The organism is Nocardioides sp., from assembly GCF_014360585.1.
Classification (GTDB): Bacteria; Actinomycetota; Actinomycetes; order Propionibacteriales; family Nocardioidaceae; genus Nocardioides.
On sequence record NZ_JACIXG010000009.1, the window covers coordinates 1 to 84,647 of the forward strand.

Here is an 84,647-nt window from a genome sequence, read left to right on the forward strand (position 1 = left end):
AAACAGGTAGCGGCATGGTGCTCATTCACATATAATGAGGCGTGAACGAGACCGTCGACCAGCCCACTATGGTCGAGGGCTACGGGCCGGCCCCGGCTGCCTGGGCCCGCGAGGCGCTAAGCGACGCTGAGGTCTTCATTCGGCGGCTCTTCACCGACCCCGCCGGGCAGCTGGTCGCGATGGAGTCCCGCTCCCGCAAAGCCCCAGATGGCTTGGCCGAGTTCATCGTCACCCGCGACGGCGGCATTTGCCGCACCAACGGCTGCGACGCCCCGATCCGCAACGTCGACCACGCCGAACGCCACGCAGACGGCGGCAAGACCAGCGCCGCGAACCTTCAAGGGTTGTGTGAAAGATGCAACCAGGCGAAAGAAGCTCTCGGCTGGCAGGCCAGACCAGGACCCGACGGCAGCATCATCACCATCACGCCGACAGGCCATGTCTACACCAGCCCGCCGCCCGACACGTGGCGACCAGACCCACCACCCCTCTCACGGGCCGAGCTCGTGCTGCGCGACATGGTCGTCGACCATGCGCTCGCAGCCTGACTCATGTCGGCGTGAGTGGAGAAGAGAGCGCTCCGAGGTCAGCTGAGGGGGAGGAGGCCGCGTTCGGCGAAGACCTTCTTGGCGACGAAGGTGGCGTTCAGGGCTCGCGGGAAGCCGCAGTAGACCGCGGCGTGGAGGAAGGCCTCGATGATCTGCTCCGGGGTCAGGCCGACGTTGAGGGCGGCATTGATGTGTACGTCGAGCTGGGGCTCGCAGCCACCCAAGGCGGTGAGCATGCCGAGAGTGACCAGCTGACGGTCCCGCGGCTCGAGACCGGGGCGTGCGTAGATCTCACCGAACCCCCAGGCGACGATCTGGTGCCCCAGCTCCGGGGCGATGTCGGCGAGGGCGTCGATCACTCGGGCACCGGCCTCGCCGTCGATCTTGTCGAGGATCTCGCGACCGTGATCGTGGCGAGCTGCGCGGGAGGTGGGGTCCTCGGAAGGATTCTCGAAGGTCATGCTGCGCACGCTAGGAGTTGGAGCGCACTCGAAGTCAACGGATCGGAGCGGCTGCTAGGAGGCGTACGCGATCTGCTCCTGGATCTCGAAGCGCAGGCCGTCGGCGGCCGCGATGTAGACGTCCTGGTCCACGAGGTTGCCGTGCATGCGCATCAGGCCGCGGGGGCTGGAGTAGCTGTGGTGGTCGGTGAGGCGCAGTGCGGGCTCGACGGCGAGCCCGCCGCAGGCCTCGCCGATCTGACGCAGGAACATCAGCGACTCGTAGCAGGACTCGCCCACGGCATTGAGCGAGGGCGCGTACTCGCCGAAGCGGAGGTGGTAGCGCTCGGCCAGGCCAGCCGACTCGGGCGTGGCGAGGCCGTCGAAGTAGGCGGCGGCAGCGAAGACGTTGGCGTTGGCGCCGGCACCGCCGGCGAGCAGGGTGTTCTCCTCGACGGCGGGGCTGAGCCGGGTCAGCGACGTGCTCAGCCCGGCGGCCGCGAACTGACGGTTGAAGTGCACCGCGTCCTGCCCCATCAGCAGCATGATCACCCCGTCCTGGTCGCCGGCCTCCAGACCACGCAGCACGCCGGCGAAGTCATGGGTCCCGAGCGGGACGTACGTCTCGCTCACGACCTCCGAGGACGACCCGCGCAGCGCCGCCCGGGCCGTCGACCCGGTGACGCGCGGGAAGACGTAGTCGTTGCCGACCACCGCCCAGCGGGAGACGCCGTGGTTGGCCCGCATCCAGGCGGTCGCGGGGAGCAGCTGGTTGACCGGGCGCTCGCCGATCATGAAGACCCCAGGGGTGTCGTCGCCGCCCTCGTGCATGGCGGCGAAGGCGTACAGCGCCCGGCCGCCGACGCGGGCGGTGATCGCCTGGCGGACGGCGGAGATGTGCCAGCCGGCGATCGCGTCGACCCGGCCGAGCTCGACGAGCCGAGCGACCTCGGCGGCGACCTCGTGGGCAGCGCGCCCGGCATCGATCGCGACCAGCTCGACCGGCCTCCCGGCGATCCCACCACCGGCGTTGAGCTCCTCGGCGGCCAGCTCGCCGCAGGCCAGGCAGCCGGGACCGTAGATTCCGGTCGGGCCCTGCATCGGGACGACGAACGCGATCGAGACGGCGCCTGGTGGACGGGGCGCGAGGCCCAGCAGGGCATGGGACGCCGGGGTGAACGACGGCGGAGACATCGGCACCTGCTCCCAGACGAACCAGACGAGCCAGCTGAACGGACGGATGACTCACCATTGAGCCGATGGGTGGTTAGGGTACGGGAGTCGGGCCCTCGGCGCAGCGGGCATCCAACAGACATTCGTGGGAGGACGCCATGGAGGTTGCCGAGACGGCAGTCGCGGATCTGCGTTGCTCGGATCTGGCCGTGCTGCTCGCGCGGGCGCAGCGCCGGGTCGAGCGTGCGCTCGCCGAGGCGTACGCCGACTTCGACCTCACCGCCGAGCAGTGGCGCGTCCTCAGTGTCCTGCTCGACGAGCCGGGACAGACGATGACGCGTCTCGCCGACGGTGCCGCGATCCCCGCCGCCACGTTGACCAGACACGTCGACCGGCTCGCCGAGCGCGGCCTGGTGCTGCGCAAGGTCCACGCCGAGGACAAGCGTCGAGCCGTGGTCGCGCTCTCGCCGGTCGGCGCCTCGGCAGCCCGGGAGATCCGCGCCCGCCAGCAGACCGAGGCCGTCGCCAGGGTCACCCGCGACCTGCGGACGGTCCTCGAGACCCTCCCGTGAGCTCTGCCGACTGAGCGTTTCCGTCTGGAAACAAATCCTCACAGGGTCCGATACATCGGCGAAACAACCCGTCCCTAGATTCCTTCCATTCGAGAGCAATTGTCCGATGGAAGGACCTCCCCCGTGCGTACGAAATTCTCGAGCCGCCTTCTTGCGGCCAGCTCGGTGCTCGCCCTGGGCATGACCGCGACCGCCTGCGGCGGCGCCAAGACCGGTGCCGCCGCGACCAGCGAGAGCTGCGTCGACACCAGCGGCGACACCATCAAGATCGGCTTCCTCAACTCCCTGTCGGGGACGATGGCGATCAGCGAGACGACCGTCTTCAAGTCCCTGTCCATGGCGGCCGAGGAGATCAATGCCGACGGCGGCGTGCTCGGCAAGAAGCTCGAGATCGTCAGCGAGGACGGCCAGTCCGAGCCGACCGTCTTCGCCGAGAAGGCGACCAAGCTGATCCAGGACGACTGCGTCGCGGCCGTCTTCGGCGGCTGGACCTCCAGCTCGCGCAAGGCGATGCTGCCGGTCTTCGAGGGCAACGACGCGCTGCTCTTCTACCCCGTGCAGTACGAGGGCCTGGAGTCCTCGCACAACATCTTCTACACCGGCGCGACCACGAACCAGCAGATCATCCCCGCCCTCGACTTCCTCAAGCAGGAGAAGAAGATCGAGTCGATCTTCCTGGTCGGCTCCGACTACGTCTTCCCGCGCACGGCGAACAAGATCATCAAGCAGTACGCGGCCGCCAAGGGCATCGAGGTCCTCGGTGAGGAGTACCAGCCCCTGGGCTCGACCGACTTCGGCACGGTTGTCGACAAGGTCAAGGCGGCCGGCGCGGACGCGGTCTTCAACACCCTCAACGGGGACTCCAACGTGGCCTTCTTCAAGGAGTACAAGGGCAAGGGCCTGACCGCCTCGGCGATGCCGGTGCTCTCGGTCTCGATCGCCGAGGAGGAGGTCCCGGGCGTCGGCGTGGGCAACCTCGAGGGCCAGTACACCGCCTGGAACTACTACCAGACCATCGACAGCCCGGCGAACCAGAAGTTCGTGACCGACTTCAAGGCAGCGAACGGCGCCAAGGCGGTCACCTCCGACCCGATGGAGGCCGCCTACACCTCGCTGCACCTGTGGAAGGGCATGGTCGAGAAGGCGGACTCGTTCGCGGTCGAGGACGTCATCGACGCCGCAGACGGCGTCACCTACGACGCGCCCGAGGGCACCGTCGAGGTCGACGGCGAGAACCACCACATCGCCAAGACCGCGCTCGTCGGCCAGGTGAACGCCGAGGGCCTGATCGACACGGTCTGGTCGAGCGACGAGCCGATCGAGCCGGACCCCTACCTGAAGTCCTACGACTGGTGGAAGAACTAGTCCGTTGGACACACTCCTCGCCCAGGTCTTCACCGGCATCTCAGCTGGTGCGGTCCTGCTCCTCATCGCCCTCGGGCTCACCCTGACCTTCGGTCAGATGGGCGTGATCAACATGGCCCACGGCGAGTTCATCATGGCGGGCGCCTACACCGCGTACGTCGTCTCGACCATCGTCGCCAGCACCGAGCTGAGTCTGCTGATCGCGCTCCCCGCGGGGTTCGTGGTCGGCGGGCTGCTCGGGGTGGCGCTCGAGGCGAGCGTGCTGCGGTGGATGTACGCCCGTCCCCTCGACACCCTGTTGGTCACCTACGGTGTCGGCCTCGTCCTGCAGCAGTTGGCGCGTGACATCTTCGGGGCTCCGGCGAAGGAGGTGCCGGCGCCGGGCTGGCTCGACGGGTCGATCCCGATCCTGGGCTACGACTTCCCGCTGACCAGGCTCTTCATCCTCGTCCTGGCCGCGTCGTGCGTGGCCGCGCTGCTGGCGGTGCTCCGGTTCACCGCCCTCGGGCGACAGATCCGGGCGACCGTCGGCAACCGCGACCTCGCCGAGACCATCGGCATCTCGACCCGACGTACCGACCGGGCCACCTTCTTCATCGGATCCGGTCTGGCTGGTGTCGCCGGGGTGGCGCTCACGCTGCTCGGGTCGACCGGTCCCAACCTCGGCACGTCCTACATCGTGCAGGCGTTTCTGGTGGTCGTGGTCGGCGGCATCGGACACCTCAAGGGCACGATCGTGGCGGCTCTCGGGATCGGTCTGCTGCAGGCGTTCCTCGCCCACGCCCTGACCGGCTCGGTCGCCCAGGTGCTCGTCCTGCTCGCGATCGTCGCGTTCCTGCAGCTGCGCCCGCAGGGCATCCTCTCGGTCCGGACCAGGAGCCTGGCATGAAGAAGGTCTACCCGTACGCCGGTTGGCTGCTGCTCGCGGTCGCCCTGCTGGTCCTCGCCCCGGCGGTCCTGTCCGACTTCCGCCTCGGCCTGCTCGCGAAATACTGCTGCTACGCCATCGCCGCCGTCGGCATCGGCCTGGCCTGGGGCCGCGGCGGGATGCTGGTGCTCGGCCAGGGGCTCTACTTCGGCATCGGCGCCTACGCGATGGCGATGCACCTCAAGCTCGCCGACGCCGGCCCCGGCGGGGTGCCGGACTTCATGGCGCTCTACGGCGACGCCACGGTGCCGGGATGGTGGGAACCGCTGCGCAATGGCGGGCTCGCGATCGTCGTCATCCTCGTCCTGCCGGCACTCGTGGCGGGTCTGCTGGGGCTCGCGGTGTTCAAGCGGCGGATCAAGGGGGCGTACTTCGCCATCCTGAGTCAAGCGCTTGCCGCTGCCTTCGCGATCCTGCTCGTCGGCCAGGTGAAGACCACCGGCGGTGCGAATGGGCTGAACAACTTCCAGGGCTTCTTCGGGTACGCCCTGTTCGACCCGGCCAACAAGAGGATGCTCTACTTCATCGCCGCCGGGATCCTGCTGGTCTCTATCCTGGCGATGGCGTGGCTCTACAACACCCGCTTCGGCGAGCTGCTGGTCGCCGTCCGCGACGGCGAGGAGCGGGTCCGCTTCCTCGGGACCGACCCGGCCAACGTCAAGCTGGCGGCGTACGTCATCGCCGCCGTCCTGGCCTCGATCGGCGGTGCGCTCTTCGTGCCGATCGCCGGGATCGTCTCGCCCGACGACGTCGGCGTGGTCGCCTCCATCGGGCTGCTCGCCGGGGTCGCGCTGGGCGGGCGTGCCTCGCTGCTCGGTCCGGCCGTCGGCGCCCTGCTGGTCGGTTATGCCGAGACCTCGCTCTCCGAGGCCTTTCCGGGGTCGTGGTCCTACTTCCAGGGTGCGCTGTTCGTGCTGGTCATCCTGTTGCTGCCCGGCGGGCTGGCTCAGCTGCTGGGGCTGCTCGGCCGGCTGAATGCTCGCCGAGGTAACTCGGTGAGCGACCACTTCCTTCGTGGAGTTCCACGAGGAAAGCAACGCGAGACCGAGGTACCTCGGTCAGCATCCGAGGAGGCGGCAGCGCGATGACCCTGATGGTGAGCGACCTGCGGGTCGAGTTCGACGGCTTCGTGGCCATCGACGGCGTCAACCTGACCCTGGAGCCGGGCCGACTGCACTTCCTGATCGGCCCCAACGGTGCCGGGAAGACGACGCTCGTGGACGCGTTGACCGGGTTGGCGAGCGGGAGCGGTGAGGCGCGCTATCGCACACGCGACCTGCTCGCGCTCGCATCGCACCGCATCATCCGCCTCGGGGTGGGGCGTACGTTCCAGACCGCGACGGTCTTCGAGGAGCTGAGCGTGCTGCAGAACCTCGACATCGCCGCCGGGGTGCACCGGGCGCGGTGGCGGCTGATGCTGCCGCGGCGGCAGATGCCCCAGCAGGTTGCCGAGGTGCTCGAGACCGTGGGGCTCACGGAGCTGGCGGAGCGGCCTGCGGGCGTGCTCTCGCACGGGCAGAAGCAGTGGCTGGAGATCGGCATGCTGCTGGTGCAGGACTCCTCGGTGATGCTGCTCGACGAGCCCGTCGCGGGGATGTCGGCCGAGGAGCGCGAGGCGACGGGGGAGCTGCTGCGCCGGATCAGCCCGGAGCGGACCGTCGTGGTCATCGAGCACGACATGGACTTCGTCCGCAGATTCGCCGACATCGTCACCGTCCTGCACGCCGGGAAGGTGATCGCAGAAGGCACGGCCGCCGAGATCAGGGAGGACGCCGAGGTGCAGCGGGTCTATCTGGGAGACACAGTCGCCGCGGTCACCGAGACGAGCACGGAAACAGGAGAGGAAGCCTGATGCTGAGGATCGAGTCGGTCACCGGCGGCTACGGCCGCACCACGGTGCTCCACGAGGTCAGCCTCGAGGTCCCGACCGGCGCCGCGGTTGCGCTGATGGGACACAACGGCGCCGGCAAGACGACCCTGCTCAAGGCGGCGGTCGGGCTGGTCCGGGCCAAGAGCGGCCGGGTGCTGCTCGACGGCGAGGACGTCACCGCGCTGAGGCCGAGCGCCCGCGTCAACCGCGGCCTGGGCTACGTCCCGCAGGGTCAGCAGAGCTTCGGTGAGATGACCGCGCTGGAGAACCTCCAGCTGGTCGGCGACCGGGCGGGGATCAGCGAGATGCTCGACCTCTTTCCCGCGTTGAAGGACCTGCTCGGGAGACGGGCCGGGCTGCTCTCCGGTGGCCAGCGCCAGCAGCTCTCGATCGCGCGCACCCTGCTGACCAGACCGCGTCTGCTCATCCTCGACGAGCCGACCGAGGGCATTCAGCCCAACGTGGTCGCCGAGATCGAGCGGGTGATCTCGGAGCTGACCGGACGCGGTGATCTCACCGTCCTGCTGGTCGAGCAGCACGTCGGGTTCGCGCTGCGTACTGCCTCTGCCTACTACATCCTCGAGTCCGGCCGGATCACCGCGCGCGGTGACGGCGGCTCCGGGGCCCACGACCACGTCCGATCCCAGCTGGCCGTCTAGGCCGGACCGTCCAGAGAGTTGGCGAGATGCATCTGACCCCGTCCGACACCGAGAAGCTGCTGCTGTCCGTGGCCGGGATGGTCGCTCGCGACCGGCTGGCCCGTGGGGTGCTCCTCAACTACCCCGAGTCGGTGGCGCTGCTGTCCACCTGGGTGATCGAGCGTGCACGGGAGGGGGCCCTGGTCTCCGACCTGATGACGCAGGGCCGCACCGTGCTGACCCGTGAGCAGGTCATGCCCGATGTGGTCGACATGCTCGTCGAGGTGCAGGTCGAGGCCACGTTCCCCGACGGCCGCAAGCTCGTCACCATCCACCAGCCCATCGCCTGAAGCGGAGATCTCCATGCAGTCCAGCGGTCCCGGAGCCGTACGCGTCACCGACGGCACCATCCGGCTCAACGCCGACCGGAGCGAGTCGGAGCGGCGTACGTTGGTGGTCCTCAACACCGGCGACCGGCCGGTCCAGATCGGCTCCCACATCCACCTCGCCGAGGTGAACTCCGCTCTCGACTTCGACCGCGATGCGGCCGAGGGGTTCCGGCTCGACATCCCCGCCGGCACCTCCCGCCGGTTCGAGCCGGGCGCGTCGCGGGAGGTCGCGATCGTCGCGCTCAAGGGTGCTCGTCTCGTGCCCGGAATCTCCGTGGTCTCGACAAGCTCGACCACCGGGGAGGCGTGATGGTGGAGATCAGCAGGAGCGAGTACGCCGCGCTCTACGGCCCCACGACCGGCGACCAGGTGCGCCTCGGTGACACCGACCTGTGGATCGAGATCGAGGACGACCTGACCGCCGGCGGCGAGGAGTCGGTCTTCGGCGGTGGCAAGTCGATCCGCGAGTCGATGAACCAGTCGACGGTGCCGCGGTCCGAGGGTGCGCTCGACACGGTCATCACCAACGCCCTCGTGCTCGACCACTGGGGCATCGTCCGAGCCGACGTGGGGATCCGCGGCGGAAGGATCGTCGCCCTGGGGCGCTCCGGCAACCCCGACATCGCCGACGGTGTCCACCCCGCCATGGTCATCGGACCTGGCACCGACGTGGTCAGCGGCGAGGGGAGGATCCTCACCGCCGGGGCGATCGACATCCACGTACACCTCCTCTCCCGGTCCCAGATCGTCGAGGCGATCTCGACCGGGATCACCACCGTCGGCGGGGGAGGCACCGGGCCCTCGGAGGGCTCCAAGGCCACCACGGTCACCCCCGGCCCATGGCACCTGGAGACCATCCACCGCGCGCTCGACGACATGCCGGTCAACCTGCTGCTGATGGGCAAGGGCAACACCGTCTCCGCGGCCGGGCTGGCCGAGCAGGCGCTGGCCGGCGCGGCGGCGTACAAGGTCCACGAGGACTGGGGCGCCACGCCCGCCGCCATCGACGCCGCACTCCGGGCCGCCGACGAGCACGGCCTGCAGGTCACGCTGCACTCGGACTCGCTCAACGAGGCGGGCTACCTGGAGTCGACGGTCTCCGCGATCGCCGGCCGCTCCATCCATGCCTTCCACGCGGAGGGCGCCGGGGGAGGGCATGCGCCCGACATCCTCTCGGTCGCCTCGCTGCCACACGTCATCCCCGGCTCCACCAACCCGACCCTGCCGCACACGGTCAACACCGTCGCCGAGCACCTCGACATGCTGATGGTCTGCCACCACCTCAACCCGCGGGTGCCCGAGGATCTGGCCTTCGCCGAGTCCCGGATCCGGGCGACCACGATCGCCGCCGAGGACGTCCTGCACGACCTCGGCGCCCTGTCGATCACCTCCTCCGACGCCCAGGCGATGGGCCGCATCGGCGAGGTCGTCTGCCGCACCTGGCAGGTCGCCCACGTGATGAAAGCGCGGCTCGGCCCCCTGGGCGGAAAGGCGGACAACGTCAGAGCCAAGAGGTACGTCGCGAAGTACACGATCAACCCCGCCATCGCCCACGGGATCGCCGCCGAGGTCGGCTCCGTGGAGCCTGGCAAGATGGCGGACCTGGTCCTGTGGGACCCGCGGTTCTTCGGCATCCGGCCGGAGGTGGTCATGAAGGCCGGAGCGCTGGTCTGGGGTGCCCTCGGCGACCCGAACGCCTCCATCCCGACCCCGCAGCCGGTGCTCATGCGACCGACGCTGGTGGGCCCGGGGGCGGACCATGCGGTCTCGTTCGTCGCCCCGGCCGCGTTGGACGCCGGCCTGGCCGATCGCCTCGGCCTGCGCCGCCGCCTCGTCGGGATCTCACCCACCCGCGAGGTCGGCAAGGCCGACATGGTCAACAACTCCGCGACTCCCGAGATCCGGGTCGAGCCCGAGACGTTCCGCATCCACGTCGACGGCGAGCTGATCGAGCCCGCCCCTGCGACCGAGCTGCCGCTGACGCAGCTCTACTCGATGTTCTGAGCGCGATGTCCGAGAACCTGCTCCTGATGCTGCTCGCCGACGCCCGCCTCCCGGTCGCCGGTCACACCCAGTCCGGCCAGCTGGAGGCAGCCGTACGCTCCGGTCTCACCGCCGAGCAGGTGCCGGTCTTCATGCGCTCACGACTGGCCGGCGTCGTGAGGGTCGAGGCGGGCACGGCGGTCGTGGCGCTGCACCGGCTGCGCGCCGGTCTGCCGTTGGAGCCGGTCCTGGACGACTGGGCCGCCCGGACGCCCGCCGCCCCGATGCGGGACACCTCGCGCACGCTCGGCCGCGCGATGCTGCGGCTGGTCAGACGCCTGTTCCCGGACTCGCCACACGTCGCGGAGGTGGCCGCCCTCGAGCGGCCCTGCCGCCCGCTCGTCCTGGCTGCGGCGGCCGCCAGCGGTGGCATCGCGCCGGTCTCGCTGGGTCGGCTGGTGGCGTACGACGACCTGCAGACGGTCGCGTCCGCAGCCCTCAAGCTGCTGCCCCTCGACCCGCTCGACGCCACCTCGTGGGTGCACGACCTGCTCCCGGAGGCCGAGCTGCTCGCCACCGAGGTCGCCCCGCTCACCGAGCCCCACCAGATCCCGGCGCCCAGTGCGCCCCAGCTAGACCTGTGGGCCCAGACCCACGCCCACACGACCAGGAGGTTGTTCAGTGCCTGAGAACACGACGAAAAGCACGCCGAGTCGGCTCATCCTGACCGAATCGGAGCGCGAGTCGGCTCGTTATAACGAGCCGGCTCGGCATGGATTGACGTCAGAACGAGCCGACTCGATCCCGACTGAGGCGGCCAGAGGTCTACGGATCGGGGTCTGTGGTCCGGTCGGAACTGGCAAGAGCTCGCTCATCGCGCTGCTGTGCCGTGAGCTGGCCGCCGATCTGGAGATCGGCGTGGTCACCAATGACATTTACACCGACGAGGACGCCCGCTTCCTCCGCTCCGCGGGCGTCCTCGACCCGGCCCGCATCCGCGCGGTCGAGACCGGCGCCTGCCCCCACACCGCCATCCGCGACGACGTCACCGCCAACCTGATCGCCGTCGAGGAGCTCGAGGAGGAGTTCGCCCCGCTGGACGTGGTCCTGGTCGAGTCCGGCGGCGACAACCTCACCGCGACGTTCTCACCGGCGCTGGTCGACACCCAGATCTTCCTGATCGACGTCGCCGGCGGCGGCGACGTCGCCCGCAAGGGAGGCCCCGGCATCGAGCGCGCCGACCTGCTCGTGGTCAACAAGACCGACCTGGCCCCGTACGTCGGTGTCGACCCGTCCGCGATGGTCTCGGACGCGGGGTCGGTCCGCGAGGGCCGCCCGGTCATCGCGCTCTCCCGCACCGATCCGGCCTCGGTCGAGGCGCTGGTGGAGTGGGTGAGCTCAGAGCTGGCCCGGCACCGCGGCGGTGGCCTGGTTCCGGCCGACCCGGGTCCGATGGCGCCGCACTTCCACGTGGACGAGACCAGCCATGTCCACGACCACCAGCACGCCTGAGCTGGCCACCGGCTCCCTGACCCGGGTGCGGGTCGGGACGGTCGAAGGCGGCGGCCGGGTGCGCGTGGAGTCCGACGTCACCGGATCATCGACGGCCCCGGCGCTGCGGCCGATGCTGCTCTCCAGCGACACTCGCGCGGCGCGGATCTCGCTGGTCCCCGACGGCGCGATGCTCCTGGCCGGCGACCAGGTCGCCGTCGAGGTCGAGGTGGGGGAGGGCGCGAGCCTGACCCTGGTCGAGCCGGCCGGGACGGTCGCCTACGACATGGACGGCGGCCACGCGGACTGGACGGTCACGATCACCCTCGCCGAGGGTGCCACCTTGGTCTGGGCCGGTGAGCCCTTCGTGGTCTCCGCTGGCGCCGACGTCACTCGTGACACCCAGGTCACGCTCGGCCCCGGCGCCAGGCTCGCCGTTCGCGAGACCCTTGTCCTCGGTCGCCACGGCGAGCGCCCCGGCCGGGTGAGCACCACGTGGTCGGCTCATCAGCACGACGGGCGCCCCGTACTGGTCGAGTCCCTCGACCTGGACGCGAGCTCGCTGGTGCCGGGCCTCCTCGGCCGGCACCGAGTGCTCGCATCGGTGACCACGTTCGGCCTCGACCTCCCGACCGACGTCTGCCCGGAGGGCCGGCTCGACCTGGAGCGCGGCGGCACGCTGTGGCGCCACCTGGCCGGCGAGGCCCACGAGATCCCGACACAACCCTGGGAATGCGTCAAGACTGGTTGAGGGTTCCACCGATATGACTGAGATCGAGATCGAGGGCGGGTCCCTCTACGTCGGCTCCCCCGAGACGGTCGCCCGGAGGCTGGCCGGCACGATCAAGGTGCTCGGCGTCGACCGGTTCGACCTGAAGTACGACCAGGGCCGTGTGCGCCACGAGGACCTGATGGGCTCGATCGAGCTCTACGGCACCCGGGTCGTACCGCTCGTCAAGGACATGCTGGGCTGATCGGCTCAGCGTCAGCCCAGCCAGCTCGAGATCGGGTTGATCGCGAAGTAGACGGCGAACAGCGCCGCCACCAGCCACATCAGCGGGTGCAGCTTCCTCGCCTCGCCGCGGACGATCTTGATGAGCACGTAGGCGAGGAAGCCGGCGCCGATGCCGACCGAGATCGAGTAGGTGAACGGCATCAGCACGATCGTCAGGAACGCGGGGATCGCGATGCCCGGATCGATCCAGTTGATGTCCATGACCTGCTGCATCATCAAGAAGCCGACGAGCACCAGGGCAGGCACCGCCGCCTCCGACGGGATGACGGTGACAAGGGGAGCCAGGAACGTGGTGAGCAGGAAGAGCACACCGGTGACGACCGCCGCCAGGCCGGTGCGGGCGCCCTCGCCGACGCCGGAGGCGGACTCGACGTAGGAGGTGTTGGACGAGACACCGCCGGCACCACCGGCCGCGGCGGCCAGCGAGTCGACGACGAGGATCGAGCGCGTACGCGGTGGGGTGCCGTCCTTCTGCAGCAGCCCGGCCTCGGAGCCGATCGCGGTCATCGTGCCCATGGTGTCGAAGAAGTCGGCGAGCATGAGCGTGAAGATCAGCAGCACCGCGGTCACGATGCCGACGCTCTCGAAGGAGCCGAGCAGGTTGAACTCGCCCAGCGTCGCGAACGATGGCCAGTCGACGATCTTGTCCGGCATGGCCGGGACGTTGAGAGACCAGCCAGTCGGGTTCTCGGGGCTGCTGGCGCCGAGCTTGACGATCGCCTCGACGATGATGGCAAGGACCGTGGTCACGGCGATCGAGATCAGGATCGCGCCGCGCACCCTGCGCACCCACAGGGTGATGACGAGGGCGAGACCGATGACGAAGACCAGGACCGGCCAGCCCGCGAGCTGCCCGGCCGGGCCCAGCTGCACCGGGACAGTGGTGTTCGCGGCGTCGGGGATGCGGCGTACGAATCCGGCGTCGACGAAGCCGATCACCGCGATGAACAGACCGATACCGACCGAGATCGCGGTCTTGAGCTCTCGCGGCACGGCGTGGAAGACGGCCTCCCGGAATCCGGTCAGGACCAGCACGAGGATCACCAGACCCTCGATCACCACCAGACCCATGGCATCGGCCCAGGTCATCTGCCCCGCGATCGAGAACGCGACGAACGCGTTGAGCCCGAGCCCGGTGGCCAACGCCATCGGGTAATTGGCGACAAGACCCATCAAGATGGTCATCACGCCCGCCACCAGCGCCGTCCCGGCCGCGATCGCGGCGATGTTGTCGCCGCTGCTGCCACCGAGGAGGTCACCGTTGACGTCTTCCGCGAAGCCCAGGATCAGCGGGTTCAGCGCGACGATGTAGGCCATCGTGACGAACGTGACGACGCCACCGCGGACCTCGCGTGCGACCGTGGAGCCGCGGGCACTGATCTGGAAGAACCGATCAACGGCGTTGGTACGTGACGGGGTCGAGATGCTCACGGCCGAATCATCGCAGATGTGGGCCGCTGGGCCTTGACCTCCCTGCGACGGACAGCTCCGCAAGCGGCCGGTTGCTACCTTCGACCGAGACGGAAGGGGCTCGACGATGAAGACCGGCCAGAACATGACCGCTGAGGAGATCGACTCCACGGAGCCTGACTCCTTCGGCAACGGTGTGTTGACCCGACGTCACCCCGAGCTGATCGCGAAGGTGCGATTGAGCGTCCCGTACCCGCCGGCGGTCCAGCGCAGTCTCGACCAGCTTGCTGAGACGATCCGGGACGTCGTGCCGCCCTTCACCGAGCCTTCCGCGGACCGGACCGCATGGGAGGCCTGGGTGGCCCCGTACGTCGGTCGCCCTTGGCTCGAGGTTCCGTTCCTGTGGGCGGAGTCGTACTTCTACCGGCTTCTGTTGCAGGCCACCGGCTACTTCGGCGACGGTCCGTGGGCTGGTGTCGACCCGTTCAAGTCGCAGAAGGACGCTGAGCTCGTCTCGGGCGAGCTGGATCGGGACCTGGACCAGATCGCGGGCATCGTCACGGCCCCCGAAGAGGAGGGGCTGCACAGTGCTCTGCTCGCGTCGTTGTGGGGCAATCGATCCGACCTCGGGTTCCGGCTCTCCAAGCCGCAGTCGGCCGACGCCGCGCAGGTCGACGATCTCATCGTCGACGACGCCAACCAGGTCTGGTCCCATCTGAGCGAGCACGACGCCGGCAGGGTGGACCTGATCGCAGACAACGCCGGCCGTGAGCTCGTCTCCGACCTGGTGCTCATCGACCGGCTCTTGAGCACACGTCGCGCGGCGCGGGTGGTCCTGCACCTGAAACCGCAGCCCTACTTCGTCTCCGACGCCACCGTCCATGATCTGCTCACGATCCTCGGCCACCTCAGCAGCCACACCGGCGCGGTGGCCGCCATGACAGCACGACTTGCGGCCGCGATCGCCGACGGGCGGATCGCGATCCAAGCCCACGCGTTCTGGTGCAGCCCGCTGACCTTCCACGACATCCCCGACGACCTCGCTGGTGGATTCAAGGAATCCGGCCTCGTGATCGTCAAGGGCGACCTCAACTATCGTCGCCTTGTCGGCGACCGATGCTGGCCGCCCGCCTCGAGCTTTTCCGACCTCGTCGAGCACTTCCCGGCACCGCTGGTGGCGCTACGGACACTGAAGTCCGACCTGGCTGTCGGTATCCCGGACGATCGCCTCGCGCTCCTGGAAGCGCACGAACCTGGCTGGCGCACCGACGGGACTCACGCTGTGCTCCAGGCACGTCTCTCGTAAGTCTCCGGCTGCCGGTTCCCAGAAGCTGGGCGAGCCGGCGACCGCACCAGCGACCTTTCAGTTGATCGTTCTCACCGGGCAGCGCGCGACGCCCGCCTTTGCGATGCGTACGTCGGCGGTGACGAGGGTGAGGTCGTGCGACTCGGCGACGGCGACGTAGCCGGCGTCGTAGGCCGACAGGTTGCTGCGCAGCTCCCACATCCGGGGCAGGCATGGGCCGGTGGGAGCGGTGATCACCGTGATCGCCTGAAGCCAGTGCAGCGCCCGTTCCGCATCCCGGTCGGTGAGCTTGCCTCCGAGGAGGAGTCCCCGGAAGACACTGAGCACCTCGGTGCGCCAGATCTCTGGGACAACCCATTCGGGGTCGTCGGCGAGGATCCTGGTCGCCGCGTTCACCCGAGGGTCGGCGTCCGGATCTGCGAAGAGAAGTGTGACTGCGGAAGCGTCGGGGACGATCACGCAGCGCCCTCGGTGCGATCACCGCGGGCGGTGTCGCGTGCGGCGAGCACGTCCTCGGCGGTGAACTTCGAATCGCCTCGGGCGGCGACCACGCGCTCGATCAGGGCCTGGTTGTTGGCGAAGGACGCCTCCCGGAGGACGACGTCACGCAGGTAGGAGTTCAGCGACTGCCCGCGGTCCTTCGCGCGCTGGGCCAGGACGTCGCGTACGTCATCGGGGATGTCGCGGATCTGCAGGTAGGCCATGCATTCATTATGCGTGCATTATGAATGCATATCAACGCATATGTGGTCCGTCGGTGCAGTAGACCGGCGCGAGCGACAGGGCAGACGTCGCGAGATCCCGCATGGCGGAGGACCGTTCCTGAGGAAGGGCCTCCGCCGTGCGCGTCCAGGTGAGCCGCGAATCAGGGCTCAGGCGGTCCACTCCGGGTAGTCGGTGTAGCCGGCCTCGCCGCCGCCGTAGAAGGTCGCCGGGTTCTGCTCGTTGAGCGGCAGCTGCTCCTGCAGGCGACGGGGAAGGTCCGGGTTGGCGATGAAGGTGCGCCCGAAGGCGGCCGCGTCGATCAGGTCGGCCCCGAGAAGCCTTTCGGCCTTCTCCGAGGTGTAGGCGCCCGCGGCCACGATCGGGCCGGGGTGTGCGGTGCGCAGCTGCTTGCGGTAGTCGTCGCTCAGCTCCGGGCCGCCGGCCCAGTCGGGCTCGGAGAGGTGCAAGAACGCGATGCCGCGCTTGCCGATCTCGGTGGCGAGGTAGAGGCCCATCTCGGCGCCTTCGGGGTCCTCGACACCGTTGAACGAGCCGATCGGGGAGATCCGGATGGCGACGTGCTCGGCGTCCCACTCCGCGATGACCGCGTCCAGCACCTCGAGGGTGAGGCGGGCGCGGTTCTCCAGAGAGCCGCCGTAGGAGTCGGTGCGCTCGTTGCTGCTCGCGCTGGAGAACTGGTGCAGCAGGTAGCCGTGGGCGGCGTGGACCTCGACCATGTCGAAGCCGGCCTCACGGGCGTTGCGGGTGGCGCGACGGTAGTCGTCGACCACGCCCGCGATCTCCTCGGTCTCCAGGGCGCGGGGAGTGGGGCAGCTGACCCGGGTCGGGGTGCCGTCCTCGCCGCGTACGGTGGTGCGGTTGCGATAGGGGAGCGCGGAGGCGCTCACCGGGAGGTCGCCGTCGTGGAAGGACTCGTGGGAGACCCGGCCCACGTGCCACAGCTGCGCCGCGATCCGTCCACCGGCCTCGTGCACGACGTCGGTGATCTGCCGCCACCCCTCGACCTGCTCGGCCGAGTAGATGCCTGGGGTGTCCATGTAGCCCTTGCCCTGCGGCGAGATCTGGGTGCCCTCGGAGACGATCAGTCCCGCCGAGGCGCGCTGCCGGTAGTAGTCGGCCATCAAGGCGTTGGGTACGTCACCGGGCTGACTGGCGCGCATGCGGGTCAGCGGCGCCATCAGGACCCGGTTGGGCAGGGTCGTCGAACCCAGGCTCAACGGTGAGAAGAGTGAAGTCATGTGACGCTCAACTGAGCGGTTGCTCATATTGTTCCCCGCGGAACCGGAACGGCGGAGTTCGCGATGACGAGCGCGCCCATGACGCCGGCGTTCTCGCCGAGCTCGCTCGGCACCACGTCGAGGGCCGCGGCGGTGTCGGGCTGGGTGAAACGGTCGATGGAGTCCTTGATCCCGAGGACGAAGGACTCCGAGTCGCGCATCGTGTCGCCCACGACGATCAGCGCCGGGTTGAGGTGGTTGCAGAGGTCGGCCAGTACGCGGCCGACGGCACGCCCGGCGTCGTCGAGGATCCGGTTGACCCGGATGTCGCCCTCCTGGGCGAGCTCGAGGAGCCGCTCGACGCTCAGCGTCTCGGCGTAGGCGGGCTGCAGCAGCTCGACGAGCCGGGACCCGCCGAACGCCTTCTCCAGACAGCCGCGGTTGCCGCACCGGCAGATCGGGCCGTTGTCCTCGAAACGTACGTGGCCGATCTCGCCGGCGATCCCGGTGACGCCCCGGAAGAGCTCGCCCGCCAGGATCAGCCCGGCGCCGATGCCGCTGGAGGCCTTGACGTAGATGACGTCGTCGACGTCGCGTGCCGCGCCGTGCGCGACCTCGGCGAGCGCGCCGAGGTTGGCGTCGTTCTCGACCTGCACGGGCATGCCGAGGCGGCGGGCCAGCTCCTCGCCCGGAGCCAGGTCGATCCAGTTGGCCAGGATGGGGGAGACGACGACCCCGCTGTGCGGGTCGACCGGTCCGGGGATCCCCATGCCGACTCCGAGGACCCGGTCCGTCCTGGGGTCGATGCCGGCCGCCGCCAGGCACTCGTGCACGAGCGCTGCGGCCCGGTCGATGGTCTCGATGGGGGAGTTGTCGGCGTCTAGCCGGATCTCGTGCTCGGCCAGGGGCTTCGCCGCCAGATCGGCGACGGCGACCCGGACGTGCCGGTGGCCGATGTCGACGCCGACGAGCGTGCCGGGAGCGCCGTTGACGGTGAGGAGCGACGGCGGCCGCCCGCCTCCGCGGGGCAGGGCGGCGCCGGTGGTCTCGACGATCTGCTCGGAGGCGAGCAGCTCTTGGACGATGCTCGACACCGTGCTGCGGGACAGTCCGGTGCGCTGGGCGAGCTCGGCGCGGCTGACCGGCGCCGACCGTCCCAGGAGATCCAGAATCTGGGAACGATTGGCGACGCGAGGCCGCGACTCCGGAGTGGTCATGCCGAGACTGTAGGTGATTATGTCGAATTGCGACAGATATCAGGTTGAAAACGTCTTCTGTTGTGCGTTGACTAGACAGAAAGGAGAGGCGTACGTTGTCCCGGCACGCGGCCGCGAGTAACCCAGATCACTCACCGACGTAGCGGCCGCGCAACCGGAGGATCAAAGATGAACGCAACGCGTAAGGCCCTGGCCGCCGGCCTGGCCGCCCTGAGCCTGCTGGCGGTCTCCGCCTGCGGGAGCGACAGCGAGAGCGGCAGCACCAATGAGGTGGAGGTCTTCACCTGGTGGGCCGAGGGTAGTGAGAAGGCCGGGCTCGACGCCCTGGTCAAGGTGTTCGACGACCAGAACCCCGATCTGAAGTTCGTCAACGGGGCCGTCGCCGGAGGCGCCGGCAGCGACGCGAAGAACGTGCTCCAGTCCCGCCTGCAGAACGGTGAGCCCCCGGCCACCTTCCAGGCGCACGCGGGTGCTGAGCTGACCGACTACATCAACGCCGGCCAGATCGAGGACCTCACCGACCTCTACGAGGAGAAGGGCTGGAACGAGCGCTTCCCGGAGGGCCTCCTCGAGCGACTGAAGCAGGACGGCGGCATCTACTCCGTCCCCTCGAACATCCACCGCGCCAACGTGCTCTGGGCCAACCCGGCCGTCCTGGAGAAGGCCGGCATTGATGCCAACAAGACCTACGACTCGCTCGACGCCTGGATCGCCGACCTGAAGAAGATCAAGGCCAAGGGCATCATCCCGCTCTCGATCGCGACCGACTGGACGCAGGTCCACCTGCTCGAGAGCGTGCTCCTCGCCGACCTCGGCGCCGAGGCGTACAACGGTCTCTGGGACGGCACCACCGACTGGAGCGGCAGCGAGGTCGAGGCCGCGCTGGCGAAGTACAGCACTCTCCTCTCGCTGACCAACACCGACCGTCAGGGACTCGACTGGCCGGACGCGACCCAGCTGGTCATCGACGGCCAGGCCGCGTTCAACGTCATGGGCGACTGGGCCGAGGCGGCCTTCCAGGAGCAGAAGAAGACCCTCGGCACCGACTACACCGCGACCCCGGTCCCGGGCACCGCGGGCGTCTTCGACTTCCTGGCCGACTCGTTCACCATGCCGGTGGACGGCCCCAACCCCGAGGGCACGGAGGCCTGGCTCGACACCATCGCCAGCGACGAGGGTCAGGTGGCCTTCAACAAGGCGAAGGGCTCGATCCCGGCCAGCACCACGGCCGACACCGCCGACTTCAACGAGTACCAGCAGACCGCGATCAAGTCGTGGGCCGAGGACGAGATCGTCTCCTCGCTCGCCCACGGCGCCGCGACCTCGGTCAACTGGCTGACCGACATCACCGCCGCCGTCGCGAAGTTCGGCAGCAACAACGACGTCGCCGGGCTCCAGGAGGGCCTCGTCGAGGCCGCCGAGGACAACAAGCCCGAGTGACCAGGGCTCTTCGAGCCTGTTGACCCACCCGGTCCGAGGGGCTGCGGCAGACAGCATCCGTCGCAGCTCCTCGGCCGCCCTTTGTGAAAGGACGGACACATGTCCTCCACGGTGCCCGGCGCCGTCAAGCGACCCGGACGGTCCCAGCAGCCCAGACGCCCCAGGGGCCGCCGCCCCGGCGGGCGCGGGTGGGTCGCGCCCGTACTCCTGATCCTGCCGACCGTCATCGTCATCGGCGTCTTCGTCTACGGCCTCATCGGATCCAACATCCACACCTCCCTGCAGGACCGGCACAACATCGGGCCGTCGCAGGGCTTCGCCGGGCTGGACAACTACCGCGACCTGTTCACCGACGACGACTTCATCTACTCGCTGCGCAACCTGATGCTCTACACCGCGACGTTCCTCGTCGGCACCCTGTCCCTCGGGTTCCTGTGGGCATGGCTGCTCGAGCGCAAGGCTCGCGGCGAGTCGCTCTTCCGGGCGATCTACCTGTTCCCGATGGCGGTCTCGTTCGTCGCCTCCGGTGTGGTCTGGCGCTGGCTGCTCAACAACGCCGAGGGCGACCGTGCCTCCGGGCTGAACCGGCTCTTCGAGACCCTCCACCTCGACTTCCTGCAGAACCCGTGGTGGACCAACGAGCGTTGGGGCATCCTCGCGATCGCCGTCCCCGCCATCTGGCAGCTCAGCGGCTACGTGATGGCGCTCTTCCTGGCCGGCTTCCGCGGGATCCCCGAGGAGCTGCGCGAGGCGGCCCGGATCGACGGCGCCTCGGAGTGGCAGCTCTATCGGCACGTCATCTTCCCGCAGCTGAGCCCGGTCGCCCTCTCGGCGATCATCATCATCGGGCACATGTCGTTGAAGGTCTTCGACCTGATCATGGCGATCGCCGGCCAGACCAACTACACGACCCAGGTGCCGGCCACCCAGATGTGGGTCGAGTTCACCCGCGGTGACTACGCGAAGTCGGCCGCCATCGGGACGGTCCTGCTCCTGATCGTGGCCATCCTGATCGTGCCCTACCTCGTCTCCACCTACCGTCAGGAGCGTCGCCGATGACGACCGAAGCCATCCCGGCCGCTGTCGCCTCCCGGGTCCCCGGACAGCGTTCCCGCGGGGTCGCCCGCACGATCAAGTACATCCTGCTGATCGGCTTCGCGCTGGTCGTCCTGCTCCCGGCGTACGTCCTGTTCGTCACCAGCTTCAAGGGGATCGGCGACGCCACTCCCACCAACGCCTGGAAGCTCCCCGAGTCCTGGGAGACCGCCGGCTGGGCACGTGCCTGGGAGCAGCTCGGGCCGGCGTTGGGGCGTACGTTCGCGATGGTCATCCCGGCAACGATCATCTCCTCGGTGCTCGGCTCGATGAACGGGTTCGTGCTCTCCAAGTGGCGCTTCCCAGGCGCCGACGTGGTGTTCACGCTGATCCTGTTCGGGATGTTCATCCCCTACCAGGCCGTGATGGTGCCGCTGGTTCAGCTGATGGGCAACCTCGGCGTCCCCTCGGGCGTCCCGAGCCTGATCGTGCTGCACGTCGTCTACGGTCTGCCGATCACCACGCTGATCTTCCGCAACTACTACGCCGGGGTCCCGGTCGAGCTCATCGAGGCGGCTCGGGTCGACGGCGCCGGCATGCTGCGGACGTACGCCTCGGTCATCCTGCCGATCTCGGCGCCGGCGTTCGTGGTGGCGCTGATGTGGCAGTTCACCTCGGCGTGGAACGACTACCTGTTCGCGCTCTTCTTCTCCACCTCGCAGAACGGGCCGGTCACGATCGCGCTCAACTTCCTGGCGAGCGGTCAGCTGCAGGACTACTCCGCCAGCATGGCGGGCGCGCTGATCGCGTCCGTCCCGACGCTGATCATCTACATCCTGCTCGGCCGCTACTTCGTCGGCGGGCTGATGGCGGGGTCGGTCAAGGGATGATCGACCGATGATCGACCCCGCCATCGAGTGCCGCCGGCTGGTCGGGTTCGCCCGGCCGTCGGCGGCCTCGCCCGCCGGCTTCTGGTGGCTGGACGAGTCCGGTAGCCCGGACGCGGCCGAGCCAGTGCACACCTGGATCACCGCCCGGATGACCCACGTCTTCGCGCTCGCGCACCTGCGCGGGGACCTGCCGGGCTCCGAGGCCGGCGAGCTCGCCGCCCACGGCATCCGGGCGCTGTCGGGCGCGCTGCGTGACGACGAGCTCGGCGGTTGGTACGCCTCGGTCGCGACCGACGGCGAGCCGATCGGCACCCTCAAGGAGGCTTACGCGCACGCCTTCGTGATCCTGGCGTCGAGCAGCGGGGTCGCGGCCGGTGTGCCCGGGGCGGACGCGCTGCTCGACGAGGCGCTGGGCGTGATGCAGCAGCACTTCCTCGACGACTCCGGCCGCGTGGTCGACAGTCTCGAGCGCGATCTCGGTTCGGGGGAGGCCTACCGCGGAGCCAACTCCAGCATGCACACGGTGGAGGCGTTCCTGGCCGCGGGTGACGTCACCGGCGACGGCGCCTGGCACCAGCGGGCGCTGGCCATCGCCGAGCACCTGATCCACGGGGTCGCCCGCGCGCACGGCTATGACCTGCCCGAGCACTTCGACCTCTCCTGGTCGCCGCTGCTCGACTACAACGCCGACCGGCCCGGCGATCCGTTCCGGCCCTACGGCTGCACCCCCGGGCACCTGCTGGAGTGGTCGCGGCTGCTGCTGCACCTGGACGCGACCCTGCCGGACGCTCCGTCGTGGCTGGTCGAGGACGCCCGGGCGCTGTTCGCCCGTGCCGTCGAGGTCGGCTGGTCCGCGGACGGTGAGACCGGCTTCGTCTACACGACCTCGTGGGACGGCACGCCGGTCACCCGGCTGCGGCTGCACTGGGTGGCCGCGGAGGCCCTCGCCGCCGCCGGTGCCTTGCACACCCGCACCGGCGAGACGACCTACGACGAGTGGCGACAGCGCTTCGAGGCGTACATCGAGACCCACCTCATCGACCGCGAGCACGGCAGCTGGCATCACGAGCTGGACGAGCACAACCGCCCCTCGCACGTGATCTGGCACGGCAAACCGGACGTCTACCACGCCTACCAGGCGCTGCTGCTCGCCCGGATGCCGCTGGCCCCCGTCCTCTCGGTCCAGCTGAGCCAGCCCCAGCAGCCACCGCGAGACGTCGATTCCTGACCTCCGGTGTCCCTTTTGTTGTTCGGGGCAACTTTCTGCGGCACACTCCGTGGCGTGGAGGGCAACTGGCTGTCGCCGGAGGAGCGGGCGGCGTGGCTCCGCCTGATCGGCGTCCTCGAGCTGCTCCCGGGTGCGCTCGACTCCCAGCTGCGCCGCGACGCCGGTCTGACCCACTTCGACTACGGCGTCCTGGCCATGCTCTCCGATGCGCCGGACCGGACCCTGCGGATGACGGAGCTGGCGGGCTTCACCAACGCGACGCTGCCGAGGCTCTCCAACGTGGTCAAGCGCTTGGCGGACCGTGGCCTCATCGAGCGGCTCACCTGTCCTGGTGACCGTCGGGCGACCAACGTACGTCTCACCGAGAGCGGCCACGAGAAGATGGTCGCCTCGGCGCCAGGTCACGTGGACGCCGTGCGCGAGTACGTCTTCGACTCGCTGAGCCCCGACCAGGTGAGCCAGCTGGCCGAGATCGCCGGGATCATGCTCGAGCGTCTCGACCCGACCGGCGCGAAGAGGCCGCCCATCGACCCGAAGGCGTGCTGAGGCATGCGGTTCGACGATCGGTACATCGCTCGGGTCACCCTCGACCCAAGCCATGACACCGGTCGGTACCCCTTCACCCTGCCCGCGGTCCGCGAGCTGGCCCGCGGAGAAGGGATCGACTTCGACGAACGGGTGACGTTCCTCGTCGGCGACAACGGGACCGGGAAGTCCACGATCATCGAGGCGATCGCGGTCGCGTCCGGGTTCAACGCCGAGGGCGGTTCCATCTCGTTCCGGTTCGCCACCCGTGCGACCGAGTCGTCTCTTGGGGACTACATCGTGATCCAGCGTGGACTGAAGCGGCCGCGCAACGGCTACTTCCTGCGGGCGGAGTCGTTCTACAACGTCGCCACCGAGATCGAGCGCCTCGGCTTGGCCACGGCGGATGCCTACGGCGGGGTCTCCCTGCACGAGCGCTCCCACGGGGAGTCGTTCCTCGATCTGGTGATGCACCGGTTCAAGCCCGGCGGCCTCTACATCCTCGACGAGCCCGAGGCCGCACTCTCGGTGAAGGGCTGTCTGGCTCTGGTCGCGCGCATCGTCGAGCTCGCCGACGAGCGATCCCAGTTCATCATCGCCACCCACTCTCCGGTCCTGCTCTCGGTGCCCGGCGCGAGGATTTTGCAGTTCGACGACGAGGGACGCATCGAGCAGGTCGCCTACGACGACGCCGAACCGGTCACCCTGACCCGACGGTTCCTGGCGGACCCGGCGAGATATCTGCGGTACGTCCTGGAGGACTGAGCCTCTCGCGGGCCGCGTGCTCCGCTATCCCTCGTGTCCGGTGACGGCGGCGCGGGTGTGCTCGAGGGCGTGGTCGCGCAGGGCGGTGCCGCCGCCGGTGACGATGCCGATGCTGAAGCCGTCCCACATCGCCCGCAGGCGCTCGGAGAGGGCCTCTCGGCCAGGCACCTGGGGGAGAGCTGCAGCGAAGAGCCGGACCAGGTCGGCGTGCCAATCGTCGTCCATCGCGCGCTGCGCGGCGGCGAGCTCGGCGTCGTACGGCGCGCGGGCCCACAGCTCGAGCCACAGGAGCCAGCGGGGGTCACGCTCGTCGAGGGCGAGGTAGACGTCGGTGAAGGAGAGCAGCGCGTCGACGCCTCCGGCTCCGTCCTGCTCGACCTTCTCCAGGATGGGTGCCCGCTGCGCGGCGTACTCGCTCTCGCTCCATCGCAGGGTCTCGAGGAGCAGGCCGTTGCGGGTGCCGAAGTAGTAGAGGAGGTGGCCGCCGCTGGTGCCGAGCCGAGCGGCGAGGGACGCCATCGTGACCTTGGCGAGCCCCTCCTCCGCCACCATCTCCAGGGTGGCCGCGAGCACCTGCTCCCGCGGTCGTTCCAGGCGTCGGTTGGAGCGTGTGCGTGTCACTTCACCAGTGTCCCCTCGTGCTCGCTTCGCAAGATCTTTGGTCGGCCCTCTTGACTCTAGCGGTGATCTGGGTCACTTTGAACACCGTTCAAAGTTTTGTACGGCGTTCAAAACTCGCTGTACCCTCATTCCCAAGGAGACCGCGATGATCGAATCCATGCAGGTGACGCCGGACGAGGTGACGCCGGCGCCTGATCGGCGCAAGCTCGCGCGAGTGCTCGGGCCTGGCGCGGCGATCCTGCTGGTGCTGTCGTGCATCACGCCCGCATCGAGCCTGTTCATCATCGTCCCGGAGCTGTTCGCGATGCAGGGGAGCGGTGCGGTGCTGGCGGTCGTGGCCGGCTTCGCGGTCTCGGTCGCGATCGCCGCCTGCTACGCCGAGCTGGGCACCCGCACCGCCAGCTCGGGCGGGGAGTACGCGATGGTCACCCAGACCCTCGGCAAGTCGATGGGTTGGCTGACCTTCTCCCTGGCCGGGGTGCTGCTCTGGCTCATCCCGCCGATCTTCGCCCTCGGCACCGCCGACTACCTGGCCGACCTCGTGGAGCTGCCGAGGGCCGCTACCGGAGCGATCGTGATGCTCCTCTCGACGGCCACGGCGATCCTCAACATCAAGGCCAACGCGGTCGTCACCGGCACCTTCCTCGCGCTCGAGATGATCGCCGCCGTGGTCGTCACCGTCCTCGGGCTCGGCCACATCCAGCGCGGCCCCGGCGAGCTGGTCTCCCCGCACGTCATCGGTGAGACCGGCCTGGAGCCGTTCACGCTGGCGATCCTCATCTCCGGCCTCGCCGTGAGCACCTTCCTGGTCAGCGGGTTCGGCACCACCGTCTACCTGTCCGAGGAGATCGTCGACCCGCGTCGCAACGTCGCCCGCGTGATCTTCTGGACCCTCGGCCTGGGCGGCCTCGTCATCCTCGTCCCGACCGTGACCACGGTCCTAGCGGTCGACGACCTCAGCGACCTCGCCTCCGGCAACTTCTCCCAGTGGGTGGCCGCGTGGGGTGGCGATCGAGTCGCCGTCGCCGTGAACGTCGCCATCGCCATCGCGATCCTCAACGCCGTCATCGTGATGGTGCTGCAGAACGCCCGGGTCGTCTACGCCTCCGCACGCGACCGCTCCTGGCCGACCCCGGTCAACGGCGTCCTCACCAAGCTGCACCCCCGCTACGCCACCCCGTGGCTGGCCACCCTCGTGATCGGCATCCCCGGTGCCATCCTCGCCGGCGCCGTCGAGATCGAGGCGCTGCTGGGGGTGACCTCGGTGGTCATCTCCACGATGTACGTCGTCGTCGCGATCGCCGCGCTCCGCGCCCGCCGTCAGGGGCCCGCCGCTTTGGGCTGGCGGATGCCGCTGTGGCCGCTGCCGCCGCTGATCGTCATCGGCGCGATCGGCTACGCGCTGGCCGGCTCCGCACGTCTGGACATCCTGATCACGGCCGGTGTCGTGGTCGCCGCCCTCACCTACTACCACCTCTTCCTCGCCCGCCGGGCCGGCGAGCGGTTCCTCGTCGTCGAACCGACCGAGGATTGAGCCCTGAACGGGCGCAACTGTCCACCACGAGAATCGAACAAGAGAGAAGAACGACATGGCTCGCTACGGAACCCAGTTCGGCCCCGACATCACCTTCCTGGGTGTCGACCGGTGTGACTGGGCCGACCCCGCGACGTACGAGGGTGCCGATGTGGTCATCCTCGGCGCCCCCTTCGACGGAGGTACCTCGCACCGGTCGGGCACCCGGTTCGGCCCGCAGTTCATCCGGCAGACCTGCTATCTGCCCCACGACGGGTCGCGGCCCTCGCTCGCGATGCGCGTCGACGCGCTGCGGGACCTGAAGGTGCTCGACGCGGGCGACGTCGAGATGTACTCCGGCGACGCGGAGCGCTCGGTGCGCGACCTCCAGGATGCGGTCCACGCCGTGACGAGCAACGGTGCCATCCCGCTGGTGCTGGGCGGCGATCACACGATCGCCTGGCCCGACGCCGCCGGTGTCGCCCAGCATCTCGGCCAGGGACGCGTGTCGATGATCCACTTCGACGCCCACGCCGACACCGGCGACATCGAGTTCGGCTCGCTCATCGGGCACGGCCAGCCGATGCGCCGGCTCATCGAGTCGGGTGCGCTGCGCGGCGACCGGTTCCTGCAGATGGGGCTGCGCGGCTACTGGCCCGAGCCCGAGACGCTCGACTGGATGGCCGAGCAGGGCATGCGGTCCTACGAGATGACCGAGATCGTGCACCGCGGGCTGGAGGAGTGCCTCAGCGAGGCCTTCACGATCGCGACCGACGAGTGCGACGGCGTCTTCCTCTCGGTCGACATCGACGTCTGCGACCCCGGGCACGCGCCCGGCACCGGCACTCCGGAGCCCGGCGGCCTGACCTCCCGCCAGCTGCTCGATGCGGTCCGTCGGATCGCCTACGAGCTGCCGGTGGTCGGGATCGACGTCGTCGAGGTCTCCCCGCCCTACGACCACGCCGACATCACCTCGTTCCTCGCCAACCGGGTCGTTCTCGAGGCGCTCTCGGGCATCGCCCGCCGCAGGCGCGACCAGGCCGACGGGACCCGCTGGGACCCGAGCCTTCCGCTGCTGGCCCAGCGTCCGGACCAGCGCCCCACCGACACTGACAAACAGGAGAACTGACATGACCACCCACGACGTGATCGTGGTCGGCGCCGGGGTGACCGGCCTGACTGCGGCCTGGCGACTCGCCCAGGCCGGCAAGGACGTGCTCGTCCTCGAGGCGCGCGACCGAGTCGGCGGCCGGCTGCGCACCGAGGCGCACGGCACACCCGGGGTGGAGGCCGACTTCGAGGTCGGCGGCCAGTGGGTCTCGCCGGACCAGGACGCCCTGCTCGGGATCCTCGACGAGCTCAGGCTGCCGACCTACCCGCGGTTCCGCGACGGTGAGTCGCTCTACGTCGACAAGGCGGGAGTCACGCATCGCTTCGGTGACGAGCTGCCGGTCGAGGAGTCCACCCTGGCGGCGATCGCGCAGCTGACCAAGGCGCTCGATGCGCTGGCCGCGGGCATGGACCCGGCCCGGCCGTGGGACCTCGAGGACGCCGCCCACCTCGACAGCGTCTCGTTCCGGGCCTGGCTCGAGGAGCGGTGCGAGGACCCGGTGGCCGTCGACAACGTCGCGCTCTACATCGGGCCGGCGATGCTGACCAAGCCCGCCCACTCCTTCTCCGTGCTCCAGGCCGTGCAGATGGCCGCCAGCGCGGGGTCGTTCAGCAACCTCGTCGACGCCGACGTGATCCTCGACCGCCGGGTCGTCGGCGGTCTGCAGCGGGTGCCGCTGACGCTGGCCGAACGGCTGGGGGACCGGGTCCGGCTCGGCCAGGACGTGACCCTGGTCGAGTGGGACGAGGACGGTGCCGTGGTCCACATCGGCGCCGAGATCCACGCCGCGCGCCGCCTGGTCCTCGCCGTGCCGCCGACCCTGGTCAAGCGGATCCGGTTCAGCCCCGAGCTTCCGGCCGAGCACCGGATGGCCCGCGAGCACCAGTCGTTCGGGCTGGTCATCAAGGTGCAGGCGCAGTACGAGACGCCGTTCTGGCGCGCCGACGGCCTCAGCGGCACCGGCTTCGCTCCCTGGCAGCTGGTCCACGAGGTCTACGACAACACCCCCGAGGGCGAGCAGCGCGGGACGCTGGTCGGCTTCGTCTCCGACAAGCGCGCGGACGCCGCCGGCCGGCTCCCCGACGAGGAGCGGCGCCGGCAGGTGCTCGCGTCGCTGGCGACGTACTTCGGGGACGCGGCGCTCGAGCCGCTCACCTACGTCGAGAGCGACTGGCACCACCAGGAGCTCACCGGCGGGGCGTACGGGACCAGCTTCGACCTCGGCGGGCTGACCAGGTGGGGCGCGGTGCTGCGCGAGCCGCTCGGCCCGATCGAGTTCGGCAGCAGCGACGTCGCCGGTCACGGCTTCCAGCACGTCGACGGCGCCGTCCGGGTGGGCGAGGAGATCGCCCGGACCATCCTCGACGGCGGGCTGAGGCCGCTGGGCGCCACGAGGTCAGCGGGCGGCGACCTCCGCGCCGTAGCGCTCGACACAGAACGCCGAGAGCCGGTCGGCCAGCGCTGAGAGGGCGCCGGCGGCGTGGTGGTGCGGGTCCCATGCCGCGTACAGCCTGATCCGCACCCGACCGGCCGGCGCCTCGATGTGCAGCGGCACCAGACCGAAGCGCGGGTCGTCGGAGACGATCGCGACGCCGCGGCCCGAGGCCGCGAGCGCCTGGGCGACCTGGGCGTTGGACACCTCGAGGACGTCGCCGTAGCCCACGGCGGCGTCCTCGACCGCTGCGTCCAGGAGCGGCCGGGGCCGCAGGTCCTCGGTGAGCAGGACGAGCGGCCGGGTGACCAGGTCGCGTACGTCCACGGACCCCCGCCCCGCCCACGGGTCGTCGGGGCGGACATAGGCCCACACCGGCAGCACGGCGAGGGCGCGCGAGGTCAGCGAACGGCCCGGGGGCCGGGTGACGATCGCCAGGTCGGCGCCGGCGCGGACCGCGGCGACCGCGCCGCGCGGATCGAGCTCGCGGACCATCGCGACCGGGTCGTCCGGCCCGAGCGTCGCCAGGAACGGCGCGAGCACGTCGGTGAGCGTCGTGGACGGCACGGCGAGGTGCAGCTCGTCGAGCCGGCCGGAGGCGAGCAGGCCGACGGCGCGCTCGAGGTCGTCGGCGTGCGCGAGCAGGTCGCGGGCGCGGGGGAGGAGGTCCATCGCCGTCCGGGTGAGCCGCAGGCGCCGCCCCTCCCGGGCGAACAGCGGCACGCCCAGGTTCGCCTCGAGCTGTCGCAGCTGCCGCGACAGCACCGGCTGGGTCACGTGCAGCAGCTCCGCGGCGCGGGTCGCGGAGCCCGCGTCGGCGGTGGCGACGAAGTAGCGCAGCAGCCGCAGATCCATGCTCATGAGGCATGATCTTAGTAGCCAAAAGGTCTTGGACGACATGTGTCGCCGAGGCCCATGCTGATCCCATGACCGAGCTCTCGACCCTCGAACAGTCCCGCCTCCTGCGTACGCCGCTCCCCGGCCCCCGCTCCCAGGAGCTCATCCGCCGCAAGGCCGCGGCCGTGAGCCAGGGCGTGGGCACGACGATGCCCGTCTTCGCCGCCCGCGCCGCGGGCGGGATCGTCGAGGACGTCGACGGCAACCGCTTCATCGACCTGGGCTCCGGCATCGCGGTGACCACGGTCGGCTCCAGCGCCGCCCGCGTCGTCGACGCGGTCACCGAGCAGGTGGCGGCCTTCACCCACACCTGCTTCATGGTCACGCCCTACGAGGGCTACGTGGCCGTCGCCGAGCAGCTCGCCCGGCTCACCCCCGGCGACCACGAGAAGCGCACCGCGCTGTTCAACTCCGGCTCCGAGGCCGTCGAGAACGCGGTCAAGATCGCCCGCTCGTTCACCGGCAAGGACGCGGTCGTGGTCTTCGACCACGCCTACCACGGCCGCACCAACCTCACGATGGCGATGACGGCGAAGAACATGCCCTACAAGCACGGCTTCGGACCGTTTGCCGGAGAGGTCTACCGGGCGCCGATGTCCTACCCGTTCCGGGACGCTGTCGAGATCGACGGCAAGCTGGCGGCCGCCCGGGCGACGTCGCAGATCGAGACCCAGGTCGGCGCCGAGAACCTCGCGGCCGTCGTCATCGAGCCGGTCCAGGGTGAGGGCGGCTTCATCGTCCCGGCACCCGGGTTCCTCGCCGCGCTGGCGGAGTGGTGCCGGGCCAACGACGTGCTCTTCGTGGCCGACGAGGTGCAGTCCGGCTTCGGCCGCACCGGCACCTGGTTCGCCGTGGAGCACGACGACGTCGTCCCGGACATGGTGGTCAGCGCGAAGGGCATCGCCGGTGGTCTGCCACTCTCCGCGGTGACTGGGCGCGCCGAGGTCATGGACGCCGTCCACCCCAGCGGCCTGGGCGGCACCTACGGCGGCAACCCGCTCGCCTGCGCCGCCGCGCTGGCCGTGATCGAGACCATCGAGGCCGAGGACCTGCTCAGCCGGGCCCGCCAGATCGAGGAGCGCCTGCTCGGCCGGCTCCGCGACCTGCAGGCCGGAGACCCGCGCATCGGCGACGTACGCGGCCGGGGCGCGATGATCGCCGCCGAGTTCGTCGACCCCGCCACGGGCGACCCCGACGGCGCGACCGCCAAGGCCGTCGCCGCCTACGCCCACAGCCAGGGCGTCATCGCCCTGACCTGTGGCACCTGGGGCAACGTCATCCGCTTCCTGCCGCCGCTGAGCATCTCCGACGAGCTGCTCGACGACGCCCTCGACGTACTCACGACCGCACTGGAGGAGTCCAAGTGACCACGACCGCCGGGCCCATGAACACCCAGCCCAGCTACCTCGACGCCCTCGAGCCCGGCAGCGGCGTCCTCGTCGGCGGCCAGTGGCGACCGGGAGCCGCCGGCGTCTTCACGGTGGAGAACCCCGCCACCCGCGAGCACGTCGCCGACGTCGCCGACGGCAGCACCGAGGACGCGACCGCAGCCGTCGACGCGGCCGCTGCGGCACTGCCCGCGTGGTCGGCGCTGCCGCCGCGGCCCCGCAGCGACCTGCTCGTCCGGGTGCGCGAGCTGATGCTGCGCGACGTCGACGACCTCGCCGCCCTGATCGCGCTCGAGAACGGCAAGTCCCTCACCGACGCGCGCGGCGAGGTCGCCTACGCCGCCGAGTTCTTCCGCTGGTACGCCGAGGAGGCCGTGCGCCCGCACGGCGACTTCGGTGCCTCGCCGGCCGGTGGCACCCGCACCATCGTCACCCACAAGCCCGTGGGCGTGGCCGCTCTCGTGACGCCCTGGAACTTCCCGGCCGCGATGGCCACCCGCAAGATCGCCCCGGCGCTCGCGGCGGGCTGCACGGTCGTGCTCAAGCCCGCCGCCGAGACGCCGCTGACGGCGCTCGCGGTCGCCCGGCTGATCGCCGAGGCCGGCGTTCCCGACGGCGTCGTCAACGTGGTCCCCGGTCGCGACGCTGCCGGGATCGTCAGCACCTGGCTCACCGACCAGCGGGTCCGCAAGATCTCCTTCACCGGCTCCACCGGCGTCGGCCGCATCCTGCTGCGTCAGGCCGCAGACCGGGTCGTCAACACCTCGATGGAGCTCGGCGGCAACGCGCCGTTCGTGGTGACCTCGAGCGCCGACGTGGCAGCAGCAGTCGAGGGCGCGATGGTCGCCAAGTTCCGCAACGGGGGACAGGCCTGCACCGCCGCCAACAGGTTCTACGTGCACGCCGACGTCGCCGAGGAGTTCACCGCCCGGCTCGGCGCGGCCGTCGAGAAGCTCCGGGTCGGCCCCGCCGAGCAGGGCAGCGACATCGGCCCGCTCATCTCCGAGAAGGCGTACGCCACCGTCACCGGCCTCGTCGACGACGCCGTGGCCGCGGGGGCCGTGATCGCCCACCGCGCCGAGGTCCCCGCCTCGGAGGGCTACTTCTACGCACCCACGGTCCTGACCGGCGTACCGGCGGACTCGCCGCTGCTGCACGAGGAGATCTTCGGGCCGGTGGCCCCGATCGTGGTCTGGGACGACACCGAGGAGCTGCTGGCCACGGTCAACGACACCGAGTTCGGCCTGGCGGCGTACGTCTACGGCGAGATGGGCGAGGCACTGCACGTCGCCGAGCGGATCGACGCCGGGATGGTCGGCGTCAACCGCGGCCTGGTCTCCGACCCCTCGGCGCCGTTCGGCGGGGTGAAGCAGAGCGGCATCGGGCGCGAGGGCGCGCGGGCCGGGCTGGAGGAGTACCTGGAGACGCAGTACCTCAGCGTCGCCTGGTGAGTCGGGGGAGTCGTCTCGTGATTGGCATCACGCCGACTCCATCCCCGATGATGTGACTCAGGCCACCTGCACACCATGCGGGTGGTCACTCGGGACTGCCTCACCCGGCGGTCCCGCAAACACTCCAGACGGACCACCAGTGCCGCCCGGCAGATTGAGGAGTCACCCTTATGACCGCAGTGTTCGAGCCCGGGACCTCGTTCGAGGCGTACGACCTGGCCGACCGATACCGTGTCGGAGCCGGCCCCGTGCTGCTGACCGGAATCCAGGCGATCGCGCGGATGCTCGTCGAGCAGCGCGCCCTGGACCAACGCCGCGGCATGCGGACCGGCACCTTCATCTCCGGCTATCCGGGCAGTCCGCTCGGCGGCCTCGACCAGCTTCTGCTGGGCCTGCCGAAGGAGATGGCCGACGCCGACATCACCGTCGTGCCCGGTCTCAACGAGGAACTCGCCGCCACCGCCGTGTGGGGCTCGCAGTCGGCGGTCACGCTCGACACCGAGCGCTACGACGGCGTGACCGGCGTCTGGTACGGCAAGGGTCCCGGTGTCGACCGCGCGCTGGACGCGATGCGTCACGCCAACATGTACGGCGCCCACCCCGCCGGCGGCATGCTGATGCTGGTCGGCGACGACCCGGCCGCGAAGTCCTCCACCGTGCCTGCGGTCAGCGAGCGCACCCTGGCCTCGCTCGGCATCCCGGTGCTCTTCCCGCGCAATGCCTCCGAGATCGTCGAGTACGGGATGGAGGGCATCGCCCTCTCCCGCGCCTCCGGCTGTGTGGTCGCGCTCAAGATCGTCGCCGACGTCGCCGACGGTGCCTGGGTGGTCAACCCGGAGATCGGCGTCATCGACCCGGTCATGCCGAAGACCGAGTGGCAGGGCGTCCCCTACACCTACGAGCCGACCAAGATCGAGCTCTTCCCCGACCGGATCGTCGGCGCCGAGGCGAAGCTCTACGGCCCCCGGATGAACGTCGTGAAGGCGTACGCCGCCGAGAACCGGCTCAACCGGATCGAGGTCAAGGCGCCGAACGCCAAGGTCGGCATCGTCGCCTCCGGCTCGTGCTACGACTCGATGCGACAGGGCCTGCTGGACCTCGGCCTCGACCACGACGCCCTGATGGCCGCCGGCATCCGGGTGCTGCGCCTGGGCATGATGTGGCCGGTCGAGCCGACCATCGTGTCGACGTTCGCCGACGGGCTCGAGGAGATCATCGTCGTCGAGGACAAGACCTCCTTCATCGAGCAGGGCATCCGCGAGATCCTCTACGGCGAGCCGTCCGCGCCCGTCATCGTCGGCAAGAAGGACCGCGCCGGGGTCCCGTTGGTGCCGCTGGACGGGGAGCTGACCGCCGGCCGCCTGCTCGCGCCGCTGCGTCGTGCGCTGAAGGGCCGCGCCGAGCTGAAGTCCGCCGGGCCGGCCCGGATCGACCTGCCGCTGCTCTCGACCTCGCGCACCCCGTACTTCTGCTCGGGCTGCCCGCACAACCGCTCCACCGCGCTGCCCGAGGGCTCGATCGGTGGCGGCGGCATCGGCTGCCACACCCTGGTGACCGCCTCGCAGCGTGAGGACAGTGCGGTCGTCGGCATCACCCAGATGGGCGGCGAGGGCTCGCAGTGGATCGGGCAGGCGCCCTACAGCCACGCCGGCCACACCTTCCAGAACGTCGGCGACGGCACCTTCTTCCACTCCGCGCAGCTGGCCATCCAGGCGTGCGTCGCGGCGGGCGTCAACATCACCTACAAGCTGCTCCACAACGACGTCGTCGCGATGACCGGTGCCCAGAAGCGGCAGGGTGAGGTCACGATGGCGCAGCTGACGCACAAGCTGATGAACGAGGGGGTCAAGGCGATCATCGTGGTCGCCGACGAGCCGAAGCGCTACCGCCGCAGCAGCTTCCCCGCGGGCGTACGCCTGTGGCACCGCGACCGCCTCGACGACGCCCAGCGGGAGCTGCGCGAGATCGACGGCGTGACCGTGCTGATCTACGACCAGCACTGCGCCGCCGACGCGCGCCGCCAGCGCAAGCGCGGCACCATCGAGGCCCGCAACACCAAGATCGTGATCAACGAGGCCGTATGCGAGGGCTGCGGCGACTGCGGCGTGAAGTCCAACTGCCTCTCCGTGCAGCCGGTCGAGACCGAGCTGGGCCGCAAGACCCGCATCGACCAGACCTCGTGCAACACCGACTACACCTGTGTCGAGGGGGAGTGCCCCTCGTTCATGGCGGTCGAGACCGACCCGACGGTCAAGAAGGCCAAGAAGTCGACGCCGACCCCGCCCGAGGTGGCGGACCCGGGCTACGCCGACCTGGAGCGGACCTACGGCGTCTTCATGGCCGGCATCGGCGGCACCGGCATCGTCACCGTCAACCAGGTGCTCGCCACCGCGGCGCTGCGGGCCGGCTTCGGCGTGGAGTCACTCGACCAGGTCGGGATGAGCCAGAAGGCCGGCCCGGTGACCGCTCACCTGCGGTTCGGTCCGGGCGCGATCGACCCGTCCAACCGGGTCACCCCGGGTTCGGCGGACGCGCTGCTCGGCTTCGACCTCCTCACCCTGGCCGAGGGCAAGAACCTCGCCTACGGCGACCCGGAGCGCACCCGAGCGGTCGTGTCGACCAGCAAGACGCCGACCGGGCCGATGGTCTACGACAAGGACATCGCCTACCCGGCCGACGACGAGCTGCTCACCCGCGTGAACGGCGCGACCTCCTCGCTGCGCGCCTTCGACGCGCTCACCGCCGCTGAGACGCTCTTCGGCAACACCGCCGCGGCCAACTTCCTGCTGGTCGGCGCCGCCTACCAGGCCGGTGCGCTCCCGATCCCCGCCGAGGCGATCGAGGAGGCCATCGGCATCAACGGTGTCGCGGTCAGCGCCAACGTGGCCGCCTTCCGCTGGGGCCGTGCCTCCGTGGCTGCGCCCGACGAGTTCGCCAAGGTCACCGGCACGGCCACCGCGCCGGTCGAGGAGATCGTCGTGCCGGCTCTGGACGACGCGAAGCTCGACGGCGAGGTGCGCCGGCTCGTCGAGTTCCGTGCCCCGAAGCTCGTCGCCTTCCAGAACCAGGAGACCGCTCGCCGCTACATCGAGCTCGTCGACCTGGTCTGGAACGCCGAGCGTGCGGTGTCCGCCGAGACCCGCTTCTCCGAGGCGGTCGCCCGCTACCTGTTCAAGCTCACCGCCTACAAGGACGAGTACGAGGTCGCCCGGCTGCTCACCGCGCCGGCCGCCTTGGACGGTGTCCGTGCCGAGGTCCAGGGCAAGATCAGCTTCAAGCTCTCCCCGCCGGTCTTCGGGGCGCTCCTGAAGGGCCGCAAGATGACCTTCGGTCCGCGCTCGCACTTCATGCTCCGCCTCCTGGCGACCATGAAGTTCCTCCGCGGCACGATCCTCGACCCGTTCGGTCAGGCCCACGTACGCCGCACCGAGCGCGCCCTGCTCGCGCACTACTCGGCGCTGGTCACCGACCTCGCCGCGGACCTGACCGACGAGAACTACGTCCGGGCCGTCCGCCTGGCGGAGCTCCCGGACATGGTGCGGGGCTACGAGAACGTGAAGATGCGCAACGTCGAGGCCTACCGTGAGGCGCTCGCCGCCGAGGGGATCGACCTCGCGATCTAGTTGGGACTAGAGCACGTTGTAGGTGCTCGTCGGCCCGTCACCGACGCCGAACTCCTCTGCCAGCCTCGACGGCGCACCCGCGCTGTCGAGGCTGGCCTCCACCCGGCGGATGTTGCGGGCCGAGGGGTAGGCGAAGAAGGCCATCAGCGCCAGCGAGACGACCGCGCCGATGACGTAGGTCATCAGCTGGCCATCGGTGAGGACGAAGGCCAGCGCGAGCGAGGCGATCGCGACGACCTCGCTGAGCACGAGCCGGAGGAACATCGAGGTCTGCTGCCTCTGCAGGCCCTCGCGCGTCGCCTGCTCGGGCGGCGTGCCCGGTGTGATGGGCACGACCTGGAACCCGATCGTCGAGCAGAGCACGAAGATCACGACCCCGGCCGCGACCTGCCCGCCGATGACGTACGCAGACGGCAGCGTCAGGTCGGCCTCGGGCACGCTGAGGGCGACGACGACCCCCAGAACCACCAGCATGGACATGAACGTGAGCGCCAGCATCCTGGCCGTACGCATCGGGGGTGTGGGCATCGGAGCTCCTCATCGGCCAACAGGTGAGGGAAAACCTAGCGGACTCCGGCTGCCCGTCGCCGGACGGACACCGCGGCCCGAAGGACTGTTCGCCTCTCGGGCCGCGGTGACGCGGTCAGGCGCGCCAGGTGATGAGCGCGTCCAGCGCCTCGATCCGCTCGCCGGAGACCAGCAGTGGGTTGACCTCGAGCGACTCGAGGTCGTCGCCGAGAGCGACCGCGATCGCGCCGAGCCTCGCCACCACACCGGCCAGCGCCTCCAGGTCGACCGGAGCCTGCCCGCGTGCGCCCCGGAGGACGGCGGCGCTGCGCAGCGACTCGAGCGCCTGCCGGGCGTCGGCCTCCGAGATCGGCAGCAGCCGGAGCTGGGAGTCACCGAGGATCTCGACCCAGATGCCGCCCATGGCCACCGCCAGCGTGAGGCCCCAGGACGGATCTCGGACGACGCCGACGAGCAGCTCGGTGCCACCCGAGCGCATCGGCTGGACGATCGTCGTGGTGCCGTCGTGGCCGGCCTTCGCCAGGGAGTCGGCGATCCGCTCTGCCGCGGCACGGACCGACTCCGCATCCGGCAGACCGAGCTCCACGCCGCCGAGGTCGCTCTTGTGCTCCAGGTCGTCGGCCGCCGCCTTGAGCACCACGGGGAAGCCGACCTCCTCGGCGAGACGAGCGGCCTCGTCGGGGGAGGTGGCGACCCGGGACGGCACCATCGGGATGCCGTTCGCGGCCAGGAACCCGGCGGCATGACGCTCGGTCCAGGTCCCGACCCGGGCCGGCAGCCCGTCCGGCACCTTCACCTCGACCGAGACCGGCCTGTCCGTGCCCGCCTGATGGCGGCGGTAGGTCTCCGACCAGCGCACCGCGTGGCCCAGCGCGGTCATCCCGTGCTCGATCCCGCCCGCGATCTGCGGATAGTTCGCCGCCTCCCGCAGGGCCCGCCCGGTCTCGCTCACGTCGACCAGGACGTTGCCCACGATCACCACCGGCTTCGGCGAGGAGCGGATCACCCCGCCGGTGTGGCGGTAGGTCTCCACCGCCAGGTCGAAGTCCGGTGTCGCCCGGGGCATGTCCTGAAGCAGCATGATGACGTCGACACCGGGATCGGCAGCAACCACGCCGAGCGACTTCGCCATGAGCTGGCGGTCGAGCAGCACGTAGCCGGTGACGTCGAGCGGGTTGTTCGGTGTCGCGAACGGTGGCAGTACGCCCCGCAGCGCCGTCGTGGTCGCCTCGGCGAACTCCGGCAGCTCGAGCCCCTCGTCCTCGGCACGGTCGGAGATGATCTCGGAGGCGCCGCCCGAGGGGGTGACGACGCCGATCCGGTTGCCGGGGAGAGGGCCGGTCTCGGCGAGCATGCCAGCGGTCACCATCAGGTCCTCCAACGAGCTCACGCGGATCACCCCGAGCTGGCGGAACGCGGCGTCGACGGTCTTGTCGTCACCCACCAGCGCGCCGGTGTGGGCCTGAGCGGTCCGAGACGCCTTGACGCTTCGACCGATCTTGAGAGCCACGATCGGTTTGCCCGCTGCCAGGGCCCGCCGGGCGATGTCGGCGAACTCCTCCGGGTGCCGGATGCTCTCCAGGAAGAGCGCGATCACCTTCGTCTTGGGAGAGTCGACCAGCGCGTTCATCACGTCGGTCACCGACATCACGGTCTCGTTGCCCATCGAGACCAGCAGCGAGATCCCGATGTTGCGTGCCTGGGCGAATGCCAGCACGTTGCTGGCCAGCGCACCGCTCTGCAGCACGACCCCGACCGAACCGCCCAGGAGCGGCGGCGGGATCGGCAACCCGTACGGGGTGATCGAGTCGGCCGCGTTGATGAACCCGTTCCCGTTGGGACCGAGGACGATGAGGTCGTGCCGCCGGGCGAGGTCGGCGACCTCCTGCTCGCGGACCGTGCCCTCGCCGCCGACCTCCCCGTAGCCGGCGGTGAGGATGACGTAGTTCCGGATGCCGCGGGCCGCGCCCTCTTCCAGGACGCGCGGCACGACCTCGATCGGCGTCATGACGTAGGCCAGGTCGACCGGCCCGGGGATGTCGGAGAGGCTGCGGTGGGTCTCGACGCCGTGGACCACGGGCGTCTTGGGGTTCACCAGGTGTACGTCCCCGGCGAAGCCGTGCTGGAGCAGGTTGTTGTAGGTGCTCATGGACCAGCCCGACTTGTCGGTCGCCCCGACCAGGGCGACCGACTTCGGACGGAAGAACTCCTGCAGTCGATCGGCGTCGAGCGTGCTCATGGCGCCACCTCCGTAGCGCAGGCGCCAGAATACGGACGCGGCGCCCTGAAGTATCCGATGGTCGCTCGCTTGCGCTCGCTCATGCCAACGACGCTCCCACCTTGATGTGCCCCTTGAGCAGGTTTCGGGCGATCGTACGGCGCTGGATCTCGTCGGTGCCCTCGAAGATGCGGAGCAGGCGCAGCTCCCGGTACCAGCGCTCCAGGGGAAGCTCCTTGGTGTAGCCCATGCCGCCGTGGATCTGGAGGACGCGGTCGACGACCCGGTTGGCCATGTTGGTGCCGTAGAGCTTCGCGATGGACGAGGTGTGCCGGGCGTCCATCTTGTTCTCGACCTGCCAGGCGGCGTGCAGGGTCAGCCAGCGGGCGGCCTCCAGCTCGACGGCGCTGTCGGCGATGTGACCCTGGATGAACTGGTAGTTGGCGATCGGCTGACCCATCGACTGCCGGTTGTTGGCGTGCTCGATGGCCATCTCGAGCATGCGCTCGGCGGCACCGATGGCGCCGGCGGGGATCATGAAGCGACCGTTGCCGATCCACTGCATCGCCAGCTCGAAGCCCTTGCCCTCCTCGCCGAGGATGTGGTCGTTCGGGACGCGGACGTCCTGGAAGCTCAACGCGCCCGGGCCCCACTCACCCATGGTCGGGATGGGCGTGGACTCCCAGCCCATCGCCCGGTCGACCAGGAAGCAGGTGACACCGCCGTCGGCGCCCTTCGCGGGGTCGGTGACGGCGAAGACCATGACGAAGTCGGCCTCGTTGCCGTTGGTGATGAAGGTCTTCTCGCCGTTGATCACCCAGTCGTCGCCGTCCCGGACCGCCTTGGTCCGGATGTTGCGGGCGTCGGAGCCGGCGCCCGGCTCGGTGATGGCGAAGCAGCTGCGGCGCTCACCCTCGATGGTGGGGATGAGGTACTCCTGCTTCTGCGCCTCGGTGCCGGCGTAGAGGATGTTGTCCGCGCTGCCGCCGAAGCGGAACGGCACGAAGGTGCGGCCGGCCTCGCCCGCGATGATCGCCGACATGACGGCTCCCGCGGCCATCCCGCCGTACTCCTCCGGGGTGTTGATGCCCCAGTAGCCGTACTTGCGGGCCTTTGCCTGCAGGTCCTTGAGCTGGCCCGGCTCGAGGGCCGGCCGGCCGTTCCGCTCGTTGAGGAGAACCTGGTCCTCCAGTGGCATCACCTCTTTGGTGATGAACTGGCGAACCGCCTCCTTGACCGCTCGATGCTCTTCTCCCAGCGCGAAGTCGATCATGCCCGCTCCTTCAGTTAGAGTGAGTTTCTAGAATCATTTTCTAGAATGGACTATGAGAAGCGTCACGCAGTCGCGGTTCGTCGTCAAGAGGAATTGCGCATATTCTGAGAAGATCCCGCAGGACGACGAGGAGTGAACGATGTCGCTAGAGGTCGAACAACAGAGCCCCGGAGGGCGTCGTTGGGCCAAGACCGAGGAGACGCGCCGTCAGCTCTTGGACGCTTCTCGGGAGGTCTTCGCCGAGAAGGGCTACACGGTGGCGAGCGTGTCCGACGTCGTCGCCCGCGCGGACTCCAGCGTCGGCAGCGTCTACCACCACTTCGGTGGCAAGGAGCAGCTCTACCTCGCGCTGTGGGAGGAGTACGTCGGCAGGCTCGCCGCCGCCGCGGCCGCGAGCGTGGCGAAGCTCCGCAAGAGCGGGGTGGAGGCGCCGCTGGACCAGTTCGAGGCCGGGGCACTGGCCTACCTCGATGCGGTCTGGGAGGACCGCGAGCTGCTGCCGGTCTTCTACGCCGGCGACGGCCCTCCCGGGTTCGAGGTGATGCGCCGACGCCGCAACACCGAGTGGGTCCGCCGCAACCTGCAGGTCCTCGGCCTCGGTGGCAGCGACGAGGACAAGCTGCTCGGTGCGATCCTGACCGCTCTCATCGGTGAGGCGGCCAGGATGACGGCCGGGTGCGAGACGAAGCGCCAGGCGCGGCGGGTCTCCCGGCACGCGATCGTGCTGGCACAGCGCCTCTTTGCCGGAGAGATCGCCGAGGGTGTTCCGCAGGCCTCCGAGTAGGCCTGCGGGTCTCGTCAAGCTCGACCATCGGGGCCGACGGTCAGCGCCAGGTGGCCAGGCCACGGTCGATGACCACGGTGCCGTCCTCCTTTCGGGTCTGGAAGGCGGTCGTGGTGTCGTCGACGCGCCACATCGCGACCTGAAGGGTCTCCCCGGGAAGGACCGGTGCGGAGAAGCGTCCGCTCATCGTCGCCAGCCTGTCCCCGTCGCCTTCGGCGATCGTGCGGACCAGCGCTCGGCCGGTGACCCCGTAGGTGCAGAGCCCGTGCAGGATGGGGCGTTCGAAGCCGCCTCGCGCCGAGAAGCGTGGGTCCGAGTGGAGCGGGTTGCGGTCGCCGCTGAGGCGGTAGAGCAGGGCCTGACCGGGCCAGGTCGGCATCGTCGCCAGGTCGTCGGGATCACGCTCCTGGATCGGCGACGCGACCTTCGGGCCAGGATCGCCGCCGAACCCGCCCTCACCCCGGATGAACACCGAGCTGCGGGTGGTGACGACGGGCTCGCCCGTTGCCGGGTCGACCGCCTCGGCCTGGCTCGTGACCAGGGCCCCCGACCCCTTGTCGTACATGCCGGTCACCTGGGAGGTGAGCGAGACGGTCCCCTCCGCGGTCAGGGGGCGGTGCAGGACGACCTCCTGCTCGGCGTGGACCAGCATTGCCGGGTTGAAGTCGCCCATCCTCCTCCCGCCACGTCTGGCGCCCCAGGTGACCATCACGCCGAAGGTCGGCAGCACCTTCTGCTCCGGGCACGCGTCGTCGCCGTGCTCGGTGGTGTAGGCCAGGTCGGTCAGTGGGTCGTCGTGCCCTGCGCCGACACCGAGGGCGTAGAGCAGCGTCTCGGCGCTGGTCCAGGATCGCTCCTCCGGCTCGGAGCGTACGCCGACAACGGACTGGTCGAGACTCATGCCGCCGCCTCCGTCGAGGTGAAGAAAGGATACGGAACCGGCGGCCTGAGGCCTATTGTCGCTCGCTGACGCTCGCTCATGCCTCAGGAGTCCTTCCGCTGGTGAGCGAGTTCGACCGGGCCTCCGCGATCATGCTGGGGAGCACCACGTCGAGCTCCTCGACGGTCCACGGCCCGTCCTTCTCCTCCGTCGGGCCGGCGACCCAGCCCTCGGCCACGCTCACGTGCCCACCGCGTACGTTGAAGACGCGACCGGTCACCTCGCGCGCCGACGGCGAGGCCAGCCAGGCGACGACGGGGGAGACGTTCTCGGGCGCGCCCGGGTTCCACTCGCCCTCGGCCACCTGCGGCCGGTTGGGGTTGAGGTTCTCCGTCATCCGGGTCAGCGCGGCCGGTGCGATCGCGTTGACCGTGATGCCGTAGCGGCGCAGCTCCTGGGCGGCGATCACGGTCATCGCCGCGATGCCCGCCTTGGCGGCGCCGTAGTTGATCTGCCCGGGGTTGCCGTAGATGCCCGAGGAGGACGTGGTGTTGATGATCCGGGCATCGACGTCCTCGCCCTGCTTGGAGAGCTCGCGCCAGTGCTGGGCGGCCACGCTCATCGGGGCGAAGGTGCCGCGGAGATGGACCTTGACCACGGCGTCCCACTCGTCGATGGACATGTTGACCAGCATCCGGTCGCGCAGGATGCCGGCGTTGTTGACCAGGACGTCGACCTTGCCCCACTGGTTGAGGGCGTCCTGGAACAGCTTCTGCGCGCCTTCGGGATCGCTGATGTCGCTGCCGTTGGCGATCGCCTCGCCGCCGAGTGCGCGTACCTCCTCGACCACCTGCTGGGCGGGGTCGTCGGCCTTGCCGGTGCCGTCGAGGCCGGCACCGAGGTCGTTGACCACGACTGCGGCTCCGCGCCGCGCGAACTCGAGGGCGTGGGCTCGGCCGAGTCCACGCCCGGCGCCGGTGATGATGACGACCTGTCGGTCGGTGTGTGCCATGGGTCTGCTCCTTCGGGTGGTGGGGTCAGGGCTGGTTGGCGAGGATCAGGGTCGCCGCGCTCATGAACATGCCGCCGTTGCCGAGCACCAGGCTGGTGCTGACGTCGTCGACCTGCGCGGCGGCCTCGCCGCGCAGCTGGCGTACGGACTCCTGGATCGCGAACATCCCGTACATGCCGGTGTGGGTGTAGGACATGCCGCCGCCGTTGGTGTTCATGGGCAGCCGCCCGCCGGGCGAGGTGTGGCCATCGGCGATGAACGCCCCCGACTCCCCGCGCCCGACGAAGCCCATGTCCTCGAGGCCGTAGAGGGGGACGTGCGCGAAGGCGTCGTAGATCATCAGGTGGTCGATGTCGGCCGTCGAGGTGCCCGACTCCTTGAACGCCGCCTGGCTGGACAGCGTGAACTGCTTGCAGCGGGTCATGTCCTCCATCTGCGAGATCAGCGGGGTGGTGGCCGCCTCGCCGGTGCCGAGGATGTGGACCAGCGGCTTGTCGCTGCCGTGCGCCTCGGCGAACTCGCGGGAGGCGACGACCAGCGCTCCACCGCCGTCGGTCACCAGGCAGCACATCAGCAGCGTGAACGGGTCGGCGATCATCTTGGCGCCGAGGACATCGTCGACGGTGACCTCGTCCCGGAACGTCGCCCGCGGGTTGCGGGCGGCCCAGCGCCGTTGCGCGACCGCGACCTCGGCGAGCTGCTCGAGGGTGTTGTCGGTCTCGTGCAGGAACCGGCGGGCGGGCACGGTGAAGCTGGTCGGCGGGCCGACGATCCCGTACGGCATCTCGAACTGCGCCATCACCGAGTCGTTGGCGCGCGGGTACGGCGGTGCGCCCACCCGGGACCGGCCGGACTCGCCGTGGGTGATCAGCACGACGTCGGCGTAGCCCGCCTTGATCGCCGCCGTCGCGTGACGTACGTGGAAGAGGAAGGAGGAGCCGCCGACGCCGGTGCCGTCGACGTAGGTCGGGGTGATCCCGAGGGCGTGCGAGACCTGGATCGGGCCGGGGACCGAGACCGACGCGATGCCGTCGACCTGGTCCTTGGTCAGGTTCGCGTCGGCGAGCGCCCGACGCGCGCCCTCGAGGTGCAGCTCGAGGGTCGAGGTGGTGGGCAGCTTGCCGATGTCGGTCTCGGCCGCGCCCATGATGACGACTTCGCGACCCATCAGGCGCTCTCCTTCCCGGCGTTCTCAGGCACAGGGGCGAAGACCGGCACGGCAGCGCCCGTACGCTGCTCGAAGCGGACCTCGACCGGCATGTCGAGCTCGAGCGTCTCCGGATCCGCGTCGACGAGGTTGGTCATCATCCGAGGGCCCTCCTCGAGCTCGACCACGGCGATCACGGTCGGGACCGGGAAGCCGGGGGCGGGGCGGTGGGAGACGACGTAGGTGTGCAGCAGGCCCTTGCCCGAGCAGGTGACCCACTCGAGATCGGTGGAGCCGCACTGCGGGCAGGACGAGCGCGGATAGAAGAAGACCTGGTCGCACGGTCTGCACCTCGGCAGGTCGAGCCGGCCGGCGGCGGTGGCGTCCCAGTAGGGCTGGGTCTCCGGTGTCGCCCGGGGCGCGAACCGCGCCTCCGGAGACACCTCTGGGGTCGCCGTTCTCGTTGAGTGCTGGGTCATACGGTGCTGCCTTTCTCCCGCATCCGGACGGCGCGAGTGTCGAGGAAGTGAAGGATGGCCTCGACCGAGGCCCGGGCGGCCGGACGGCGTTGGTCGTCGACCTTGGCGTAGACGTGGTCGGTGATCTGCTCGCGGGCCACGCCGTCGGCCAGCAGCCCGGCGACCTGGTCGATCCGTCGCTGCCTGTCGGCGATCCGCGCATGCAGGTAGGTGGTCGGCTCGCGCACCGCCGGCCCGTGGCCCGGCAGCAGGATCCAGTCGTCGTCGACCAGGTCGGCGATCCTGGCCATCGAGCCGAGGATGTCCGCGACGGTGCCGTCAGGATGCGAGATGTAGGGGTTGAACCGGGCCAGCACGGTGTCGCCGGTGAGCATCACGCGGCGGTCGCCGAGCGAGAAGCTCACGCCGTCGGAGGTGTGCCCCGGGGTGGAGAGGGTGCGGATCTCCGTACGTCGGCCCAGGTCCAGCCGGGTCCCGTCGGGGATGACCCCCTGCTGGACCCGTGGTCTGATCGGGGCCTGCCAGCGCTCGGCGACCGCGCTGGCGGCCTGGGAGTGGTCGCCGTGATGGTGGCTGAGGAGGATCGTCTCCACGCGGGCACCCGCATCGCGGACCACCTCGTCGATCCGGTCCAGATGGCCGGGGTCGGTCGGGCCGGGGTCGATGACCACGGCCCGCCCGTCCCCGACGACGATCCAGGTGTTGGTGCCCTCGTACGTCCAGTGGTTGGCGTTCGGCGCGAGCAGGAGGTGGACGCCGGCGGTGACCTCCACCGGCTCCCCGGGTCTCGGCGGCGCCCCGCCGACGTCCCACATCGCCTCGATGCGGCACGAGTCGTCCCGACGGTGCTCGTTCTGGACGGGAGGGCGGCTGCTCACTCCTGCTCCATCCACATGTTCTGGAGCTCGCGGGAGGAGTAGTCCGGGTGCGGGTAGTAGTTGTGGACCTTGCCCGAGTAGAGCGTCTGGGTGTCGTAGGCGTAGAGCGGCAGCGGGGTGGAGACGTTCTCCATGATGTAGCGCTCGATGTCTTGCAGCGCCTTCTCCCGCTCGGCCTCGTCGGTGATGACGCGCTGTGCGGCGACCATCTTGTCGAGCTCGGGGTCGTTGACCCGGGACCAGTTGCGGGTCCCGGTGCTGGTGTACTCCGAGGTGAGATACTCGTCGGCCGTCAGCATGGGGGTCTGCAGGCCGTACATGATGTCGTACTTCGTCTCCGGCCACGTCGAGCTGACGTAGGTGGCGTAGTCCTGCTGGTCGATGGTCAGCTTGATGCCGACCTTGCCCAGGTCCTCCTGGATCCACTGGGCCTCGCGCAGGATCGTCTCGCCGTAGCCGTCGGTGGCGACCAGCTCGGCCTCGAAGCCGTCCGGGTACCCGGCCTCGGCCAGCAGCTCCTTGGCCTTCTCGGGGTCGTACTCCAACAGCTCGTCGACCTCGTCCTGGGGCAGCGAGCCGAACAGCGTCGGGGTGATCGGACCGGTGAGGCTCCCACCGGATCGCAGAGCCTTGATCATCCCCTCCTTGTCGATGGCGTGCGCGACCGCGCGCCGGACCTCGAGCTTGCTGAAGGGCCCCTCCGCCGCGTTCATGAAGACCCGGGTCTGGGTGATGCCCTTCTCCGTACGCAGCTGGAGCCCGTCGATCTGGCTGAGGAGCTGTTCGACCTGGCGCTTCTCGGTGGAGAGCGAGGAGATCATGTCGAGCTTGCCGCTGCGCAGCGCGGCGATCTGCGCCTGGGCGTCGGGGAGCACGGTGGTCTGGATGCCGTCCAGGTGGGGGAGACCCTCGACGAAGTAGTCGGGGTTCTTCTCCATGACCCGCTCCTGGTCGCGCTTCCAGCTCTTCAGCACGAACGGCCCGGTGCCGATGGCCTCCTCGGCGAAGCTGAACTCACCCGAGGTGCCCTCGCAGGGGAGGATCGACATGAACGGGTTGGCCATCGTCTGGTCGAAGCCGGTGTTCGCCGAGGCGAGTGTGAAGACCACGGTGTACGGGTCGGGGGTCTCCAGCTTGGCCACGTTGGCGACCAGGCCGAGCTGGTGCCCGGGCAGGCTCTTGATCCGGTCCACCGTGCACTTCACGTCGGCCGAGGTGAGCTCGCGACCGTTGACCGGCGGCTTGTCATGGAACTTGACGCCCTGACGGAGGTTGAAGGTCCAGGTCTTCAGGTCGTCCGACTTCGACCACTTCTCGGCCAGGTCGCCCTCGAGCTCGCTCGAGCCGTACTCGACGTCCTTGCCGGTCTTCGGTGCGACCAGCCGGCTGTAGACCGTGCCGACCGCGACGTGAGTCATGTAGGACGCCTCCTTGTGGATGTCCAGCGAAGGCGCGTCGGTGGTTGCCGCCGTGTGCAGGATGCCGCCGTCCTGGGGCGGCCCGGCATCCTCGACGATCTCGCCTTTCCCGGAGGCGTCTGTGCCCGTGCCGCAGGCGGCGGTGAGGGCGAGGCAGGCGGCGGCCACGGCCGCGCCGGCGGTCCGAACCGGTGATCTCTGGAGGCGAAGCATGGGGTGGGACATCACGGACTCCTTGGATGGGATGGGCTATCGGCGCTGTTTGGGGTCGAGGAAGTCACGCATGGCGTCACCGAGCAGGTTGAACGCCAGGACGGACACGGAGAGGATCAGGCCGGGAACGACGGTCATCCACGGAGCGATCTCGAGCTGGCTGCGGCCTTCGCTGAGCATCCGGCCCCACGACGGTGTGGGAGGAGGGGTGCCGATGCCCAGGAAGCTGAGCGCGGACTCGGCGATGAGGATGACGGCGAAGAGCAGAGAGCCCATGACGAAGAGCGGGGCCATCAGGTTGGGGAGCCCGTACCGGAGCAGGATCCGCGGGGTGCTGCAGCCGACCGAGCGGGCGGCCTCGACGTACGGCTCCTCGCGGATGCGGAGCATCTCGCCGCGGGCGACTCGGTTGATCGAGGGGATAACGAGCAGGCTCAGGGCGATCACGGTGTTGCGTACGCTCGGCCCGAGTAGGGCGGCGACGAACAGCAGCAGCACGATCGAGGGGATCGCCATCAGCGCGTCCATGATCCGCTGCAGGACGGAGTCGATCCAGGTGCCGCCGAAGTAGCCCGAGACGACGCCGACGATCAGGCCGATCACACCGCCGAGCGCGAGCGTGGAGACCGCGATCAGCAGCGAGGTCCGGGCACCGTAGAGCGAGCGGCTCAACACGTCGCGGCCGAGCTCGTCGGTGCCGGCGGGGTGGCCGCCGACCCCAGGAGGCGTGAGCAGGTTGACCCGGTCCTGGGCGAGCGGGTCGTACGGAGCGATCCAGGGCGCCAGGACCGCGACCACCACGAAGAGCGTGATCAGGAAGAGGGCGACGGCGCCGAGGGGCTGCTCCGTGGCGAACCGGACCAGACCGCCGCGGGCCTTGGGGTGGCGGGCTGCACGCGCGGCCCCGGAGATGGCGATGCTCATGGCGCCACCCCCGTAGCGCAGGCGCCAGAATACGGACGTGGCGCCCTGAGGTGCTCGATGGTCGCTCGCTTGCGCTCGCTCATGCGGAGGCTCCTTCGTACCGGATGCGGGGGTCGATGACCGCGTAGAGCAGGTCGACCACGACGTTGACGAAGATGAAGATCGCGCCGTAGAAGATGACGCAGCCGAGGATGACCGGGTAGTCGCGCTGCCCGACCGCCTCGAAGATCAGGGATCCCATTCCCGGGATGGCGAAGATCCGCTCGAGGATGACGGTGCCGCCGAGGATGCTGCCGACCTGCAGGCCGAGCACGGTGAAGACCGGGATCATCGAGCTGCGGCCGGCGTGCTTGAGCACGACCACGCGCTCGGAGGCTCCGCGGGAGCGGATGGTTCGGATGAAGTTGGAGCCGAGCACCTCCAGCAGCGAGGACCGCAGCATCCGGGCGATGCTCGCCATCGTCGCGGCGCCCAGGGCTATCGCCGGGAGCAGCATGTGGATGAGGTTCTGGCTGAGGTTCTCGGTTGGAGAGGCGTAGACCAGAGGTGGGGACCAGCCGAACCACAGGGCCAGGAAGGTGATCAGGAGGAGCGCCAGCCAGAAGTTCGGCAGCGACATCCCGATGACCGCCAGGAAGCGCATGACGTTGTCGATGAGGCTGTGGTGGCGGATCGCCGAGATCAGGCCGAACGGCACTCCGAACAGGACGCCGAAGAGGATGGCCAGCAGGCCGAGCTCGAGGGTGGCGGGGAGGCGTTCGAGGATCTTGGTCGTGACGGGACGCCCGTCGTCGAACGAGGTGCCCAGGTCGCCTTGGACCAGCCCGCCCACGAAGTGGCCGAACTGGATCAGGACCGGCTCGTCCAGGCCGAGCTCGGTGGTCCGTTGGTCGATCTGGGCCTGGGTGACGCCGGGTGCGTCGGCCAGCTGGAGCCGGACGACGTCGCCGGGGATCAGTCGGATGATGAGGAAGACCAGGGTGGCGACCAGGGCGAGGACGAGCAGGCCGTAGGTCAGGCGTCGTCCGGCGTAGAGAAGCATGCGATCACCTCGCGGGAGCGGGGTCGAAGAGGTGGCAGGCGACGCTGCTGACCTCGCCCGGGGCGCCGATGGTCAGCAGCTCCGGCTCGTCGCGGTCACAGCCGTCGATGCTCTGGCTGCAGCGTGGGTGGAACCGGCAGCCCGAGGGCGGCCGTCGCGGGCTGGGGATCTCGCCGGCCAGCGGCGTACGCAGCTGGTGATGGGCGTCGGGGGACGGGATCGACGCCATCAGCGCCTGCGAGTAGGGATGCCTCGGTCGCGCGCTGATGTCGTCGGCGTGGGCGACCTCGGCGAGCTTGCCGAGGTACATCACACAGACACGGTCGGAGATGTAGCGCACCACGTTGAGGTCGTGGGCGATGAAGAGGTACGAGAGCCCGAGCTCGCGCTGGACCTCTTTGAGCAGGTTGAGCACCTGCGCCTGGACGGAGACGTCGAGGGCGCTGACCGCCTCGTCGCAGACGATCAGGTCCGGGTCGGTCGAGAGCGCGCGGGCGATCCCGATGCGCTGAGCCTGACCACCGGAGAACTGATGGGGGTAGCGCTCCAGGGCGTACGAGGGCAGCCCGACCAGGTCCAACAGCTCCTTCGCGCGGCGGATGCGGCTGGCCCGGTCGCCCATGCCGTGGACGACCATGGGCTCGGTCAGCACCTGCGCGATGGTCATCCGTGGGTTGAACGAGCTGACCGGGTCCTGGAAGACGAGCTGCATGCGCTTGCGAAGCTGGGTCAGCCGGCTCTTCGACAGTGCGGCGATGTCCTGGCCGTCGAAGGTGACGGAGCCGCTGGTCGGCTCGATCAGCCGAAGGATCAGGCGACCGAGGGTCGACTTGCCGGAGCCCGACTCGCCGACCAGACCGAGCGTCTCGCCGCGCTTGATGGTCAGGGAGACCCCGTCGACGGCCCGTACCGGAGGCCGCTGGGGCGTGAAGAGGCCCTTTCCGTCGCCGAAGTGCTTGACGAGTCCGTGTGCCTCGACGAGCGGAGCCGCGTCGGGAACGATCATCGGGCCACCTCCACCATCGGCTCGAGGACGCCGTGGCCCTCGTCGGGACGCCAGCAGCGGACCTGTCGCCGGTCGAGGTCGCGCAGCGGCTGGGGCTCTCCGCACTCGGGGCCGGCCTCGGAGCAGCGGGTCGCGAAGCGGCAGCCGCTGGGCATGTCGTTGAGCGCGGGGACCGCGCCCGGGATCGCGGGCATCTCCTGGTCGCGCGGGGTGTCGCGTCGCGGGATCGCATCGAGCAATGCGCGGGTGTAGGGGTGCTGGGGCCGGTCGAGGATCTCGTCGGCGGTGCCCGCCTCGACGACCTGCCCGGCGTAGAAGACGACCACCCGGTCGGCCATCTCGGCGACCACACCCATGTCGTGGGTGATGAGCATCAGCCCGACCCCGGTCCGGTCCTGGAGGTCGCGGATCAGGGCGAGCACCTGGGCCTCGACGGTCACGTCGAGAGCGGTGGTCGGCTCGTCGGCGATGAGCAGGCGCGGGTCACAGGCGAGGGCGCCGGCGATCATGACCCGCTGCCGCTGCCCGCCGGAGAGCTGGTGGGGATATGCCTTGACCTTGGCTTCGGGCTCCGGGATACCGACGAGATCGAGCAGCTCGACGGCGCGCTGGCGAGCTTGCCGCTTCGTGACGTCGTGGTGGATCCGATAGGCCTCGACGAGCTGATGCCCGATCGTGAAGAGCGGGTCGAGCGAGGTCATCGGGTCCTGGAAGATCACCGAGATCTCCTTGCCCCGGACGCTGCGCATCTCGCTGTTGGAGGCCCCGGTGATGTCCTTGCCGTTCCAGGTGATCCGGCCGCCGCTGACCCGACCGTTGCCCAGCAGCCCGAGAACGGCGAGCGCGGTGACGCTCTTTCCCGACCCGGACTCGCCGACGATGGCGACGGTCTCTCCGGCGTCGATCCAGAGGTCGACCGCGTTCAGGGCCTCGACCGTGCCACCCCCGGTCCGAAATTCCACATGGAGGTCCTCGATCCGCAGAAGCGGCTCGTTCGCGGACCCAGTCGGTGCTCTCATATCGGACCCTCCCGTTCGTTCCGCGATCGGGCGCCGGTCGCGGATGCTGGTGGCTCAATCTAGAATCACGCTCTAGGATGGGATTCATCATTGGGTCGCCGAACGGGTGTGTCAAGGGTCACAATCCGGATATCGGACTTTCTTTCCAGGACGCCCTCGTTCGGCACCGGTCGTGCCGGGGCGTACGACGCACGTGGCGCCGTGCTGCACGGCGCAGGAGGTTGCATGAGTGAGTCCGAACCCGCCGAAGTGACGGCCGCAGCGCGTTCCACCTTGATCGTGGTCTGCCTGGTCAGCGCGGTGATGGCGCTCAACGCCAGCTCGCTGAACGTCGCGCTGCCGACACTGAGCAGGGAGTTCGAGGCGAGCTCGACAGAGGGGAGCTGGCTGCTGCTCTCCTACATGGTCGCCAACACCGCCTGCCTGCTCCTCTTCGGTCGCCTCAGCGACGTCTGGGGGCAGCGGGGGCTCTATCTCGGCGGCTTGGTGATCTTCGCGCTGACCAGTCTGCTGGCCGGCTTCGCTCCGAACGTCGAGGTGCTCATCGGGCTCCGGGTTGTCTCCGCCATCGGTGGTGCGGTGCTCATCGGCAACGGCGCCACCCTCATCCATCAGGCCTTCCCGCGCGACTCCCTCGGGGGCGCCATGGGCCTCTACGCCGCCTCGTTCCCGACCGCCAACCTGATCGGGCCGACGCTCGGTGGCCTGATCGTCGACCACGTCGGGTGGCAGTGGGTGTTCTGGCTCAACGTGCCGGTCTGTCTGATCGCTCTGGCAGCGGGGCACCTGCTGCTGCCGCGGCCGGTGGTGGACAAGCGCGCCGTCGGCATCGATCTTCCCGGCAACCTGGTGATCATGATCGGGATCGTCATGCTGACGATCGGGATCACGTCGCTGACGGATCTCGGTTGGCGCCATCCGCTGGTGATCGGCGGCATCGTGGGATCGTTTCTCCTGGTCCCGGTCCTGCTGCTCATCGAACGGCGGGCTGCTGCGCCGGTGGTCGACGTGGTGGTCATCCGCCGGGTGGGGAGGCTCTTCCTAGCCGGCTTCTTCACCGGTGCCGGAAGGTTCCCGCTGATCGTGCTCGCCAGTCTCTACTTCCAGAGCGTGGTCGGTGTCTCCCCTGGAACCGCCGGGATGATGCTGCTGCCGATGCCGGTCGGGATGATCCTGGCCTCGCTGACCCTCGGTCGGCTGTCCCGCCGTTGGACGGCGCACCAGATCATGTCCGGTGGGTCGGTGGTGGGCACGTTCGGCGTCGCCCTGGTGGCGCTGGCGATCCATCTCGAGCAGACCTGGGTGGTGATGGCGACCCTCGCGATCGTCGGGCTGGCGACGGGGCTGTTCATCGGGACCAACGCGACGGTCCTGCTGGAGCGGGCGCCGGAGGACGCGCTCGGCGTCGTCAACGCCACGCGGCTGATGCTGCAGAACACCGGCAACGTGCTCAGTCTCGCCATCGCCCTCACGCTGCTCACCGCTCTGCTGCCGCCAGGGCTGGGGGAGGCGGTGCTCGCCGCGAACGTGCCGGACGGGAGTGTCGCTGTGGTCACCGCTGCCTTCACGCTGGTCTGCCTCTTCCTCCTCGCGCTCGGCGCGGTCGGAGCCTGGTACTCCTTTCCACGTCGATCGACGCCGGAGCAGGCTTCACCGGCGGGTGGTGGCGTCGTACGTCGCGGCGGGCCGCGCGATGCGGGAGCGGGTGATGAGGAAGCCGAAGGCAGTGGCGAGGACGTACATGACGATGCTGTAGACCGCGGCCGGGATGGCGACGGTCGTGTTGTCGAGGACGCTCAGGGCGATCGTGAGGGCCACGGTGGTGTTGTGGATCCCGACCTCCATCGAGGTCGCGATCGCCTGCGCCTGGCCGAGCCTGAAGATCCGAGCACCGAGGTAGCCCAGGAAGAGGCTCGCGCAGCAGAACAGCGTCACGATCACGCCCACCTCCTGGAGGTAGCCGGCGATGTTGTCCCGCTCGCCGAGGATCGCGCCGACCGAGACCATGACCAGCACGACGATCGAGAAGATCCGGACCGGCTTGTCCGCCCGGGCGGCGAACGTCTCGGACCGGCTCCGCACGAGCATCCCGATGCCGACAGGGATGAGCACGATCGCGATGACCTGGACGACCTTGCCGAACTGCAGGCCCAGGGTGTCGCCGGCATCGAAGTAGACGATCGCGGCGTTGGTGATCAGCGGGATGGAGACCGCCGCGAGCACCGAGTTCACCGCGGTCAGGGTGACGTTGAGCGCGACGTCGCCGCGGAAGAGGTGGCTGAAGAGGTTGGCCGTGGTCCCGCCCGGCGAGGCGGCCAGCAGCATGATCCCGACGGCGATCAGCGGGTCCACGTCCGCGACCAGGATCAGCCCGAACGCGATCAGCGGCAGCACCAGGATCTGGAGGGTGAGCGCCACGATGACGGCTCGCGGGGTGCGTACGACCCGGCGGAAGTCTTTCGGGGTCAGGCTCAGGCCCAGCCCGAACATGATGATCGCCAGCGCGATGGGGAGGCCGACCGAGAGAAGGGCCGAGTCGTTCACTTGTGTTCCTCCAGCATGCGGGGCCGCCGCTAGGGCGGCCAGAGACGTGCGTCACAGTGGACCACGCGGGAGCGGTGAGCGACAGACTTATCTGGACATTTCGGTCACTGACGAACGCATCCCCTGCCGCGAGCGGTCTTCTCGGCTCGGGCAGGGGACGTGGCGGTCAGCATCCCTGGCCTCAGGAGAGCTTGGCAAGGACCTTGTCGAGGGTCGCCTGCAGCTTCTTCTGATATGCGTCGTGCTGCTCCGGCAGTCGGGCGTCGCAGAAGGCGGCCAGGTCGGTCCCGGTGACCTCGATGACCTTGCGACCGGCCGCGGCCTCGGTCTCGAACAGATCGAGAACCTCGCGCAGAATGGCGACGATGTCCATTCCGTCGCTGGCGGTGAAGGGCCACATGTAGCTCTTCATCTTGCTGTAGACCGTGCGGTAGTCGGCGGGCAGTTGGGCGGCGCGGGCCTCCATGCGCTTCCATTCCTTCTTGCCGGCGGTCATGCGGGTGAGGACGTTGTTCATGTCGTGCTCCTTGGTTCGGTTTGTGTTCCAGGTCCCGTTTGGGGCCGTGAAAGAAGCGTGCAGCCCTGACGCAGGGTCAAGGTCAAGCACCGATCCAAAGAAAGTTCTGGGCGCGCGGGTGTCAGGCTGCGAGATCGTGGTCGAGGAGCAGATCGCGCAGCAAGAATTCGGCTCGTGAGAGGGGCGGTGGGTCTGGTCGCCAGGTGTCGGGTGGTGGGCTGACGTAGGTGTGGCCGGTGGGTGTGATGGTGATGATGCTGCCGTCGGGTCCTGGTCTGGCCTGCCAGCCGAGGGCTTCCTTGGCTTGGTTGCAACGCTCGCAGAGTCCTTGGAGATTCTGGGCGCTGGTGGTGCCGCCGTCTGCGTGGCGTTGGGCGTGGTCGATGTTGCGGATGGGCGCGTCGCAGCCGTTGGTGCGGCAGATCCCGCCATCGCGGGTCGTGATGAACTCGGCTAGGCCGTCGGGGGCTTTGCGGGAGCGGGATTCCATCGCGACCAGTTGCCCGGCGGGGTCGGTGAACAGGCGCCGGATGAAGACCTCGGCATCGCTCAATGCCTCACGAGCCCAGGCGGCGGGGACGGGGCCGTAGCCCTCGACCATCGCGGGCTGGTCGCTGTCGTTGGCGAGCGCGTCGGCGGTCATGACGATCTTGACCTCGATTCGAGGCTTCGCCTCGGCGTCGGTACGTCCGGTGATGCGGTCGACGAGAGTGTCGGCCATGACCTGACCGCGGGTGCGTTCATCGCCAGCCGCCTGGGCAGCTTTGGCGGCTTGGTCGAGTGCGGCGTAGACCGCGACCCCGTCTTTGACTGGCAACAGGGCACCGAGCCAGGTCATCGTGTCGGGTGCTGGCCGGATGCTGATGCGGCGGTCCTTCTCTGCGTTCGCGGCCCGGTTGATGACGGATTCTTGGTCGAGGGTGATGGCGAGCTTCTTGGCGGCGTTCTCGAGCTGCCGCAGTCCCAGCGTCACCACCGCAGGAGGTTCACCGTCCGGACCGGGCGAGCAGAGCTGGTAGTCGATGACGCGGCGGTCCTCCAGCGAGAGGCAGGCGGTTTCGCGGGCGAGGATGGTGGCCTGCCACTGCGAGAACAACCCGGCCTTCAAGGGCGAAGGTGTGTGGCATCTCGGTGACGAGGATCTTCGCCAAGCCGAGCAGTTTGGCGCCCTTGGCGGGGGAGACCCGTCGCGCCAGCGCGATCTGGGAGGCGACGCCTTCGCCGAGCTTTCGGGCAGGTAGGCCGGCCGCGGCTTGCCGTGCCCGGGTGGCCTCGTCGAGGCGTACGGCTGCTTCTGCCTGAACGGCCTCAGCCACGCATTTGATCTCTTCGAGACGACTGATCCAGTCGACCAGCTCAGCCTCGGACGCACCCAAAGGCGGCCCGGCAAGGAGATGGTCATCGGTCTCGTTCATACGCCTCATTATATGTGAAACAGCACCACGGCGCTACCTGTTTTTGCTGGTCAGACCGGATTTATGCGGTCCGTGAACAAGTAACCTGATCCCCGCGCACACCCTCGCCGCCGCCCCGATAATGGCGAAATCTTTCTCGATCAGGTGCCGAGTCAAGGACCGCGAAGCGGCCGGCGAAGCCGGCGGGCCGAAGGCCCGTCCTTGACGCGGCGGCTGATCGAGAAACACTCGTGGAAAGGGTCGGCGGCGAACCCTGAAACGAAGAAACGGTCGCCAAGCGAGGTTTCCCCGACGAACCGTGTTGGTCTCGACACGCCTTCGCCTAGCGGCTCCGGCGGCTCGACCAGCGACAGACAGGTTCTCGACAAGCTCGACCACCGGTGACTCAGGTCTCGACAGGCTCGATCCGCGAGACGACTGTGTTGGTCTCGACACGCCTCCGGCGGCTCGACCAGCGGTGGGCTCGGTCGGCGGTGGGGTTGGGCCGACCGACAAGCTCGACCCCCGGGCTACGCCCGCCCACCGAGACCACCCCATGGACCGGACCCCCAGAAGCACTAACTATAGTAATTAGAGTTACATTACTATCCCAAGAACTTCGATCCCCCAGGAGTCCCACATGGAGCGCCTAATCATCTTTGCTCTAGTCGGCCTAGCGGCCCAGGCAGTAGACGGCTCGTTGGGCATGGCCTACGGCGTCACCTCCAGCACCCTGCTGGTAGCCACCGGAGTCGCCCCAGCGGTCGCGTCGGCATCGGTCCACCTGGCCGAGGTCGGCACGACGTTCGTCTCGGGCGTCTCCCACTGGCGCCTCGGGAACGTCGACTGGAAGGTCGTGGGCAAGATCGCGATCCCCGGCGGCGTCGGGGCGTTCGCCGGCGCGACTTTCCTCTCGGGTCTCTCCACCGAGAGCGCCACGCCGTGGGTGGCCGGTCTCCTGCTCCTGCTGGGGATCTACATCGTCGCGCGCTTCGTCTTCGGGAAGCCGCCGGTCTTCATCCCGGGCCGCCGCCCTGGGCTCGGCCTGCTCGCTCCGCTGGGTCTGTTCGGCGGCTTCATCGACGCGACCGGCGGCGGTGGCTGGGGTCCGGTCACCACGCCCACGCTGATCTCCAGTGGCACCCTGCACCCGCGCAAGGTGATCGGCTCGGTCTCCACCGCCGAGTTCGTCACCACCGTCGCGGCGAGCGTCGGCTTCCTCGTCGGCCTGGCAGGGCAGGCGCTCGACTGGCGGATCATCGGCGGTCTTCTCATCGGTGGCGTGATCGCGGCCCCGTTCGCCGCCTACCTCGTCAAGCACCTCTCGCTGCCCATCCTCGGAGGCCTGGTCGGCAGCATCATCCTGGTCACCAACGGCCGCACGCTCCTGCGCAGCTTCGAGGCCGAGTCCGTGGCTGCGTACGGCCTGCTCTTCGCCGTCGCCGCAGTCATCGTCGCCGTCGCGGTGCGCAAGGTCAGCCGCGAGCCCGCCGAAGCACCGGAGCCCGAGCCCACCAGCGTCTGATGACGTGGCGGGCTCGGGTCCGTCTTATCGGCTGGTTCCGATGGCGGTTCGCGAGGCGGCCTCCTGGAGGGCCTCCTTCTCAGCCTCGGTGATCACGCCGGCCTTCAGCAGGGCAGCGGTCCGCTCCGCGACGTACGCACGGAACTGACCGGGGGAGGACCAGGTGTGCTCCTCGGCGAACTGCTCCGACAGGCACCGCTGACCGTCCACCACCCGGTCCTCGACGCCGGAGCTGATCAGCTTCTCGGGGATCCCGAGCCAGACCGTGCCCTGGCAGACGACCGCGTCGGCGGGCTGGGCGTTGATGGTCGTGTTGACCAGCCGCAGGCCTTGGACGTGCTCGGCCAGCATCGGAGTGCGGACACCGGAGAAGGAGGAGTTCAGGATGTTGATGTTGGTGATCGGCGAGCGGGCGTAGCCCCGCAGGAAGATCGCGTGGGTGCCGCCGACGCTGTGCAGGTCCTCGATGTAGACGTCCCGCACGGTCGGGGTGAAGTCGCCCGCGTCGCCCTCCTCGTAGCGGAAGTCGACCCAGACGGCCTGGCCACCCTGCTGCGGCACCGCGTTGTCACGGACGTAGATGTCCTCGACCACCCCGCCGCGTACGGAGTTGGTCTTGATCCGGACCACCCGGTCGAGGTCGGGGCTGTCCATGACGTTGTCCTGCGCGAAGACGTTGCGTACGCCGCCGGACATCTCGCTGCCGGCGACAACCGCTCCGTGGCCGGCCTGCATGTAGTTGCCCTCGATGAGGATGTTCTCGGCAGGAACGCCGATGCGGCGGCCCTCGGCGTTGCGCCCGGACTTGATCGCGATGTTGTCGTCACCGGTGTTGAAGAAGGTGTTCTTGATGACCACGTCGCGGCTGGACTCCGGGTTCACCCCGTCGTTGTTGGGGCCGAGGCTCTCCAGGTGGACGCCGTCGATCGTCACGTTCTCCGACAGCGTCGGGTGCAACAGCCACATCGGCGACCTGTTGAGCGTGACGCCCTGGACCAGGATGTTGCGGCTCTCGTAGAACTCGACGAAGCTCGGGCGGATGTAGTGGCCGGCGCCGAAGACCCGCTCCTCGACCGGCACGCCCTCCTCGCCCATCCGGAAGAGCTCGTTGCGGTCGGGCGTCTCCGGGCGGGGCCGGTCCGCCTTCCAGTCCCACCAGTTGTCGGCGTCGGCGTTGCCGTCCAGGGTCCCGTTGCCGGTCACCGCGACGTCCTCGACCTGGTAGGCGTAGATGAAGGGGGAGTAGTTGTAGAGCTCGACACCCTCGTAGCGCGTCTTCACCACCGGCAGGAAGTCTGCCTTGTCCCGGCTGAAGCGGATCGTCGCGTCGTCGGCGAGATGCAGGTTCACGTTGCTCTTCAGGTGGATCGCGCCGGTGAGGAAGACCCCGGCCGGCACCTCCACCCGGCCGCCGCCGGCCGCGTTCACCGCCTCGATCGCCTCCCGGAAGGCGTCGGTGCTCTTCGCTTCGCCCGACGGATCGGCGCCGAAGTCGACGATGCTGACCGCATGGTCGGGGAACGTCGGCGGCTGGACGCGGGCCCGGATCTCGTCGGCCTGAGCCCAGGCCGCTGAGGTGTCCGTCGGGTCGCCCATCGGCGGAGGCGCCTGCCCTGCCACCGCGGCGGGGGTGGTGAGGCTCAGGGTGCAGAGGAGGGCGACCGTCAGGCCGAGCGCGCGAGCCGGCCATCGGGCCATGAAGGAGTGAGGTGTGACGTACGTCTCGTTCCGAGTCATGAGTGAATGCTCGCGTCGGGCGTCCGAGTGCGTCCAATGCCGATCCGGTCTGGTGCCATACCCTCGCGACCCGGGAGGCTACGACGCCTGTTCGTGCGGGCGAGGTACGGCGGCGACGAGCTGCTGGGTGTAGGGATCCTGCGGTGAGCGGAAGACGGTGTCGGGGTCGCCGTGCTCGACGATCTTGCCGGACTTCATGACGTAGACGTGGTGAGCGACGAGGTGGACGACGGCGAGGTCGTGGCTGATGAAGAGGTAGGAGAGGCCCTGGTCCCGCTGGAGGTCGACCATCAGCTCCAGGATCTGCTCCTGGACGAGGACGTCGAGTGCGCTGACCGCCTCGTCCATGACGACGAGCTCGGGGTCGAGAGCCAAGGCGCGGGCGATCGCGACGCGCTGGCGTTGACCACCGGAGAGCTCGTGCGGCCGCCGCTGGGCGTACGCCGCGGGCAGGTCGACCCTGCCGAGCAAATCGGCCACGGCCTTGCGGCGAGAGGCGGCGTCGCCGATGCGGTGGACGCGCAGGGGCTCGTCGATGACCTGGCCGATCGTGTAGCGCGGGTCGAGGGTGGCGTACGGGTTCTGGAAGACCGGCTGGATGGCGCGCCGGTAGGCGAGCAGGTTCTTGCCGCGCAGGCTTGCCAGGTCGGTGCCGCGGTAGCGGATGGTGCCGGCGTCGGCCCGTTCGAGGCGAAGCGCGAGCCGCGCGGCGGTGGACTTGCCTGAGCCGGACTCGCCGACGATGGCGACCGTGCGTCCTTTGGGGATGGACAGGTCGATCCCGTCGACGGCGTGGAGGTGCTCGCGCTGCCCGCGGATCCGGTAGCGGCGTACGGCGCCGCTCACCTCGAGGAGGGTCTCGGGGCGCTCGGCGGATCCGTCGTCGACTGCCGTCGGGATGACCTTGACGTCGGACATGGCGGGTGCGGCGGCCAGCAGCCGCTGGGTGTAGTCATGCTGCGGAGACGCGATGATCGTGGCCGCGTCGCCGCTCTCGACGACCCGGCCGCGGTGCATGACGACGACCCGGTCGGCGCGTTCGGCGGCCAGGGCGAGATCGTGGGTAATCAGGAGTACGCCGGTGCCGAGCTCGGCGGTGAGCTCGGCCATCTGGTCGAGGACGAGGCGCTGCACGGTGACGTCGAGCGCGGAGGTCGGCTCGTCGGCGAGGAGCACCTCGGGGCGGCAGGCGAGCGCCATCGCGATGAGCACCCGCTGCCGCATCCCGCCCGAGAACTCGTGCGGATACTGGCGGAAGCGGGAGGCGGGCCGCTCGATGCCGGCCTGGCCGAGCAGGTCGATGGCGCGTTCGCGCGCCTTCTGCCCGGAGGCGAGTCCGTGGACCTCCAGCGCCTCGGTGATCTGCGCACCGACGGTCATCACCGGGTTGAGGTTGGTCATCGGGTCCTGCGGCACCAGGCCGATGCGGCGGCCACGGATCGCGGTCATGGCCGACTCGGGGGCGCGGGTGATGTCCTGGCCGCCGAGGGTGATCGTCCCGGCGGTGATCCGGCCGTTGTCGGCCAGGAGCCGGTTGACGCAGGAGGCGAGCGTCGACTTGCCGGAGCCGGACTGGCCGACGACTGCGACGGTCTCTCCGGCCGCGACGTCGATGGAGATGTCGTGCAGCGCCTGGACCGGGCCCTCGCCGGTGTCGAAGGTGACCGAGAGGTCGCGTACGGACAGGACGGGGGTCATCGGTCCTCCTCGAGGCCGGCCGCGTCGAGCAGCACCGAGATGATCTCGGTGCCGGGTACGACGTCTGGGAGCCGGGTGGGATTGTGGTCGATCGGGCCGAGCGGGCCGTGCAGCCGGGTCGCAGCGCCGGCGACGACGAAGCCGGTGTCGGGGGCGACTGCGAAGAAGGTGCCGGTGAAGCCGGGATGCTGCAGGAAGGTGGTCTCGCCGGCCCGGCCGAGGAAGGCGCCGAGCGCCTGCTCGGGATGCTCGGGGCGCGGTGTCGAGAAGCGGTCGACCACCTCGCGTGGCACGAAGGTGCCTTCGCAGAGCGCCGTCCCGTAGGTCAGCAGGTCCTCGACGGTCGAGAAGAGGCCGGCGTGCCCGGCGACGCCGTCGAGGGCGTGAGCGGTGTTGCCGTCGTCGACCTCTCCTTGGAGGGGATGGTCGCGCCAACGGGAGAAGCGAGCCGGCGGGATGCCGACGGGGTGCGGCTCGTCGGTGGCGAGCATCGCGCACTCATAGGCGTCGCTGTCCGCGCTCGTGGCCGCGCGGCCCGGGACGACCGGTCCGAAGCGGGCCGAGAGCCCCAGAGGTGCGGCCACGAGCTGCTCGTACGCCTCGTCCAGCCGGAGCGTGGTGACCTGCTCGATCACCGCGCCGAGCAGGATCATGCCCAGGTCGGAGTACGTCCAGCCGGTGCCGGGCGCGTACGCCAGCGGGAGCTGCTGGACGTGCTGGATCGTCTCGCTGCGCCGGCCGCTGGGCACGGCGGCGTAGAGCGGCCACCACGGACGCAGCCCGGCGGTGTGGGTCAGCAGCTGCTCGACGGTCGCCTCGTCCTTCCCATCACCTCGGAAGGCGGGCAGGTGTCGGCACACCGGGTCCTCGAGACGCAGCTCGCCGACGGCGACGAGCCGCATCGTGATCGCCGTGGTCGCGAGCAGCTTGGTGACCGAGGCGAGGTCGAGCATGTGGTCCGGCTGCATGGGCACGCCAGGACGATCGGCAGCGGGCAGACGGGCCCAGCCGGAGGCCGCCACCTCGGAGCCGTCCGGGGTGCGCAGCCCGACGATGGCACCTGCCGGGTGGGTGCCATCGCTGCCGAGGGTGAGCAGGCGGTCGGCATACGCCTGGACGGGTTGCCTGCCGCTCATCGCTCGAACACCAGGGTGCCGGGCCAGGCGTCGATCTTGGGCGGAGGCGTGCCCGCGGGGCTGATCCGGCCGAGCACGCGGGGCCCGTCGGCACCGGTGCAGCTGGGGACGTTGCCGGGGAGGCCGTGGACGCTGGCCCAGCCGATGAGGGCGAAGGCGATCGCCTCCTTGTGGTCGGACGGGACGCCGAGGGCGTCGCTGCTGGTGACGCGCACGCCGGGGAGGAGCTCGCCGAGCCGTCGCATCAGCACCGGGTTGCGTACGCCGCCGCCCGAGGCCACCAGCACCCCGACGCCCGCCTGGGAGACCGCCTGGGCGACGGTGACCGCGGAGAGCTCGGTGAGGGTCGCGACGAGGTCGGGAAGCGAGGGCGTGACGCCCGAGCGGTCGAGGGCGTCACGGACGTAGTCGAGGTTGAACAGCTCCTTGCCGGTGCTCTTCGGGGCCGGCCGCCCGAAGTAGGGAGAGTCGAGCAGCTCGGTCAGCAGCACCCGGTCCACGGCGCCGGTCGCGGCGAGCTCGCCGTCGCGGTCGAAGGTCGCCGCTCCGGGCGCGTCGGTGACCACCGCGTCGATGAGGGCGTTGGCGGGCCCGATGTCCCACGCGACCGGGTCCGTGGCGCTTCGGCACACGGTGAGGTTGGCGATGCCGCCGAGGTTGAGCGCCGCGGCGACGGCTCCGTCCTCGATAAGCGGCGCCAGCATCCGGACGTCCAGCAGCGGCACCAACGGCGCGCCGTGCCCGCCGGCGGCGACGTCGTCGGAGCGTACGTCCGAGACGACCGTCGCGCCGGTCGCCTCGGCGATCCAGGCTGGTTGCCCGATCTGAAGCGTGCCGAGCGCACGGCCGCCCTCGACCCAATGGAAGACGGTCTGGCCGTGGGTGCAGACGACGTCGACGGCGCCGGCCTCCTCGACGGCCCGGCTCGCGGCCGTGGCGAACGCCTGCCCGATCCGGGTGTCGAGCTCGCAGACGACGTCGAAGCCGACCGGCGCCGGCGGCATGGCGTCGATGAGCCGCTGTCGCAGATCAGGGGCGTAGGGCACCGAGATGTGGTGGACGATCCGGGCGCGCAGCACGTCATCCTCGACCATGAAGTCGACGGCCGCGATGTCGATCCCGTCGTGGGAGGTTCCGGAGATCATTCCGAGCACGCGCATCAGCCACGCTCCTCGATGACGGTCCGCAGCCGGCCGCCGGCCAGCTCCAGCGCCTGCGACGCCTCGGCGGGGGAGAGGCCGGTGAGGATCGCCGCGATCGCGAGCTTGGTGTGCCAGTCCGCCTCGTCGAGCGCCCGGAGCACGGTCGCATCGTCGGCTCCGGTGGCCTCGGTGACCATCCGGATCGCGCGGTGGCGAAGCTTGGCGTTGTTGGCCCGCATGTCCACCATCAGCGACCCGTAGGTCCGTCCGAGCTGCACCATCGTGGCGGTCGAGATCATGTTGAGCACCATCTTCGTCGCGGTGCCGGCGCCGAGCCGGGTCGATCCGGCGACGATCTCGGGTCCGACCGGCACCTCGATCCCGTGGTCGGCGACGCGCGCCAGGGGCGTGTCCAGGTTGCAGGCGAGGCCGACGGTGAGCGCGCCGTGCTCCGCTGCGTACGCCAGGGCGCCGAGGGCATAGGGCGTACGCCCGCTGGAGGCGATCCCCACGACGGTGTCGAGCGGCCCGACGTCGAGAGCTGCCAGGTCGGCCGCGCCCGCGCTCTCGTCGTCCTCGACCCCTTCGGCTGCGCTGAAGAGCGCCGACGGGCCGCCGGCGATGACGCCGACGACGACGCCGTCGAGGCCGAAGGTGGGCGGCACCTCGGAGGCGTCGAGCACCCCGAGCCGCCCGGACGTGCCGGCGCCCACGTAGATCAGCCGGCCGCCTTCCCGCATCCGAGCGGTCGCCGCCGTGGCGGCGGCCGCGATCGACGGCAGGGTGGAGCGTACGGACGTCGCGACCGTCGCGTCGCGCTCGTTCATCGCCGCCATCAGGTCGGCGACCGAGAGCTGGTCGATCTCCGGTCCGTCCGCGGTGCTCGACGCCTCGGTGGTGAGCGCGTCGAGCCTGGCTTCGTCCGCTGCTTTCACTGGCTCCGCTTTCACTGGCTCCGCTTTCACTGGCTCCGCCTTCTCTGGCTCTGCCTTCACTGGTTGGTTCCTCGTGGGTCGAGCGCGGCTCGGAGTCCGTCGCCGAGCAGGTTGAGCCCGACCACGGCCAGGATCAGCGCGACGCCGGGGGCGAAGAGCATCCACGGAGCGACGCTGCTGAGCGTCTGCGCCGCATAGACCATGCCGCCGAGCGACGCCGCCGGGGGCGGGGTGCCGAAACCGAGGAAGCTGAGCGCCGCCTCGGTGAGGATCGCCCAGGACAGCGACAGGGTGACCTGCACGACCAGGATCCCGAGGATGTTCGGGAGCACGTGCTCGAAGAGGGTCGAGAGCCGACTGCGGCCGACGGCGGTCGCGGCGAGCACGTACTCGGCGTGGCGCAGCGTCAGGACCGGCCCGCGGGCCACCCGCGCGAAGATCGGCAGGTAGACCACCGCTATCGCGATCGCCACCGTCAGCCAGCTGCGGTGCAGCGTGGCGGCCAGCGCGAGGGCGAGCAGCAGCGACGGGAAGGCGAACAGCACGTTGGTGATGACGCCGACCACCCGGTCGAGGACGCCTTGGTAATAGCCGGCCAGGATGCCGAGCAGCACCCCACCGATCGCCGCCACCGTCACCGAGACGAGGGCGACCCGCAGCGAGTTGGCCAGGCCGGCACAGACCCGGGCGAAGATGTCGCGACCGAACTGGTCGGTGCCGAACCAGTGGCTCCCGCTAGGCCCCTGGAGCGCAGCCTGTACGTCCTGAGCGGCCGGGTCCTGTCCCACCCCGACCGCGGCGAGGAGCGCGAGCACCGTCACCAGGGCCATCAGGACCAGGCCGACGATCCCGCTCGGCGTACGGAACGCCTTGGCCCATCGGCCGGCGGCCCTCGTCGTGGGAACCTCCGGCACCCCGTGCATGTCAGCCGCAGCACTCATTGCACACGCACCCTAGGGTCGACGAGACGGTAGAGGACGTCGGTGAGCAGGTTGACCAGGACGAACATCACCGCGATCACCAGCACGGTCGACTGCACCACGGCGTACTCCTTCTGCTCCAGCCCCAGCAGCACCTGGCGCCCGATGCCGGGGATGGCGAAGATCTGCTCGACCACCAGGGCCCCGCCGAGCAGGAAGCCGAACTGGAGGCCGCTCATCGTCACCACCGGGATCAGGGCGTTGCGGAGGATGTGCCGCACCTGCAGTCGCCGGCCGGAGACCCCCTTGGCGCGGGCGGTCCGGACGTAGTCCTCGGAACGGACGGTGAGGATCGCGGCGCGTGTGGTCTGCAGGATCGGCGGGGCGATGCTGATCCCGAGGACGAGCGCCGGCAGCAGCATCTGCTGCAGGTTGAGGCCGGGGTCCTCGCTCAGCGTGCGGTAACCCTCGCCGTTGGGATACCAGCCGACCGTGTTCACCAGCCAGCTCGACACCACGGCGGCGAGCAGGAACGAGGGCACCGACAGCGCGACCAGGCTGGTCACCTGGCTGATCTGGTCACGTGCCCGCCCGGGCCGGCTGGCCGCCAGCATCCCGCCCGGGATGCCGAGGGCGAGGCCGATCATGATCGCGAGCACAGCCAGCTCGACGGTGTTGGGCAACGACTGAGCGGTCATCGACAGCACGCTCAGGTGGGAGGTCGCCGAGACCCCGAGATTGCCGGTGAGCACGCCACCGAGCCAGCCCAGGTACTGGGACAGGAGCGGCTCGTTGACCCCGTAGTAAGCCTCCAGCGCCTGCAGCTGCTCGGGGGAGAGGTCACCGGCAGCCGTCCCGTACGCCGCGGTGATCTGGTCGCCCGGGACCACCCGCAGCAGCACGAACGTGAGGATCGAGACGCCGACCAGCGTCACCGCCGCCTCTCCGAACCGCCGTGCCACCGGGTGGCGCCCGAAGGCGCCCACCCGGTGAGCGAGGCTCGATGCGGCGCTCAGGAGACCGACGCCTTCCACAGCGTCGCGATCGAGGCGTCGGCGCGCTCCTCCAGGCCCTCGACGGACTTGTTGGCGACGACGTACATCTCCGGGGTGAACAGCCACACCCATGCCGCCTGGTCGACCAGGTGCTGGGAGATCTCCTCGTAGATCGGCTTGCGGGCGGCGGTGTCGGTGGTGGCGATGCCGTCGGCGAAGAGCTTGTCGAGCTCCGGCGAGCTGTAGCCGGCGACCTTGTTGAAGCTGCCCGCCTTGGTGAAGTAGCGGCTGTACATCGTGTTCGGGTCCGAGCTGCCGCCGTTCATCGCGATCGCCGCGTCGAAGTCGGCGGCGAGCCACCGCTCGACGTAGGCGTTGGAGTCGAGCGCCTCGACGTTGACCTTGATCCCGACCTTGCCGAGCTGCGCCTGGATGTTCTGCGCCTCGTCCACAGCGGTGGAGTAGAGACCCTGGGAGGTCATCAGGTTCAGCGTGAACCCGTCCGGCTTGCCCGCCTTGGCCAGGTAGTCCTTCGCCTTGTCCAGGTCCTGCTCGGGGCACGGCTGGGCCTCAGGGTCCGAGCGGAACTCGGGCGAGGTGATCGGCCCGCTCGGCTTCCCCGCCCCCAGGGCGGCCGAGTCGATCACGTCCTGGCGCGAGATCGCGCACTGGATCGCCAGCCGGGCGTTGGGGTCCTTCAGCGTCGGCGAGGTCGCCCGCAGCTGCAGCACGTGGTAGGACAGCGAGTCGACCGTCATGGACTCGGTCTGCCCCGAGGTCGCGGTCTTCGCCGTCACCGGGTTGTCGAAGATCGCCATGTGCACCGAGCCGGTCTTCAGCGAGGACACCATCGACTGCTCGTCGGGGATGACTCGGAACTCGACCGTCGCCGCGCCGGGCTCCCCGGCGTAGTAGTCGGCGTTGCGCGTGAGCGTGATCGACTCGTTCGGCGTGCGGCTCTTGAACTGGTACGGCCCGGAGCCCACGGGCTTGGTCTCCAGGCTCTTCGCGTCGACGTCAGAGGGCACGATCGCGGTGTTCACCCCGGTCAGCCCGGACACGAAGGAGGCGTCGGGCTGCTTCAGCGTCACCACGACCGTCCGTGGGTCGGGCGCCTCGATGCCGGCCACGTTGGCGAAGTACGACGCCGAGCTCGCGCTCGAGGCGGGGTCGATGATCTTCTCGTAGGTGTGCTTCACATCGGCGGAGTCGAGATCGGAGCCGTCCCCGAAGGTGACGCCCTCTCGCAGGGTGAAGGTGTAGGTCTTCCCGTCCTCCGAGATCTCCGGCAGCTCCGCGAGCCCTGCCTCCGGGACGCCTTCGGCGTCGGTGTTGAGGAGAGGACTGTAGATCTGAGAGAGGACCTGGATCGACTGGGTCGAGGTCGCTGTCCAGGGGACCATCTGCGCTGGATCGGCGGAGATCCCGAAGACCAGGGTGCCGTTGGCATCACCGGTCTGCTCGCCGTCGCTGCCGCAGCCGGCGAGGCCTGTTGCGAGCAGGCCGCCGGCGAGGGCGGTGGCGAGCGTTGCGCGGGTGCGATGTCCGTGTCGTCGCTGCGTACTCACGGATCCTCCTAGGGATGGGCGAGGATGTCGGGCCAAGAGGTCGGGTTCTTGCCTGCAGTGGCATCGCCCGCGGATCCCTCGACTCTATGACAAAATGTTTCCGATGTGACCCGCTGCGGGTCAATTATTAACAGCTTGTTGTGGTCGAGCCGAGCGAGGAAACGATGAGCGAAGACATCCTGGTACGCCTGCGGCAGGCCCTGCCCGGGCTCAGACCGAGCGAGCGACGGCTGGCCGAGGCCGCCCTGGCGGATCCGGCCACCGCCGCGGGACTGACCATCACCGAGCTCGCCGCCGGCCACGAGACCTCGACCGCGACTGTCACCCGGTTGTGCCGCAGCCTGGGGTTCACCGGCTACTCGGCATTCCGGCTCGCGCTGGCACGGGCCGGCGCGAACGAGACCGGCCGCCGGATCGAGTTCGGGGTCTCCGAAGGGGACATCGACCCGGCGGACACGACCCGGGAGGTCGTGCGCAAGCTCGCCTACCAGGAGGCCCGAGCCGTCGAGGAGACCGCGGAGAGGCTCGACATCGACGAGCTCGACCGGGTCGTCGCCGCGATCACGACCGCCTCGGTCGTGGACGCGTACGGTTCGGCCTCCAGCGGCCTGGCCGCGCAGGACCTCCAGCAGAAGCTGCGACGGATCGGCTACCAGGTCAACGCCTGGGCCGACGCCCACCTCGCCCTCACCAGTGCCGCCGTGCTCCCGAGCGACGCGGTCGCCATCGCGTTCTCCCACTCTGGCGAGACCGAGGAGGCGATCTCGGCGCTGCGCACCGCCGCCGGCCGGGGTGTGTTCACCGTCGCGGTCACCAACTTCCCGGACTCACCGCTTGCCGAGCTCGCCGACGCCACCCTCACCACGGTCTCCCGGGAGACCCGGTTCCGGTACGGCGCGATGTCGAGCCGGATGGCCCAGCTCGTGATCGTCGACGCGATCTTCCTCGGCGTCGCCCACGAGAACCCCGATGACGTCACCGCCGCGCTCGGGGCGACGCTGGACGCCGTCGCGACCCGGCGCGTCACCCCTCCCAGAGGCTGAGCCAAAGGACGAGGACCTCAACTTCCTCGGCTATCTCGGCTATCTCGGCCAGCGCGGCCAGCGGCTCCTCGCGGCCGCCAAGGAGCGCGCGAGTGGCGGCCTCCTTGCGGGCCACCACCGGGGAGCCGATCTTCGAGCGGGTGCGGGCATCGGTGCTGGCCTATCCGCCTCGGCTGTCGCGAGACCCTGGTCGAGATCGTCAGCACCGAGTGCGCCGCAGCCGTACGCCGGGGCGAGATCCTCGACCGCGACTGGCGCCTCGCGGCGCTCGTGCTCGTCCTCTTCACCTCTGACCCCGTGTATCTCCCCGCGTCATCTGGGTACCGGCCGGACGTACAACGATGAGGAGGAACTCAAATGTTCAAGAAACCAGCGTTGTTGACTGCATTCGGCATCGGCTACCTGCTCGGCGCCCGCGCGGGACGCGAGCGGTACGACGCCATCGTCGCCAAGGCCCAGGGTCTGTGGCAGGACCCGCGGGTCCAGGAGAAGGCACACACTGCCCGGGTCGTCGCCGAGGAGAAGGTGGAGACCGCCAAGCACGCCGCCCAGGAGAAGATGCCTGGCCACAACGGCACCTCCACGAGCTCCACTGGCTCCACGAGCTCCACGGGCTCGCCGTCGTCGCACCAGACCGCGCCGAGCGCCCCGAGCCCGGCCGCCTCCGCCGACCCGGTGACCGGCACACCGCGGGGGTGGGAGTCGTGACCACCCATCAATCCGGCCCCACCCATCAGACCGACGCATCGATGGGTGAGCTCGTCTCGCGTCTCTCGGAAGAGATGTCTCACCTCGTCCGAGGTGAGTTCGAGCTCGCCCGCCTCGAGCTGACGGAGAAGGCCAAGCACACCGGCAAGGGCGCCGGCGTCTTCGGCGCCGCCGGCCTGGTGGCGCTGTACGGAGTGGGTGTCCTGATCGCCACGGCGATCCTGGCCCTGTCTCTGGTGCTCGATGCCTGGCTCGCCGCGCTGCTGGTCGGGGTCGTACTCCTGGCCATCGCCGGCATCATGGCCCTGGTCGGGAAGAAGGAGGTCTCCGAGGGAGCTCCGATGAAGCCCGAACGCGCCACCGAGAACATCAAGCGGGACGTCGAGGCCGTCAAGCAGCACGGCCGGCCCACGGACCACACCGCGAGGAGGACGACGCCATGACGCACGACTCCACCAGGCCCGTCGACAGGCCCGTCGATAGGCCCGTCGACGCCCATGACGACACCGGCATCGCCGCTGTCGAGGCCGACCTGGACTCCACCCGGCACGAGCTCGCCGACACGCTTGACGAGCTCGCCACCCGGCTGGACGTCAAGACGCGGAGCAAGGACAAGGTTCACGAGGTGAAGCAGCAGGCGCAGGTTGCTGCTGGATCCCGAGACGTACAGATCCGGGGCGGCATCGCCGTCGCAGCCGTGATCACCGTGCTCCTGCTGCTGGCCAAGAGGAAGCGCCGGGTCAACGCCGCCTAGGCCGGGTCAACCGGTCCAGGAAGGCCACGAGAAGTGCCTCACGCATCGCAGGGGTGGCCAGGTCGAGCATCGCATTGACCTCGGCCATCCTCTGCGGTAGCGCGAGGCGGTGTCCTGAGCTTGTCGAAGGGTTGTCTGCTGCGTCGGCGCCGATCAGGCTCGCATCGACCAGCAGGCCGTCGAAGTCGTCGTCCGAGAGGGCGAGCGGATCGAGGCTCGCGATGAACTCAGCGACGCCAGGGTCGACCGCGACCGGGCCGGCGGCCACGGCGGCCGCGACCGCATCGCGCAGAGCGTCGAGGAACTCCGGTACGTGGGGCAGCGTCGCGGCGCTCACCGACAGGTGGATGGTGGCGGGTGCGCCGGCGTAGGACATCTGCGGCTGGACGTACCAGCCCCGGGTCGCCATCTCGTCGCAGACCGTGAACGGGTCACAGCTCGCGTCGGCCCTGACGGCGATCAGCGTGGAGTCCGGAACGCTGACCTCGGTCAGCTCGGGCATCTCGCCGATCCCGGCAGCTCGGCGGGCATGGCGACATCGGGCACCTGGAAGAACGCGTACGCCGTCGCGCACGCCAGGAACAGGACCAGGCGACGTCCGAGAACACCACAATTCGCTCCGCTACGGTTGGCGACATGCCGCTCGAGACCGGTGCCGTCGCGCCAGACTTCACACTCCCAGCCCAGGACGGTACGTCCGTCGTCCTCTCCGCGCTCCTCGAGAAGGGTCCGGTGGTGCTCTTCTTCTACCCGGCCGCCGAGACCGCGGTGTGCACAAAGGAGGCCTGCCACTTCCGTGACCTCGCCGGCGAGTTCGAGGTGATCGGCGCCCAGCGGCTCGGGATCAGCAAGGACAGCGTGGAGAAGCAGGCCGGCTTCGCCGCCAACCACGACCTCGACTATCCCGTCCTCTCCGATCCCTCCGGGTCGGTCGCCGGGCTCTACGGCGTGAAGCCGAGCATCTTCGGCAAGCTCGGGCCGCTGCAGCGTACGACCTTCGCGATCGGTGCCGACGGCCGGATCAAGGCTGTCGTCGAGGGGATGCTCAAGGCCGAGATCCACGCCGACGAAGCCCTGGCCGCGCTCAGGGATGACGTCCGATGACGACCCGGCCCACCATCGCCGTCACCGGCGCGACCGGTTACGTCGGCGGCCTCGTCGCTCGCGCGCTGGGAGGCTCCGACGCCGATCTCCGTCTTCTCGTGCGTGACCCCGCCAGAGCCCCCGAGGTCCCAGGAGCCGAGGTGTTCGCGGTCAGCTACGACGACGGAGAGGCCGCGCGGGCGGCTCTCGACGGCGTTCAGAACGTGCTCATGGTCTCGGCCGCCGAGTCGGCGGACCGCCTGGAGCAGCACCTCACCTTCGTCGACGCCGCCGCGGCGGCCGGGGTCGAGCACATCGTCTACACGTCCTTCTTCGGCGCCGCGCCGGATGCCGTCTTCACGCTCGCGCGCGACCACTTCGCGACCGAGGAGCGGATCAAGGCGAGCGGGATGGGCTACACCCTGCTCCGCGACAACTTCTACCTCGACTTCCTTCCCCTCCTGGTCGGTGAGGACGGTGTCATCAGAGGTCCCGCAGCCGAGGGGCGCTTCGCGGCGGTCGCGCGTGCCGACGTCGCGCGCTCTGCAGTGGTGGCCCTCTCGGCACCGCAGGATCACCGAGGGCTCACCTACGACCTCACCGGGCCCGAGTCGCTCACGATGAGCGAGGCGGCCGACATCCTCGCCGAGCATCTCGGGAGAGAGGTGCGCTATCACGACGAGACGATCGAGGAGGCCTACGCGTCGCGTCGCCGGTGGGAGGCGCCCGACTGGCGTTACGACGCCTGGGTCTCCACCTACACCGCGATCGCGGCCGGGGAGCTCGACGGAGTCAGCAGTGCCGTGGCCGCCCTCACCGGGCGGGAGCCACTGGGGCTTCGAGACCACCTCGCCTCCGGCGAGTAGCCGGGGGAGGAGGGGTCGCTCGCCGCCACGTGGGGTACCGCCTTCGGCATGGTGGGTTTCGGATACACACTGATGACAGAGCAGGCGAGCCCGAGAGACCTGGTGCGCCACGCCGTCGCTGCCGAGGAGGCAGGCTTCGACTTCCTCGTGATGAGCGACCACTACTCGCCATGGCTGGTCGAGCAGGGGCACGCGCCGTACGCATGGACCGTGCTGGGCGCAGTCGCGCAGGCCACGCAGCGGATCCCGCTGATGACGTACGTGACCTGCCCGACGATGCGCTACCACCCCGCCGTGGTCGCTCAGAAGGCTGCCACCGTCCAGGAGCTCTCCGAGGGCCGCTTCACCCTCGGTCTCGGCAGCGGAGAGAATCTCAACGAGCACGTCGTGGGCGCCGGCTGGCCGGCCGTGCACACCAGGCACGAGATGCTCGCCGAGGCGATGGAGATCATCTCCGCACTCTTCGACGGCGATCTGGTCGACTACCGGGGTGAGCACTTCCAGGTCGATTCTGCCCGGCTCTGGGACCTTCCCAGCACCCGGGTTCCTGTCGGGCTGGCGGTCGGCGGGCCCGAGGTCTCCCAGCGTTGCGCTGCCTTGGCCGACCACCTGATCGCCGTCGAGCCGGACGCGGATCTGCTGACGGGCTGGAACGACGTGGCGGAGGCGCCGAGAGTCGGAGCCGGTGGCAACCGAGCCATCGGCCAGATCCCGATCAGCTGGGACCCCGAGGACGCGGAAGCGGCGACACGACGGGCCCACGACCAGTTCCGCTGGTTCGGTGGTGGCTGGGCGGTCAACAGCGAGCTGCCGACCCCGGCGAGCTTCGCCGCGGCCACGCAGTTCGTGCGCCACGAGGACGTTGCCTCCTCGCTCCCGTGCGGTCCCGACCTCGACGCGATCACAGACGGGATCCGGCCCTTCTGGGAGGCCGGGTTCACCGACGTCGCTCTCGTCCAGATCGACGGGTCGACGAACGACCAGTTCCTGGCCGAGGCGGCCGGGCCGCTCCTCGACGCGCTGCGTTCGGCGTCGGGCTGAACGTCCGCCTCGCCCGCTCTGGGTCGACGACCTTCACCGCCAGGACAGGTCCGGTCGCCAGGAAGCTCTCGTCCATGTTGTGCTGTCCGTCACACGGGATGTCCGACTGACCCACCGAGCTTCTCGACCGTCCTCTGGAGTTTCTCCATGTGGTTGTCGCAGATCTCGCCCGGCGTGACGTTGTACTTGAGACAGAGCTTGGCCGCGGCCGCCGTGGCGATCGCGTGCTGGCCACCGTTACCCATGAACTTGGTGACCGACCCGGCGATGTGGGTCACGCTGATGTGCTTGCCGGCCATCATGAGATTGTCGAGATCGGCCGAGTAGAGGCACCGGAAAGGCACCTCGAAGGGCTTGTCGTCGCGGGTGTCCCACTTCCAGTCCCGAAGACGGAAGTCGTACTTCTCGTGCCCTGGGTGGTGCAGGCAGAAGGCACCGGAGTTCCAGGCGACCGTGTCGTCGAATCTGCGGTGCTCCCGGATGTCGCTCTCGGTCAGGACGTAGGCGCCCTGGTATCGACGGAACTCGCCTTGCCCGGGGACGAACGCGACCCAGTCGAGTGCGAGGTTCGCATGGGTCTTTGGTTCGAGGGTCTTGACGTTGGAGAACGTCCCGTAGACCGCCCGCAGCAGATGGTCACGGATGTGCTCGGCGTTGGTGTACGGGTCGAGGTCATGGCCGTACTCCCAGAAGTGGGTCAGCGGCTTGAGCATGCGGCGGCGGATGCTCGGGTCCGGGGTTCGGGCCGGCCCAGCGATCGGTCCCGCGACGTTGTCGATGCCGGGGCGTCGGAGCTGTCCGCCCAGGTCGGCGTAGTCCTTGGCCACCGCGACTGCCCACGGAACGTCAGGGAAGTCGGACGGGCGGGCCAGCTGGCGGGTCCGGAAGAACAGGGTGTTTCCGTGATGGGACGCGACACGCTCCTCTGGCGCGAGTGGCTCGTCGTACTCGGCCCGGCTCTCGTATCCGAACATGGTCCGGGCCCCGGCGAGCAGGCCGAGGATCGCCGTCCCGGTGCAGTCGATGAACATCGCGCCGCCGAATCGGGCCTCGCGTCCGGAGCGGGCGTCGCGGGCATCGAGAGCGATGATCCGGTCGCCGTCACGGGTGACGTCGAAGATCTGGTGCTCGAGGAACACCGACACGGTCGGCTCTGCATGCAGGAGCCCGAGAGCGGCGAGCTCGCCGTCCTCGGACCGCGCGGACAGTGCCTTGACGAGCGGGCCGGTCTCTCCTCGCGGGGTGAGTCCGATCTCGGTGCTTGCGTTGCCGCCCAGGACCGGGCGGTTCTGGATCAGGGCGACCCTCAGGCCGAGACGTCCGGCCGCGAGGGCGGCGGCGGCGCCGGTGACGCCACCGCCGGCGACGACCACGTCGAAGGATCCGCCGTCGAACGGATGGTCCGGCAGCCCGCGGAGCCGGCGTCTCCAGGCACGCGCGTCGGGATCGATCCCGTTGGGTGGCTCGGTGTCGCTGGTGGTCAGGTAGATGGCATCACAGCGACCATCGAACCCGGTCAGGTCGGTGAGAGTGATCGTGGCTCGGTCTCCACCCAGGTCGATCCGGCCGGCGTTCTCCCAGCTCCAGTCGCGACCGTTCGCGCCGAGCTCGATGGGCAGCCGCTCGCCGTCGATCGTGACGGCGAACCGGCCGGGATGATGGGAGGGCACCCAGTCCTTGGCACACACCCATACGCGATAGGAGCCGGCCCGCTCGACGGCGATCGTGGTGGTGGCATCGGCGACCGGGACACCCAGCCCGTGTGCGAGAAGGTAGGGCGACCCCATCTCCATCTCGAACTGGGAGTCCAGCGTCCACCCGCCGAAGTCGTCGAACTCCTCGGCCTCGACCAGGATGTGAGCGGGAGCCCGGTGGTTCAGCATGGTGACTTCCTCGGTGGTCGGTCGACGAAGATGTCGTACTCGAGGTCTCCGGTTCCGCCGTACCGGGAGAGGTCGGTGACTCCGGCGTCGCGGAGCACCTCGACGTCGAGGAACGTGTTGCCCGAGCACTCCCCGGCGGGTCGCTCGAGGATCGCCACGGCTGCGTCCGCGACGATCTGAGGCGAGCGTGACCGCTCCAGGGCCGCGTCGCCACCGAGGATGTTCTTCACCGCATCGGTGGCGATGTAGGTCTCCGGCCACAGGCAGTTGGCGGCCACGCCATCCTCCGCATACTCGGCCGCCCATCCGAGGGTCAGCAGCGTCATGCCGTACTTGGCCATCGTGTACGCCGGGTGGGCGCCGAGCCAGGCGGGGGAGAGGTTGAGCGGCGGGCTGAGCGAGAGGATGTGCGGGTTCGTCCCCTTGCGCAGGTGCGGCAGGGCCTTGCTGGTCAGCAGGTAGGTGCCGCGCAGCTGGATGCCGGACATCAGGTCGAACCGCTTCATGGGGAGCGTGTCGGTGCCGTCCACGGCCAGCGCGGAGGCGTTGTTGACCACGATGTCGATGCCGCCGAACCTCTCCACGGTCTTCTCCACGGCTCCTTCCACGGATGCCTCGTCGCGTACGTCGCCCACGACGGCGAGCGCGCCGCCGCCAGCGGCCTCGATCTCGGCAGCGGCGGTGTGGATGGTGCCCGACAAGCGAGGGTCTGGGGTGTCGGTCTTGGCCAGCAACGCCACGTTGGCACCGCGCCGTGCGGCCGCGACGGCGATCGCCAGGCCGATGCCACGGCTTCCGCCCGACATGAGCAGCGTGCGTCCGGTGAGGCTCATCCGGTGATCTCCTTGCCGAAGATGTTGCGGGCGACGACCCACTTGAGGATCTCGTTGGTGCCCTCGTAGATCTCGCCGATCTTGCTGTCGCGGTAGATCGCCTCGACCGGTCCGGGCGTGCCGTCTGCGCTGACCTCGCGGGCGAAGCCGAGGCCGCCGAAGGCCTGGATGGCGTCGCGAGCCATGTCGACCGCGAGGCGGCTGCCGTAGAACTTGGCCATCGAGGCCTCCGGCTCGGGGAAGACCTCCCCGGCGTCCCGGCGCAGCGCCGCCTTGAGGTAGAGCGTGCGCGCGTTCTCGATCTCGGTGGCCCGGTCCGCCATGAGGAACTGCCAGTGCTGGTTGGCTCCCAGCTTGCGGCCGAACGCTTCTCTGGACTTGAGGTGTCCGACGGCGTGGTCGAAGGCGGCCTGGGCCATCCCGACACCGGCCGCGGCGATGCCGATGCGACCGAGGGTGAGGGTGGCGAGCGCGTGGCGAAGGCCCTGGCCGGTCACGCCACCGAGCAGGTCGGCGTCGGTCAGCTCGACATTCTCGAACCAGACGTCGGCGGTGAGCTGGCCACGGTTGCCCATCTTCTGGTCGGGCTCGCCGACTCGTACGCCGGGCAGGGAGGTGTCGACGATGAACATCGAGAGTCGGTCCTCGGTGCGGGCGAGGGTGACGATGAACCCGGCGACCGGAGAGTTGGAGATCCAGCGCTTGCGACCGTTGAGCACCCAGGTGTCGCCGTGTCGGACCGCGGCGGTCTGCACGGCCTGTGGGCTCAGGTCGGAGGAGGCCTCGGGCTCGGTGGTCGCGAAGGCGCCGACAGTGGTGCCTTCGGCCACCGGTCGCAGCCACCGCTGCTGCTGGGCCTCGGTGCCGTGGGTCAGCACGTTGCCGGCGAGGATGCAGTGGACGTCGAAGACGGCCGCGATGCTGCTGGAGTGGTAGGCGAGCTCCTCGATCGCGGTTGCCGTGGCGGTCACCGGGTGCTCCAGCCCCTCGCCGCCGACTTCGGCGGAGAACGGCACCCGGAAGAGATCCGCGGCGGCGAGGCCGTCGAAGACCTCGCGGGGGAAGCCGTCGACGCGCTCGTCGCCGTTGGCGATCTCACGTGCGGCCGGAGCGACGACGTCGGAGGCGATCTTCCGCACGCGGTCGCGGACCTCGAGGGTCTCGGTGGGGGAGAGCAGGTCGTGGTAGAGCCGGTCGGCCTGGCGGACGGGGTTCTGAGTGGTGGGCATCGTCGTCTTTCGGTGTGGTTGTCGGGGATGGGGAAGGTCGTCTAGAGGCTCGCCAGCACCTGGCCAGCGGCCTGCTCGCCGGATGCGGCGGCGTCGGCCAGCGACGGCATGTCGAGGGCGTAGTCGCCGGCGAGATGGACCGGCCCGAGGTGCTGCTGGAGGGTCTCGAGCGACGCTCGGCCGCCGGGGCCCCAGAACGGCACGACCCGCAGGTGTCGGCGGAGGATGCCGGCGTCGACCTTGCCCTCGAGCTCCGGATAGACCTCGAGGAGGTCCGCGGTGAACCGCGCGACGATCTCCTCGTCGGTGAGCTCGAGGAGCCTGTCGGCCTCGGCGCCGCCGGCGAAGCAGGCCAGCGCGCCGCCGGGCTTGCGGATGTTGCCACGGCGTACGGCGGCGGCATGGTTGAAGATCGCCTGGAACGAGCGTCCCGGGGTCGAGACCGCGAGGAAGTCGTCCCAGCGTTGGGCCTCGCCCTCCTCGTGGGTGAAGAAGCCGACGACCACGTAACGGCCGTAGCGGATCGACTCGAAGGCCGTCCGGTACGCCGCCGGAAGCCCGGGCATGATCGTGACCGCGACGTCCGCGGGCACCGCCACGATCGCCCGGCGTGCCCTCAGCCGCGCGGGTCCGTCGGCGTCCTGGTAGTCGACGACCACCCCGTCGGCGGTCCACTCCACGGAGCTCACCGGCGAACTGAGCCGGATCCTGTCGCCGAGGTCCTCGGTGAGGATGTCGGTCAGCGTCTGGTTCCCGCCCTGCGGCAGCGTCAGGTTCGGCACCTTCTCGGGGTCGGTGAGCAGGATGCCCATCGAGAAGACGAACTGTCGGGCGGCGGTCTCCTCGGGCTCGCAGCCCATCCACTGACCGGACCAGGACCGCACCATCTCGCGGGTGAGATCGGAGGAGACGCCCTTCAGGACGAAGTCCGCGCGCCGGCGGTCGAGCTTGGCGCGGACCCGGTTGGCCCACCGGTTCTCCTCGCTCATCTCGAGAAACGGCACGTTCGAGAGAATGCGAGCGCCGACCAGGGCCAGGCCGTACCGGTCGCGCCAGGTCATCTTCGAGCGGAACATCAGGCCGAACGGGTTCGACGTGTCGACCTGCTTGCCGCCCAGGTGCAGGGCGACCGACTTGCCCTCCAGCGTCCCGAGCGGGACCCGGTGACGGTGGAGGGCCTCGATCAGGGGGCCGGTGCCTTCAGTGAACTGGGTGCCGACGTTGATCCAGTAGTCGCCCTTGCGGACGGTGTCGACGCGTCCGCCCGTACGGTCGGAGGCCTCGAGCACGACGACGTCGCGCTCGGCGAGGGTGGTCGCAGCCATCAGGCCGGCCATGCCGGCGCCGATGACGACGACCTCGTGGGTCTCCTCGCGGTGCTCGGGTGATGGGCTCATGTCGTCAGCTCGCCTTCGTAGGGGTCCGTTGGGTGCGGTCGAGCGCTGCCGAGACCGAGGCGACGAGGCGCTCGGTCGCCGTCCGGCAGCTCGGGCTGACCGCGGTGTAGGACAGGTAGCCGTGGACCAGGCCCGGCTCGCGGTCCACCTGCGCGGGGACGCCTGCCTCCAGCAGCGCGGTCGCGTAGGCGAGCCCGTCGTCGTGGAGCGGGTCGAACCCAGCCAGGTTGACGATCGCCGGCGGAAGTCCGGCCAGGCTGGAGGCCCGGTACGGCGAGACACGCGGGTCCGCCGGATCGGTTCCCTCCGGCAGGTAGTTCCGGACGAACCAGGCGACCTGCTTGGCCGACAGGGCCGGCGATCCCGCGAACTCGTCCTGGGAGGGTCGGTGCTCGACCAGATCGGTCACCGGCTGGATGAGCACCTGGAGCATCGGCTGCACGTCCTCGCCCCGCACCTGCTGACACAGGACGGCGGCGATGTTGCCACCGGCGCTCTCGCCCGCGACGACGATGCGGTGCGGGTCGACGCCCCAGGCGGCGGCGTGCTCGACGGCGTACCGCCACGCGGTGATCGCGTCGTCCTGTGCTGCCGGGAACGGGGCGTCCGGTGCGAGCCGGTATTCGACCGAGACGACCTCGGCCCCGGAGCCGTGTGCGAGCATGCGCGCGGGCGCGGTGTAGCTCGCGCGGCTGCCGATCACGAAGCCGCCACCGTGGAAGAAGAGGATCAGTCCTCGCGACGGGGTGCCGTTGCTGTAGCGGGTGAGCTGGACCTCGTCCGAGACCTCGATCTCCTCCTCGACGGCGCAGGGCTCGATACGGGACGCGAACAGGATCAGGTCGCGCTCCGTCGTGGCCCGGGCCTCGACGGGGGGAAGGTCGCTGTAGTCCGGCCCGGACTCGCCGAGCTTCATCAGCAGGGCGACGTCGGGAGCCATGGTGTCGCCCGCACTGTTGACCGGGGGCTTGGCCAACAGGCGCTGCAGCCCCGCGGGAAGACGGCTCAGGAAGACCAGGAGCGCTCGCTGGAAGCGCTGGCCGAGGGTGAAGCGCTGTTCACTCATGACGCCGCTTCCACGCTCGTGACCCGCTCAGGGCTGCTGGCTCGCTTGGAGAACTTGATGTCGTCGTGGATGAGCTGGCCCTTGAAGAGCCGGTTGTCCCTGACGAAGGTCGTGTGCATCTGCCACGGGAGGCCGGTGCCCTGGCGGGGGAGCGCGTCCTTGGCGCGCTGCATGTAGCCCGCCGAGAGGTCGAACAGGTCCGCGGTGGGCATGCCTTCCGGTGCTACGGGCAGCGCGATGTCGCGGCCCGTGCGGTCCATCTCGCGGATGACCTCTGCGGCGAGGCGGGTCACGTTGCGGATACGCAGGGTCCAGGTCGCCTTGGTGAAGCCGATCATCATCGCCCAGTTGGGCACGCCTGAGATCAGGGCGCCGCGGTAGAGCACCGAGTCGGAGACCTTGACGGGGGCGCCGTCGACGGTGGGCTCGACGCCGCCCAGCATCTGCATGGCGAGGCCGGTCGCGGTGACGATGATGTCGGCCTCCAGGTGCTGGCCCGACTTCAGCTGGATGCCGTCCTTGGTGAACCGCTCGATCTGATCGGTCACCACGCCGGCGCCCCCTTCGCGGATCGCCTGGAAGAAGTCGCCGTCCGGGGTGGCGCACAGACGCTGGTCCCAGGGGTTGTACGGCGGCGAGAAGTGGGTGTCGACGTCGAAGCCCTTGGGCAGCTCCTTGATGGTCATGCTGCGTACGAGCCAGCGCCCGAACCTGGGGAAGCGGCTCAGCACCGTCACGAGGAAGTGGTCTCGCCAGATGTTCTTGCGACGAGTCAGGGCATAGCCGCGCTTGGTGCCGAAGATCTTCATGAGCGCCTGGGCGACCTTGTCCACCCGGGGAATCGATGCGATGTAGCTCGGGGTCCGCTGCAGCATCGTGACGTGGGCCGCCGCGCTGTCGCCCTTGAGCATCGCGGGGAGCATGGTCACGGCGGTCGCGCCGCTGCCGATGATCACGACGCGCTTGCCGCGGTAGTCGTAGTCCTCGGGCCAGTGCTGCGGGTGCAGGATGTCGCCCTGGAAGTCCTCGCGACCCTCGAACCGGGGCTCGTAGCCCTCGTCGTAGCGGTAGTAGCCGGTGCTGCTGAAGACGAAGCCGGTGCGGATGACCTGGTGGGTCTCGTTGCCCTGCTCGTCGGCGATGGTGACCTGCAGCGTCCACTGCGCGTCCTCGCTGGACCAGTCGGCCGCGGTGACCCGGTGCCGCAGGCGCAGGAGCTCGTCGAGGCCGAACTCGGTCATGGTCTCGTGCAGGTAGTCCATGATCAGGTGACCTTCGGCGATCGCGTCCTCGTGCAGCCACGGCTTGAACGCGAAGCCGTAGTGGTGCACGGCGTCGTCGGACCGGATGCCCGGGTACTTGAACAGGTCCCAGGTGCCGCCGATCGAGTCGCGAGACTCCAGCAGCAGGATCTTCTTGTCGGGGAAGTCGTCCTTCAGATACTTCGTCGCACCGATACCGGAGAGGCCGGCGCCGATGACGACGATGTCGGCGTGCTCCGTCGCGATGGTCTGGTTCATTGCTGCACTTCCTTCTCAGTGGTGGGTCTGGTGACCGGCGGTACGACGGGGGCGGCCGAAGCGGTCGACGGCGAGGAGTGCCGTCCTCTGTGGCAAACGCGAAGTTAGTCATTTGATTGGGTCGGATGACTAAGTGTGTGACAGGTGTCACGGCTCGTCAAGAGGTGTCCGCAGATGTCTTGCTGGTTTCACAAATCTGGATGGGGTGGTTGACAAAGCGTGATCTGCGTCGCACCATCGTTGGTCAAACGATTCAGTCAAATGACTAAGAACGTTCTGAACCCCACGTTGGAGGGCCGACGAATGACCGAGAGCACGACGATCGAGGCACCGCCGCGGATCGCGGCGAGCCGTATCGCTGTCGAGGACGACCCGATCCCGATCGTCCGCCTGCTCGCGCGGACCCTGCGCGACGCGTCGGTCCGCTTCCCGGACGCCATGGCCGGCCTTGCCGGCACCGTGGTGGTGCGCTCCCACGACACCCCGCAGGCTGCGACGCTGGTCTTCGCGCCCGACGCCGTGAGTGTCACCGCCGGGGTCCTCGCCGACCCCGATGCGACCGTCGTCGTCGACCTCGACGCCCGCTTCGCGCCCAGCCAGGAGCCCGTCGGTGACGCCGCGCTGGCGGCCGGCGTCCTGCAGGCGCTGCGCTCACCCGTGCCCGGCTGGCGCGAAGCGGCGGTCCGGTTCTGGGAGGTCACCCGAGACATTCCGGGCATCCCCGACGTACTCGTCGTGAAGGCCGACGCACGCGACGGCGCCGAGCACGGTCGCTTCGGCGACGGTCCGACCAGCTATCTGGTCGCAGGCCCTGCCGATCTCTTGGCCGGAGTCTTCAGCGGCGCAGACGACTTTCTCGCCTCCCTGGCTGCCGGTGTGCAGATCCAGGGCACCTTGTCCCAGCTGTCCGTCATGACGGCAGCCTCCTGGAGGGTCCGATTCGATGTCTGAGCTCGCCCAGGCCCACAAGGCGGTACGCCTCGAGGCCACCAACCACGAGGGCAGCCTCCTCGGCAAGAACGTCTCGCGACGGAAGTTCGAGACCGGCAAGGAGGCCGGCTTCGCCTTCGCCGACATCCTGTTCGCCATCGACCTCAACAACGAGATCGTCCTCGGCGACGCCTTCCCGGACTGGCGCGGCAACCTCTACGACATCCAGATGGTCCCGGACCTGTCGACTCTCGTGGAGTGGAAGCCCGGGCTGGACTCGGTGATCGGTGACTACTGGCTCAATGACGGTACGCCGGTGCCGATCTGTCCGCGCAACCTCGTGCGGAAGCTGGTCGCCCGGCTCGCCGACATGGGGTACGAGGCCGTCGCCGCCGTGGAGATCGAGGCGACCCTCTTCGAGGAGTCCGTCCAGGAGGCGCGTTCGCGGGGCTACCGTGACCTCACGCCACTTGGCGGTAGCACAGGGGCGACCTACCATCTCGCCCGGTCGAGCGACTGGGTCGCGTACATGGAGGCCGTCGTCGAGCGGCTGGACCAGATCGGTATCACGTGGGAGGCGTGGACCGACGAGGCAGCGCCCGGCCAGACCGAGCTCAACCTCGCGCCGACCGATCCGGTCCGGCTCTGCGACGGCTGGGCCCGCACCCGGCAGGTGATGCGCGAGATCGCCCACGAGCTGGGCCACACCGTCTCGTTCATGGCCAAGCCCACCGCCGGCTTCGGCCAGGGGGCGCACATCAACATCTCGCTCACCAGCGACGGCACGAACCGCTTCTTCGCCGAGGACGGGCTCTCGGAGCTGATGCGCCACGCGGTCGGAGGGCTGCTGGCCACCATGCCGGGCGCGACGTCCGTCGTGATGCCGCAGATCACCTCGTACCGCCGGCTCGTCGACCTCACCGGGCCCCCGACCACCGTCAGCTGGGGCGTCAACAACAAGACCGCGGCGGTCCGGGCGATCACCGGCCACCCGAAGTACTCGCGCCTGGAGTACCGGCTGCCCGGAGCCGACGTGAACCCCTACTTCGCGCTCGCCGCCGTGCTGGCGGGGATCCTGGCGGGCATCGAGCGCCGGATCGAGCCGCCCGCGGAGGTCACGGACATGGCGTGGTGCCTGCCGGACGGCTGCGGGGTGCCGCGGATCCCCGACACCATGTCGAAGGCCGCGGCCGCCCTCGCCGCCGACCCGCTGCTGCGGGAGTACCTCGGCGACGAGTTCGTGGACTTCTGGGTCGCCTCGCGTCGATGGGAGTGGATGGAGTTCCACACCAAGGGCGGCGATCCGTTCGTCGAACTCTCCGCGTGGGAGTCCCAGCGATACTTCGAGTTCCCGTGATGCGGCCGCTGATCGGCATCACCGGACGCCGCTTCCAGCTGTCGGTGCTGAACGGAGCCGACCCGCGCTACGGCGACCGCTGCATCGACACCTCCATGTCGGACTTCGCGACCCGGATCGCCGAGGCCGGTGGGCTGCCTGTGCACCTGTCCTACGACACCGACGTGTCGGCGGTCTGCGACTGGCTCTCCGGTGTCGTGATCACCGGGGGCCAGGACGTCCATCCGGCCTGCTGGGGCGGCGACACCTCCGTGGTGCGTGACGTCGACCCGCGGACGAACCCGATGGTGCACGACGTCGAGCGGGACGCGTACGAGATCGCGCTCGTGCGTGCGGCGCTCGAGCGGGAGATTCCCGTGCTCGGTGTGTGCCGGGGTCTGCAGGTGCTCAACGTCGCCCTCGGCGGCACCCTCGTGCCGCATCTTCCGGACGGTCCGGTGAGCCACCTCTCCGCCGAGACCGCACCCACAGACGGCACCGTCGACCATGTCGTCTCCTTCACGCACGGCTCGATCGCCGCCGACCTGTTCGGTCAGGACACGATCACCAACTCGTGGCATCACCAAGCCGTCGACCGGTGCGGTGCCGGGGTGGTCGTGACCGGCCGGACCGATGACGGCGTCGTCGAGTCCATCGAGATCCCGGGACGCCCGGTGCTCGGCGTCCAGTGGCACCCGGAGTGGATGAAGAGCAGCGACCCGGCGATGTCCTGGGTCGTCGAGCGGGCGGCGCAGCGGCTCGCGAACCATCAGCCCGTCGGGCGAGAGCAGAGGAGCCCCCAGTGAGAACGCATGTCGCGGCCGGACCCGTCGTGCCGGCCGAACGGATGAACGACGACCCTGCGGTCCCGACGCTGAGCCGGCTGCTGTCGCAGCGCGCACTGGACGCCGGAGATCGTGAGTTCCTGCGCTTCGGCGAGTGGTCGTGGACCTTCGCCGAGATCGACGCCTGGACCTCCAGGCTGGCCCACCGGCTGATCGAGGTCGACGACGTACGCCCGGGCGACCGGGTGGCGATCATGCTCCCGAACGTCGTGCACTGGCCGGTCGCCTGGCTGGCCGTGCTCAAGGCCGGCGCGGTCGCCGTGCCGGTCAACTGCTCCTACCAGCGCTCCGACCTCACCTTCGTCCTGAAGGACTCGGGGGCCTGCGTCGTCTTCACCGACTCCGAACGCTCCGGCCTGGTCGCCGGGGTCCTGTCGGACGAGCCCGGTCTGACCGGTGTCCGTGTCATCGAGGTCCCGGACGACGGATCCGAGGGGTTCCCGGCCACGGCGCCGGAGGCGCCGATCACGGGGGAGACCCTCGCGAACCTGCAGTACACCTCGGGCACGACCGGTTTCCCGAAGGCGTGCATGCTCAGCCACGACTACTGGGTCCGGCTGGGATGGGTCTGCGCCGCGGCGACCGGTCTCGGATCCGAGGACGTGCTCCTCACCTCGCAGCCGTTCTCCTACATGGACCCGCAGTGGAACACCGCGCTCGCCCTGACGCTCGGCGCCCCGCTGGTCGTGCTGCCGCGCTTCTCCGCGTCGACCTTCATGAGCGACGTACGCCGCCACCGGGCGACCTTCTTCTACGTCCTCGGCTCGATGCCCACCCTGTTGTTCAAGCAGCCGCCTACCGCCGAGGACCGCGAGAACGATCTGCGGATGGTGTTCTGCTCGGGCATCCCGGTCGCGCTTCACCGGCGGCTCGAGGAACGGTGGGGTGCGCCCTGGCGCGAGGTCTATGGGATGACCGAGTCGGGGATCGACCTGTTCAGCCCGTTCGACGACACCGCTGCCGTCGGCAGCGGG

General features: G+C 69.6%; 81 protein-coding genes and 1 pseudogene. 41 read left to right on the plus strand and 41 right to left on the minus strand.

Translation table 11 applies throughout. The annotated features are described in order from the left end of the window. The first annotated feature begins 41 nt into the window (after window positions 1-41). Complete coding sequence (locus H5T77_RS05005; protein WP_292645858.1) at window positions 42-548, plus strand: HNH endonuclease; 507 nt, start codon at window positions 42-44, stop codon at window positions 546-548. Between the two features lie 38 nt (window positions 549-586). Here H5T77_RS05005 and H5T77_RS05010 read toward each other — a convergent pair whose 3' ends face one another. Continuing rightward, window positions 587-1,009 (minus strand): carboxymuconolactone decarboxylase family protein, encoded by a 423-nt coding sequence (locus tag H5T77_RS05010; protein ID WP_292645861.1) that lies wholly within the window; start codon window positions 1,007-1,009, stop codon window positions 587-589. A gap of 54 nt (window positions 1,010-1,063) precedes the next feature. Beyond that, a complete protein-coding gene (locus H5T77_RS05015; RefSeq protein ID WP_292645863.1) occupies window positions 1,064-2,182 on the minus strand; it encodes a substrate-binding domain-containing protein in 1,119 nt (372 codons plus the stop codon). Between the two features lie 137 nt (window positions 2,183-2,319). Between H5T77_RS05015 and H5T77_RS05020 the strand changes: the two genes are divergently transcribed. The 13 genes from H5T77_RS05020 to H5T77_RS05080 all read left to right on the plus strand — a co-directional run bounded on the left by H5T77_RS05020 (window position 2,320) and on the right by H5T77_RS05080 (window position 12,371). Further along, window positions 2,320-2,733, plus strand: coding sequence for a MarR family winged helix-turn-helix transcriptional regulator (locus H5T77_RS05020; protein WP_292645864.1), 414 nt, complete (start codon window positions 2,320-2,322; stop codon window positions 2,731-2,733). 123 nt (window positions 2,734-2,856) lie between these two features. After that, a complete protein-coding gene (gene urtA, locus H5T77_RS05025; RefSeq protein WP_292645866.1) occupies window positions 2,857-4,098 on the plus strand; it encodes an urea ABC transporter substrate-binding protein in 1,242 nt (413 codons plus the stop codon). Between the two features lie 4 nt (window positions 4,099-4,102). Further along, entirely contained in the window at window positions 4,103-4,987 is an 885-nt protein-coding gene (urtB, locus tag H5T77_RS05030) for an urea ABC transporter permease subunit UrtB (protein ID WP_292645868.1), read from the plus strand. Continuing rightward, window positions 4,984-6,114 carry an urea ABC transporter permease subunit UrtC gene (gene urtC, locus H5T77_RS05035; RefSeq protein WP_292645870.1) on the plus strand — a complete coding sequence of 377 codons (1,131 nt, stop codon included), beginning with the start codon at window positions 4,984-4,986 and terminating at the stop codon, window positions 6,112-6,114. The genes urtB and urtC overlap by 4 nt, the downstream gene beginning before the upstream one ends. Then, window positions 6,111-6,878, plus strand: a complete 768-nt coding sequence (urtD, locus tag H5T77_RS05040; protein WP_292645873.1) for an urea ABC transporter ATP-binding protein UrtD — start codon at window positions 6,111-6,113, stop codon at window positions 6,876-6,878. Before urtC ends, urtD begins: the two co-directional genes overlap by 4 nt. Continuing rightward, on the plus strand, window positions 6,878-7,555 hold the full coding sequence (locus H5T77_RS05045; protein WP_292645876.1) for an ATP-binding cassette domain-containing protein: 678 nt from the start codon (window positions 6,878-6,880) through the stop codon (window positions 7,553-7,555). The genes urtD and H5T77_RS05045 overlap by 1 nt, the downstream gene beginning before the upstream one ends. 26 nt (window positions 7,556-7,581) lie before the next feature. After that, window positions 7,582-7,884, plus strand: coding sequence for an urease subunit gamma (locus H5T77_RS05050; RefSeq protein WP_292645878.1), 303 nt, complete (start codon window positions 7,582-7,584; stop codon window positions 7,882-7,884). 13 nt (window positions 7,885-7,897) lie between these two features. Continuing rightward, entirely contained in the window at window positions 7,898-8,233 is a 336-nt protein-coding gene (gene ureB, locus H5T77_RS05055; protein ID WP_292645880.1) for an urease subunit beta, read from the plus strand. Then, the gene (locus H5T77_RS05060; protein ID WP_292645883.1) at window positions 8,233-9,927 is read left to right on the plus strand and encodes an urease subunit alpha; all 1,695 of its coding nucleotides are present in this window, start codon (window positions 8,233-8,235) and stop codon (window positions 9,925-9,927) included. Before ureB ends, H5T77_RS05060 begins: the two co-directional genes overlap by 1 nt. A gap of 5 nt (window positions 9,928-9,932) precedes the next feature. Next, window positions 9,933-10,595: an urease accessory protein UreF gene (locus H5T77_RS05065; RefSeq protein WP_292645886.1), complete on the plus strand. Its 663-nt coding sequence runs from the start codon at window positions 9,933-9,935 to the stop codon at window positions 10,593-10,595. A gap of 88 nt (window positions 10,596-10,683) precedes the next feature. Beyond that, window positions 10,684-11,418, plus strand: coding sequence for an urease accessory protein UreG (gene ureG / locus H5T77_RS05070; RefSeq protein ID WP_292645889.1), 735 nt, complete (start codon window positions 10,684-10,686; stop codon window positions 11,416-11,418). Further along, window positions 11,393-12,148 (plus strand): urease accessory protein UreD, encoded by a 756-nt coding sequence (locus tag H5T77_RS05075; protein ID WP_292645891.1) that lies wholly within the window; start codon window positions 11,393-11,395, stop codon window positions 12,146-12,148. Before ureG ends, H5T77_RS05075 begins: the two co-directional genes overlap by 26 nt. Window positions 12,149-12,161: 13 nt before the next feature. Continuing rightward, complete coding sequence (locus tag H5T77_RS05080) at window positions 12,162-12,371, plus strand: hypothetical protein (RefSeq protein WP_292645893.1); 210 nt, start codon at window positions 12,162-12,164, stop codon at window positions 12,369-12,371. 11 nt (window positions 12,372-12,382) lie between these two features. Here H5T77_RS05080 and H5T77_RS05085 read toward each other — a convergent pair whose 3' ends face one another. After that, a complete protein-coding gene (locus H5T77_RS05085) occupies window positions 12,383-13,843 on the minus strand; it encodes an NCS2 family permease (protein WP_292645896.1) in 1,461 nt (486 codons plus the stop codon). Window positions 13,844-13,949: 106 nt separating this feature from the next. On the opposite strand from H5T77_RS05085, the gene H5T77_RS05090 reads away from it, so the two are divergent. Next, window positions 13,950-15,128, plus strand: coding sequence for a damage-control phosphatase ARMT1 family protein (locus tag H5T77_RS05090; RefSeq protein ID WP_292645899.1), 1,179 nt, complete (start codon window positions 13,950-13,952; stop codon window positions 15,126-15,128). A gap of 57 nt (window positions 15,129-15,185) precedes the next feature. Here H5T77_RS05090 and H5T77_RS05095 read toward each other — a convergent pair whose 3' ends face one another. The 4 genes from H5T77_RS05095 to H5T77_RS05110 all read right to left on the minus strand — a co-directional run bounded on the left by H5T77_RS05095 (window position 15,186) and on the right by H5T77_RS05110 (window position 18,288). After that, entirely contained in the window at window positions 15,186-15,587 is a 402-nt protein-coding gene (locus H5T77_RS05095) for a type II toxin-antitoxin system VapC family toxin (RefSeq protein ID WP_292645901.1), read from the minus strand. Next, the gene (locus H5T77_RS05100) at window positions 15,584-15,832 is read right to left on the minus strand and encodes a FitA-like ribbon-helix-helix domain-containing protein (RefSeq protein WP_292645904.1); all 249 of its coding nucleotides are present in this window, start codon (window positions 15,830-15,832) and stop codon (window positions 15,584-15,586) included. The genes H5T77_RS05095 and H5T77_RS05100 overlap by 4 nt, the downstream gene beginning before the upstream one ends. A 168-nt stretch (window positions 15,833-16,000) precedes the next feature. After that, window positions 16,001-17,092: an N-ethylmaleimide reductase gene (nemA, locus tag H5T77_RS05105; RefSeq protein WP_292645907.1), complete on the minus strand. Its 1,092-nt coding sequence runs from the start codon at window positions 17,090-17,092 to the stop codon at window positions 16,001-16,003. Window positions 17,093-17,115: 23 nt separating this feature from the next. Further along, window positions 17,116-18,288, minus strand: a complete 1,173-nt coding sequence (locus H5T77_RS05110; RefSeq protein ID WP_292645909.1) for an ROK family transcriptional regulator — start codon at window positions 18,286-18,288, stop codon at window positions 17,116-17,118. 168 nt (window positions 18,289-18,456) lie between these two features. Between H5T77_RS05110 and H5T77_RS05115 the strand changes: the two genes are divergently transcribed. The 6 genes from H5T77_RS05115 to H5T77_RS05140 all read left to right on the plus strand — a co-directional run bounded on the left by H5T77_RS05115 (window position 18,457) and on the right by H5T77_RS05140 (window position 24,171). After that, window positions 18,457-19,728 (plus strand): ABC transporter substrate-binding protein, encoded by a 1,272-nt coding sequence (locus H5T77_RS05115; RefSeq protein ID WP_292645912.1) that lies wholly within the window; start codon window positions 18,457-18,459, stop codon window positions 19,726-19,728. Window positions 19,729-19,827: 99 nt separating this feature from the next. Beyond that, window positions 19,828-20,787 carry a carbohydrate ABC transporter permease gene (locus tag H5T77_RS05120; protein WP_292645915.1) on the plus strand — a complete coding sequence of 320 codons (960 nt, stop codon included), beginning with the start codon at window positions 19,828-19,830 and terminating at the stop codon, window positions 20,785-20,787. Next, window positions 20,784-21,653 (plus strand): carbohydrate ABC transporter permease, encoded by an 870-nt coding sequence (locus H5T77_RS05125; RefSeq protein ID WP_292645918.1) that lies wholly within the window; start codon window positions 20,784-20,786, stop codon window positions 21,651-21,653. Before H5T77_RS05120 ends, H5T77_RS05125 begins: the two co-directional genes overlap by 4 nt. A gap of 7 nt (window positions 21,654-21,660) precedes the next feature. Next, a complete protein-coding gene (locus tag H5T77_RS05130) occupies window positions 21,661-22,881 on the plus strand; it encodes an AGE family epimerase/isomerase (RefSeq protein WP_292645921.1) in 1,221 nt (406 codons plus the stop codon). A 54-nt stretch (window positions 22,882-22,935) separates the two neighbouring features. After that, entirely contained in the window at window positions 22,936-23,427 is a 492-nt protein-coding gene (locus tag H5T77_RS05135) for a MarR family winged helix-turn-helix transcriptional regulator (protein WP_292645923.1), read from the plus strand. Between the two features lie 3 nt (window positions 23,428-23,430). Beyond that, window positions 23,431-24,171 carry an AAA family ATPase gene (locus H5T77_RS05140; RefSeq protein WP_292645926.1) on the plus strand — a complete coding sequence of 247 codons (741 nt, stop codon included), beginning with the start codon at window positions 23,431-23,433 and terminating at the stop codon, window positions 24,169-24,171. A gap of 24 nt (window positions 24,172-24,195) precedes the next feature. Here H5T77_RS05140 and H5T77_RS05145 read toward each other — a convergent pair whose 3' ends face one another. Then, window positions 24,196-24,792: a TetR/AcrR family transcriptional regulator gene (locus tag H5T77_RS05145; RefSeq protein ID WP_292645929.1), complete on the minus strand. Its 597-nt coding sequence runs from the start codon at window positions 24,790-24,792 to the stop codon at window positions 24,196-24,198. 145 nt (window positions 24,793-24,937) lie between these two features. Here H5T77_RS05145 and H5T77_RS05150 point away from each other — a divergent pair, with 145 nt between their 5' ends. Genes H5T77_RS05150 through H5T77_RS05160 form a run of 3 tightly spaced genes read left to right on the plus strand, consistent with a single transcriptional unit; the run spans window position 24,938 to window position 28,881 of the window. Then, the gene (locus H5T77_RS05150) at window positions 24,938-26,326 is read left to right on the plus strand and encodes an APC family permease (protein ID WP_292645932.1); all 1,389 of its coding nucleotides are present in this window, start codon (window positions 24,938-24,940) and stop codon (window positions 26,324-26,326) included. 55 nt (window positions 26,327-26,381) lie between these two features. Continuing rightward, on the plus strand, window positions 26,382-27,434 hold the full coding sequence (gene speB, locus H5T77_RS05155; RefSeq protein ID WP_292645935.1) for an agmatinase: 1,053 nt from the start codon (window positions 26,382-26,384) through the stop codon (window positions 27,432-27,434). Between the two features lies 1 nt (window position 27,435). Continuing rightward, window positions 27,436-28,881 carry a flavin monoamine oxidase family protein gene (locus tag H5T77_RS05160; protein ID WP_292645938.1) on the plus strand — a complete coding sequence of 482 codons (1,446 nt, stop codon included), beginning with the start codon at window positions 27,436-27,438 and terminating at the stop codon, window positions 28,879-28,881. Here the strand turns inward: H5T77_RS05160 and H5T77_RS05165 are convergent. Beyond that, window positions 28,813-29,709 carry a LysR family transcriptional regulator gene (locus H5T77_RS05165; RefSeq protein ID WP_292645940.1) on the minus strand — a complete coding sequence of 299 codons (897 nt, stop codon included), beginning with the start codon at window positions 29,707-29,709 and terminating at the stop codon, window positions 28,813-28,815. The genes H5T77_RS05160 and H5T77_RS05165 overlap by 69 nt on opposite strands. Before the next feature lie 65 nt (window positions 29,710-29,774). Here H5T77_RS05165 and gabT point away from each other — a divergent pair, with 65 nt between their 5' ends. The 3 genes from gabT to H5T77_RS05180 all read left to right on the plus strand — a co-directional run bounded on the left by gabT (window position 29,775) and on the right by H5T77_RS05180 (window position 36,207). After that, window positions 29,775-31,112: a 4-aminobutyrate--2-oxoglutarate transaminase gene (gabT, locus tag H5T77_RS05170; RefSeq protein WP_292645942.1), complete on the plus strand. Its 1,338-nt coding sequence runs from the start codon at window positions 29,775-29,777 to the stop codon at window positions 31,110-31,112. 17 nt (window positions 31,113-31,129) lie between these two features. Next, window positions 31,130-32,584, plus strand: a complete 1,455-nt coding sequence (locus H5T77_RS05175) for an NAD-dependent succinate-semialdehyde dehydrogenase (RefSeq protein ID WP_366816611.1) — start codon at window positions 31,130-31,132, stop codon at window positions 32,582-32,584. A 170-nt stretch (window positions 32,585-32,754) separates the two neighbouring features. Further along, a complete protein-coding gene (locus tag H5T77_RS05180; protein WP_292645948.1) occupies window positions 32,755-36,207 on the plus strand; it encodes an indolepyruvate ferredoxin oxidoreductase family protein in 3,453 nt (1,150 codons plus the stop codon). Window positions 36,208-36,213: 6 nt separating this feature from the next. Here H5T77_RS05180 and H5T77_RS05185 read toward each other — a convergent pair whose 3' ends face one another. From H5T77_RS05185 to H5T77_RS05195, 3 genes are all read right to left on the minus strand, one after another. Then, window positions 36,214-36,735, minus strand: coding sequence for a hypothetical protein (locus H5T77_RS05185; protein ID WP_292645951.1), 522 nt, complete (start codon window positions 36,733-36,735; stop codon window positions 36,214-36,216). A 115-nt stretch (window positions 36,736-36,850) separates the two neighbouring features. Further along, on the minus strand, window positions 36,851-38,974 hold the full coding sequence (locus H5T77_RS05190; protein WP_292645954.1) for an acetate--CoA ligase family protein: 2,124 nt from the start codon (window positions 38,972-38,974) through the stop codon (window positions 36,851-36,853). Between the two features lie 79 nt (window positions 38,975-39,053). Beyond that, a complete protein-coding gene (locus H5T77_RS05195; RefSeq protein ID WP_292645957.1) occupies window positions 39,054-40,226 on the minus strand; it encodes an acyl-CoA dehydrogenase family protein in 1,173 nt (390 codons plus the stop codon). 139 nt (window positions 40,227-40,365) lie between these two features. Between H5T77_RS05195 and H5T77_RS05200 the strand changes: the two genes are divergently transcribed. Continuing rightward, complete coding sequence (locus H5T77_RS05200; protein WP_292645960.1) at window positions 40,366-41,010, plus strand: TetR/AcrR family transcriptional regulator; 645 nt, start codon at window positions 40,366-40,368, stop codon at window positions 41,008-41,010. A gap of 40 nt (window positions 41,011-41,050) precedes the next feature. Here H5T77_RS05200 and H5T77_RS05205 read toward each other — a convergent pair whose 3' ends face one another. The 10 genes from H5T77_RS05205 to H5T77_RS05250 form a co-directional block, all read right to left on the minus strand. Next, window positions 41,051-41,911 carry a MaoC/PaaZ C-terminal domain-containing protein gene (locus tag H5T77_RS05205; protein WP_292645963.1) on the minus strand — a complete coding sequence of 287 codons (861 nt, stop codon included), beginning with the start codon at window positions 41,909-41,911 and terminating at the stop codon, window positions 41,051-41,053. A 76-nt stretch (window positions 41,912-41,987) separates the two neighbouring features. Beyond that, the gene (locus tag H5T77_RS05210; protein WP_292645966.1) at window positions 41,988-42,902 is read right to left on the minus strand and encodes an SDR family oxidoreductase; all 915 of its coding nucleotides are present in this window, start codon (window positions 42,900-42,902) and stop codon (window positions 41,988-41,990) included. A gap of 25 nt (window positions 42,903-42,927) precedes the next feature. Then, window positions 42,928-44,070 (minus strand): thiolase C-terminal domain-containing protein, encoded by a 1,143-nt coding sequence (locus tag H5T77_RS05215; protein WP_292645969.1) that lies wholly within the window; start codon window positions 44,068-44,070, stop codon window positions 42,928-42,930. Next, window positions 44,070-44,528, minus strand: coding sequence for a Zn-ribbon domain-containing OB-fold protein (locus H5T77_RS05220; protein WP_292645972.1), 459 nt, complete (start codon window positions 44,526-44,528; stop codon window positions 44,070-44,072). The genes H5T77_RS05215 and H5T77_RS05220 overlap by 1 nt, the downstream gene beginning before the upstream one ends. Then, the gene (locus H5T77_RS05225; RefSeq protein WP_292645975.1) at window positions 44,525-45,406 is read right to left on the minus strand and encodes an MBL fold metallo-hydrolase; all 882 of its coding nucleotides are present in this window, start codon (window positions 45,404-45,406) and stop codon (window positions 44,525-44,527) included. Before H5T77_RS05225 ends, H5T77_RS05220 begins: the two co-directional genes overlap by 4 nt. Beyond that, on the minus strand, window positions 45,403-47,049 hold the full coding sequence (locus H5T77_RS05230; RefSeq protein WP_292645977.1) for an ABC transporter substrate-binding protein: 1,647 nt from the start codon (window positions 47,047-47,049) through the stop codon (window positions 45,403-45,405). The genes H5T77_RS05225 and H5T77_RS05230 overlap by 4 nt, the downstream gene beginning before the upstream one ends. 24 nt (window positions 47,050-47,073) lie before the next feature. Then, window positions 47,074-47,961, minus strand: a complete 888-nt coding sequence (locus H5T77_RS05235) for an ABC transporter permease (protein ID WP_292645980.1) — start codon at window positions 47,959-47,961, stop codon at window positions 47,074-47,076. Between the two features lie 79 nt (window positions 47,962-48,040). Further along, entirely contained in the window at window positions 48,041-49,003 is a 963-nt protein-coding gene (locus tag H5T77_RS05240; RefSeq protein WP_292645983.1) for an ABC transporter permease, read from the minus strand. Window positions 49,004-49,007: 4 nt separating this feature from the next. Continuing rightward, on the minus strand, window positions 49,008-50,009 hold the full coding sequence (locus tag H5T77_RS05245; protein WP_292645985.1) for an ABC transporter ATP-binding protein: 1,002 nt from the start codon (window positions 50,007-50,009) through the stop codon (window positions 49,008-49,010). Continuing rightward, window positions 50,006-51,028 (minus strand): ABC transporter ATP-binding protein, encoded by a 1,023-nt coding sequence (locus tag H5T77_RS05250; RefSeq protein WP_292645988.1) that lies wholly within the window; start codon window positions 51,026-51,028, stop codon window positions 50,006-50,008. The genes H5T77_RS05245 and H5T77_RS05250 overlap by 4 nt, the downstream gene beginning before the upstream one ends. A 225-nt stretch (window positions 51,029-51,253) precedes the next feature. Here H5T77_RS05250 and H5T77_RS05255 point away from each other — a divergent pair. Further along, window positions 51,254-52,633: pseudogene (locus tag H5T77_RS05255) on the plus strand (MFS transporter); the annotation flags it as partial. Between the two features lie 45 nt (window positions 52,634-52,678). Here the strand turns inward: H5T77_RS05255 and H5T77_RS05260 are convergent. The 4 genes from H5T77_RS05260 to H5T77_RS05275 form a co-directional block, all read right to left on the minus strand. Beyond that, a complete protein-coding gene (locus H5T77_RS05260) occupies window positions 52,679-53,518 on the minus strand; it encodes a bile acid:sodium symporter family protein (protein ID WP_292646072.1) in 840 nt (279 codons plus the stop codon). Window positions 53,519-53,753: 235 nt separating this feature from the next. Then, on the minus strand, window positions 53,754-54,089 hold the full coding sequence (locus H5T77_RS05265) for a DUF1048 domain-containing protein (RefSeq protein ID WP_292645991.1): 336 nt from the start codon (window positions 54,087-54,089) through the stop codon (window positions 53,754-53,756). 121 nt (window positions 54,090-54,210) lie between these two features. Further along, window positions 54,211-55,065, minus strand: a complete 855-nt coding sequence (locus H5T77_RS05270) for an HNH endonuclease (protein ID WP_292645994.1) — start codon at window positions 55,063-55,065, stop codon at window positions 54,211-54,213. A gap of 10 nt (window positions 55,066-55,075) precedes the next feature. Then, complete coding sequence (locus H5T77_RS05275) at window positions 55,076-55,504, minus strand: hypothetical protein (RefSeq protein WP_292645996.1); 429 nt, start codon at window positions 55,502-55,504, stop codon at window positions 55,076-55,078. A 619-nt stretch (window positions 55,505-56,123) separates the two neighbouring features. Between H5T77_RS05275 and H5T77_RS05280 the strand changes: the two genes are divergently transcribed. Then, the gene (locus H5T77_RS05280) at window positions 56,124-57,008 is read left to right on the plus strand and encodes a sulfite exporter TauE/SafE family protein (protein WP_292645999.1); all 885 of its coding nucleotides are present in this window, start codon (window positions 56,124-56,126) and stop codon (window positions 57,006-57,008) included. A 24-nt stretch (window positions 57,009-57,032) separates the two neighbouring features. On the opposite strand, the gene H5T77_RS05285 is transcribed toward H5T77_RS05280, so the two are convergent. The 8 genes from H5T77_RS05285 to H5T77_RS05320 form a co-directional block, all read right to left on the minus strand. Continuing rightward, complete coding sequence (locus tag H5T77_RS05285) at window positions 57,033-58,745, minus strand: glycoside hydrolase family 28 protein (RefSeq protein ID WP_292646002.1); 1,713 nt, start codon at window positions 58,743-58,745, stop codon at window positions 57,033-57,035. A gap of 78 nt (window positions 58,746-58,823) precedes the next feature. Next, complete coding sequence (locus H5T77_RS05290; protein WP_292646005.1) at window positions 58,824-60,443, minus strand: ABC transporter ATP-binding protein; 1,620 nt, start codon at window positions 60,441-60,443, stop codon at window positions 58,824-58,826. Continuing rightward, window positions 60,440-61,579, minus strand: coding sequence for a serine hydrolase domain-containing protein (locus H5T77_RS05295; protein WP_292646008.1), 1,140 nt, complete (start codon window positions 61,577-61,579; stop codon window positions 60,440-60,442). The genes H5T77_RS05290 and H5T77_RS05295 overlap by 4 nt, the downstream gene beginning before the upstream one ends. Next, window positions 61,576-62,739, minus strand: coding sequence for an anhydro-N-acetylmuramic acid kinase (locus H5T77_RS05300; RefSeq protein ID WP_292646011.1), 1,164 nt, complete (start codon window positions 62,737-62,739; stop codon window positions 61,576-61,578). Before H5T77_RS05300 ends, H5T77_RS05295 begins: the two co-directional genes overlap by 4 nt. Beyond that, on the minus strand, window positions 62,739-63,656 hold the full coding sequence (gene murQ, locus H5T77_RS05305) for an N-acetylmuramic acid 6-phosphate etherase (RefSeq protein WP_292646014.1): 918 nt from the start codon (window positions 63,654-63,656) through the stop codon (window positions 62,739-62,741). Before murQ ends, H5T77_RS05300 begins: the two co-directional genes overlap by 1 nt. A gap of 56 nt (window positions 63,657-63,712) precedes the next feature. Beyond that, window positions 63,713-64,597, minus strand: a complete 885-nt coding sequence (locus H5T77_RS05310; protein ID WP_292646017.1) for an ABC transporter permease — start codon at window positions 64,595-64,597, stop codon at window positions 63,713-63,715. Continuing rightward, window positions 64,594-65,610 (minus strand): ABC transporter permease, encoded by a 1,017-nt coding sequence (locus H5T77_RS05315; protein ID WP_292646020.1) that lies wholly within the window; start codon window positions 65,608-65,610, stop codon window positions 64,594-64,596. Before H5T77_RS05315 ends, H5T77_RS05310 begins: the two co-directional genes overlap by 4 nt. After that, window positions 65,589-67,139: an ABC transporter substrate-binding protein gene (locus tag H5T77_RS05320; RefSeq protein WP_292646023.1), complete on the minus strand. Its 1,551-nt coding sequence runs from the start codon at window positions 67,137-67,139 to the stop codon at window positions 65,589-65,591. The genes H5T77_RS05315 and H5T77_RS05320 overlap by 22 nt, the downstream gene beginning before the upstream one ends. 164 nt (window positions 67,140-67,303) lie before the next feature. Between H5T77_RS05320 and H5T77_RS05325 the strand changes: the two genes are divergently transcribed. From H5T77_RS05325 to H5T77_RS05340, 4 genes are all read left to right on the plus strand, one after another. Next, complete coding sequence (locus tag H5T77_RS05325) at window positions 67,304-68,182, plus strand: MurR/RpiR family transcriptional regulator (RefSeq protein ID WP_292646026.1); 879 nt, start codon at window positions 67,304-67,306, stop codon at window positions 68,180-68,182. Between the two features lie 357 nt (window positions 68,183-68,539). After that, window positions 68,540-68,890 carry a hypothetical protein gene (locus H5T77_RS05330; protein ID WP_292646028.1) on the plus strand — a complete coding sequence of 117 codons (351 nt, stop codon included), beginning with the start codon at window positions 68,540-68,542 and terminating at the stop codon, window positions 68,888-68,890. Beyond that, window positions 68,887-69,333: a phage holin family protein gene (locus H5T77_RS05335; RefSeq protein WP_292646031.1), complete on the plus strand. Its 447-nt coding sequence runs from the start codon at window positions 68,887-68,889 to the stop codon at window positions 69,331-69,333. Before H5T77_RS05330 ends, H5T77_RS05335 begins: the two co-directional genes overlap by 4 nt. Next, entirely contained in the window at window positions 69,330-69,644 is a 315-nt protein-coding gene (locus tag H5T77_RS05340) for a DUF3618 domain-containing protein (RefSeq protein ID WP_292646033.1), read from the plus strand. The genes H5T77_RS05335 and H5T77_RS05340 overlap by 4 nt, the downstream gene beginning before the upstream one ends. Here H5T77_RS05340 and H5T77_RS05345 read toward each other — a convergent pair. Next, window positions 69,631-70,146, minus strand: coding sequence for a hypothetical protein (locus tag H5T77_RS05345; RefSeq protein ID WP_292646036.1), 516 nt, complete (start codon window positions 70,144-70,146; stop codon window positions 69,631-69,633). The two genes, H5T77_RS05340 and H5T77_RS05345, sit on opposite strands and share 14 nt — an antisense overlap. 134 nt (window positions 70,147-70,280) lie before the next feature. Here H5T77_RS05345 and H5T77_RS05350 point away from each other — a divergent pair, with 134 nt between their 5' ends. From H5T77_RS05350 to H5T77_RS05360, 3 genes are read left to right on the plus strand one after another with little or no spacing between them, the layout of a single operon-like run. Continuing rightward, a complete protein-coding gene (locus H5T77_RS05350; protein ID WP_292646039.1) occupies window positions 70,281-70,748 on the plus strand; it encodes a peroxiredoxin in 468 nt (155 codons plus the stop codon). Continuing rightward, on the plus strand, window positions 70,745-71,593 hold the full coding sequence (locus tag H5T77_RS05355; protein WP_292646042.1) for an SDR family oxidoreductase: 849 nt from the start codon (window positions 70,745-70,747) through the stop codon (window positions 71,591-71,593). The genes H5T77_RS05350 and H5T77_RS05355 overlap by 4 nt, the downstream gene beginning before the upstream one ends. A 48-nt stretch (window positions 71,594-71,641) precedes the next feature. Beyond that, on the plus strand, window positions 71,642-72,634 hold the full coding sequence (locus tag H5T77_RS05360; RefSeq protein WP_292646045.1) for a TIGR03557 family F420-dependent LLM class oxidoreductase: 993 nt from the start codon (window positions 71,642-71,644) through the stop codon (window positions 72,632-72,634). 89 nt (window positions 72,635-72,723) lie between these two features. On the opposite strand, the gene H5T77_RS05365 is transcribed toward H5T77_RS05360, so the two are convergent. Genes H5T77_RS05365 through H5T77_RS05390 form a run of 6 tightly spaced genes read right to left on the minus strand, consistent with a single transcriptional unit; the run spans window position 72,724 to window position 80,562 of the window. Further along, the gene (locus H5T77_RS05365; RefSeq protein WP_292646048.1) at window positions 72,724-74,517 is read right to left on the minus strand and encodes an FAD-dependent oxidoreductase; all 1,794 of its coding nucleotides are present in this window, start codon (window positions 74,515-74,517) and stop codon (window positions 72,724-72,726) included. Next, window positions 74,511-75,350: an SDR family oxidoreductase gene (locus H5T77_RS05370; protein ID WP_292646051.1), complete on the minus strand. Its 840-nt coding sequence runs from the start codon at window positions 75,348-75,350 to the stop codon at window positions 74,511-74,513. Before H5T77_RS05370 ends, H5T77_RS05365 begins: the two co-directional genes overlap by 7 nt. Beyond that, window positions 75,347-76,579 (minus strand): acyl-CoA dehydrogenase family protein, encoded by a 1,233-nt coding sequence (locus tag H5T77_RS05375; RefSeq protein ID WP_292646053.1) that lies wholly within the window; start codon window positions 76,577-76,579, stop codon window positions 75,347-75,349. Before H5T77_RS05375 ends, H5T77_RS05370 begins: the two co-directional genes overlap by 4 nt. 41 nt (window positions 76,580-76,620) lie before the next feature. Next, complete coding sequence (locus H5T77_RS05380) at window positions 76,621-77,976, minus strand: flavin monoamine oxidase family protein (RefSeq protein WP_292646056.1); 1,356 nt, start codon at window positions 77,974-77,976, stop codon at window positions 76,621-76,623. A 4-nt stretch (window positions 77,977-77,980) separates the two neighbouring features. Then, window positions 77,981-79,042: an alpha/beta hydrolase gene (locus H5T77_RS05385; RefSeq protein WP_292646059.1), complete on the minus strand. Its 1,062-nt coding sequence runs from the start codon at window positions 79,040-79,042 to the stop codon at window positions 77,981-77,983. Next, window positions 79,039-80,562 (minus strand): flavin-containing monooxygenase, encoded by a 1,524-nt coding sequence (locus H5T77_RS05390; RefSeq protein WP_292646060.1) that lies wholly within the window; start codon window positions 80,560-80,562, stop codon window positions 79,039-79,041. Before H5T77_RS05390 ends, H5T77_RS05385 begins: the two co-directional genes overlap by 4 nt. A 303-nt stretch (window positions 80,563-80,865) precedes the next feature. Between H5T77_RS05390 and H5T77_RS05395 the strand changes: the two genes are divergently transcribed. The 4 genes from H5T77_RS05395 to H5T77_RS05410 form a co-directional block, all read left to right on the plus strand. Continuing rightward, on the plus strand, window positions 80,866-81,513 hold the full coding sequence (locus H5T77_RS05395; RefSeq protein ID WP_292646062.1) for a hypothetical protein: 648 nt from the start codon (window positions 80,866-80,868) through the stop codon (window positions 81,511-81,513). Beyond that, window positions 81,506-82,849, plus strand: coding sequence for a glutamine synthetase family protein (locus H5T77_RS05400; RefSeq protein ID WP_292646064.1), 1,344 nt, complete (start codon window positions 81,506-81,508; stop codon window positions 82,847-82,849). Before H5T77_RS05395 ends, H5T77_RS05400 begins: the two co-directional genes overlap by 8 nt. Further along, the gene (locus tag H5T77_RS05405; RefSeq protein WP_292646066.1) at window positions 82,849-83,634 is read left to right on the plus strand and encodes a gamma-glutamyl-gamma-aminobutyrate hydrolase family protein; all 786 of its coding nucleotides are present in this window, start codon (window positions 82,849-82,851) and stop codon (window positions 83,632-83,634) included. Before H5T77_RS05400 ends, H5T77_RS05405 begins: the two co-directional genes overlap by 1 nt. Then, window positions 83,631-84,647, plus strand: a 1,017-nt coding sequence (locus H5T77_RS05410; protein ID WP_292646069.1) for an AMP-binding protein, incomplete at its 3' end; no start/stop codon positions are given. The genes H5T77_RS05405 and H5T77_RS05410, both read left to right, overlap by 4 nt.

What these genes read in the sequence shown, in the direction of transcription:
- H5T77_RS05010 (WP_292645861.1), bottom strand. Translation starts at nt 1,009, where the DNA reads ATGACCTTCGAGAATCCTTCCGAGGACCCCACCTCCCGCGCAGCTCGC.
- H5T77_RS05015 (WP_292645863.1), bottom strand. Translation starts at nt 2,182, where the DNA reads ATGTCTCCGCCGTCGTTCACCCCGGCGTCCCATGCCCTGCTGGGCCTC.
- H5T77_RS05020 (WP_292645864.1), top strand. Translation starts at nt 2,320, where the DNA reads ATGGAGGTTGCCGAGACGGCAGTCGCGGATCTGCGTTGCTCGGATCTG.
- urtC (WP_292645870.1), top strand. Translation starts at nt 4,984, where the DNA reads ATGAAGAAGGTCTACCCGTACGCCGGTTGGCTGCTGCTCGCGGTCGCC.
- urtD (WP_292645873.1), top strand. Translation starts at nt 6,111, where the DNA reads ATGACCCTGATGGTGAGCGACCTGCGGGTCGAGTTCGACGGCTTCGTG.
- H5T77_RS05045 (WP_292645876.1), top strand. Translation starts at nt 6,878, where the DNA reads ATGCTGAGGATCGAGTCGGTCACCGGCGGCTACGGCCGCACCACGGTG.
- H5T77_RS05050 (WP_292645878.1), top strand. Translation starts at nt 7,582, where the DNA reads ATGCATCTGACCCCGTCCGACACCGAGAAGCTGCTGCTGTCCGTGGCC.
- ureB (WP_292645880.1), top strand. Translation starts at nt 7,898, where the DNA reads ATGCAGTCCAGCGGTCCCGGAGCCGTACGCGTCACCGACGGCACCATC.
- H5T77_RS05060 (WP_292645883.1), top strand. Translation starts at nt 8,233, where the DNA reads ATGGTGGAGATCAGCAGGAGCGAGTACGCCGCGCTCTACGGCCCCACG.
- H5T77_RS05065 (WP_292645886.1), top strand. Translation starts at nt 9,933, where the DNA reads ATGTCCGAGAACCTGCTCCTGATGCTGCTCGCCGACGCCCGCCTCCCG.
- H5T77_RS05075 (WP_292645891.1), top strand. Translation starts at nt 11,393, where the DNA reads ATGTCCACGACCACCAGCACGCCTGAGCTGGCCACCGGCTCCCTGACC.
- H5T77_RS05080 (WP_292645893.1), top strand. Translation starts at nt 12,162, where the DNA reads ATGACTGAGATCGAGATCGAGGGCGGGTCCCTCTACGTCGGCTCCCCC.
- H5T77_RS05090 (WP_292645899.1), top strand. Translation starts at nt 13,950, where the DNA reads ATGAAGACCGGCCAGAACATGACCGCTGAGGAGATCGACTCCACGGAG.
- H5T77_RS05100 (WP_292645904.1), bottom strand. Translation starts at nt 15,832, where the DNA reads ATGGCCTACCTGCAGATCCGCGACATCCCCGATGACGTACGCGACGTC.
- nemA (WP_292645907.1), bottom strand. Translation starts at nt 17,092, where the DNA reads ATGACTTCACTCTTCTCACCGTTGAGCCTGGGTTCGACGACCCTGCCC.
- H5T77_RS05110 (WP_292645909.1), bottom strand. Translation starts at nt 18,288, where the DNA reads ATGACCACTCCGGAGTCGCGGCCTCGCGTCGCCAATCGTTCCCAGATT.
- H5T77_RS05115 (WP_292645912.1), top strand. Translation starts at nt 18,457, where the DNA reads ATGAACGCAACGCGTAAGGCCCTGGCCGCCGGCCTGGCCGCCCTGAGC.
- H5T77_RS05120 (WP_292645915.1), top strand. Translation starts at nt 19,828, where the DNA reads ATGTCCTCCACGGTGCCCGGCGCCGTCAAGCGACCCGGACGGTCCCAG.
- H5T77_RS05125 (WP_292645918.1), top strand. Translation starts at nt 20,784, where the DNA reads ATGACGACCGAAGCCATCCCGGCCGCTGTCGCCTCCCGGGTCCCCGGA.
- H5T77_RS05130 (WP_292645921.1), top strand. Translation starts at nt 21,661, where the DNA reads ATGATCGACCCCGCCATCGAGTGCCGCCGGCTGGTCGGGTTCGCCCGG.
- H5T77_RS05140 (WP_292645926.1), top strand. Translation starts at nt 23,431, where the DNA reads ATGCGGTTCGACGATCGGTACATCGCTCGGGTCACCCTCGACCCAAGC.
- H5T77_RS05150 (WP_292645932.1), top strand. Translation starts at nt 24,938, where the DNA reads ATGATCGAATCCATGCAGGTGACGCCGGACGAGGTGACGCCGGCGCCT.
- speB (WP_292645935.1), top strand. Translation starts at nt 26,382, where the DNA reads ATGGCTCGCTACGGAACCCAGTTCGGCCCCGACATCACCTTCCTGGGT.
- H5T77_RS05160 (WP_292645938.1), top strand. Translation starts at nt 27,436, where the DNA reads ATGACCACCCACGACGTGATCGTGGTCGGCGCCGGGGTGACCGGCCTG.
- H5T77_RS05165 (WP_292645940.1), bottom strand. Translation starts at nt 29,709, where the DNA reads ATGAGCATGGATCTGCGGCTGCTGCGCTACTTCGTCGCCACCGCCGAC.
- gabT (WP_292645942.1), top strand. Translation starts at nt 29,775, where the DNA reads ATGACCGAGCTCTCGACCCTCGAACAGTCCCGCCTCCTGCGTACGCCG.
- H5T77_RS05175 (WP_366816611.1), top strand. Translation starts at nt 31,130, where the DNA reads ATGAACACCCAGCCCAGCTACCTCGACGCCCTCGAGCCCGGCAGCGGC.
- H5T77_RS05180 (WP_292645948.1), top strand. Translation starts at nt 32,755, where the DNA reads ATGACCGCAGTGTTCGAGCCCGGGACCTCGTTCGAGGCGTACGACCTG.
- H5T77_RS05185 (WP_292645951.1), bottom strand. Translation starts at nt 36,735, where the DNA reads ATGCCCACACCCCCGATGCGTACGGCCAGGATGCTGGCGCTCACGTTC.
- H5T77_RS05190 (WP_292645954.1), bottom strand. Translation starts at nt 38,974, where the DNA reads ATGAGCACGCTCGACGCCGATCGACTGCAGGAGTTCTTCCGTCCGAAG.
- H5T77_RS05195 (WP_292645957.1), bottom strand. Translation starts at nt 40,226, where the DNA reads ATGATCGACTTCGCGCTGGGAGAAGAGCATCGAGCGGTCAAGGAGGCG.
- H5T77_RS05200 (WP_292645960.1), top strand. Translation starts at nt 40,366, where the DNA reads ATGTCGCTAGAGGTCGAACAACAGAGCCCCGGAGGGCGTCGTTGGGCC.
- H5T77_RS05205 (WP_292645963.1), bottom strand. Translation starts at nt 41,911, where the DNA reads ATGAGTCTCGACCAGTCCGTTGTCGGCGTACGCTCCGAGCCGGAGGAG.
- H5T77_RS05210 (WP_292645966.1), bottom strand. Translation starts at nt 42,902, where the DNA reads ATGGCACACACCGACCGACAGGTCGTCATCATCACCGGCGCCGGGCGT.
- H5T77_RS05215 (WP_292645969.1), bottom strand. Translation starts at nt 44,070, where the DNA reads ATGGGTCGCGAAGTCGTCATCATGGGCGCGGCCGAGACCGACATCGGC.
- H5T77_RS05220 (WP_292645972.1), bottom strand. Translation starts at nt 44,528, where the DNA reads ATGACCCAGCACTCAACGAGAACGGCGACCCCAGAGGTGTCTCCGGAG.
- H5T77_RS05230 (WP_292645977.1), bottom strand. Translation starts at nt 47,049, where the DNA reads ATGTCCCACCCCATGCTTCGCCTCCAGAGATCACCGGTTCGGACCGCC.
- H5T77_RS05235 (WP_292645980.1), bottom strand. Translation starts at nt 47,961, where the DNA reads ATGAGCATCGCCATCTCCGGGGCCGCGCGTGCAGCCCGCCACCCCAAG.
- H5T77_RS05240 (WP_292645983.1), bottom strand. Translation starts at nt 49,003, where the DNA reads ATGCTTCTCTACGCCGGACGACGCCTGACCTACGGCCTGCTCGTCCTC.
- H5T77_RS05245 (WP_292645985.1), bottom strand. Translation starts at nt 50,009, where the DNA reads ATGATCGTTCCCGACGCGGCTCCGCTCGTCGAGGCACACGGACTCGTC.
- H5T77_RS05250 (WP_292645988.1), bottom strand. Translation starts at nt 51,028, where the DNA reads ATGAGAGCACCGACTGGGTCCGCGAACGAGCCGCTTCTGCGGATCGAG.
- H5T77_RS05260 (WP_292646072.1), bottom strand. Translation starts at nt 53,518, where the DNA reads ATGTTCGGGCTGGGCCTGAGCCTGACCCCGAAAGACTTCCGCCGGGTC.
- H5T77_RS05265 (WP_292645991.1), bottom strand. Translation starts at nt 54,089, where the DNA reads ATGAACAACGTCCTCACCCGCATGACCGCCGGCAAGAAGGAATGGAAG.
- H5T77_RS05275 (WP_292645996.1), bottom strand. Translation starts at nt 55,504, where the DNA reads ATGAACGAGACCGATGACCATCTCCTTGCCGGGCCGCCTTTGGGTGCG.
- H5T77_RS05280 (WP_292645999.1), top strand. Translation starts at nt 56,124, where the DNA reads ATGGAGCGCCTAATCATCTTTGCTCTAGTCGGCCTAGCGGCCCAGGCA.
- H5T77_RS05285 (WP_292646002.1), bottom strand. Translation starts at nt 58,745, where the DNA reads ATGACTCGGAACGAGACGTACGTCACACCTCACTCCTTCATGGCCCGA.
- H5T77_RS05290 (WP_292646005.1), bottom strand. Translation starts at nt 60,443, where the DNA reads ATGACCCCCGTCCTGTCCGTACGCGACCTCTCGGTCACCTTCGACACC.
- H5T77_RS05295 (WP_292646008.1), bottom strand. Translation starts at nt 61,579, where the DNA reads ATGAGCGGCAGGCAACCCGTCCAGGCGTATGCCGACCGCCTGCTCACC.
- H5T77_RS05300 (WP_292646011.1), bottom strand. Translation starts at nt 62,739, where the DNA reads ATGCGCGTGCTCGGAATGATCTCCGGAACCTCCCACGACGGGATCGAC.
- H5T77_RS05310 (WP_292646017.1), bottom strand. Translation starts at nt 64,597, where the DNA reads ATGAGTGCTGCGGCTGACATGCACGGGGTGCCGGAGGTTCCCACGACG.
- H5T77_RS05325 (WP_292646026.1), top strand. Translation starts at nt 67,304, where the DNA reads ATGAGCGAAGACATCCTGGTACGCCTGCGGCAGGCCCTGCCCGGGCTC.
- H5T77_RS05330 (WP_292646028.1), top strand. Translation starts at nt 68,540, where the DNA reads ATGTTCAAGAAACCAGCGTTGTTGACTGCATTCGGCATCGGCTACCTG.
- H5T77_RS05340 (WP_292646033.1), top strand. Translation starts at nt 69,330, where the DNA reads ATGACGCACGACTCCACCAGGCCCGTCGACAGGCCCGTCGATAGGCCC.
- H5T77_RS05345 (WP_292646036.1), bottom strand. Translation starts at nt 70,146, where the DNA reads ATGCCCGAGCTGACCGAGGTCAGCGTTCCGGACTCCACGCTGATCGCC.
- H5T77_RS05350 (WP_292646039.1), top strand. Translation starts at nt 70,281, where the DNA reads ATGCCGCTCGAGACCGGTGCCGTCGCGCCAGACTTCACACTCCCAGCC.
- H5T77_RS05355 (WP_292646042.1), top strand. Translation starts at nt 70,745, where the DNA reads ATGACGACCCGGCCCACCATCGCCGTCACCGGCGCGACCGGTTACGTC.
- H5T77_RS05360 (WP_292646045.1), top strand. Translation starts at nt 71,642, where the DNA reads ATGGTGGGTTTCGGATACACACTGATGACAGAGCAGGCGAGCCCGAGA.
- H5T77_RS05365 (WP_292646048.1), bottom strand. Translation starts at nt 74,517, where the DNA reads ATGCTGAACCACCGGGCTCCCGCTCACATCCTGGTCGAGGCCGAGGAG.
- H5T77_RS05370 (WP_292646051.1), bottom strand. Translation starts at nt 75,350, where the DNA reads ATGAGCCTCACCGGACGCACGCTGCTCATGTCGGGCGGAAGCCGTGGC.
- H5T77_RS05375 (WP_292646053.1), bottom strand. Translation starts at nt 76,579, where the DNA reads ATGCCCACCACTCAGAACCCCGTCCGCCAGGCCGACCGGCTCTACCAC.
- H5T77_RS05380 (WP_292646056.1), bottom strand. Translation starts at nt 77,976, where the DNA reads ATGAGCCCATCACCCGAGCACCGCGAGGAGACCCACGAGGTCGTCGTC.
- H5T77_RS05385 (WP_292646059.1), bottom strand. Translation starts at nt 79,042, where the DNA reads ATGAGTGAACAGCGCTTCACCCTCGGCCAGCGCTTCCAGCGAGCGCTC.
- H5T77_RS05390 (WP_292646060.1), bottom strand. Translation starts at nt 80,562, where the DNA reads ATGAACCAGACCATCGCGACGGAGCACGCCGACATCGTCGTCATCGGC.
- H5T77_RS05395 (WP_292646062.1), top strand. Translation starts at nt 80,866, where the DNA reads ATGACCGAGAGCACGACGATCGAGGCACCGCCGCGGATCGCGGCGAGC.
- H5T77_RS05400 (WP_292646064.1), top strand. Translation starts at nt 81,506, where the DNA reads ATGTCTGAGCTCGCCCAGGCCCACAAGGCGGTACGCCTCGAGGCCACC.
- H5T77_RS05405 (WP_292646066.1), top strand. Translation starts at nt 82,849, where the DNA reads ATGCGGCCGCTGATCGGCATCACCGGACGCCGCTTCCAGCTGTCGGTG.